This is a genomic window from Pseudomonas profundi (assembly GCF_008638305.1).
GTDB lineage: Bacteria > Pseudomonadota > Gammaproteobacteria > Pseudomonadales > Pseudomonadaceae > Halopseudomonas > Halopseudomonas profundi.
The window spans coordinates 284,457-398,986 of sequence record NZ_VTPZ01000002.1; the positions used below are offsets into that span (position 1 = coordinate 284,457).

Genomic DNA, 114,530 nt, shown 5'->3' on the forward strand with positions numbered 1-114,530 from the left:
AGCAGCCGCTCTTTGGATGGGACAGAGATTTGGCTGTGGCTGAAAAGCCTTCTTCCCGTCGCTTCGGTACCGCCATGCTGGTGCTGGCCTGGATTGCCGGTTTAGCCTTGGCGGCCAACTGGTTCGCCGGTATCGAAGAGCGTCAACGCAACCCCAACCAGCAGCCGGAGTCGCTTCATACGGAATCCGTGGTTGAGGTGCGCCTGGATAGCAACCGGCAAGGTCACTATCTGGTTGGCGGGCAGATAAATGGGGTGGACGTTACCTTCCTGCTCGATACTGGCGCGACCTTTGTTGCCATACCAGCGCAGGTGGCTGACGAGCTTGGCCTGGCGCGTGGCCGACCGGTCATGGTCAATACCGCGAACGGTTTGGCTGAGAGTTACAGCACAAATATTGAAAGCCTTGCGCTGGGCGATATCCGCCTGCGGGATGTCGCCGCCGGCATCGTTCCCGGCATGTCGGGTGACGAGATTCTACTGGGTATGAGCGCTCTGCGGCAGCTGGATTTCAGCCAGCAGGGCGGACAACTGATTTTGCGGCAGAACCGCTAATAGAGGGTGAGTATGAGTGACAGCCTGGATCTGAGCATGGAAGGCGTGGAACGCCGTGCACTGTCGTCGTTTACCGAGGAGGCGTACCTCAATTACTCGATGTACGTGATCATGGACCGGGCCCTGCCGAACATTGGTGACGGCCTGAAGCCGGTACAGCGCCGCATCGTTTATGCAATGAGCGAGCTGGGACTCTCTGCCACGTCCAAGCACAAGAAATCGGCAAGGACGGTCGGTGATGTGCTGGGTAAGTATCATCCCCACGGTGATTCCGCGTGCTACGAGGCGATGGTTCTGATGGCCCAGCCGTTTTCCTATCGCTACCCTTTAGTGGATGGGCAGGGCAACTGGGGCGCGCCGGACGACCCCAAGTCCTTTGCGGCGATGCGTTACACCGAAGCACGCCTGGCTCGCTACAGCGAAGTGCTGCTGACTGAGCTGGGGCAGGGCACGGTAGACTGGCAACCCAATTTCGACGGCACCATGGAAGAACCCATGGTCCTGCCTGCGCGCTTGCCCAACCTGTTATTGAACGGCACGACAGGCATCGCCGTGGGTATGGCGACGGATATTCCGCCGCACAACTTGCGCGAAGTGGCCGCTGCCTGCGTACGTTTGTTGGATGAACCGGGCGCTGGCGTCGATGAGCTGATGGAACATGTCCAGGGGCCTGACTACCCGACCGAGGCGGAAATCATCACGCCGCGTAGCGAGCTGGCCAAACTCTACTCCACCGGCCGCGGCTCCGTACGTGCCCGCGCGGTCTGGGAGCGTGAAGATACCGACATAGTCGTCACTTCGCTGCCGCACCAGGTGTCAGGTTCGCGAATTCTTGAGCAGATCGCCGCGCAAATGCAGGCGAAAAAACTGCCAATGGTCGCGGACCTGCGCGATGAATCTGATCACGAGAATCCGACCCGTATCGTCATTGTGCCGCGTTCCAATCGCGTGGATGCCGAAGAGCTGATGCAACACCTGTTCGCCACTACTGACCTGGAGCACAGCTATCGGGTCAACATGAATGTGATCGGGACCGATGGCCGACCCGCTGTCAAAGACCTGCGCAGCATGATCAGCGAATGGTTGGGTTTCCGGATCACTACGGTGCGTCGTCGTCTGCAGTACCGCCTGGACAAGGTTCTCAATCGACTGCATTTGTTGGACGGCTTGCTGGTTGCGTTTCTCAACCTGGACGAAGTCATTCACATCATTCGCACCGAAGATCAGCCACGCGCCGAATTAATGGCCCGCTTTGGCCTCAGCGAGCTCCAGGCTGACTATATTCTGGATACCCGGTTGCGCCAGTTGGCGCGCCTCGAGGAGATGAAGATCCGCGGCGAACAGGATGCGTTGGCTGCTGAACGTGACCAGCTACAGAAGCTGCTGGGTAGCGAGAAGCGCCTGCGCAACAAAGTCCGCGATGAATTGATTGCCGATGCCGAGACCTATGGGGATGACCGTCGTTCGCCGCTGATCGAGCGCCGCGAAGCCCGCGCGCTATCCGAAACCGAACTGGTGCCCGCCGAACCTGTAACAGTGGTGCTGTCCGAAAAAGGCTGGGTGCGCTGCGCCAAGGGCCACGAAGTAGACGGCCCGGCGCTGTCCTATCGTTCGGGTGACAACTTCCTCGCCCAGGCAGCAGGCAGGTCTAATCAGCCTGCAGTGTTTATCGATTCCACCGGGCGAAGTTACTCGGTGGCAGCGCATACCTTGCCGTCGGCACGGGGGCAGGGCGAGCCCCTGACTGGACGCCTCAGTCCGCCGCCAGGCGCAGCATTTGAAGCGGTACTGATGCCTGATGACCAGGCGCTATATCTTGTTGCGTCGGATGCTGGTTATGGCTTCGTGGCACAGGGCTCAGATCTCCACGCCAAGAACAAGAACGGCAAGGCGCTGCTCAGCGTACCGGCCGGAGGAAAGGTGATTGCTCCGGTGCTCGTCTCTGATCAGGCAAGCGATTCGGTGGTAGCTGTCTCCAATGAAGGGCGCTTGTTGGTGTTCCCGGTTGCGGAGCTGCCTCAGCTGGCGAAGGGAAAAGGTAACCGGATCCTGTCCATTCCCTCGGCACGCGTTAAGTCGCGGGATGAATTTCTTGCCGGGTTAACGGTGTTGTCCGCCAATGCCAATCTGGTGCTGGTCGCGGGCAAGCGGACGCTGACGCTTAAACCTGCAGATCTGGAACATTATCGCGGTGAACGCGGACGGCGTGGTAACAAGTTGCCGCGCGGGTTCCAGAAGATCGATTCTATTGCCGTAGGCTAAACCTGTCGCCGTCTCGTTGGGCAAGCAACGGGGCGGCGAGCGCCGGCTTGCTGATCAGTTGCGCCGTTGGGTGTACAAGGCGTTCAGCTGCCGCTCCAGCAAGGTTTGGTGCGGTTCTTTGAGTCGTTCAACGCAATACACGCCGGACTGGCTTGCCAGGCGTCTTACCACCGCACGCTGGCCGAGAATCCCGGTGGTAGCAAGCGACGCATCCAATAGCACCAGATTGCGGCTGAACTGCAGCCGCTCCAGCATCTGCTTGCAGTCGGGTTGCTCTGTATACGCGTCGTCCTCCAGCTCATCAATATTCTCGGTACGGCAGGCAGCCAACTGCAGGTGCAAGGCAATACCCGTGTCAGCAATCTCGATCTGCAGGTCATGCCCTAGAACCCTCAGCAATTCGCCGCAGCTGAGGACCCTGGTGAGTTCTTCAGCATCATCCTTGCCCGCGTCGTCAGCGAAGGAGATCACGCTGGTGCCATCGTGCAGCGTTTGCAATTTTCCCTGGTAAATCTCAGCCGCCTGGCTTACATGTTCCCGATAGCGTTCCAGCAGCGATAGCAAGCGCGGGCGGGCGAGGCGACGTAGCGCCTCCTGATTACCGAGCCGAACTGCCAGGACAGCGCCTGGTATTGCCGGGGCAGGAGGAGGGGCTACAGGTTCCGTAACGGCTTCGGTCTCGTTCGACGACACATCCCGGGATGATCCTGCTATATCGGGTCGGAGAGCCTGGTCACGCGATTCTTCCTCAAAGGTTTCGTCATCACCATCGGAAATCTCTGCTTCGCTCCGGACGGTGAAGGCGTCGGCGTCAGCATTTTCATCGACCGGCTCCTGTTCTACCGGGCCGAACACGGTATCCGGGTCCGGAACGGAGTCGAGCGAAGCAGGCGCTTGTGCGGTGTTGGGCTGGTTTGCTAACTCCATGGTTGCTGGTTCCAGCGAATCTGAACCGAACGCGTCTTCCGGCTCGTCCAGCTCTTCCGGCTCGGCAGGAGCCGGCATGTCGACAATACGCCGCTCGGTTAACCGTCGGGCAAGGTCGCCCAGTTCATCGGCGCGATCCAGACCCGCCGGTGGCGAATCGGTATCGCCATGCCAGTCAGCGAGCTCATTCAGCACCTTGCGCATTCCGGCAGCCATGCGCCAGGCCAGCAGCGCGCCCAGGAGAGTGAGCCCAAGCAGGCTCCATAGCAGATGGCGGACCAGGGCTTGCCCTGGCGCGCTGAACGGCTCAGCTGCCAGGCTCAACCGCAACTGGCCGGCCAGTACGTCCTGAACATGTACAGCCGTGACGAAGCGGCCCTGTCCAGGTGCCAACTGTGCGGCTGAAACCTTGCCTCCTGCCTCGGCCACGATGCGGTTATCAGGGGTGGTCAGGCTGGTGTGTGCAATCAGCGGGTTCTGATTCCATTGCGCAAGCAGAATGTTCAGGCTCAAATGGTCATCCGCGGCCAGAGGGTCCGCGACGGAGGCGGCAACCTGGCGCGCGAGCTCGGCGCCGACCGCGTCAGCCTGAGCCGCCGTGTCGCGCTGGAGCTGATACTGGCCAAACCAGATGAGTAACAGGAGAGCCCCGAACAAGGGCGTCAGGACGAGCAGCATCAAACTGCCCCGCAACTTGATGCTCTGGTCGCGCCAGGCGGCATAGCAGCGGAGGAAAACATTGTCGGAGTGCGATGAGCGATTCAAGATAAAACTCGATATGGCAGGTGAAAGATCCGGCGAGCGAAGGGGCAGTCCGGTGTGATTGAACTTCGCGCCCTTCGGAAGCGATTGAGTATAGCCATTCCGCCATGGGGTAAAAAGCGGCCATCCAATAAGTCGTCGCCTAGGGCCTGTTGCCGTATCATCGCGGCCGCGATGATACGGCAACAGGCCCTGATTACGGTTAGAATGGCGGCCCAGTCTTTTCAGCGGAGCGGCTACCTTGAACGAAATCGTCCTGATCAATATTACCGGGCCTGATCGGCCGGGTCTGACCGCTGCGATAACCGGCATTCTGGCGCGGCAGAACGTTCGGATTCTGGATATCGGTCAAGCAGTGATCCACGATACGTTGTCATTTGGCATTCTGGTCGAGATGGCGGGCGATACCGGAATGTCTGATGTATTAAAGGACGTTTTGTTCCGCGGTTACGAGCTTGATCAGCAGGTCCGTTTCACGCCGGTCAGCGCTGAAGAATATAGCCGCTGGGTCACTGGCCAGGGCAAGCCCCGGCACATCGTAACCTTGCTGGCGCGGCGCATTACTGCCGAGCACATCGCCCGGGTCAGCGAGATCACCGCACGTTTCAATTTGAACATAGACCATATCGACAGACTGTCCGGCCGTATCCCTGAGGGCCTGCCGGCCGATCAGGGCAAGGGCTGTATAGAATTTTCTGTGCGCGGTGAGCCCGACGATCCCGCCGCTCTGCGTAGTGAGTTCCTGGCCATCGCCCAGGAGCTGAATGTCGACATCGCCTTTCAGCAGGACAGCATCTTTCGCAGGAACCGTCGGCTGGTCGTCTTCGACATGGATTCCACCTTGATCGATGCTGAAGTAATTGATGAGCTGGCCAAGGCAGCAGGCGTCGGCGATCTGGTAGCAGAAATCACCGAACGGGCAATGCGTGGCGAACTGGATTTCAAGGCCAGCTTTCGGGAGCGTATGGCGCTGCTCAAAGGGCTGCCTGTGTCAGTGCTGGAAGAGATCGGCGCTGGCCTGCGGCTGACCGAGGGCGCGGAAACGCTGATAGCCCAACTGCGGCGTCTGGGCTACAAAACCGCAATACTCTCGGGCGGCTTCAGCTATTTTGCAGAACAATTGCAGCAGCGCCTTGGCATCGATTATGTCTATGCCAACGCCTTGCCAGTCGAGAGCGGCCTGGTTACAGGCGAGGTGCAGGAGCCGATCGTCGATGGACAACGTAAGGCGGATCTTCTTCGCGAACTGACTGAGCGCGAGGGGATAAGCCTTGAACAGACCATCGCGGTGGGCGATGGAGCCAATGATCTGCCGATGCTCGCGATTGCCGGTCTGGGCGTGGCATTCCGTGCCAAGCCGCTGGTCAAGCAGTCAGCCAAACAGGCCATTTCTACCCTTGGGCTGGACGGCATTCTGTATCTGCTGGGCTTTAGAGACAGGGACGGGTACTAATCAATAGTGTGACGGAGGCGGCGCTACACCTCTCGCAGCATAACTCGCGAATCGGCGCCGTTTCGGCGCCGTCCATCACTCTGCAGAGAAATCGTAGTTCATCGTCTCGCTGGGTGCCTGGAGATAGAACCCCTGAATGTAATTGACCCCGGCCTGCCACAAGGTCGGCATCATGGTCGCGCTATCGACGAAGGAAACGATGGTCAGCTTACCCTTGCTGTGCAAGGTGGTGACGATTTCCTTGAGCGCTTCCACTGATTCAGGCGTGGAAAGATCCCGGCTGAACGAGCCATCCAGCTTTACGTAATCAACATGGACATGTTTCAACGCTGCATAGGGGTTCAAGGCGCAGCCGAAGTGGCTCAGCGAAACCTTGCAATGGATTCCACGTAGCGCCTCGGTGAATGCCCGGGCCTGCTTCAGATAGGTATTGACGTCCGCATCGTTGAACTGGAACACCAGCGCATCCATGGGCAAGCGTGATTCCTTGAGCAGCTGCGAAATCCACGGCACCAGATCCAGGTCCTGCAGGCTGGCGCTGTTCAGGTTAAGGATCAACCGCGTATCGGTGCCCTTGCTACGCTGTGCCACAAGCATTCGGACTGCCTTGCCGATCATCCAGCGGTCGAGTTCGCCGGCTAACCCCGAATCGATCGCCGCCTCGAGATACTCGCCAGCAGGCACTTCCTCACCCTGGCTATTGAGCAAGCGAAGGTAGGTTTCATACAGCTCGGAGCTGTCTCCGCGCAGGCTGATCACCGGCTGGAACTCTAGTTTGACCGCATCGGTTTCGATGCTATGGCGAATCAGTGCGATAAGATTTCCACGATTGGCCTGATGCGCCAGTTCGTCCAGCGGATTGAATACCTTCACCGCGTTACCGCCGTCCTGGCTGATCTGGTCGCACAGGCGATGGGCGCGATCCACGGCCTGGACCGGGTCTGGACTGGTCTCGCTGATGGTAGAGACGCCCATGCTTGCCGTGATCTGTACGGTGCGTCCGTTGGCTTCGAACAGGTTGCCTTCGATTTGCCGGCGAAGCGAGTCGAGCGAGTCGAGAACGCTTTCAGGCTCCTGCGCATCCAGCACGACGCTACAGGCATCATCGCTGAATCGCGCCATCAGCGTCTCGTCCGGAAAAAACTGCCGGAGAATCTGTGCAATATCGGTCAGTACCAGATCTGCACCGCCGATGCCGACATCGGCCTGGAGCGCATGGAAATTGTCGATACCGAGATAGACCAGCGTGCTTGGTTTGCCCTGACGAACAGCCTGCTCACTGATACTTTCAAGCTGTTCCTGGAAGTAGGCACGGTTGAACAGACCGGTCACCAGATCCTGGCGGGCCATGCTCTTGAGTTTTTCCTCGAACTCTGCGCTCGCGGTTTCGGCGCGGATGACGACCTGAGTGCAGGGTTCGTTGTCATAGCTGGCTGGGGAAAAAGTCAGCATGACGGGGAATTCCTTGCCGTCAACGTCCACACCGCTGCAGCGCATTTCGTTCTGGTCACCGCGGTCAATGTAGTGCCGCAGGAAATCCTTGAACACCGCCTGGTCCTTCGCCGCGATCAGGCCGACCATCGGTTCGGCAGCAAGATCATCGACATCGTCATAACCGAACAACCGGGCGTAGGAGCGGTTGGCATAGATATGCATACCGTCGTGCACGTAGGCGATAGCGTCAACAGAGCTGTCGAGCAGCAGCTGGCAACGCTTCTCGGCTTCGCGCAGCGATTGCTCAGCGATACGCTGGTGCCTTCGCGCCGCCAGGCTGGCCAATTCGCGTTGTGCCACCAGCGTCAGCAGTGCATCGGAGTCGACGGAAATGGCGTCCTTCATGCCGCTGCGAAGGGCTTCCACCAGGGATTCGGTGTCTGGCTCAGCCAGGCGGAGAATGAACGGGACATCACGGTCCGAGCCGATCAGGCTGAACGCTTGCCGAGCGGACATGAAGCTCGTTTCCGGGGCCGCAATACACAGGTCCCAGGTCTGTTGAAGGCATTCGTGCAGGTCTTCTGCCGAGGTAATGCGATGAGCGCGGGTGGCGTGACCGGCGTTGCGTAAAACGCTGACGATGCGCTCGGCATTGTTCTGCGAATCATCAAGTATTAACAGCCGTATAGCCTGCGTTTCGGTGCCCATAGTCTTCCATGTGTACGGGCCGGAGAAAGGCAGCCCTGACGTCACTGGAATCTACAACGTCTTCCACAGAGAGTCAAAATCATCCTCGCCGCCACCTGGCGTGCCTGGGCGCCCTCCAGCGCGACGGTCAGTGCCTGCCATCGGGTCGAGGAACCGGTGTTCGAACTGACTGAAGCTGCCGGTAGCGGTAATGCGATCGACCAGTTGTGCCCGCGCTTCCTTGTGGCCTTGATGTATCAATACCTTGCTGCCGACCTGAAAAGGCAGGCGTGGGGTAATGATGGTGGGTGGGCGATCGATCGCTGCTACCGCTGGAACCGTCAGCGCACGCAGGTATTGGCTGGGTTGCTCGGATTTGCGGATCAGCTTGATAGCGCACGGCGTACAGTGCGGAGCGACCAGTTCGATACCCATTTGCGTGCCGCCACCGCGCACTTGTCGGATCCAGCGAACCACAGCGAGACTCCAGTCCTGACCATTGACCTCCTGCACGCCGAGCAGCTCGCCTGCCTGAAGTTGTTTCGGAACCTCCCTTGGCCAGGTGAGGCAAAATCCGCCTGGGCTGTGATTGACGATATTCAGGGTATGGACCGGATACTGGTCGTCTTCGCTTTGCCGGTTGGCTGGCGTATCGGGCGCAGTGGCCGTCGTGTAATCGATCATCTCCATGTTCGACGGTGCCCAGTCGATACTCTTGTCCGTGTCGAAAGCGCTGTCCCAACCTTCCTTTCGGGCCCGCCTGGCCGCGTCGGAGAAGGGATTGAGTTCGGCTTCGTCAGTGGCGACAAATTTCGAGAAACTCATGCCGGAAATCCGGTAATGGGTGGCGCTCATACCGATGCTCAACCGCATCGCGCCGTTACCCGGAACGCGGTTGAAGGTGCGTTCTGCCAGGTCGCCCCAGGACTGACTGACATGCTGCAACAGCTCTACGCCGAAGTCGTCAGGGATCTTCAGTGAGCTGCCGGCCTCGGCTCCATTGAGCATGAAATCCTTGATCTCTTCGACCAGCCCCCGGGTCGCCAGTCCAACGCTTGCGCTGATATCTTCGTCACGAATCAGCGATCGGTATCGCGGTGCGCAGTCCATGTCGGGATTGATGATGAATAGCGCGTCCGGATCGCCTGGGTCTACCAGGTGGACCCGCCTGCTCCAGTCCTCCAGCGTAGCGAACAGCTTACTCATGGCGCTCTGGCGCATCTGATTGGGACGGGCCGCGCCCATCAGCAGCGCCATGGTATAGCAGTGTCTGATACTCAAGGCATGCCCGGCCGAGTTCTCGGCATCAGGGATAGGTTGCTTGTGCAGGCGTCGCCTGCGTGCAAGCTGATAGAGCTGATGCATCTCGAGCCAGACACCGTCGGCAACCGGGCAGTAGAGCTGGTATGCACGTAGCAGGGGGCCGCAAAGGCCGCGGATGGCGCGCTCAAGCGCTAGCGCCATGACGGTAGCATGCTCCTTGGGGCGGATGCTTTGCTCCTGCGCGACGATGATCTTGTAGCCGTTGGCCAGGTGATTCTGCAGGGACTGCGACAGATTGGCGACTTTGCGCGGTTTGTCTTCAAGGACGATGGACTGGCCCAGGTAGTATTTCGATAGCGCAACGCAGACGTAGCGTACTTCAGGACGGATGAGCTCGAGCAACGCCAGACGCTTCTCGGGCGCGATGATCAGCTGATTCAGCTCGATCAATCCTTTGTAAAGCTGACGGGCGGTTTCTCCAATATTGGCTTTAGGCAAATTTCCCAGCCACCGGGAGATTCCTTTCTCCGTCGCTTCAGCGAAGCTGAGTGTTTCCAGCGTCTGCAGCGGTACTCGCAAATTGAGCTTATGCGTTGTGCTATTCATGTAGTTCCCAGTATCGAGGTCCCGCTGTCGCCTCGTCAAAATGACCGAACGTCAACAGCACTGCACGGTTCAGGCCATCCTCGACAATAACCGGTACCAAGGCGATCAGCTGGACCCTATTCAGAACCTGTGCCCTCACTCTAGCAGCTTATGTTCGTGCAGCTTATACCGGCGGCCATGAGTCCGATGAGACCTCAAGACAACCGTCATTCAACAGGCTGCACAACCAGCGGCACCTTGCTGCGTTCGCCCGCGATTTCACGAACCAGGCGCGGAACAAGAAAGCCCGGCAAGCGCGTCAGCATCTGTCCAACCAGTCGGATTGCCTCGTCATCTCCGACAAGAAAATGACGTGCACCTTTTACATGGTCAAGAATATGGAGATAGTAGGGCATTATGCCACTATCGGCTAGCCTTTCACTCAAGGCGATCTGATCTTCGAGTTGGTCATTCACTCCGCGCAGCAGAACCGCCTGGTTGAGCATCATGATTCCGGCGCTGCGTAGGGTGTGTACTGCTTGCTCCAGGCTAGGGTCCAGTTCGTTGGCATGATTGCAATGGAGCACCATGGTGACGGGCAGGCGGGTACCGCATAACGCGTCAATCAGGCCGGCCGTTACCCGTTGAGGAATAACCACCGGTAGACGAGTGTGAACCCGCAGACGCATCACATGCGGAATGTTCGCGATTTCCCGGGTCAACCAGGCCAGGCGCTTGTCATTGGCTGCTAGTGGATCGCCTCCGCTGTATATTACTTCGCGGATGCTGGCATCGGCACGGATGTAATCCAGCGCCTCCTGCCATTCAGCGGTGCTCAGGTTGTTGTCGTCGTAGGGGAAATGGCGCCGGAAACAGTAGCGACAATTCACTGCGCATCCTGCGCTGACAACGAGCAAAAGCCGGCCGTGGTACTTGTGAATGATGCCTGGCCGGGCGTTGGCGTGTTGTTCGCCCAGGGGGTCAGTCACGTAACCGGGCTGATCCAGGAGCTCTTCTCCGATGGGCAATACCTGTCTGAGGAGGGGATCGTCCGGATCGCCGCGGCGCATTCTGGCTATGTAGGGTTCGGGCACACGCAACGGGAAATCCTGTGCGGCACCCCTCGCCGGATCAAGCAAAGAGTCGTGCAATTGGAGCCGGTCGAGAAGCGCTGCGGGGTCGGTAACACTGCGCGCCAGTAGAGTTTGCCAAGTGTCAGACTCAACAGGCGCTGAAGATCCATGTATCATTGCGTTTTTCCGCGCATGGGTGGCAGGGCATCCGTCGGGCGTTGCTGACAACGCCGGGCTGAAACCATCGGTCAGCGCGCTCTCGGATGATTCCGTTCAAACTGTAAGTGGGAAATGTATGGCCAATTATTCTACCAATGAATTCAAGCCGGGTCTTAAGGTGATGCTGGACGGCGATCCCTGCGCGATCCTGGAAAATGAATACGTCAAACCAGGCAAGGGACAGGCGTTCAACCGGGTCAAGGTGCGCAACCTGAAAAACGGCCGGGTTAACGAAAGGACGTTCAAATCGGGCGATAGCCTTGAAGGCGCTGACGTCATGGACCGTGAAATGGAATACCTGTACGCCGATGGTGAATTCTGGCATTTCATGGCCACCGATGGTTCTTTTGAGCAGGTTGGTGCTGATGAAAAGGCTGTCGCTGACACCAAGAACTGGCTCAAGGAGCAGGTGATCTATCAGGTCACCTTGTACAATGGCGCGCCGATTGCCGTGACGCCTCCGAACTTCGTTGAGCTGGAAGTCGTCGAAACTGATCCCGGCGTGCGTGGCGACACCTCCGGCGGCGGCACCAAGCCGGCCAAGTTGGTAACTGGCGCAGTGGTCAAGGTTCCTTTGTTTATCAACGTTGGGGACACCCTCAAGGTTGACACCCGTACCAACGATTACGTCGGCCGCGCGTAAATCCTGTTTCGGCAGAAACCGGGGCCCTGGTCCCGGTTTTTTGTGTCTGTAAGTTGGCGTCGCTGCATGCTTGGTAGGTCAGATTCGCCAATTAACCTTTGAGTAGCCATTGAATGCACGATTGGCAACCCACCGCTTCAATCGACAATCTTCGACGCCGTGCCGGCATAATTAACCAGATCCGGCGCTTCTTTGCCGAACGCGATGTGCTGGAGGTCGAAACGCCCGCATTATCTGGCGCTGCAGTGAGCGACCCGCACCTGTTTCCCTTCATAACCGATCTCGTACCGGAAGGCGGCGGCCCCACGCGCGTCCTTTATCTGCATACGTCTCCGGAATATCCGATGAAGCGCCTGCTGGCGGCGGGCAGCGGCTCGATCTGGCAGCAGTGCAAGGTCTACCGTAACGGTGAAAGCGGATCGCGGCATAACCCCGAGTTCACCATGCTCGAATGGTACCGGGTAGGGTTTGATCATCATCAGCTGATGGAGGAAGTCGATCAGCTGGTGCGTTCTGTGCTCGGCTGCACCCCTGCACGCCGAGTCACCTACGCTGATCTCTTCAGGGATCTGCTGGTAACGGATATTCATGGTTGCGATACGTCGGAGCTGGCGCGGCTGGGGCGGGAGCGCTGCGGTTTTACCGGCGAGCTGGATCGCGACGGCTGGCTCAACCTGTTGTTTTCCCATCTCATCGAACCTCAGTTGATCGAGCCCACGATGGTCTACGCCTTTCCTGCGTCCCAGGCTGCTCTGGCAAGGATTGTAGGCTCTGACGACAGGGTGCCAAGCGCGGCGCGTTTTGAGTTGTTCATCAACGGCATGGAATTGGCTAACGGTTACTTCGAGCTGACCGATGCTATGGAGCAAGCTCGACGCTTCGAGACTGATCAGCAATTGCGCGCGGCATTGAACCGTCCTGTGCTCCCTGTGGATGAGCATCTGGTGCACGCACTGCATAGTGGTTTACCCGAGTGTGCAGGCGTGGCGTTAGGAGTGGATCGTCTCGTTATGCTGGCGATGGGGGCGCGCAGTATTGATGAGGTTATAGCCTTTCCCATTACTCGCGCTTGATAGCTCCCCGATCCGGCAGTATTGGTGGGCTGTAATTCGGGGCCAGCTGTCGCGAGGCGACAGGGCTGCGCCGACACGCTGCAAGTACGTCCCTGTAAGCTCGTCGATGACATCCTTGTCATCGCACGGTCGGCTCAACCCTGTCGCCTCGCTTCGCATACACATTGGAGCGGCCTGATAGGAAAATCTGAAAAACGGTTTTAATCTCTGCCTCACGCCGATGCGCGACCAAGCCCGCCGGCTGTCAGGGTGGAGCAAGTGTTGAAAACAGGGATGTTTCCATCAAGCCCCCACGGACGGGTTCACGGCGTCTTGCGCAGTCCTGACGGCTGGTCGGCGACCGGCTCAGTTTTCCATTCCTCTAGCGTTGCTTGCCGAGCTTCTGACCCATTTGCACAAAATCTCCAGCGCCCAGGCCCTTGTCCCAGTCAGCCTTGTCCGGGCCGAAGAGTACGATCACAGTGGAGCCAAGTTTGAATCGACCCATCTCTGCACCGCGATCCAGTGACGGAGCCGCTTCGTTGTAATCGCGCGCGTGAAGCTGGCGTCGGTGGGGGGCAACCAGGCCGGCCCAGACGGTTTCCACTGAGGCAACGATCATCGCGCCTACCAGCACCAGGCCCATCGGGCCGGCTGGCGTGTCAAAGATACAGACCACACGCTCATTGCGGGAGAAAAGCCTCGGCACGTTCTCCGCCGTGACGCGGTTAACCGAGAACAAGTCGCCGGGGACGTAGATCATCTCGCGCAGAGTGCCGCCCAATGGCATGTGGACCCGGTGATAGTCGCGCGGCGACAGGTAGACGGTGGCGAACTGCCCGCCCTGGAACAACTTGGCGTGCTCGGTATTTCCGCCGACCAACTCCTGCACGCTATAGCTTTGACCTTTTGCCTGGAATATCCGGCCGTGCTCTATTGCTCCGAGTTGACTGATCACGCCATCGGCGGGACTCAGAACCGAGTCGGATGCAGGGTCGAGTGGACGGGCATCGGGCGTGAGTGCGCGTGTGAAAAAATCATTGAAGCAGGCGTAAGCAGTGGGTTCGGGTTCTACGGCCTGGCGCATATCTACCTGATACCGCTTGACGAACCAGGTGATAAACGGATTTTTGACCCACGGCCAGGTGCAATTGGCCAGGCCGCCGGCAGCGCGTGATAGCAAGTGCTGAGGCAGCAGGTATTGCAGAATGATGAAAAGACGATCTTGCATTGATAAGTCCTTAGCTTTCGATAGGGGCATTGGGATGATTGCCCCATTCCGACCACGAACCTGCGTAGGCTTTGACTCGCGGATAACCGAGAATCTTGGCCGCCAGGTAAGTGAATCCGGAGCGGTGATGGGTTTGGCAGTGAGTGACAATCTCCTTGTCGGGGGTAATACCCAGCTCGGCGAGTTTGTCCGCGAGATCGGTGCGTAGCCGCAGTCCGCGCTGCGGATCCATCCCCGCAGTCCATTCAAAATTGATCGCGCCAGGGATATGTCCGCCGCGGGCGGCAAGTACTTTCTGGCCTCGGTGTTCTTCAGGCGAACGCGCGTCCCAGATTATCCGGTCAGAGCCTTCCTGCTCCCGGACGAGTGTTGCCAGATCGATAGTGTGATCGTGGTTGAGCCTGATCCGTGGCTGGGTGGGCTCGGGGGCTTCCGAGGTGCTAACCAGTGGTCTGTCTTCTGCGGTCCAGGCCTTCAGGCCACCGTTGAGGTAGGAATAATGCTTATGACCGATCGAATCGAGCAACCAGATGAAGCGGCCAGCCCAGCCGCCGCCTTCATCGTCATAGACGATATAGTGCAGATCCGGATGGTGGCCTAGCCGGCCGAACAATTGTTCCAATCGCTTCTGAGCAGGTAGTAAGCCGGGTATCGGCGGCGGAGCGGTTATTTCTGACGGCACCACCGGGACTGCTCCAGCTATATGGCCGGCCTGGTACTCCTCTAGCTTACGTAGGTCGACGAGGCGGTACGCCGCCGGATTCAGTTGTGCCGGGAGCTGATCCGGTTCGATCAGCAAGGGTAAACAGGGGTGCGACATGTATGATTCCTGATCGATATTCATCCAGGGTGTCTATTGTGCCGGTTCGCGGGCACTGTTCAATCGAAGCGGACCGAGGGGCGTTACAAAATTCGAGCATCATTGTACTCAGGGTTTGAGCCGCGTTGCCGATAAAGTCTTCGTGGCAACCAGCGCTTCGTTTGCACTTGCTCATCGTAACCTGAAGGTCCGAATGGTCGTCACTATAACCTGATCACTAGAGTAGTGCCGCCCAAAGGCGGCTGCCAAGCACGTCCATTTTCTTGTCCGGGTCTCACGCGTTTATGTTGAAAATTGCAGGGTTTCTTGTCGTTATCGTCAGTGTCTTGGGCGGGTTCGTGTTGTCCGACGGGCAGGTAGCGGCGCTGTGGCATCCGTTTGAAATCCTGATTATTGGCGGGGCGGCGCTGGGCGCTTTCCTCGTTGCCAACAGTATGGCGACGGTCCGCAATACCTTCGCCAAGGTGCCGCAGATTCTGTTTGGGCACCGCTTCGGCAAACCTTACTTTCTTGATGTACTCGGGTTGCTGTATGAAATTCTCAACAAGTCCCGTCGGGAGGGGATGATGGCCATAGAGGCGGATATTGAGGAGCCGCACGAGAGTCCGATATTCACCAAATATCCGGCAATCCTCAAGGATGACCGCATGATTGCTTTCATCTGTGACTATTTACGCATCATGTCCACCGGCAATATGGCTCCGCATGAGCTTGAAGCCCTGTTCGACGTCGAGATTTCCAGCCTCACCGAAGAGCTGCAGACGCCATCCCATGCAGTGACTCGCGTGGCGGACGCCTTGCCGGGTTTCGGTATCGTGGCTGCAGTGTTGGGCATCGTGGTCACCATGGGCATTCTTGGAGATGCGGACAATGCGCAGATCGGAGAAAAGGTAGCCACGGCACTGGTCGGCACCTTCCTCGGGATCCTGGCCGCCTATGGCTTCGTTGGCCCTTTCGCTGCGGCAATGGAACACGACGCCACCGAAGAGGCTAACACCTACGAGGCGGTGAAAATGTGCCTGGTCGCCAGTGCCCAGGGCCTGCCGCCGGCGTTGGCGGTGGAATTTGGCCGCAAGTCCTTGCTGTCCGAGCATCGGCCGAGTTTCCTTGAGCTGGAAGAGTCGGTGAAGGGCCGCTGAGATGGCTAACGATCAACCGATTATTGTCAAACGTATCAGCCGCAAGGCAGCAGCTCATCATGGCGGATCCTGGAAAATAGCTTTCGCCGATTTTGCGGTAGCGATGATGGCGTTCTTTCTGGTTATGTGGCTGGTCACGGCGGCGACGCCGGGCCAATTGGCGATGGTGTCAGGTTACTTCAACGATCCGATCGGTTTCTCGGAGGGCGGCAGTCCGTACGCGATTGATCTGGGCGGGTCGCCGACTGTGGCCCCGCAGAAGACCTTGAATGATTTGCCTGAGCAGGTTGAAGCGCCCCTGCAACTGGATAACGAAACCATCGCTGACCTGGCCGAGATGGCTGAACAGCAAGAGCTGGATCTTCTGCTGCAGGAGCTGCAAAACAAGATCGATGCTGAGCCGGTGCTTCAGCGCTTCAAGGATCAGATCTTGCTGGAGATCACTCAGGATGGATTACGCATCCAGATTGTCGATGCGGAGAATCGACCCATGTTTGCCAGCGGCAGCCCGCAGTTACAGTCCTATTTTGAAGACATTCTGCTGGCGCTGGCTGACACCATTTCCAGCGTGCCGAAGAAAATCAGTATCGGCGGGCATACCGACGCCAAACCTTTCAGCGGTCGCCTGAGCTACGGCAACTGGGAGCTGTCCGCCGAGCGGGCCAACGCAGCGCGTCGCACGCTGGTCGTGGCAGGGTATCCTGAAAGTCAGGTCGCGCGCGTAGTGGGTTACGCTGACTCGGCACTGTTCGATCGGAACGATCCAACCAATCCGATCAATCGCAGAATCGATATCGTGGTGCTCAATAAGCGGGCTGAAGCGCAGCTGCTCGAAGGCACAGCCGATCAGGCTGAGCCTGACGCTGAGCCGAACGATGCGCCCCTGATCAACGCTGTGCCAAGCGTGCCAGGGCGGTTCGAGGATGTTAGCGAGGGGCAGGGAACCGTCGCGCCGGCGCCCGCCCAGCCGGAATCAGCGCCGCAGACGCGACCTGCCAATTTATTCGACGATCCCGGTTCGCTCAGAAGACTGGGTGAGCCCTAGAAACTGCAGGCGTTTCCCGAAGGAAGCGCCAGCGGTGCTCACGGATTGGTGATGCCCGAAAGGATGTAGCGGTAACTGCGCATGCGTGTTGATGAAATCTCCCCGCGCTCGACCGCGGCAAGCAAGGCGCAGCCGGGCTCGTGCAGATGCTGACAATCGCGGAATTTGCAATGGCCGAGAAACGGTCGGAATTCGATAAAGCCTTCCAGTAGCTCGTCGTGGGAAATATGCGTAAGGCCGAATTCGCGGATGCCGGGGGAATCCACCAGATCGCCGCCCTCGGGGAAGTGGAAGAGCTTGGCGGTGGTCGTGGTGTGCATACCCTTGTTTGTTGCGTCCGAGAGGGCGCCTACGCGCAGGTCTTCGCCGGGCAGCAATACGTTGATCAATGAGGATTTGCCGACCCCGGACTGACCAACAAATACGTTGATGCGCCCCTTCAGTTCACCCCGCAGTTCATCCAGGCCATCACCGGAATCTGCGGACAGGCAGAGCGTGCGATATCCCAGCCGGGCGTACTCGTCGAGCCAGCCGCGTAGATAGGCAAATTCCGCCTGATTCAGCAGGTCCGCCTTGTTGAGAACCAGCAATGGCTCGAGCCCTGCCTGTTCAGCAGCCACCAGATAGCGATCGATGAGATTGCTGTGAGGTGTAGGCAGCGGGGCAAATACGATGATCAGGCGGTCGATATTCGCCGCTACCGGCTTCAGCTGGCCGCGGTGATCGGGGCGAAACAGCTCGGTGCGGCGCGGCAGTTGGGCAACGATCACGCCGCCGTTCTGGTTGTCAGCGCGCCACACCACCTTGTCGCCGGTAACCAGCGCTGGCAGGTTGGCGCGCATGTGGCAGCGTCTGACAAGCCCCGCCTGCTCGCCGCTGGTGGCCTCGACATCGACCTGAACGCCAAAATGCGCAATAACCAGACCTACCTGCTCCGGGCCTAGATCGCCCCCGAGCAAGCTCTCTTCGGCGAGGTCGGCACGTTTGCCGGCGCGCACGCTGCGCTCGTCCTGAATTTTCTGAATGCGCCAGTTCTGACGTCGAGTAAGGTGTCGCTTGGCCATGGATTACACATCTTGGGAACCAGCCGCAGTGTAGCATGCAGGCGTATACTCTATTCATCCACTTACTCAGACACAGGACCTTGCATGCAGAACCCCGATAACCTGATCTGGATCGATCTGGAAATGACCGGTCTCGATTCCGATAACGACGTCATTATCGAAATCGCCACAGTGGTAACCGATGCCCAGCTGAATGCGTTGGCAGAAGGACCGGTACTGGCGATCAAGCAGCCGGACGCCTTGTTAGACGGGATGGACGAATGGAATACCCGTCAACACGGGCAGTCCGGGCTGACGCAGCGTGTGAAAGACAGTGCGATCGATCTGGCTGAAGCCGAGCGTCAGACACTGGCTTTTCTGCGTGAGTGGGTGCCGGAAGGACGATCACCCATGTGTGGCAACAGCATCTGCCAGGACCGGCGTTTCCTCTATCGCGGAATGCCCGAGCTTGAGCGTTACTTTCACTATCGAAATCTGGACGTATCGACGTTAAAAGAGCTGGCCGCGCGCTGGGCGCCGGAGGTAAAGAACAGCTTCAAGAAGCAGAGCAGTCACCTGGCCTTGGACGATGTGTACGACTCGATTGCGGAACTCAAGCACTACCGCGAACACTTCATCAAGTATTGATCGAGTGCCGCGAGAGGGCCCAGCGGACATGTTCGCTGACCAATTCAGACGGGTGCTGCGCACGCGCCTGCAGGGCCTGGATCACCGGCAAGCTCGAGGTGGCGTTACCCAGACCTATCGCCAGGTTGCGAAGCCAGCGTTCGTAACCTATCCGGCGAATGGGTGACCCCTCGGTATTTTTCAGGAAGGTTTGCTCATCCCAGCGGAACAGGTCGATCAGATCGGCCTGGTCGAGACTGTGTCGTGGCGTGAAATCCGCCTCGGAGGTGTCCTTGGCGAAGCGGTTCCAGGGGCATACCAGCTGGCAATCATCGCAGCCGAACACGCGGTTGCCCATCAAGGGTCGCAGCTCCTCCGGAATCGCTCCCTTCAGTTCGATGGTCAGATACGAGATGCAGCGGCGTGCGTCCAGCACGTGCTCTCCGACGAAGGCACCGGTCGGGCATTTGTCCAGGCAGGCGCTGCAGCGGCCACAATGATCTTCAGTATATGGCTGGTCGACGGGTAGAGGCAGATCGGTATACAGCTCGCCTAGAAAGAAGAAGCTGCCCGCCTTGCGGTTCAGCAGCATGGTGTTCTTGCCGATCCAGCCGAGACCTGAGCGACTGGCCAGCGCACGCTCCATTACCGGGGCGCTGTCGACGAAGGCGCGGTAGCTAAAGGGGCCGGCCAGTTCCTGTACCCGATCGGCCAGCTGTTGCAGTCGGCGCCGGATCAACTTGTGGTAATCCCGGCCGAGTGCATAGCGCGAGATATAGGCAGCGTCAGGATTCGCCAATCGTTTGGCCATGCTGGTATCAGTCGGCAGATAATCCATGCGCACCGAAATGACCCGACGGGTTCCTGGAACCAGTTCAGCCGGCTGGGTTCGCTTGCTACCGTGACTGGCCATCCATTCCATTTCCCCGTGATAACCCGCGCGCAGCCAGCTATCCAGCCAGGCTTCGTGCTGACCTATATCCGGCTCGCTGATACCGGTTTGCTGAAAGCCCAGTTCGCTGGCGATCAGGCGAATGTTGTCCGCCAGCTCGGCGTAATCGATAGTGGAATCAGGCATGAATAAAAGGAGGGTCTAGGGAGTGAGACAGCCAGGACGTATAATTCTGCCAGACATTCACGCCGGTAGCATGTCATGACGTCAGAAATGCCATTCGGGATATGTACAGCAGCCCAGACCCGCGAACTTGATGCGCGCATTATCGCGGCGGGAACACCTGGGCTTGAGCTCATGCACCGAGCAGCGGAGGCCGTCTGGCGGGCGTTGAGTGCACGGTGGGCTGGCGCTGGTCAGCTCAGCGTGCTGACCGGCAGCGGCAACAACGCGGGCGATGGTTATCTCGTTGCCCGGTTAGCGCACATTGCTGGGTGGGAGGTCCAAGTGTATGCGGTGAAGCCGCCGGAACGCTTACAGGATGATGCCGCTCGGGCCTGGCAGATTGCGCTTGAGGCCGGCGTTGAAGTGACTGCCTGGCATCCTCAGGCTCGCCTGGAAGGCGTGATTGTCGACGCCATGCTAGGCACCGGCTTGAATGGTGAAGTGAGCGAGCCGTACTCAAGTGCCATCGACGCGGTCAACGCGCTCAGATCACCCGTAGTCGCGGTGGATGTGCCGAGCGGTCTGGATCCTGATCGGGGGGCTGTGCTCGGCCACGCCGTCCGGGCGGATCTGACGGTGACCTTCAGTGCTCCCAAGCTAGGCCTGTTCACCGCCCAGGGGCCAGATCAGGCCGGCGACCTCGAGTTCGCCCAGCTTGAAAGGATTCCGGGCAAGCCGGTACAGCCCGTTGCAGAACGGCTTGTTCCGGAGCGACTTGCCTGCAAGCTCCCGCGGCGGGCAAGAGCTGCCCACAAAGGCATGTTCGGCCATGTACTGGTCATCGGCGGCGACCTGGGTATGGGTGGCGCGGTCATGCTGACGGCTGAGACTGCGCTACGTAGCGGCGCCGGGCGCGTCAGTGTCGCCACACGCTCAGCGCATGTTGCGCCGTTGCTTGCGCGGTGTCCCGAGGTGATGGTGCATGCTGTCGACAACCCCGAAGCGCTTTCCCTGTTGTTGAAACAGGCTACAACGCTGGTTATTGGGCCAGGTCTCGGACGCGCTGAATGGGGCCGACGGATGCTTGAACAGGCGCTGGCGAGCGACCTGCCCAAAGTGCTGGACGCTGATGCGCTGAATGAAATCGCCGTGCAGCACCCTGATGGACTGATAATAGGGGAGCAATCGGTGATTACTCCGCATCCCGCAGAAGCCGGACGACTGCTTGGCTGTTCGACGGCCGCCGTGCAGGCAGACCGTCTGCTGGCAGTCACAACCCTGGCGGATCGGTTTGGTTGCGCCGCAATACTCAAAGGGGTTGGTAGTCTGGTTGCCGGTCCGGCATGCTTCCCGGCCCCGGTGGGTCTGTGTACCGATGGCAACCCGGGGATGGGCGTGGCGGGAATGGGCGATGTGCTTTCGGGGCTGGTCGGCGCGCTGTTGGCACAGCACGTCGAGGCTGGCGCCGCGGCGCGTTACGCCACGCTGGTACATGCGCGAGCGGGTGATTGTGCTGCAGTTTCTGGTGAATACGGTATTCTGGCGTCTGATTTGATAATGCCTATCCGAACCATCCTCAATACTAGGGGCTCCCATGAGTGACAGTTTGTTTGCGGCAGACGAGCAGGCAATGGAGTCGCTCGGTGCAGCTATCGGTCAGGCCATGGGGTTTCGTGGCGTGATCTACCTGGACGGTGATCTGGGTGCAGGCAAGACGACGCTTAGCAGGGGATTGATACGTGCGTTGGGCCATCGCGGGGCGGTAAAAAGCCCGACGTTTACGCTGGTTGAGCCTTACGAACTGGAGGCCGGTACGATCTATCATTTTGATCTGTACCGCTTGCTGGATCCCGAAGAGCTTGAGTTTCTCGGCATTCGTGACTACTTCGCCCCGGAGAGTCTCTGCTTGATCGAATGGCCGGAAAAAGGCGCCGGTATTTTGCCAAGTTCGGACCTGACGATTACCATTGCCGCAGAAGGCGAGGGGCGCCGGCTGCATCTGGCTGGTCATAGTGCGCAAGGCCAGGCTGCATGCCGGCAACTGCGCGACAAACAGGAGTAACGCAATACCGTGATCGGAACCACACTAGGACAAGGCAAGGCACTGGCCGTCTGGGCACTGGTAACCTTGTGTGCGCTGGTCGCAGGTACGGTGAGCGCAGCGGAGATCGAGAACGTGCGGGTCTGGCGTGCGCCGGACAATACCCGCGTGGTATTCGACCTGAGCGGTCCGGCTGACCACAAACTGTTTACCCTGAGCAGCCCGGAACGCATTGTCGTTGACCTTTCCAATGCCAATTTCAGCGCCGCGACGGATGCGCTCCCGCTTGCGGATACCCCGCTCAGCGGCTTGCGGTCAGCTCAGCGTAACGGCAGCGATCTGCGAGTCGTTATTGATCTGAAACAAAGGGTTACCGCGAAAAGTTTCGCATTGCCGCCCAATCAGCAGTACGGACATCGACTGGTGCTGGATCTCTTTGATGATGGTCAGCCGCCAAACCCGCTGCAGTCGCAAACGTCACCCGAGCCCTCGGCGTCACCCTTACCGCAAAAGCCGACCCGGTCCGCCAGTGTTATCGGTAACCGTGACATTATCGTCGCGGTAGACGCCGGTCACGGAGGGGAAGACCCGGGGGCCGTGGGTCATAAAGGCGCCCGGGAGAAAGATGTGGTGCTGGCTATCGCGAGTGATTTGAAAGCGCTGATCGATGCCGAACCCGGCTTCCGGGCCGAGCTGGTGCGTACCGGTGATTATTTTATTCCCTTGCGCAAGCGCACCGAAATTGCGCGTAAGCACAATGCCGACCTGTTCGTATCGATTCACGCTGATGCGTTCACCCGCACCAGCGCATTCGGCGCCTCGGTATTCGCCCTGTCGGACAATGGCGCGACATCTGAAACGGCGAGGTTGCTGGCCGACAAGGAAAACCGTTCCGACCTGATTGGCGGGGTAGGGGGCGTCAGTCTGGGCAACAAGGATCAGGTGCTGGCCAGTGTGCTGCTCGACCTGTCGATGACGGCGTCCCTGTCGGCCAGTCTTGATGTCGGCAATCAGGTTCTGGGCTCTATCGGCAAGATCACACCGCTGCACAAGCGTCGCGTCGAACAGGCGGGCTTCATGGTGCTCAAGTCACCGGATATCCCGTCCATCCTGATCGAAACCGGCTTTATCTCCAACCCGGGCGAAGCGCAAAAGCTGGTTACCCGCAAACATCAGCGATCACTGGCGCGTGCCATTCAGGGCGGTATTCATGACTATTTTCTGCGTAACCCGCCACCGGGGACCCGCGTCGCTTCGCTCAAGGCGAATGGCAAGATCGCCCAGGGTCCGCGGGAACATACCGTTACCCGTGGCGATACCCTGACGATGATCGCTGCGCGCTACAACATCAGCCTGGCGAGCCTGAAACAGGCGAACCGCCTGGGTGGCAGCGACGAAATCCGGGTTGGTCAGGTACTCAAGGTCCCTGCTGGTAGCGTGCTGGTCAAGAATGAGTCCTGAGATGTCCCGCATAGAGTTGCTGAGCCCTCGGTTGGCCAACCAGATTGCCGCAGGCGAGGTCGTTGAGCGTCCCGCTTCGGTCATCAAGGAACTGCTCGAGAATAGTCTTGATGCCGGGGCGTTGCGCATCGACATCGATGTCGAGCAAGGCGGTGTCAAGCTGCTGCGCGTGCGTGACGATGGGGTTGGGATCGTTGAGAATGATCTTCCACTGGCGTTATCACGACACGCGACCAGCAAAATCCGCGATCTGGATGATCTCGAGCGGGTCGCCACGCTAGGGTTCCGCGGCGAAGCGCTGGCGTCGGTCAGTTCGGTATCGCGCCTGAGTCTGACTTCCTGCGCGGAAGGGGCTGATCAGGCCTGGCAGGTCGAGACTGAAGGGCGGGATATGGCGCCGCGTCTGCAGCCTGCAGCGCACCCGCGAGGCACCACAGTTGAAGTGCGCGATCTGTTCTTCAACACGCCGGCCCGAAGAAAATTTTTGCGTACCGAGAAGACCGAATTCTCCCATCTTGAGGAAGTCGTCAAGCGGCTGGCGCTGTCGCGTTTTGATGTGGCTTTCAATCTGCGGCACAACGGACGTAGCGTGCTTGGGCTGCGACCGGCGCGCACCGAGCAGGAAGCCCGGCGGCGCGTTGCCAGCGTATGCGGTCCTGCGTTTGTCGAGCAATCGCTGAATATCGATAGTGAGCGCGACGGGCTGCGTTTGTGGGGCTGGGTCGGCATGCCAACCTTCTCGCGCAGTCAGGCTGATTTGCAGTACTTTTTTGTGAACGGTCGGATGATCAAGGACAGGCTGGTCGCCCACGCGGTTCGCCAGGCGTACCGTGATGTGCTGTTCAATGGTCGTCATCCGACCTTCGTATTGTTCCTGGAGGTCGATCCGGCCGTGGTCGATGTCAATGTACATCCGACCAAGCATGAGGTGCGCTTCCGCGACGGTCGCATGGTGCATGATTTTCTGTTCAGCACGTTATATCGGGCGCTGGCAGACCAGCGTCCCGGCGAACAGGCCCAAGGATTACCGGATCAAACGACGGAAGCCATGCCCGTTGCCTCTGGGCTATCTGCTGGCGTGTTCTCCGGGCAGACGCATATGCCGTTGGCCGAGCCCGCTGCTGCCTGGACGGCCGGCCCCGCCCAGCCGTTTTCCGAACGCCCGGCGGTAACGGCATTGGCTGGCGCGACCGAAGCGTACGGCAGTCTGTACGGCGCTGCGCCCGAGTCTCCAAGGCCAGCGATGCCTGATGGTCAGGATATCCCGCCGCTGGGCTACGCCGTTGCGCAGCTGCATGGCGTCTACATTCTTGCAGAAAATGCCCAGGGGCTCGTCGTGGTCGATATGCATGCAGCTCATGAACGCATCACCTATGAACGGCTCAAGCTGGCCATGGACCAGGAGGGATTGCGCAGTCAGCCGCTGCTGGTCCCTGAGTCGATCGCGGTCAGTCAGCGTGAAGCGGACTGTGCCGAAGAACATGCTGCCTGGTTTAACCGGCTCGGATTTTCGTTACAGCGCATGGGGCCGGAAAGCCTGGCGATCCGTGAGATCCCCTCGCTGCTGCGACAGGCGGATGCGCCTCAGCTGGTTCGGGATGTGTTGGCTGATCTGATGGAATACGGCACCAGCGATCGCGTTCAAGCGCACCTGAATGAACTGCTCGGGACGATGGCCTGTCACGGAGCCATTCGCGCCAACCGACGCCTGACCCTGACCGAGATGAACGGCTTGCTGCGCGATATGGAGCAGACTGAGCGAAGTGGCCAGTGCAATCACGGCCGTCCTACCTGGACGCAGATGAGTATGCCGGAGCTGGACAAGCTGTTCCTGCGTGGCCGCTGATGGATAGTCTCGACGGGGCACCTGACGCGGCGTTGCCGCCGGTGATCTGTCTGATGGGCCCCACTGCCTCAGGCAAGACCGAGCTCGCTTTACATCTGGCGGATCACTTGCCGTGCGAACTGATCAGTGTCGATTCTGCGCTGGTGTATCGCGGCATGGATATTGGCACGGCCAAGCCGGACGCCGCGACCCTGGCGGCGTATCCGCATCACCTGGTGGATATTCTGGATCCGGCTGAAGCCTATTCGGCGGCAAGGTTTCGTGATGATGCAATCGAGTTGCTGGCTGCGATCACGAGGCGTGGCCGCATTCCGTTGCTGGTGGGCGGCACCATGCTGTATTTCAAAGCCCTGTCTGGCGGGCTGGCCCAGATGCCATCTGCTGATCCGATTGTTCGGCAACGTATCACCAGTCTGGCTCTACAGCAGGGGTGGCCAGCGGTGCATGCCGAGCTGGCCAAGGTCGATCCAGCAGTCGCTGCACGAATCCATCCGAACGATCCCCAGCGCATCCAGCGCGCGTATGAGGTGTATCTGATCTCGGGGGTGCCGCTTAGCACCTGGCACGCCCGCCAGGCGCAAGAAAAAGCCGAAGCGGGCGCGCCCGCGGGGCAGAAATTACCCTATACTATGCACCACATGGCGATCGCACCCGCAGAACGTCATGTTGTCCATGATCGTATTGCACGGCGTTTTGCTCTGATGCTTGAGCAGGGTTTCGTACAGGAAGTCGAAACACTTTACGCGAGGGGAGATCTTGATACGACGATGCCGTCCGTGCGAGCCGTAGGTTACCGGCAAGTCTGGGACTTTCTGGAAGGCAAACTGTCCTATCAGGAAATGGTCGAACGTGGGGTTATTGCTACGCGTCAGTTGGCCAAGCGTCAGTTCACCTGGTTGCGCGGATGGGAGGCCGAAATCGAGTGGCTCGACAGTCTGGATCCAAAAAGATTCGGGATGGCCTTGAAACGTCTGGAGCGGATCACAATATAGTTCACAGATGTTCTGCTAACCTTGTTTTGCAGTCATAGGAGCCTCTGGAAACGTAGCGAGCGAAGGTCAGGCAAGACGAAATTCGACGAAAACGCGCAGTTTACGCAGTGTAAATGAGCATTTTGAGGAAGATTTCCACGCAGCTTGGCCGAGCGCAGCAGTTATTCAGAAGTTCCGTAAGGATACTGCCTGCTCGTCTTAGGGATAATGGACAGGCCGGCAAAAAACGCATTTAAATGCTTAAGAAACCTCTGAAACAGATTATCCAGAGGCTTCATAAAAAAACGGTTCCCATTAAGGAGTGAGGCAATGTCAAAAGGGCATTCACTACAAGACCCTTACCTGAACGTTCTGCGCAAGGAACGTGTTCCGGTATCAATTTATCTTGTAAACGGCATCAAGCTGCAGGGACAGATCGAGTCTTTCGATCAGTTCGTTATTCTCTTGAAAAACACTGTCAGCCAGATGGTCTACAAGCATGCGATTTCGACCGTGGTGCCGGGACGGCCGGTGCGGCTCCCGGTCCAGGCTACAGGCGATGAGGCTGAAGCTGGCAATCCTTGATAATCGCGGAGGCCTGATTGTTTTTTGAACGCCATGAAGGGGGTGAGCGAGCTGTGCTCGTTCATCTCGAAGGCATGGATGAGTCCAGCCGGGAAGATCCGCAGGAATTTCTTGAGCTGGTCGCGTCTGCTGGAGCGGATATTGTCGCTTTCCTCACGGTAAACCGGTTTCAGCCGAGCCCAAGATTTCTGGTTGGCGCCGGCAAGGTAGATGAGCTGCGCGAGCTGGTCGCCAGCCATGAAGGCGACCTGGTCATCTTCAATCACACACTTTCCCCCAGTCAGGAACGTAACCTTGAGGGCGAGCTGAAGTGTCGCGTGATCGATCGTACGGGGCTGATTCTGGATATCTTTGCTCAGCGCGCGCGGACCCATGAAGGCAAGTTGCAGGTAGAGCTGGCTCAGCTTGATCACCTGAGCACGCGCCTGGTGCGGGGCTGGACTCACCTTGAGCGCCAGAAGGGCGGTATCGGTCTGCGTGGTCCGGGTGAAACGCAGCTTGAAACCGACAGACGCTTGTTGCGTGTACGCATCAAGCAGATATCCCAGCGCCTTGAAAAGGTTCGCAGCCAGCGAGAGCAGGCGCGCCGTTCCCGTCAGCGTGCGGAAATTCCGGTTGTGTCGCTGGTCGGTTATACCAATGCCGGTAAATCTACCCTGTTCAATGTTCTCACCGAATCCAGTGTTTTCGCTGCAAACCAGCTGTTTGCGACGCTTGATCCGACTTTGCGCCGAATCGAGCTTGCCGAGATTGGTCCGGCGATTCTGGCTGACACGGTGGGATTCATCAGGCACTTGCCGCATAAGCTGGTAGAGGCCTTCCGCGCCACGTTGGAGGAGTCCAGCCAGGCCGACCTGTTGCTGCACGTGATCGATGCGGCTGACGATGAGCGCACCTCACACATTGAACAGGTCCACCTGGTTCTGAACGAAATTGGCGCGCTGGAGCTCCCGATTCTGGAGATCTACAACAAGATCGACCTGTTGGACGGTTTTGAGCCGCAGATTCAGCGCGACGAGCAGGGCAAACCGGTGCGCGTCTGGATTTCCGCCCAAAGCGGACAGGGTCTTGAGCTGGTCGCTCAGGCGATTGCCGAGCGACTGGGTGAAGACATGATGCAGGAGTGGTTGCTGCTCGAGCATGCGGAAGCCCGGTTACGCGCGCAATTTTACGATGCAGGGGCAGTCCTCGGCGAGCGTGTCGCCGAGGACGGACGTCAGCAGCTCGAAGTACGGCTTCCGCGTAGCGATTTCAATCGGTTGCTCAAGCGCGAGGGGTGGCAGATGGACGACTTTCTCAAACAACACACTCTGCAATAATGCTTCTGGCAGCGGTTCGCGCTGCCATCGGCTTTTGCGGTAAGATTGCCCGGATCCGCGTCGGGCGTGCATGACTTCGCGACGTAACGTTTCAAACAACGGAGAACGCTATGGCCTGGAATGAGCCTGGTGGTGGTAACAATTCGAATAACCAGGATCCCTGGGGAAGTGGCGGAAACCGGGGCGGTAATCGCGGCGGCAAGCAAGGTCCGCCGGATCTGGACGAAGCATTGAAGAAGCTTCAGGATAGCCTCAACAAGATGTTCGGTGGCAAAAAGGGCGGTGGTGATCGAGGCAAAGGAACTGGCAGCGGTGGTGCCGGTATCCCGAAGGGCATGTGGATTGTCGCTGGCCTGATCATTCTCGCTGTCTGGTTGTTCAATGCTGTGTATATGGTTGACGAGCAGGAACAGGCCATCGTTCTGCGTTTCGGTGATTATCACCGTACTGTTGAGTCGGGCCTGCATTTATATTTCCCTCCCTTTGAACGCAAATTCCAGCGCAACGTGACTCAGGTTCGCTCGTATCGCCAGCAAGGGCAGATGTTGACCGAAGATGAAAACATCGTGGAAGTGCCGCTGGCGGTGCAGTACCGTATCTCCAATCTGGAAAACTTCGTGTTGATGAACGAGGATCCGGAAACCAGTCTGCGTCACGCCACCGAGAGTGCGTTGCGTCACGTGGTGGGCTCCACGTCGATGCACCAGGTGCTCACCGAAGGACGTGAGCAGATGGCGGTGGAAACTGCAGAGCGGCTTCAGCGCTATCTCGATTTGTACAATACCGGTATCACGGTCGTGCAGGTGAATATCGAAAGCGCTCAGGCTCCAGATGAAGTGCAGGACGCTTTCGACGATGTCATCCGGGCGCGTGAAGACGAAGTCCGCGAGCGTAACCAGGCTGAATCCTATGCCAACGGCGTCATTCCCGAAGCGCGCGGTCAGGCTCAGCGGCTGTTGGAAGAAGCCAGCGGTTATCGTGACGAAGTAGTAGCCCGCGCGATGGGTGAGGCTGAACGCTTCAACCTGTTGGTTGGACAGTATCAGCAATCGCCGGAGGTCATGCGTGAGCGTCTGTATCTGGACACCATGCAGGACGTCCTGAGTAATACCAGCAAGGTTCTGGTATCTGGTGGCGAAGGCAGCAACAATCTGTTGTACCTGCCGTTGGACAAATTGATGCAGCAGGGTGGGTCCGGGTCTGGCGGATCGTCGTCGGGTTCGACCAGTTATTCATCTGGGGCTGATGCTTCCACGCGGACGCCAGTGCAGTTGCCGCCACGCGATCCGCGCGCTAGGGAGACTCGTTAATGACTAACAAGTCGATGTTTGGCCTGATTACCGCACTTGTAGTGTTGGTGGTTGCCTGGAACAGTTTTTTTGTAGTCAGTCAGATTGAAAGGGGTCTGGTGCTGCAGTTCGGTAAGGTGGTCAAGGCTGACCTCGAGCCGGGGCTGCACTTCAAGTTGCCGTTCGTGCAGGATGTGAAAAAATTCGATGCGCGCTTGCTGACGCTTGATACGGCCACCCAGCGCTTTTTGACCCTGGAAAAGAAAGCCCTGATGGTGGATTCGTACGCCAAATGGCGGGTTGCGGATGTGCAGCGTTACTATACGTCCACGTCCGGGCTGCGGACCTTGGCTGAGGAGCGTCTGTCTCGTCAGCTCGAATCAGGGCTCCGTAACGAAGTCGCCCGTCGTACTCTGCATGAAGTAGTCTCCGGCGAACGCGATCAGCTGATGGCGGATATTACCGAGTCGCTGAATAGCAGCGCGCAGCGTGAACTCGGTATTGAGGTGTTGGACGTTCGGGTTAAAGCCATGGATCTGCCGCGCGAGGTAAACCGCAGTGTGTTCGAGCGGATGAGTAGCGAGCGTGAACGGGAAGCCCGTGAGCACCGCGCCAAGGGTCGCGAGCTGGCTGAAGGGATTCGTGCAGATGCTGATCGTCAGCAGCGGGTCATTCTTGCCGAGGCCTTCCGTGAGGCTGAAGAAATTCGCGGTGATGGTGATGCACAGGCTGCTTCGATCTATGCCGACGCCTACAACAAGGATCAGGAGTTCTATTCTTTCTATCGTAGTTTGCAGGCTTATCGCCAGAGCTTTTCGGATAAGTCGGACATACTCGTCCTCGATCCTGAAAGCGAGTTCTTCCAGTACTTGCAGCGGGGCCAGGGCCGCTGATACAGCCTCAGCCACACTCGCCATGTTGCGAGTGTGGCTGGCTGAAAACATGCTACAATCGCGCAGCCGGGCCAGCCCGGCTTTTTTGTGACCAGCGCTCTGCTGGTTGTGGCCTGAAAAGGCCTGCCATCAAGGATGCAGGGTGTGTTGTCAGGCTTTGCGACAGCAGTGTGTCTGATGCTGATTGTTGAAGGCATGATGCCCTTTCTGGCGCCGGTGCGCTGGGAGCAGCTGCTGGTCAGTCTTGCCCAGCTTACTGATCGCCAGGTCAGGCTTGCAGGTCTGGCGAGCATGTTGATCGGAACCGCATGTCTGTACCTGCTTCGCTAGCACGTACCGGCGTCCACTGCGAAAGTAATAAGGTTGTGAAAATGCCTACTGTTGATCGTTGGCTGTTGCCCGACGGGATAGAAGAAGTGCTGCCTGAAGAGGCCGCACGCATCGAGACCGCCCGCCGCCAATTGCTGGATCTGTTTGCCAGCTGGGGTTATGACCTGGTCATTACCCCTCATATCGAATACCTCGAATCCCTGCTTACCGGCGCCGGGCATGATCTGGATCTGCAAACCTTCAAAATGACCGATCAGCTGTCTGGGCGCATGCTCGGGCTCCGTGCTGATATCACGCCGCAGGTCGCCCGTATCGATGCCCACACGCTGGGTGCTGACGGTGTCAGCCGCCTGTGTTATTGCGGCAGCGTATTGCATACGCGTCCACGTGCTCTGTCGACTTCCCGTAGCCTGATCCAGCTCGGCGCGGAGCTGTATGGCAATGCGTCCTGCGCAAGCGACATAGAAGTTATCTCCTTGATGCTTGAAACGCTGGCTGCCTGTCAGGTCGAGGGTGTCCATCTCGATATTGGTCATGTCGGTATCTATCGCGGGCTGGTGCAAGCCGCCGGACTCGATACGACCGTAGAGAGCGCACTGTTCAATGCCTTGCAGCGCAAGGCGGTGGACGAGGTCAGGGAGATAACAGCGGGGCTGGAGCAGTCATCCATCGCCGCGATGCTGTCCAGCCTGGTCGAGTTGTCGGGCGGAATGGAAGTTCTTGAACGTGCCCATGTGCTGCTGGACGGGGCTCCCGAATCGGTCATGGCCGCACTGGATGACCTCGCTGAGCTGGCCCAAACGCTGAAGCAGCGATATCCGGCGATCCCCTTGTATTTCGATCTGGGCGAGTTGCGTGGTTATCACTATCACACAGGCGTTGCTTTCGCTGCATTCCTGCCCGGTGTTGGCCAGAGCATCGCGCAGGGCGGTCGGTATGACGATATCGGCAAGGATTTCGGTAGAGCCAGACCGGCTACCGGCTTTTCCACGGATCTCAAGTTTCTTGTTGAGCGCGGCACGATTATCAGTCGCCGCAGCGCCGGGGTCTGGGCACCTTTCAGTGACAAGGCCGGTCTCCAGGCTGAAGTTGTTGCGCTTCGCCGCCAGGGTGAGCGCGTAATAGTCGCGTTGCCGGGACAGCTGGAAGGTGATGCTGCTGAATACGGCTGTGACCGGATTCTGCGTTATGCGGAAGGCGGTTGGCAGGTCAGCGAACTTTAATTCGATCTACGGCCTGCCGGGCCGCCACTTACAAACGAGGCTAGAGCTGAACATGGGTAAGAATGTTGTCATCCTGGGCACCCAATGGGGTGATGAGGGTAAAGGCAAGATAGTGGATCTGCTGACGGACCAGGTAGCGGCCGTAGTGCGCTATCAGGGCGGGCACAACGCAGGTCACACCCTGGTCATCGATGGCGAGAAAACCGTACTGCACCTGATCCCGTCAGGCATCCTGCGGGAAAACGTCACCTGTTTCATCGGCAACGGCGTCGTGCTGTCCCCCGAGGCGCTACTGAAGGAGCTGGGCGAGCTGGAGGCAAAAGGTGTTCCGGTGCGAGATCGCCTGCGCATCAGCCCGGCCTGTCCGCTGATCCTTCCCTATCACGTGGCGCTGGATCAGGCCCGTGAAAAGGCGCGTGGCGAGGCCAAGATCGGCACGACCGGTCGCGGCATCGGTCCGGCCTATGAAGACAAGGTTTCGCGTCGTGGGCTGCGCGTAGCGGATCTGTTCAACCGCGAACGCTTTGCCGCCAAGCTGGGTGAAGTGCTCGAGTATCACAACTTTGCGCTGCAACATTATTACAAGGTCGAGCCGGTTGATTTCCAGAAAACCCTGGACGAAGCCATGGGTTATGCCGAGTGGCTCCAGCCGCTGATGACCGACGTTACCGCGCGTCTGCATGAGTTGCGTCGGGAAGGTGCAAACATCATGTTCGAAGGCGCCCAGGGCTCGCTGCTGGATATCGACCACGGTACCTATCCCTATGTCACCAGCTCCAATACGACGGCGGGCGGCACCGCCACCGGCTCGGGATTTGGTCCTCTATATCTGGACTACGTACTGGGTATTACCAAGGCCTATACCACTCGGGTCGGCTCGGGTCCGTTTCCGACCGAGCTGTTTGATGCAACCGGTGCGCGTCTGGCTGAGCGTGGCCATGAATTCGGTTCTACAACCGGACGCGCCCGCCGTTGTGGTTGGTTCGACGCGGTCATTTTGCGTCGCGCCATCGAGATCAACAGTATCAGCGGGCTGTGCCTGACCAAGCTTGATGTGCTCGATGGGCTTGAAACCATCCGCATCTGCGTGGGCTATCGCAATGCTGACGGAGCGGTGATCGAGGCGCCGACGGATGCTGACAGCTATCTCGGCCTGGAGCCGGTGTACGAAGATGTGCCTGGTTGGAGCGAGTCGACCCTCGGCATCAAGTCCCTGGACGATCTGCCAGCCAATGCACGCGCCTACATTGCCCGGATCGAAGAGTTGGTCGGTGCGCCGATTGATCTGGTCTCGACCGGCCCGGATCGCCATGAAACCATCATTCAGCGACAGATTTTCTGAGTTGATGGTCTGAGCAGGATCCTGTTCAGACTGCACGTCTGGTCAGGTTGCAAAGAACCCGCAGAGATGCGGGTTTTTTGGTTCTGGCGGCGCGATCTTATAGTGCAGAGAGTGGTGTTTGAATCGGACGGATGACGTTTCGGCCCGGATCTGGCACGTATTTGGGTAGGCTGAAGCAGCAGGCTGTGAAAAGCGGGCACAAAAAAACCGGACATTGTCCGGTTTTTTAAATTGGTGCCCAGGAGAAGACTCGAACTTCCACGGCCTTGCGGCCACTAGCACCTGAAGCTAGCGTGTCTACCAATTTCACCACCTGGGCGCATCATCAACAACGAGTGCTAAGATGAACGCTGGGTTCGTTCTTGCCAACCGTTGTCGTGTTGACGGCGCGAATAATACGAAGCCTGTAATGGTCTGTAAACCCCTGTTTGCAAAAATAATTGTATATCGACGGAAACAGGTGCATGTGAAGCGGATTCGCGGTTCAATAGGTGCCTATGACTAAAAAGACCAAACCCCAAGACCCGACTTCCTTGTCGGGCAATGCTTCACGTTCGGGCTCCGGACCCACCGATTGGATCAATCAGGATCCCGCAGCACAGCGCGAAGCAGAGAAATATGACAATCCGATACCGAGCCGCGAACTGATTCTTCAGTTGCTGGAAGAGCGTGGAGCGCCTGCGACCCGCGCGCAGTTACAGCAGGAATTTGGACTGGACGATGAAGATGCCATTGAGGCGCTTCGCCGCCGCCTCCGGGCCATGGAGCGCGATGGCCAGCTGATCTACACCCGCCGTGGTGCTTATGCGCCGGTCGACAAGCTGGATCTGATCCGTGGTCGGGTGCAGGGTCATCGCGACGGCTTCGGTTTCCTGGTGCCGGAGGACGGTGGTGATGACATGTTCCTCGGGCCAGCACAGATGCGGCTGGTGTTCGATGGTGACAGAGCGCTAGCGCGGATTACCGGCGTTGATCGACGTGGTCGCAGTGAAGGTGCGATCGTGGAAGTCATCGAACGCGCCCATGAAGTTCTGGTAGGCCGTTATTACGTCGAGAACGGCATCGGCTATGTGGTGGCTGATAATGCCAAGATCAATCAGGAAGTGCTGATCCCGCCGGGCCTGGATGGCGGCGCGGAGCATGGTCAGTACGCCGAGGTGCGCATCACTCAGTGGCCGGCGATCCACCGTCAGGCGCAGGGCGAAATCATTGAGGTCGTAGGCGACTACATGGCGCCGGGCGTAGAGGTTGAAGTGGCGCTGCGTAGCTATGACATCCCGAGCGTGTGGCCGCAGTCTGTATTGGATGAAGCTGATCGGCTCAGTGATAGCGTCGAAGAAAAAGATAAACAGAAACGCGTCGACCTCAGGCATCTGCCGCTGGTCACTATCGACGGCGAAGATGCCCGTGACTTCGATGACGCTATCTACGCTGAACCGCACAAGGCAAGTGGTTGGAGATTATTCTCCGGCGGCTGGAAACTTTACGTGGCGATCGCTGACGTGTCTCACTACGTTCCGCTCGGGTCGGCCCTGGATCAGGAGGCAGAGCTACGTGGCACTTCGGTGTATTTCCCAAGCGAAGTGATTCCCATGTTGCCAGAGGCCATCTCCAATGGTCTCTGTTCACTGATGCCGAATGTGGACCGTCTCGCCATGGTGTGCGAGATGACCGTATCGAAGAGTGGCGAGCTGACTGACTTTCAGTTCTATGAAGCGGTTATCCACTCCCATGCCCGACTGACCTACAACAAGGTCTCGTCGATGCTGGAGCATCCGCGGAGCAAGGAGGGCAGGGCGCTCAGCGAGGAATACGCCGAGGTACTGCCGCATCTGAAAAACCTGTATGACCTGTACAAGGCATTGGCCAAGGCGAGACAGGGGCGTGGGGCAATCGATTTCGAAACAACCGAAACGCGAATCATCTTTGGCGAGAATCGCAAGATTGCAGAGATTCGGCCGACTACCCGCAACGATGCGCACAAGATAGTGGAAGAGAGCATGCTGTGCGCCAACGTTGCCACAGCGCGCTTCATGCAGGAGTTGGAAGTGCCGTCGTTGTACCGGGTTCACGATTCGCCGAAACCTGAAAAGATCGAGCGGCTGCGCCAGTTTCTGGCATCCATGGGCATTACCTTGAGCCGAAAGAATGCTGACCCGACGCCGGAGGATTACAGCGCTGTGTTGCAGAAGGTGCAGGGGCGCCCGGACGCACAGCTGATCCAGACTGTGATGCTGCGCTCGCTCAGCCAGGCTGTGTACAGCCCGAACAATGCCGGGCATTTCGGCTTGAACTACGAGGCCTATACGCACTTCACTTCGCCGATTCGCCGCTATCCCGATCTATTGGTCCATCGCGCCATTCGTAGTGTTATTCGTTCACGCAAAAAAACTGACCGGGTCAAGCGAAGTGGTGCGCCGGCCATGGCCAAGGCGGCTATCTATCCCTACGACCACCAGGCGTTGGAGCAACTTGGCGAGCAGTGCTCTCAGAATGAGCGGCGCGCTGATGAGGCGACCCGCGATGTGGTCAGCTGGCTCAAATGCGAGTTCATGCAGGACCGTGTGGGAGACAACTTCGACGGTCTGGTCACCGCGGTCACCGGCTTCGGCTTGTTCGTGGAGTTGACCGATTTCTACGTCGAGGGTCTGGTGCATATCACCGCTTTGCCCGCGGATTACTACAATTTTGACGCTGTGCATCATCGTCTTACCGGTGAGCGCTCGGGTAGAACCTTCCGTCTCGGAGATTCGGTTCGCGTGCAGGTTGCCCGGGTAGACCTGGATGACCGCAAGATCGACTTCGAAATGGCCAAGGATCAACCGGCCACGGTGGGTGGCGCTGATGTTGAAGCGAGCCGGGCAGCGCGCAGCAAGCTGATGAAGGAGGCAAAGGGCGCTGCTGCGGGGGACGGCAAGGGACGCGGAAAGGGCGGCAAGGCGAAGGCGCCGCGCGCGCCGGAGAAGCGCGCTGCCCGTGCGGCTGAGCGCAAGTCCAGTCGCAGCAAGGACGAGAGCAAGGCTGCGCCTGCTCCGCAGAACGTTCGCCCTCCACGCAAACGCAAGGCTCGGCCCGAGAAAGGTTAGATCAATCGAATGAGTGACAAGGAATACGTATACGGGCTGCATGCCGTACAAGCGATGCTGCAGCACGCGCCGAAACGCGTAAAGCAACTACAGCTGGTGCGGGGGCGCATTGACTCCAGGATGCAGGGGGTGGTGGATCTTGCGCAGCAGCACAAGGTTGCTGTCCAGCATGTCTCGACAGAGGATCTCGACAAGCTGGCTGACGGTGGTGTTCATCAGGGTGTGATCGCTGTGGTAACGCCCAGTCAGCTGTGGTCTGAAGACATGCTTGGGCATATGCTCGATGACCTCGACAGTGTGCCGCTACTGCTGGTTCTCGACGGCGTCACCGATCCGCATAATCTCGGTGCGTGCCTGCGTAGCGCCGATGCAGCTGGCGCGCATGCCGTGATTATTCCGCGTGATCGTTCAGCTAGTCTGTCTCCGACCGTGCGCAAGGTTGCCTGTGGGGCCGCTGAAACGGTTCCGCTGGTGGCAGTGACGAATCTGGCGCGCACCTTGAAGCAGTTGCAGCAGCGTGGGTTGTGGGTGGTGGGCGCCGCCGGCGAGGCCGAGCAGCTGTTGTATGAGGTCGATTTCAAGGTGCCCAGCGTTATTGTCATGGGCGCGGAGGGCAGCGGTATGCGCCGTTTGACCCGTGAAAATTGCGATTACCTGGCCAAGCTCCCGATGGGCGGGGCAGTGAGCAGCCTGAACGTCTCGGTAGCTGCCGGAGTCTGCTTGTTCGAGGCCGTACGGCAAAGAACCCAAACGAGCTAGATGTTCAATCGAACACCCGACCGGACTCCCTGGGTTTCGTCGGGTTTCGAGGCTGCTTGATCAATACCACTTGACGTGCTGCCGGCAATGTCTTTTCCTTCCAGCTTCCAGCTTCCAGCTTCCAGCTTCCAGCTTCCAGCTTCCAGCTTCCAGCTTCCAGCTTCCAGCTTCCAGCTTCCAGCTTCCAGCTTCCAGCTTCCAGCTTCCAGCTTCCAGCTTCCAGCTTCCAGCTTCCAGCTTCCAGCTTCCAGCTTCCAGCTTCCAGCTTCCAGCTTCCAGCTTCCAGCTTCCAGCTTCCAGCTTCCAGCTTCCAGCTTCCAGCTTCCAGCTTCCAGCTTCCAGCTTCCAGCTTCCAGCTTCCAGCTTCCAGCTTCCAGCTTCCAGCTTCCAGCTTCCAGCTTCCAGCTTCCAGCTTCCAGCTTCCAGCTTCCAGCTTCCAGCTTCCAGCTTCCAGCTTCCAGCTTCCAGCTTCCAGCTTCCAGCTTCCAGCTTCCAGCTTCCAGCTTCCAGCTTCCAGCTTCCAGCTTCCAGCTTCCAGCTTCCAGCTTCCAGCTTCCAGCTTCCAGCTTCCAGCTTCCAGCTTCCAGCTTCCAGCTTCCAGCTTCCAGCTTCCAGCTTCCAGCTTCCAGCTTCCAGCTTCCAGCTTCCAGCTTCCAGCTTCCAGCTTCCAGCTTCCAGCTTCCAGCTTCCAGCTTCCAGCTTCCAGCTTCCAGCTTCCAGCTTCCAGCTTCCAGCTTCCAGCTTCCAGCTTCCAGCTTCCAGCCGTACGTTGCGCACCGCGTTCCCCTTGCTACTTCCCTTCGCCTTCCCTAGAATAGCCGCCCCAAACTAGAGTTCTACTCCTTGCCAGACCATTTGGGTGGCTGGCTACAACCCGTAAGGAGCACCAATGCGTCATTACGAAATCGTATTTCTGGTTCATCCGGATCAGAGCGAGCAGGTTAACGCGATGGTCGAGCGTTACACCAAGCTGATTGAAGAAGACGGTGGCAAGATTCACCGCCTTGAAGACTGGGGCCGCCGTCAGTTGGCTTACCCAATCGACAAGATCCACAAAGCTCACTACATCCTGATGAACGTTGAGTGCAGCGCCAAGGCTCTGGATGAGCTGACCGAGAACTTCCGTTACAACGATGCCGTGATTCGTAACATGGTTATCCGTCGTGACGAAGCCGTTACCGAACAGTCCGACATGATGAAGCCCGAAGATACTCGAGGCGGTGATCGTGGTGAGCGCAGTGATCGTGGCGATCGCGGCGAGCGCCGTGAACGTCGTGACGACAACGAGTCGGACGATCGTAACGCTGACAATGAAAGCCGCGACACCGATGACGGTGACGACGAGTAATTTCTTTTCGGTCCCAATTTCAGATTCCAAGGAGACGCTGCCATGGCACGTTTTTTCCGTCGTAGAAAGTTCTGCCGTTTCACTGCAGAAAATGTAAAAGAGATCGATTACAAAGATCTCAACACACTGAAGGCCTATGTCACTGAAACCGGCAAGATCGTACCTAGCCGCATAACCGGTACCAAGGCCAGATACCAGCGTCAGTTGGCTGTAGCCATCAAACGCGCCCGTTATCTCGCCCTGCTGCCGTTTACCGACAGTCACGGTCGTTGATCAGAGCTGAAAACGTGTAATCAGGGGTACTGAATCAGCATGCGCGGTCTGGCTGAATACATCATGCGTGGTAGCAAGCAGGCCACTTTGGTGGTGGCTGTTACCGCTGCGATACCGCTGCTGTTCTGGTTCAGTGCCGCAGCCTTGGCGCTGGTTATTCTGCGCCGCGGCCTGAACGACGCACTGTCGGTTGTGATATGGGGCATCCTGCCTGCCCTGGCATGGGCAGCAATGGGCGATTTAACGCCGTTGCTGGTGATACTAGGGAGTGCAGCACTCGCCGTATTGCTGCGTCAGCGTAGCGACTGGGCGGTGGTGGTACTCGCGGCGGTCCCTTTGGGGGTGCTCTTTGCGGTAGTGCTGCAGACGGTACTCAATGAGCCCTTGGTGGCGCTGGCCGCGCAGATCCGGGAGATGTTGCCCGAGATGTTGGCGGGAATGAACGGATCGCTGGATGAGGCCGGGATGGCTCATCTCGAGGCGCTTCTGGTTCCGGTACTGGCAGGGTTGATGGGTGCGGTTCATACAGTCATGGCATTGGTCAGTCTGATGATTGGCAGATCCTGGCAGGCCCGGTTGTACAATCCGGGTGGATTTCGCGAGGAGTTCCACACGCTGCGGTTGTCGCCCTGGGTTGCCATCGCGCTACTGGTGCTGACTGTTCTCGGGCCGCAGTGGCCTGCATTGGCCATCGTGGCACCAGTAGCCAGTATTCCCTTGCTGCTGGCCGGGCTGGCGCTCATGCACGGTGTGGTCGGGATCAAGAGGCTGGGTACTGTCTGGCTGGTGGCGCTGTACGCGATGTTTGTTTTCGTCGCCCAGTTCGTCTACCCCCTGATTATGTTTTTAGCGTTTGTTGATAGCTTGTTCGATTTTCGTTCCCGCCTGCGGTCGCCTGACGGTCCGGCAGGGAGCTGATTCGAACAGCCAAGGTTGAATTTCAAGAGGTCATCGTTATGGAAGTTATCCTGCTCGAAAAGATCGCGAATCTGGGTAATCTGGGCGACAAAGTCGCTGTAAAAGCAGGTTACGCTCGCAATTTCCTGTTGCCGTTTGGTAAGGCAACTCCGGCTAATGCCGCCAACATCGAAGCCTTTGAAGCGCGCCGCGCCGAATTGGAAAAGATCGCTGCCGAGCGTAAAGCTGAAGCCGAAGCGCGTGCCGAGAAGCTGGCAGAACTGACCGTGACCATCACGGCCAATGCTGGTGAAGAAGGCAAGCTGTTCGGTTCTATCGGTACCCGCGACATCGCTGATGCCGTGACTGCCGCTGGCGTCGAAATCGAGAAAAGCGAAGTTCGCCTGCCGGAAGGTCCGTTGCGTAACGTTGGCACCTTCGACATCGCAGTACACCTGCACACTGATGTCGAAACAACGGTCAAGCTGGAAGTCGTTGCCGGCTAACGGGAGTTTCCCGGACTGTCGAGCAGCTTTGCATCATCGTGGTACGGCTGATTGAGTCGCTGATGATCTGACGCAGCTTTGCAGTTAGACTTACCAACACGGCGCATGTCACTGGCATGCGCCGTGTTGTCTTTTCTGTCTTCGCCGTTTCGAGCCCTTGCCCATGAATGATTCCGTCTATAGCGATACCGCTGAACTTGACCTGCAAACCACTGCGTTGAAGATCCCACCTCATTCGATCGAGGCGGAACAGGCGGTGCTGGGCGGCGTAATGCTGGAGAACACCGCATGGGAGCGGATCTCGGAACTGGTCAGCGAGACTGATTTTTATCGCCACGATCATCGTCTTATTTTCCGGGCCATGGTGCGGTTGGCTGCCCGTAATCAGCCATTCGACGTTGTGACCCTGGCTGAGGACCTCGACCGCGAAGGCCTTGCGGATCAGGTCGGCGGCCTGGCTTATCTGGGGCAGCTAGCGAAAAACACACCCTCGGCTGCCAATATCAGTGCCTACGCACAGATCATCCGTGAGCGTGCGACGCTGCGGCAGTTGATCAGCATCAGTTCGGAAATCGCCGATACGGCGTTCAACCCGAAGGGCATGCAAGCCGCTGAAGTGCTTGATGATGCCGAGCGCAAGATTTTCGCCATCGCCGAGAGTCGACCCAAGACCGGCGGGCCGGAGTCGGTGAATACGTTGCTGACAAAAGCGATCGACCGTATCGATACGCTATTCAACAGTGACGGTGCAATCACCGGTCTGTCGACCGGCTTTACGGATCTGGACGAAATGACCTCCGGTTTACAGCCGTCTGACCTGATCATTGTCGCCGGGCGTCCTTCGATGGGTAAAACCACCTTCGCCATGAACCTGGTCGAGAATGCAGTGCTGCGGAGCGAAAAGGCGGTTCTGGTATTTTCATTGGAGATGCCGGGCGATTCGTTGATCATGCGTATGCTTTCATCGCTGGGCCGGATTGATCAGACCAAGGTACGTTCCGGTCGGCTGGAGGACGAAGACTGGCCGCGGCTGACGTCGGCGGTGAATCTGCTGAATGACCGCAAGCTGTTCATCGACGATACCGCTGGCCTGTCGCCTACCGAGATGCGTGCACGGGCACGGCGTGTGGTGCGTGAACACGGTGATCTGGCGTTGATCATGATCGACTATCTGCAGTTGATGAGGGTAGGCGGCACTGGCTCGGAAAACCGTACCAACGAGATTTCCGAAATCTCCCGCTCGTTGAAGGCGTTGGCCAAGGAGTTCAATGCGCCGGTCGTGGCGTTATCCCAGCTCAACCGTTCGCTTGAACAGCGTCCAAACAAGCGTCCCATCAACTCGGATCTGCGTGAGTCCGGCGCGATCGAGCAGGATGCCGACGTCATCATGTTTGTCTACCGCGACGAGGTGTATCACCAGGATTCGCAGGACAAGGGCATAGCCGAAATCATCATCGGCAAGCAACGTAACGGTCCTATTGGTACCTCACGCCTGGCGTTTTTAGGCAAGTTCACCCGTTTTGAAAACCTGGCGCCGGGCTCCTATTCCGGCTACGGGGATATGGAGTAGATATGGCTCTCAGCATGCCGGCTGCCAAGCCGCTTTTTGATTATCCCAAGTACTGGGCCGAGTGTTTCGGCCCGGCGCCCTTTCTGCCAATGAGCCGCGAGGAGATGGACCTGCTTGGCTGGGATAGCTGTGATGTCATTATCGTCACCGGCGACGCCTATGTTGATCACCCTTCGTTCGGTATGGCCATCATCGGCCGTCTGTTGGAAGCGCAGGGCTTTCGCGTTGGCATCATCAGCCAGCCCGACTGGCACAGCAAGAATGATTTCATGAAGCTGGGCAAGCCGAATCTGTTTTTCGGTGTGGCCGCGGGCAACATGGATTCGATGATCAACCGTTATACGGCAGACCGCAAAATCCGCTCCGATGACGCCTATACAGCTGGTGGCAAGGCAGGCAGCCGGCCTGATCGCGCCAGCGCAGTGTACAGCCAGCGGTGCCGGGAAGCGTTCAAGGACGTTCCGATCGTGCTTGGCGGTATCGAGGCTTCGTTACGGCGAATAGCCCACTACGATTACTGGCAAGACAAGGTCCGTCACTCCCTGTTGCTTGATTCCAAGGCTGACATTCTGTTGTACGGCAACGCAGAGCGCGCGATTGTCGAGGTGGCGCAGCGCATTAGCCGCGGGGAGACCGTTCAGTCCATCACCGACATCCGCGGCACCGCATTTGTGCGCAAGGATACGCCTGCAGGCTGGTTTGAACTTGACTCCACTCGCGTCGACCGCCCGGGCAAGGTGGACAAGATCATCAATCCCTACGTCAATACCCAGGACACCAGCGCCTGTGCGGTGGAGCAGTCCAAGGGATCTGGCGACGATGCCGGCGACGCCCAGGTTGTACAGTTGCTGCCAAACCCCCGCATCGAACGTGATCGGACCGTGATCCGCCTGCCTTCCTACGAGAAGGTCAAGAGCGATGCGGTGTTGTACGCCCACGCCAACCGGGTGTTGCACCTGGAAACCAACCCGGGTAACGCTCGCGCCCTCGTTCAGCGAGACGGTGAGAAGGACGTGTGGTTCAACCCGCCGCCGATCCCGCTGGATACCGAGGAGATGGACTACGTCTTCGGCCTGCCGTACGCCCGTGTGCCTCACCCGGCCTACGGCGATGCGAAAATCCCTGCGTATGACATGATCCGGTTCTCGGTGAACATCATGCGAGGCTGCTTCGGTGGCTGCACGTTCTGCTCTATCACCGAGCATGAAGGGCGGATCATTCAGAACCGTTCGCACGACTCCATCATTCGTGAGATTGAGGAGATCCGGGACAAGGTGCCAGGTTTTACCGGCGTTATCTCTGATCTGGGCGGGCCCACCGCCAACATGTACCGGCTCGCCTGTAAAACGCCTGAGATCGAGGCGTCGTGTCGTAAACCGTCTTGTGTGTTCCCGGGCGTGTGCAGCAATTTGCAGACAGACCATTCGTCACTGATCGGTCTCTATCGCAAGGCCCGCGAACTGCCCGGTGTCAAGAAAGTCCTGATAGCCTCCGGTCTGAGATACGACCTGGCTGTCCTGTCTCCCGAGTATGTGAAGGAACTGGTTACTCATCACGTAGGCGGCTATCTGAAAATCGCGCCCGAGCATACCGAGGCTGGCCCGCTGAATCAGATGATGAAACCGGGTATTGGCTCCTATGACCGCTTCAAACAGATGTTCGAGAAGTACACCAGGGAAGCGGGCAAGGAACAGTATCTGATTCCATATTTCATCGCGGCCCACCCCGGTACAACCGATGAAGACATGATGAATCTGGCGCTGTGGCTCAAGCGCAACGGCTTCCGTGCCGACCAGGTGCAGGCGTTCTACCCGTCGCCGATGGCGACCGCGACGGCCATGTATCATTCGGGCAAGAATCCGCTGCGCAAGATCAGTTACAAGAGTGAAGCGGTCACCATCGTCAAGGGTGAGCGGCAGCGCCGGTTGCACAAGGCGTTTCTGCGTTATCACGACCCGAAAAACTGGCCCTTGCTACGCGACACGCTTACCGAAATGGGCCGTACTGATCTGATCGGTAACAGCAAGCAGCATCTGATTCCGACCTATCAGCCCGCGCTGGAAGGCTATCAGAGTGCACGCCGCAAGAACTCGACGCCTGCAGGGAGCAAAAAGGTCGGTCGCATCCTCACGCAACACACTGGTTTGCCGCCACGCGACAGCGGAGGCGGGCGCAGGAGTGGCGGCGGCAAAGGCAAAGCCAAGGGAGCCGGCCGGCCGGCTGGCTGATAACTATGATGGCAATCGCAACTGCCTATTAGCGCAGGCTGTCAGCCCCGTTTAATCTATCCATGTTCTGGTCAAACGGGGGAGAGGTCCATGCCAGCATTGCACGTATTACACAGTTTCCTTGCTTCCTATGCTGCGGCGTCGTCCGGCGTCGCTGACGAAGTCTGATCAGCCGTTTTAGCGCATGTGTCGGGCCGACCTCAGGGTCTGGTGGCGGTGTCGGTTTCGGACGGGCGCTGGGACCAGAGGTCCAGTTGTTCTTTGAGCTCCGCCAGGTTCACGGGTTTGGCCATATGGCCACTCATTCCAACGCGCCTCGCCTTGTCCTGATGTTCCGGCAGGATATGTGCGGTCAGCGCGATGATGGGGACGCCGACGCGATTATTTGTCCGTTCCCACTCCCGAATTTGGCGAGTGGCGGCGTACCCGTCCAGCTCCGGCATTTCGCAGTCCATCAACACCAGATCGTAGTCGCCGGTTCTGATCGCAGCCACGGCGTCGCGGCCATTCGGGACGGTATCGACTGTGACCTTGAGTTTACTGAGCATGCCACGGATGACTTTTGTGGAGACCAGGTTGTCTTCCGCCACGAGTACTCTGATCTGGCTTTTCTGCTGTAACGGGCTGGTTGTCTCTATGGGGTCAGCGTCAGTGTGGCGTGCTCGTAGCCACTCGTCTATCAGGGTGGCCTTGAGCGTATAGCCGGCGACCGGTTTGCTCAGCGTACGGCGAATGCCAGCGTTGCGGGCAGCGATACGGCTAGGCGTCTGGTTGACGCCGGTTAGCATGATCACTATGAGATCGGTGTTCGCGGTTGACTCGTCGTAAACCCGATGAGCCAGCTCCAGCCCGGTCATGCCTGGCATCGAGTGATCGACGAGCATGAAATCGAACGGCATGCCCAGGTTTTCCTGCGTTCGCAGCATAGCGAGCGCTTCCTTCCCGTTGGCGGCAGTCTGGGCCTGCATGCCCCAGGCAGCCGTTTGCTGCTGGATGACCTTACGGCAGGTTGCATTGTCATCAACGATCAGTACCGAGCGGTCTGCCAGACAAAGACCCTCCGGATCCAGTTCATTGGCGTGGGGTATGACCTCGGCGGGAAAGCTAAGCCAGACGGTTGTACCTTGTGCGGTGGAATGGTGAACGCCGAGACGACCTTTCATCATGGTGACCAGTTGCCGGGTGACCGCCAGGCCCAGATAGCTGTTGTCAGTCTGTTCCAGCAACCGGCTAGTGCTGATGTCGTTATCCAGCAGGCTGTCGAGAGCTTGTTGTGGCATGCCGTTACCGGTATCAAGCACGGCAACTCTCAGCACGTTCTGTTCGTGTTCGTCCGGCTCGCGACCAACCACCAGCAGAATCTCTCCATGCGTGGTGTGCCGTAGCGAATTAGCTAACAGGCTCATGATTATCTGGCGAAGGCGAGTCGGGTCACCCTCCATGGTCCGCGGTACGTCCGGGTGCACAAAGCTGACCAGCTCGATACCCTGACTCTCGGCACGGCTGCGCAGGATATCCAGGCAGTCATTGATCAATGCATGCAGGTCGAACTGCACTTTATCAAGCGTCAGCTGCCCGGATTCAAGTCGTGAGATATCCAGGATTTCGTTGATGAGATTGAGCAGGTCGGTGCCCGAGCCGTGAATGGTCTGAGCATAGTCGCGCTGCTTGGCGGAAAGCGCGGTATCCATCAGCAGTTCGGTCATGCCCAGCACCCCGTTCATGGGGGTGCGAATTTCGTGACTGATGCGCGCCAGCAGTTCTGCCTTGGTTCGACGCTCGGCCTGTTCCGTGGCATCGATACTGCGTCGGTTGAGGCGCACGGCGACGACTTTCTGATAGCGCAGGTGCAAGCCCCACGCATAGCACACCAAGCTTGACCATATCAGCAGGTCTGGAAGACTTTCGCTGAACACGTGCCAGGGGGTGAGCGAAGCGACCAGCCAACCAGCCAATAGCAATAAATGCCCCGCCAGCATCGGGCGGCTGATCCTCAAGCCGGAATAACGCAGATAGATGCTGATGCCAAGGGCGCCTATTGGCACACCAGCCTGGATCAGCCCGCTGAGCAATCCAAACCTTACAGGGTGGAACATGGCGGCAAGCACTGCCAGGCCAAAGCCAGCCAGCAATAGCCAGAATAACGGCCGGTAACGTATCCGTGTGATCTTGAACAGCATCATTGCAATCGCTGGATAGGCTGCCAGCGCAAGCAGGTCGCCGGCTCGTTCATGCATGGCCGGCAGACGGCTGATCAGCCAACTGATATTGGTCAGACAACTTAAACCGAGCATGAGGCTGGCCAGCGCCAGCCAGCGGTGAGGGCGGTCACGTCCGAACCAGCCCTGCAAGAAACCGTGTAATACCATGGCCAGAAAAAGGCCCGCAAGTAAGCCCTGGAACGCCTGATGGTGGCCGTGGCCGAGTACCGCGCTACGTGGCGCTGAAAGCTTGAGATCGGTCTTGAGCGAATGTTGATGCTGTAGCCGGGCGTACAACACAGGCTCGGCAATGCCTGCGGTGGGTAATGGCAGGACGAAGCCGGGGTAGGGCATTGGCGCCAAGGTTGTCGATGAGGGAGGGCCAGCCGGATAGCTGAGTTTGACCGATTCGCCGTCCAGAACGAAAATCTGCAATTGGTTGATCGCCGGATTGTCCAGCTCAAGAAACAGCAGGGTATCGCCTGGGATGGGTATCTGCACCCACAGCGCTGCCTGGTCGCCAGGCAGGGTCAGCGAGCCCTCATAACCTGGTACGAAGCGGTTGGCGTATCGGTTGGAAAGTATATCCTCAAGCGCCAGGCGCCCGCTGGTATCGACGAACATTCGATACTGGGCATCTGGCACTTCTCCGACTGCAGCGGGGGATAGTACCAACAAAAGGCTTAATAGACTGCCAAACAGAAGCCAGCTGACTTGCTTCACAACGTTCGTCCTATCCATGACATAACAAGCGGTAGATCGCGGTCGGTCAGTATAGCCCAGCGTAGAGCAGGCTCTCGCAGTTCAGCTGTGCCTTCCGACCAGCTACCGTGGATCCTTCGTAACCGGCCGTGTCGCTATTTTACCGGTCAGCTTCCCGTGCGATGGCCCGATAACCGATGTCCTTGCGGTAAAAGCAGCCATCCCAGTCGACCTGCTTTGCCAGCTCGTAAGCCTTGCGTTGGGCCGCGGCAATATCGTCGCCTAGAGCGGTTGCGCAGAGTACACGTCCACCCTGGGTAACGACTTGATCACCGTTCAGCGCCGTTCCGGCGTGGAAGATCTTCCCCTCGCTGTCTACAGCTGCCGGCAGCCCGCCGATTACCGAACCCTTGGCGTAAGCTCCCGGGTAACCGCCGGCGGCTAATACTACGCCGAGGCTAGGCCGCGGATCCCATTGCGCTTCGATCTGATCCAGCTCGCCGCAGAGCGCGGCTTCGGTCAACCCTACCAGGCTCGATTGCAGGCGCAGCATGATGGGTTGGGTCTCCGGGTCGCCAAAACGGCAGTTGAACTCGATGACCTTGGGATTGCCTGCCTGGTCGATCATCAGGCCGGCGTACAGGAAGCCGGTATAGGTGTTGCCTTCGGCGGCCATGCCCTTGACGGTCGGCCAGATCACTTCATCCATCACGCGCTGATGAATCGTCTGGGTGACGACGGGCGCAGGAGAATAAGCGCCCATGCCTCCCGTATTTGGACCGGTATCGCCATCGCCGACGCGCTTGTGGTCCTGGCTGGTTGCCATGGCCAATACATGTTCACCGTCGACCATGACGATAAAGCTGGCTTCCTCACCGTCGAGAAATTCCTCGATGACGACGCGCGAGCCTGCCTCGCCGAAGGCGTTGCCTGCCAGCATGTCGCGCACGGCCGCTTCGGCCTCTTCGAGCGTCATCGCAACAATCACGCCCTTTCCCGCAGCCAGGCCGTCAGCCTTGATAACAATGGGTGCACCTCGCTGGCGCAGATAGGTCAGTGCCGGCTCGACTTCAGTGAAGTTCTGATAAGCCGCAGTCGGAATCCTGTGCCGTGCCAGAAAATCCTTGGTAAACGCTTTGGAGCCTTCGAGCTGGGCTGCACCAGCGGTAGGCCCAAAACACTTCAGGCCCCGTTCGCGGAACAGATCAACCACCCCGGCAACCAGTGGCGCTTCCGGACCCACAATGGTCAGCGCAACATTCGCCGCCGCAAAGTCGGCCAGGCGATCGAGCTCCAGTACATCGATCGCGACGTTTTCGCATTTTTCCTCGGTGGCAGTCCCGGCGTTACCGGGTGCGACAAAAACCTTTTCAACCCGCTCATCCTGGGCCGCTTTCCACGCCAGCGCGTGCTCACGTCCGCCGCTGCCGATGATCAAAATGTTCATTCTTTATCCCTCAAAACTTGCATTGGGGTTTCTGCCGACCGCGCGGCCGTTATTCATTTTCAATGTCTGAAGTGGCGCATACCGGTAAATACCATGGCGATATCGGCCTCATCCGCCGCGGCAATAACTTCGGCGTCACGCATAGAGCCGCCCGGCTGAATCACGGCGCGGATACCCGCCTTGGCCGCATTGTCGATGCCATCCCGGAACGGGAAGAACGCGTCCGAGGCCATTACCGCGCCTGCAACCTGCAGTCCGGCGTGTTCCGCCTTGATGGCTGCGATGCGGGCGGAGTTGACGCGGCTCATCTGGCCTGCACCGACACCGATGGTCTGACGTTTGCTTGCGTAGACGATAGCGTTGGATTTAACGAACTTGGCGACCTTCCAGGCGAAGACCAGGTCGTGGACCTCCTGCTCGGTCGGGGCGCGCCTGGTGACGACCTTTAGATCTGCTTCGGTAATCATGCCGGTGTCGCGGCTCTGTACCAGGAGCCCGCCATTGACCCGTTTGTAGTCCCAGCCGGCCTGACGCTCGGTAGTCCATTCGCCGCACTCGAGCAGGCGTACGTTGGCCTTGGCGCTGACCGCTTCACGGGCGGCGGCGCTGATACGCGGTGCGATGATCACCTCGACAAACTGGCGGTAGACGATGGCTTTGGCCGTTTCCCCGTCAAGTTCGCGGTTGAAGGCGATGATACCGCCGAAAGCAGACTCGCTATCGGTGGCGTAGGCCAGTTCATAGGCCTGACGGATGCCGCCTTCGTTGTCCGGCACCACAGCGACGCCGCAGGGGTTGGCGTGCTTGACGATAACGCAGGCCGGTTTGGTAAAGCTCTTCACACATTCAAGCGCGGCATCGGTGTCAGCAACGTTGTTGTAGGACAGTTCTTTGCCCTGCAGCTGCACTGCCGTGGCAATGCTGGCATCGGCCGGTTGCGCTTCACGATAGAAGGCGGCTGACTGGTGCGGGTTTTCGCCGTAGCGCATGTCCTGTACCTTCAGGAACTGGCTGTTGAAGGTGCGCGGAAACGCGCTGCGCTCTTCGGTGCTCAACGTCTCACGGGTCTTGTCGATGGTCCCCAGGTAGTTGGCGATCATTCCGTCATAGGCGGCGGTATGCTCGAAGGCCTTGAGCGCCAGGTCGAAGCGCTGGGCGTAGCTCAAGCCGCCGGACTTCAGCGACTCGATGATGTCAGCGTAATCGCTGGCATTCACCACAATGGTTACGTCCTTGTGGTTCTTGGCCGCGGAACGGACCATGGTGGGGCCGCCGATGTCGATGTTCTCGATGGCGTCCGGCAGGCTGCACCCGGGCCTGGCCACTGTGGCGGCGAAGGGATACAGGTTGACTGCCACCAGATCGATGGGCTGGATGCCATGCTGTTGCATGACCTCGCCATCCATATCACGTCGACCCAGGATGCCGCCGTGAATCTTTGGGTGGAGGGTCTTTACACGACCATCCATCATCTCCGGAAAGCCTGTGTAATCAGCGACTTCCACAGCCTCGATACCTTGCTCACGCAACAGCTTGAAGGTCCCGCCGGTGGACAGGATCTCTACATTGAGGGCGCTGAGTTCGCGGGCAAATTCTACGATTCCGGTTTTGTCCGACACGCTGATGAGCGCGCGACGTACCGGTAGGCGGGTAGTTTGGTGGGTCATCTTGGATCCAGAGTCAATGGGTTGGTCATGTTAGGTGTCGGGGTTATAAAGGCTATAAGCTGGAAGCTGGAAGCTGGAAGATCAAGCATTGTGTCGGTTGCTGGACTCTGAGATTTCACTGAAATCAATCTTACTTCCCAGCCTCTAGCTTCTAGCTTCTTTTTTACAACAGCCCGTACTGTTTGAGCTTCTTGCGCAGGGTGCCGCGGTTCAGGCCAAGCACTTCAGAGGCGCGGGTCTGGTTACCTTTCACGTATTCCATCACGCTTTCCAACAAGGGTGCTTCGATTTCGGCGAGCACCATGTTGTAGACGTTTGTCACGTCCTGGCCGTCCAGATGCTTGAAATAGTTCTGCAGAGCTTGCTCGACACTGTCACGCAGGGTCTTGTCTCGCTGCATTGCGTCTTCCGAGACATAATCCATGGAGGGGTCGGTGGTCTCGTTCACTGGAAGGGTTCCGTCGATCGGGGATGTGTTGATCAGGCTCATGCCGCCAGGTCTCCTTCCTGCAAGCGGTTGAAAAACGTTTGTATGCCCCGCCGTTGTTGAACGGCGCAATCAATCCGGTTGAATGTGCGACGGAAATCTTCCGCGCCTGGCATGGTCTGCAAATACCAGCCCACATGTTTGCGGGCAATACGCACCCCGTGCTCGCTGCCGTAAAAGGCGTGCAAGCCGTCGAGGTGTTCCAGCATGATGTCTCGCTGCCAGCTCAGCTCCGGGGTCGGGAGACAAGCGCCATGGCGCAGATAATAGTCAATCTCGCGGAAAATCCAAGGCCGGCCCTGTGCCGCTCGGCCGATCATTACCGCGTCGGCGCCAGTATAGTCCAGAACCTGGCGTGCCTTGGCGGGGGAATCGATATCGCCATTGGCGAACACCGGGATGGATATAGCCTGCTTGATTGCGGCGATGGTGTCGTACTCCGCATCGCCTCGATACAGATCGGAGCGGGTACGGCCATGAACCGCCAGCGCACGGATGCCGCTCTGTTCGGCGATACGTGCTATTTCCACGCCGTTGCGGTGATCGGGATGCCAGCCAGTACGAATCTTCAGGGTAACCGGAATGCTGACGGCACTGACAACCGCTTCAAGGATGTCGGCTACCAGCCGTTCGTCGCGTAGCAACGCCGAGCCGGCCGCCTTGTTACATACCTTCTTGGCCGGACAGCCCATGTTTATATCGATAATCTGGGCGCCCATCTGTTCATTCTGACGCGCGGCATCGGCCATCATCTCCGGGTCGCCCCCGGCGATCTGAACCGAGCGGGGCTCGGCTTCACCTGTGTGATCCAGACGTTGACGGGACTTGCGGCTGTTCCACAGGCGGGTATCGCTGGTTACCATTTCCGAGACCACCAGGCCCGCGCCCAGCCGCCGGCAGAGCTGGCGAAACGGGCGATCGGTGACACCTGCCATGGGAGCAAGGATGACGCGATTGGCTAGTTGGTAAGGTCCGATACTGATCACTGCTCATCCATCCCTGTTTTGTCCAGTGGTTCGAGGCACGCCCTGAAGTCGCCGCTACGTCTCAGGACCGCCGGGCAGGGTTAGAAGCATGAAAGGGCGCTAATCATACCCGCTCTGGATGACCTTATAAAGACTGCGCTGGTTGATATTCGAACAGCTTCCTCTGAGCGCACCGGGCGCGGGTGCGCTACGAGTTATCGATCAAGGGGTTACGAAGCCAAGCGTGTAGCTGACCGCCTGTTCGCCCGGATCAAGCATGTTGAGCGCAACGTGGATAGGCGTCTGGGGCGGCATCAGCCGGGCGCCAGCCAGTTCGCCGGAGAGGTATTCCTCCGGGCGGAAGCGGCGCACGGCCACTTCATGACCGTGCGTGTCGGTGAAGTTCATTCGTAGCACCGGGAAGGGCTGCGCGAAATCCGCCCGGTTGTAGAGAATGACATCGATAGTCAGCGCGTTAGGGAATTCGGGATGCGGACGTACCATCAGATTGCTGCTGCGCAACATGCTCACATCCACCCGTGCCGGCAGTTCACAACCGGCCAGCAGGCATACCGTTTCCATCATGGGGCGAGTGCGTTCGTTGTGGGCGAGTTCATCAAGGTTGTAGAAAATGAACTGACCAATCAGAGCTATCAGCGCCAGTCCGCTGAGGGTTGTCCAGAGTGCGGTGTTCTTGCGCCGACGTGCTGGTCGAGGCCGCTCGGCCAACAGGATGGGCTCGTCATGAATATCAGGAATGTCGAGTTCGCCCAGCTCCGGCTCGGGCTCAGCGGCTGCGGCTTTTCGGTCAATCGGTTCGAGCCGGGCCGGGGGCACCTCGATCGGGGGATCCTCGGGTTCGTCGTCGAGCTCATGCCATGCGAGCTTGGGTGTGATGTATTCGGGGCGATCGCGCATGAAGATGCTGGGCTCATCCTCTTCGTCCGCTATCGGGCGCAGCGGGGCGTCCTGTCTGGTATTTTCCAATGAGGATGCGACCCACTCATCGAGATCATCGTGCTCGGTCTCCGGCGGCGCTGCAGGGTCCTGGGGCGGGCCGTCGACGATGTCATCATGCAACTCAAAATACGGATCGGCTGAAAGCGATTCGCCGTCTTCATCTGCCCCTGGCTCCTGTTTCAGGACTGGCTCATCCCGGAGGCGGCCAAAGCCAAACTCGTCGTCTTCCTCGTCCTGTGACCCCTGAGAGCGGGAAGATTGCTGGCGGGATTCGTTGCCGGTCACCACTGAAACGGGCACGACTTCTTCAAGGGGGATGTCAACGATATGGGGAGGATTGACCTCATCGACCAGGGACTCATCCAGCCCCAGCGCCTCGAGATCCAATTCATCAAGATCCAGGTCATCATGGATGAGAAAGTCATCCGGATTGTTTCGCGGAGGTGTCGGGTCGGCCGGCGCTTCAGTCGGGGCGTCACGCTCCCCCTCGGCTGCTTGCTGCCGCTGCTGTTCAGCAGCCACCGCTAGTGCGTTATACACCTTCAGGCATGCACCACAGCGGACATTCCCTGCCGCCGCGCTCAGCTGTTCTTCAGACAGACGGAAGCGGGTCTGACAATTAGGACATTGTGTGACCAGCGTTGCGCTCATGTATCTGTAATCCTTAGAGTCTGTTGCCGTTTCATCGCGAGCCGCGTTGCTGTGTCAAATGGCGCCAGGCCGGGCGGCGATCCGCAAGGCAGCGCCCGCTCCCGGCGGGCTTGCTGCATTCACCGCATCCATTTGGATCGCGCGGGACGCAGGTAATGGTTGTTCCCTTGCCAAGTCCTGCAACGCCGCATGGCGTCATTTGACGCGCAACCTAGGCGGCCCCACCCGAAGGGACGGGGCCCGTTTGCCGCAGCACTGCGTTACTCGTCGCTCATTTGGAGCAACCACAAAAACGCCTGGAGCGTTTTTGCGCGTAAGCCCCGAAGGGGTGAAACACATGGATGTGTTGAACAAACTTCACTCCTCGCGCCTTGTTCTGCACCAAACGGGGCCTCCGTCGCGGCCGCGATGAAACGGCAACAGACCCTAACTCAGCCGCTTGACGTTCTTCTGCCGGCTGTGAGCTGGCAGACAACAACAGGCCTATTGTGCCTCTATGCTGTCGACGCTGTCACGACCGGCGCATGCCACTCACCCGGATCCATCCGTCACGCTCGGCAACAGGGGCAAGTACAAAAGTGTCCCGATAGGCGGTAATTATATCGTCGGCTTGCTCGGCAAGGATGCCGGACAGTGCGATCAGACCGCCCGGCTTGACCAGGCTGGAAAGTTGCGGAGCCAGGCTGACCAGCGGGCCAGCAAGTATGTTTGCTACGACAATGTCAGCAGGCTCCGTCGGAAGATTTTCCGGCAGATACAGGTCCAGGGACTGGTCCGGCAGGCCGTTACGTTGAGCATTGTCGCGCGATGCTTCCAGTGCCTGGGTATCGATATCCGTGCCGACGGTATGTTCAGCGCCGAGCAGCAGGGCGGCAATGGCCAGGATGCCCGACCCGCAACCGAAGTCGATGACTCGCTTGCCTTTTACCGCAGTGCTATCTAGCCACTCAAGGCATAGCGCAGTGGTCGGGTGTGTACCGGTGCCAAACGCCAGGCCAGGATCAAGCAGCAGATTGACCGCGTCGGGTTCGGGTGCATCGTGCCAGCTGGGTACGATCCATAACCGCTTGCCGAAACGCATAGGCTGAAAATTGTCCATCCAGCTACGTTCCCAGTCCTGATCGGCGATATTCTCGAATTCGTATGCGGGCAAAGGCTGTTGCCAATGCGCCTGCAACGTCTCGATCAGCGTCTGCGGATCGGTTCCCGCTTCGAATAATGCCAGAAGATGCGTGTTTGACCAGAGCGGCGTCGTGCCCAGGTCAGGCTCGAAAATGGGTTGGTCTTCTGCGTCCATGAAGGTGACCGAAACGGCGTCCAGACCAAGCAGGGCGTCTTCCAGTGGTTCAGCCTGTTCAGGTTTGATGGCGAGACGCAGTTGTAACCAGGGCATAGCAGAATCCTTCATAAAAGTGAGGCTGAATGAAAAAACCGGGATGCGGCGCTCCGCATCCCGGCTCAGTCGATAGGCCTATTCTAACGTCTGGCTTATCCGATCAGCTGATACCCAGTTTATGCTCGAGGTAGTGAATGTTCACGCCCCCCTTGCAGAACTCGGAATCGCGCACCAGCTCGCGATGTAGCGGGGTGTTGGTCTTGATGCCATCAACCACCAGCTCATCGAGTGCATTACGCATACGGGCCAGGGCTTCATCCCGGGTCGCACCGTGGGTAATCAGCTTACCGACCAGCGAGTCGTAGTTCGGCGGAACCTTGTAACCGCTGTACAGGTGCGAATCGACCCGCACACCGTTACCACCCGGTGCGTGGAAGAACGTCACCGTGCCCGGGGACGGCATGAAGGTCTTCGGGTCCTCGGCATTGATCCGGCATTCGATCGAGTGGCCCCGGATCACTACGTCGTCCTGGGTGATGCTCAAAGGGTTGCCCGCGGCGACCAGGATCTGTTCCTTGACGATGTCGATCCCGGTAACCATTTCGGAGATGGGATGTTCGACCTGAATCCGGGTGTTCATCTCGATAAAGAAAAACTCGCCATCCTCGTAGAGAAACTCGAATGTGCCGGCGCCGCGATAGCCCAGATCGATACAGGCCTGTACGCAGCGAGCCTGCACTTCAGCGCGGGCCTTTTCATCGATGCCCGGTGCTGGGGCTTCTTCGATGATCTTCTGGTGCCGGCGCTGCAGCGAGCAATCCCTGTCGCCCAGGTGCACCGCGTGGCCCTGGCCGTCGGAAAGTACCTGAACCTCAACGTGGCGCGGGTTGGTCAGAAACTTTTCCATGTAGACCATGGGGTTGCCGAACGCTGCTCCGGCTTCGCTGCGGGTCATGCTGATCGATTTGATCAACTCGGATTCTTCATGCACGACGCGCATGCCGCGTCCGCCGCCGCCGCCGGCGGCCTTGATGATCACCGGATACCCGACCCGACGTCCGGTCGCCAGGCATTCTTCCTCGTCATCCGACAGCGGGCCATCCGAGCCCGGTACAGTGGGCACGCCGGTCTTCTTCATCGCGGCGATCGCCGAGACCTTGTCGCCCATCAGGCGAATCACCTCGGCGCTTGGGCCGATGAAGGTGAAGCCGGAACGCTCGACCTGTTCAGCAAAATCAGCGTTCTCGGCAAGAAAACCGTAGCCCGGGTGAATACCGTCGGCTCCAGTGACTTCTGCGGCGCTGATGATGGCCGGAATACTCAGATATGAGTCGGTGGCGACGGCTGGCCCGATACATACGGACTCGTCAGCCAGCGCCAGATGCATGAGTTCACGGTCAGCCGTGGAGTGCACGGCTACGGTCTTCAACCCCAGTTCCTTGCAGGCGCGGATAACGCGCAATGCAATTTCACCACGGTTGGCTATCAGTACTTTTTGCATCGCAGCCTCCGGGCCGGGCTCAGGCGATGCTGAACAGGGGTTGGTCGAATTCCACCGGCTGGCCGTTGTCCGCCAGGATGGCCTGAATCACGCCGCTCTTGTCGGCCTCGATGTGGTTCATCATCTTCATGGCTTCAACGATACAGAGTACATCGCCGGCCTTGACCGACTGGCCGACTTCGGCAAATGACGGGGAACTCGGGTCCGGAGAGCGATAAAAGGTGCCGACCATGGGTGAGCGTACCAGGTGACCGGCGGGCTCGGCGGGCGTAATGTCAGGCGTCGCAACAGGCGCGGCGGGCGCAGCTGCGGGAGCGGCAGGAGCCGCTGCAGGCGGGGCGGAAAAATAATGCTGCGGGCCAGCCGGCTGCTTGCTGTGACGGCTGATGCGGACGGATTCTTCGCCCTCATGAATTTCCAGCTCGTCGATGCCGGACTCTTCAAGGAGTTCGATGAGTTTTTTTACTTTGCGTATATCCATTGATACGTGCGCTCCAGAGCAGATTAGTCGCGTTCAGATTGTTCGATTCGGTGTACAGCCGCTTGTAATGCCAGTTCGTAGCCTTTGGCACCCAGCCCGCAGATGACGCCTTCGGCAATATCAGACAGGTAGGAATGGCGGCGAAAAGGTTCGCGTTTGTACACATTGGATAAGTGGACTTCGATGAATGGGATGCTCACTGCCAGCAACGCGTCACGTATTGCAACGCTGGTGTGAGTAAAAGCTGCGGGATTGATCAATATGAAGTCAATCGCTTCATCGCGTGCAGCATGGATTCGTTCGATCAGCTCATGCTCTGCGTTGCTTTGCAGGCTCAGCAGATGATGTCCCGCGGCGGTGGCTTGCTCACGAAGGCGCTGATTGATCTGTTCCAGCGTGGTGGCCCCGTAAACGCCCGGTTCACGGGTGCCAAGAAGATTCAGGTTGGGTCCATGCAGAACCAGGATGCTGGCCATGTCGTTTCCACAGTAGCTTTATTGTTTGGCCGGACGATCAAGCTGACCGGACAGTCAGTTGCAGACCGGAATTTTGCAGCAATGCCATCGTGCTGTCCAGAATCCGAAGGTTAACATCAGATGCCCGCATGATGTCAGCGTTAACGGCGAAAATTACCGGGAGGCGGTGCTGACGCGCTCCAGAAACTCTTCCTGGGTCACTTCGCCCTGTATTCGAGCGGCCGGAACCTGCTGCCCCTGGGCATCGAGGAAGACAAACGCGGGAGGCCCGAACAGTGATTGAGCTGAAAGCCAGGCACGCTGATCCGCGGTGTTATCGGTCAGGTCGAATTTTACCCGAGCGAAGCCGTCCAGGGCGCTGCGAACCTGAGGGTCACTGAGAACCTCGCGTTCAAACACTTTGCAACTGATACACCAGTCGGCATAGACCTCGACCACCGCTGGCTGGCCGTTACTGCGCGCGTTGTCGAGCTGGCGTTGCAGAGCGGCCTGGTCAGTCACCCACGTAAAATATTCGCCTGACTCAGGCAGAGCTGTCTGTGAGACAGCAGTGAATGGCTGCAGCGGACGCAGCGGGTCAGAACCTCCGGCCAGCGCGCCAACCAGAGCGGCGCCTGAATAGAGCGCGGCGAGCAGCGCGAGCGTCTGGCCTGTACGACCGATGCCGTTGCGCGGCGTGCGGTCGAACAAGCCAAGTTGAACCGCAATACCAGCCGCCAGGGCGGCCCATAGCGCCAGGCTGACCGAACCCGGAAGGATGCGCTCCAATAGCCACACGGACACGCCGAGCAAGCCAAAGCCGAAGAGCTGCTTGACGTTATTGAGCCATTCGCCAGAACGGGGTAGCAGGGCGCTGCCAAACAGGGCAACGAGCAACAAAGGCAATCCCATGCCGAGCGCGAGTGCGAACAGGCTCGCAGCCCCGCCCAACGCATCCCCTGTCGCGCTGATATAAACCAGCGCGCCAGCCAGCGGCGCAGAAATGCAGGGGGACACCACCAGTGTGGACAGCACGCCCATCACCGCCGCCCCGGGTACTGAGCCGCCCCGTGTGCGGCTACCCAGGCGTTCCAGTGGCTCACGAATGCGTGCCGGAAGACGCAGTTCAAAAAGCCCGAACATGGCCAGGGCGAAGATGACAAAAAATGTTGCAAATATGCCTAGTACCCAGGGCGACTGGAGTCGCGCCTGGATATTCAGTGCCGCGCCAAACACACCAATCAGCGCGCCAACCAGGGCGAAGCTGATCGCCATGCCAAGCACATAACTCAGCGCGAGAACGAAGGCGCGGGTGCGATCCATGTCCTTGCGTCCCAATACCAGGCTGGACAGGATCGGCAGCATGGGCAGCACGCAGGGAGTGAATGTCAGGCCCAGGCCGGCAATGAAGAACAGCAACAAGGCCAGCTCGAAGCTGTCTCCGGTCAGCAGATCCTGCATGCCGCTTGATGCGCTGACAGTGCCGTTGCTTGCGGAGGTAGCGCTGGTGCCGGCGCGGAGCTCATTGGGAAGCTCCAGCAGTACAGTCTCTGGCGGATAACACAGGCCGGCGTCTGCGCAGCCCTGGAAGCCGACCTTCAGCTGACGACCCGCTTCACTCCCGGGGTCCAGCTCAAGCAGCACTTCCAGTCTGTCGTAATACACCTCGACGTCGCCGAAATACTCGTCCGTCTTGTGTTCACCGTCCGGCAGTATCACCTCGACAATACTGCCGTTACCGCCTTGCAGTGCGAACTCCAGGCGGTGACGGTACAGATAATATTCAGGGGCGATATCAAACTGCACCCGCACCTGTGTCTCTGTGGTTTCGATTACGCCTGGGCGAAAGGCTTCGTGCACCGGCAGAAAATCCGCCTGTCCGCCGCTGCCATCCAGCAGCCCGCCGGACCCCTGGTTGGACGGGGAGGCAAACTGGCCCTGCGCGGTGGTAGCGACTAACAGGCATAGCAAAAACAACAGGCGACGCAACAACATGAGAAATCCGGAGTGGAGAGCGAGCCGACATCATAATCCCTGGGGGGCTACTTGCCGAGTGACAATAGGCCTCATGGAGCAGCAGCCCGCACCTTGAGATATTGACCGCTGTTTGAACTACAGGGCGGCCAGCGTTCAAAGCTGGATCCAGATACTGGGTGCCATGTGTAATGGCATGACCGATGATATGCTGAAGGCAATTCACAGACAGGAGCAGGAAATGAAATTCGGGAACAGGGCATCCGGCTATTCGGACGGCGGTTACAGGTCAAAATTCGGAACCGCGCTCGCTTATGGCCGGGGCACGCTTGGCAAGTTGATTGTCGGGCTGCTGGCCGCGCTGTTACTGATTCTGCTGATTGTCGGCTGGTACTGGAGCCGGGAACCTGGGCTGGAGCCCCTGGTGCCACCGCCATCGGCGGAAACCCCGCAGGTCATTGGCAGCACCACCGCGCGCACTGTGAACGGCTTGATGTACACCCTGCTCAACAAGCCTGGGGGCTTTTTGAATAACGACATCATGCCGCCTGGGGTATGGCTGGATAACATGCCGAGCTGGGAGTTCGGGGTGCTGGTTCAGGTACGTGACATGACACGCGCGTTGCGCCGCGATATGGCGCGCTCACAGTCGCAGTCAGCGGAAGATCCGAGCCTGGCGCTCGCCGAGCCGCGCTTCAACTTTGACAACAACAGCTGGGCCCTGCCGGCGAGTGAAAACGAATACCAGCGCGGGATGGACGCCCTGTCTGATTACATTGTCCGGCTTGAACGCGGTGACGCCGAATTTTATGCCCGCGCTGACAGTCTCGCCAGTTGGGTGGGCGACGTCAGCACGCGGCTCGGTTCCTTGTCCCAGCGGTTATCCGCCAGCGTTGGGCGTGCCGAGGTGACTGATGAGGGACGCACCTACAAGCGCACGCGCTGGCTCAGGATCGATAACGTGTTTTACGAAGCGCGCGGCTCGGCCTGGGCGCTGGTGCATTTGCTACAAGCCGTCGAGCGGGATTACGCCGAGGTACTGGCGCGCAAGAACGCGCTGGTCAGCCTGAGACAGATCATCCGTGAACTGGAGGCTGCACAGCGCCCCATGCGCAGCCCGATGGTACTGAATGGCAGTGGCTTCGGCATGACAGCGAACCATTCCCTGGTTATGGCTAACTATCTGTCCCGGGCCAACGCGGCGATGATTGACCTGCGCCGTCTGCTTGAACAGGGGTAAAAGTGGATCGACAAGCGATAAAGGCGTATCTGGCCGCCTCCGAAGCTGAACAGGTTTACAGCGTAGATAGCGATGACCGTCTGCTCGGAGTGGTTCCACGGCACCAGGTGCAACGCGAACGGCTGATTACCCGCTGCACCTATGTTTTTGTGTTCAATACCCGCGGTGAGCTGTGCATGCATCGCCGGACCCTGCACAAACGTCTCTATCCGGGGTATTGGGATGTGGCGGCAGGCGGCGTGGTCGGCGCCGGCGAAAGCTATAGGGATGGCGCGGTTCGGGAACTGGAAGAGGAGCTGGGCGTATCCGGCATTCCGTTGCGCGAGCATTTTCGTTTTCATTACAACGCGCGTGAAAGCCGACTCTGGGGCGGTGTGTTCAGTTGTATGTGGGACGGGCCGGTACATATGCAGCCGGAGGAGGTCATGGCGTTTCGCTGGGTAGATCCGCGTACACCCTGGCGACAACCCGCCGAGTGGTACTCCCCCGATTCGTTGCTGGCGCTGGAACTGTTGTTATCGAGATATATCCGGAACAATCTGCATGAGCAATAAACAGAAAGGACTCCAGGCCCTGAGCGGCCTGGTGTATTCAACAGAAGCCGGGCGCATGTGCCCGGATTGCCGGCAACCCCGAGACGCCTGCGTATGTGGCGCACCCGCCGTGCCAGAGGGCGATGGTGTTGCCCGGGTACGTCGGGAAACCAAGGGCCGCGGCGGCAAAACGGTCACTACCATCAGCGGTCTGCCGCTGCTTCCCGATGACCTCAAGGCACTGGCCAAGCGCATGAAAACCCGCTGCGGTTGCGGTGGCGGCATCAAGGACGGCGTCATCGAGATTCAGGGCGATCAGGCTGAGCTACTTTGCCGGTGGTTGATCGAGCAGGGTTTCAAGGCCAAGCGCGCGGGTGGATAGGCGCTGTTGACCTTTCTCCACGGCCGCGATGGAACCGGTCACCTTGAATAAAGCGGAGCTGCTTGCCTGCTGGCGGCATCAACCTACGCAGCGCAAAGTCTGGGCGCTGGCTGCGCCGATGATCCTGTCCAATATCAGCGTCCCGCTGGTCGGTCTGGTTGATACCGCTGTCATCGGCCGGATGGACGCCGCCTATCACCTGGGCGGTGCCGCCGTCGGCGCTACGCTGATCACCTTCATCCTCTGGGGTGCCGGTTTCCTGCGCATGGGTACTACCGGTTTCGCTGCCCAGGCCTATGGCCGGAGCGATGGCGATGCGCTGCGCCTGGTGCTGCTGCAATCGCTGTGGATGGCCTGCCTGATCGCGCTGGGGGTATGGCTGCTGCAGGACGTACTTTTTTCCGCGGGTGTCTATTTCCTCGATAGCAGTCCGCAGTTACTGGAGCAGGCGCGGCTGTATGTAGGGATCCGGCTCGTGAGTCTTCCCGCCGCTTTGGCCAACTTCGTATTGGTCGGCTGGTTTATCGGTGCGGGCAAAGGCCGCGCGCCGCTACTTCTGCTCCTCACCGTTAATATTACCAACGTGGTCCTGGATATCTGTCTGGTGGTGGGGCTCGAGTGGGGCGTTGCCGGCGCCGCCTGGGCCACCGTCATAGGCGACTATTGTGGGTTGTTGCTCGGGCTGGTATTGCTCACTCCGGTGTTTGACGAACTCCCTGGCCGCATGCGCTGGCGCGCTGCCATGCAGCTGCGAGGCGCCGCGCCGATGCTGCGAACCAGTCGCGACATTCTCATCCGCACTCTGGCTCTGCAGGCAGTGTTCTATCTTCTGATGCTGCAAGGCGCACGGCTGGGGGATGAAGTCGTTGCCGCCAATGCGGTGTTACTGAATTTTCTGTTATTGACGTCACATGGACTCGATGGCCTGGCGCATGCGGTCGAGGCGTTGGGCGGGCAGGCGCTCGGCAAGCGCGACCGTCCTGCGCTGAAGCGCGTGCTCGTGGTGAGTCTCGGCTGGTCACTGCTGGTAGGGTTTGGCTTTGTGCTGGCGTTCAGCCTGTTCGGTGATCTGATCATCGCGATGCTGACGACGATTGACTCAGTACGCGACACCGCCAGCGCCTACTTGCCCTGGATGGCATGGATGCCACTGGTAGCCGTCTGGAGCTATGTGCTGGATGGATTGTTTATCGGTGCCACCCGTGCGAAGGCGATGCGCAATGCCATGCTCATGGCAACAGTATTGATCTATTTGCCAGCCGCCTGGCTGCTGCGGGACGCGGGTAACCATGGTATCTGGCTGGGCTTTCACCTGTTCATGTTTGCGCGCGGCGTGATTCTCGGGCTCTGGTTCTGGCATCTGTGGCGGCAGGGGCGCTGGATGCCGCGCCCCGTCTCCGGATGATGCCGTAGTGCTCACGATATCGCTGGGCGCAGCCACCAGTGCAGATAACGGCCGAGATGACGGTACGCGGGGTGTCGGCTGTAGAGAAGCTCCTGCTCGATGATATCCTGTTCCTGGCTCTGCGACTTGAAAGGCTCGTGCATGTAATCATGGAACACGCGAATGCCGGTCTGGTGGATGCGCTGCAGTCCAGCCATGGCTGCCCAGTCCAGCGCTTCGCGGGGATCGAGCGGCTGTTGTGGCGTCAGGCTGCGTCCGCCTTCTCCGGCCAGCTGGTTGCGCTTGAGTTTGCGAAACTGGCCCTTGATCAGATTCTTGTAGATAAGCGCGTCGCGGTTGTACAGCGCGAGGGAGACAGCTCCTTGCGGGCTCACCAGTTGCCGCAGATAGCCCATCGCCGCAGCCGGGTCTGCCAGCCATTCGAGTACTGCATGGCATATCACCAGATCATAGGTTCGCCCTTGTTGCGGCAAATCCTGCAAAGTGGCCTGCAGATATTCGATCGGGTAGGCGGACGGCATCGCGTCCAGTCGCTCGCGAGCGCCTTCAAGCATTTCTGTTGAGGGTTCGCAGAGTGTCACGCGATGCCCGCGAGCTGCCAGCCATTCGCTGATGTGCCCCAGCCCGGCACCCACGTCCAGAACTCGCAACGACTGATCCGCCTCGCCCAGCTCGCCCGTCCATTCTTCCAGATCGCGGGTCAGCACGGCCAGGCGGATAGCACCCTTGGGGCCGGCGTAAATCTTGCGCGCAAAATGCGCACCCAACTGGTCGAAGTAGCGGTCGGTCATCCTTTAAACCTGTGCGGAGAAGGGGAGTCAGCAGAGCCTAACCTAGCATTTTAATGAGGGCCGCGGAGGGCCTTCAGCGGTAAGGACATTTTTTCGCCGTTTGAAGGGAACTTTTTTTAGGGTGTATGTCATATAGCCATCAGAATCGGGTCCGCGCACTGCTGTGATGGCGCAATGATTCTGTTACCCTATTGTTACCTGGAAGGAACGACTGATGAAAGCGGGAATTGTCAAGAAAATTTCGATCCGAGCAATGAACCGTCTGGAGTGTAGAGGTTTCGCGCCTCGCCGACAGCAGAAGGGCGCTGCAGCACTTGAATACCTCGTGCTGGCTGCCGCCCTCGTGCTGGTGCTGGGTGGCGCGTTCAATACCGGTCTCGAAACGACTATCACTGAGGCCTTCAACAATATTTTCGAGAGTGCCGCCAGTGGCGGAGTCGAGGGTGGATAAGTACGCCCGCCCGCGCTGGTCTTTCGGATGAAGCGACAAAATCAAGAAGGGGTGGTAGCGCTGGAGTTTCTCTTCGTCTTTCCGCTGGTGCTCGCCATGCTCTACGCGGCAGCCGCTTATGGGGTGCTGTTTTTCAGTAAATATGAAATGCAGTCCATCGTGGACAGGGCGGCTGCCACAGCGTTGAGAATCGATCGAAACCGGTACTCCGAATCGAGCCTGGGAGAAAAGCTGGTCGCCACGGCTTCTGCCGTGATGACGAAAGGACGAACAACGCTTTCTGCGCGACTGCAAGAGGGCATCAAGGATGACGGGTCAGGCTGTGCGATTTCCCCTGTCGGTGAACTCCAGCTGATGCGTTGTTCCATGACGCTCAATAATCGAGAGCCGCCTATAGTCCCTCAGCTTGGCTTCGGGTTATTGGGGCAATTTCCGCCGATGCCGGTCAGCCTGACGGTTGAGGCATCAATCGCTTTCTGACCGGGTCGCGAAACTGCTCGGTCGATTGCTCCTGGGTTTGCCTGTGAAGCGCACAATATGAATTCGAGATTAGTCTACGCGGCGCCCGCTACCCTGCTGGCGCTCGTTGCATTGGGATTGGCAATCGCTGGTTTCCTGTCGACCAAGAAAAACCTGGCTGTCGCACCCGACACGCAGGAACGGGTGGAGACCACGGTCGCTTCAGCGCCAGCGTATCGATATCTGCTGGCTACCCGGGGAGTCTTGCAGGGGCAGGCCCTGTCAGCCGATGCCTTTGTCACAGTGCTATCCGATAATCCTTTGCCCGAGGCGATTGGTGCGGAAGAAGCCCCGTTTGGCGCAGCCGTGAAGACGGCCATAATGCCCGGTGAATTGCTGACCGCGTCGAAGCTGGAGCCGAACAGTCTGTTGCAGCGCCTGGTTGCGCCGGGTTATCAGGCTTTGGCTATCCCGCTTGACGACGTCGCAGGTGTCGGTGGCCTGCTGCGCCCCGGTGATCGAGTGGATGTGAATGCATCCTTCCGTCGCTCGGATAAGGCCAACCCGGCGGCGGTGCGGCTGCTGCGTAATGTCATGGTGATTGCCGTCAAGGGCGTAACGCAGGACGGAAGCAGCGCTGGCGACGACGCTCACCAGCGCAACAACACCGTCGTGCTTGAAGTACCCGAAGGCAAGGTTCCCGACGTTTTGCTGGCCTCCGCCGAGGGCCAGCTTAGGCTGGCGGCAATCGCGGCGCCCGAGGGAAAACTGGCTGGGCGTGAAGCCAGTACTCTCGATAAGCCGGGTAGCGCCTTGGCCGAGGCAGTGTATTTCGAGGAGCTGTTTCCTCCGCAGCCCAAAGCGGCACCCGGTCATACCGCGCAGCCATCGGCACCGCAGGTGCGGGTCTTTGAAGGCGCCGCATCGAGCTTAGTTCATGTGCGCTAATCGATTCAGCCTGCGAATGGTTTCCGTGCTACTGGGCCTCCTGGCTCTTCCGTTCCCGCTTTTCGCCTTCACGGGTGACATCGCCGAAGGCGCGCCCATCAGAATGGGCAACGGCGAGCAACAGGTGCTGAGCTTTCCCGAGCGCTTGACCAAGGTAGCTATTTCGGATCCAGACGTGGCGGGCGTTACCGTCTCGGATGACCGGGAAATATTGCTTACAGCCAATGCCGAGGGCAGCGCGGAGCTATCGGTGTGGCTGCAGGGCCGCGCGGATCCTTTGCGGGCATTGGTCGTTGTGGCGGCGACCTTGGGCCAGACTATGCCCTTTGGCATGCAGATACAGACCGATATCCGTATCGTCGAAGTCAATCGGAGTGAACTCAATTCCCTGGGCGTGTACTACGCCAAACTGTTCAACGGCGGTGCGTCCGCCGTCGGGGTCGCGCCCCCGGGCAGCAGCTTTCGTGGTTTCCCCGGGCCGGAAGCAGCCTCGGCTGTCATCAGCGCCGAAGGCTTCAATCTGTTTGGTTTTGGTTCGAACTCGTTGACCATCATCAATGCGCTGGAGTCCGGCGGGTTTGCTCACACCCTGGCTGAGCCCTCGCTGGTGAGTCTCAGCGGTCAGAATGCAACCTTTCTTTCGGGCGGCGAATTCCCCATTCCGGTCAGTAATGACGAGAACGGGGTGCGGGTGGAATACAAGCAGTTTGGCATCAGCCTCAGTCTGACGCCGACGGTGGTTGCCGAGAACCGAATCATCCTCAAAGTAGCGCCTGAAGTAAGCGAGCTGGATTTTTCCTCCGGCGTGGCCTCGGCGGGTGTTGCCGTGCCCGGCCTGCGGGTTCGTCGTACCGAGACCACCGTGGCAATGGGCTCCGGTGAGACCTTCATCATCAGCGGACTCGTCAGTCGCAACACGTTCAACAGTAGCGACCGAATCCCGGGGCTCGGCAGCCTCCCGTTGCTGGGTGCTTTCTTTCGATCGGACCGGGTATCCCGCGAGGACCGCGAGCTGATCATGGTGGTTACGCCTCGCCTGGTAAGTCCGGGCCGGCAAGACAGTGCGGATATGACGATCGGAGAGGAATACCAGCACAGCAGCGTCCGCTGGCTGGACATGGCAGCCGGCTCGGAGCCAGGTTCGCGCCCGATAAAACATGGATTGAGCTGGTGACATGATGGAACGGGAAGATGTTCTGATTTGCATAACCGATGATATCGGCATTCGTGTCTGGTTGGAGCGCACCCTCGATGGAGCCTGGCCGGTAGAGTTTGTCGCGGCCTGGGATCTGTCGCGGGCCAGTCGCCTGGTTGAGGCGACCCGCAGTCGTTTTGTGATGGTGGCGGTAGACGAAAACGAGCCGGAAAAGGCGCTGCGGATCATTTCCGCCCTGAGTGCGTCCGGCGATGGCCTGTCCGTGGTTTCGCTCGCGCGCCGTCTGAATCAGGGTCACCTCTTGCAAAGCATGCGCGCGGGCGCCCGTGACTGCTTCATTGCCAGCAGCGACGGTGAAGAGATTCGCGGACGAATCAGGCAGCTCTTGCATAGCGGTCCAGGCAGCTCGTCAACGAACGCCCCGTCGGCCATGCGCCGTAAAATGACGCTGGTTACCAGCGCCAGTCCGGTGGTCGACGCCCGGTTGTTTGCCCAGAGCCTGGCGTTTGCCTTGAACCAGCGTAATCCGAAGGCGCGGATACTGGCGCTGGATACCGCTGCCACGGCGCGCTCTGTGTTCTATCTCGACAGCCATAACCGGCTGACCCTTGAGCATCTGCTACGCAGCCCCGAAGCATTCGACGAAAGCCTGATCGAGACGGCACTCGAAGAATACGCACCAAACTTGCGTCTGCTGGCCGCTTGTCTGTCCGCTGAAAGCGCGGTAAACGATCGCAACGCAGATCTGCTCATCGCAGTAAACCAGCTGGCGGGTATGTTTGATCACGTCATCATCAATGTCGATCCAGCGATGGCAGATTTCTGGATCGCTGCGGTCGGGCTGTATGCCAGGGATCTGATGATGTTGATTCACCCTATCGTAGAGCAGGCCCACGCCGCTCGAGAACGCCTGGACTCCTGGCGGGAGCGTCTGCCGAAAGAGTGCCGGCAATCCTTTTTGCTGGATTGTCACGAACCCAAAGGCAGCCCGAGCCTGAGCGCACTGCAACATGCGGTCGGCATCGAGTACCTGGGCGCGCTGCCACTGGATTGGCCAAGCCGGCTAATGGCGATCAACGCTGGCCTTCCGATACACGAGTTGCCGGGTAAAGCCACCTATCTGCGGCGCTTGGAGGAGATCCTGAAACGCTACGAGGCTGCTCCGTCAAAAAGCAGGCTGACCGCTCTTCGCGGTCTCGTCCGGACGGCGTGAGGAGTCTGTAAATGGCTACTAGATTGGACTCGGAATACCAGGATCTGAAAAGGCGCGTGCATCAGTTTCTGGTCGAGCGACTGGACGAAGAGGGGATTGACGTGGGGAGGGCTGCCCGGGCTTCCCTCCAGGCCTTCGTTCAAACCAACATTAGCGCTTTTATCTCCCAGAACCGTGTACCGCTTTCCGCCCAGGACATGATTCTCTTGACTAGGGAAAGTTTCGACGAGGTGGTTGGTTTTGGTCCGCTGGAACCCCTGCTTGCTGACGACAGCGTCAACGACATTCTAGTCAATGGCCCCGAAAGCGTTTTTATCGAAGTAGCCGGCGTCCTGCAGAAAGCGCACACGCGTTTCATCGATGACGATCACGTCGTGAGGGTGATCCGGCGGATTCTCGCGCCGCTCGGTCGCCGGTTGGATGAGTCCAGTCCCATGGTCGATGCCCGCTTGCCGGACGGTTCTAGGGTGAACGCGGTGATTCCGCCGGTTGCCCTGGATGGCCCTTCTCTCAGTATCCGCAAATTCGCCCGAAAGCATCTGGGGGCTCAGGATCTCGTCAATAGCGGCTCGATCTCTGCCAGTTGCCTGCAGATATTGACCTCGCTGGTCACAACACGGCGCAACATTCTGGTCAGCGGAGGCACCGGGACCGGTAAGACCACCATCCTCAATATGCTCAGCCAGTTCATTCCCGCTGATGAGCGTGTCGTGACCATTGAGGATGCCGCCGAACTGCAACTGAATCACCCGCATATCGTACGGTTGGAAACCCGACCGGCGAATCTCGAGGGAACAGGGCAGGTGACCGCGCGAGACCTGGTCATCAATACCCTGCGCATGCGCCCGGACCGAATCATCCTGGGTGAGGTGCGCTCCGGTGAAATCCTCGAGTTGTTGCAAGCGATGAATACCGGCCACGAAGGATCGATGAGCACCATCCATTCCAATAGCGCCCGCGATGCTCTGGTGAGGATCGAAACGCTGCTTGCGGTAAACGGTTATGACGCAGGTGAGCGGGCAATTGCACGGCTCATCGGCTCGTCACTGGATGTGATCGTTCAGCTAGTCAGGTTGCCGGGCGGCCGTCGCCTGGTAAGTGAAGTGGTGGCATTGAAAGCAACGGCGGACGATCCGTACCGCATGGAATATTTGTACCAGGTGCACCGTTAGGTGGTCGGCACCACTAGGGTCTGTTGCCGTTTTATCGCGTCCGCGGCGGTGCCCCCTTTGGTGCAGAACAAGGCGCGAGGAGAGCAGTTTGGTCATTCCAGATAAACGACGGGCAACGCAGTGCTGCGCCAAACAGGCCCCGCCCCTTCGGGTCGTGCCTCAGATGTCGACGTTCGGCGTTGCGGGACCTGGCAAGGGAACAACCATTAGCTGCGCCGCGCGCCTTGCGGATTGCCGCGCGGTCTGGCGTCATTTGACGCAACAATGCGGCTCGCGGCGAAACGGCAACACACCCTAAGGAGCGGTCCGTGCAACAAGAGATTCTATTTGCTGGCGCTTTTATCTGTGCATTGGGTGCCGGTTTGCTTATTGCCGTCCAGAGCTGGTGGAGCCATCGTAGCACCCAGCGCCGGCTGTTCAGGCGCATGACCGAAAGATTGAGCGAGCCAAGCGAGTCGGGCACTGTTGGCGAGACCGGCCTCGACCTGGGCGTGCTGAATACCTTCCTGCAGCGTGCCGACATTTCCTTATCGAAGCGCAGACTTGTTATGTTGACGGTTGCTTTGCTGGCGGCACTGACGGTTGTCACCGCCTATCGTGGCGTGGCGGTTCTGATGGTGGTGGCGTTTCTTCTGATCACGGCAGGCGCCTTGTGGTGGCGGACACGGTTCCAGAAGCGGCGGCAGCTGATTCTGGCGGAGCTACCTGGAATCATCGATACAGTACAGCGCAATATCGAGGCGGGAAGGTCGCTGGATCGTGCTTTGGTGATCGCCTTTGAAGACGCGTCGCCGGTTTTCCGTCCGCTGGTCTTTCGCCTGCGCAGCACCGTGGAATCGGGCCGGGAATACACCGGCCTGTTCGAGGAATTCGCAGCGCTGTACAAGGTGCCCTCGCTGATACTCGTCGCCATTGCACTGCGTACCTCAAGCCGATTCGGCTCCTCGATTCGGCCGGTACTGCAGCAGGTGGCCAATTCCCTTCGCTCGCAGCAGGAGTTGCGCCGGGAGTTTCTGGCAACTACCTCCGAAACACGGTTCACTGCCGTAATCTTTGCGCTGCTGCCGCCGGCACTTGCCGGCTATATGGTACTGATGAACAGCGAGTACGCGGATGTGTTGCTCCATACCCAGACCGGCCACCAACTGCTGATCACCGCTGGGGTTTTGCAGACGCTCGGTATGCTGATGATGTGGAGGATGATTCAGGGGGTGGGCCATGGCTGACGTGTATCTCTGCGCTGCCGTGGCGGCCTCTCTGGCTGCTCTCTGGATTGCCATAGCGCTCGCGCCGAAATGGTCGCTCAGGGCGGATATCGACGCACGCCTGCGTAATCGTTCGGCGAAAAATGGAAAGCCTGCCGCGTCCTGGCTGGGGCGCTTCGCTCAATGGTTTACCACTCGCGCTGCCATCCGGAGCGATTTTCGCGAGCTGGAATCAGCTTTGGATATTACCGGACGCAACGAACAGCAGATCCATACGCTCTACCTGACCCTGTGTTGGCTGATGCCAGCGTTGGCTTTTGTGCTTGGGTTCGTGTTCTGGGGAGTGACAGGCGGTGCCGTTCTGGCCATGGCCGGTTTTTTACTGCCCCGGCGGGTTGTCCGGGCCATGGGGGGCCGCGCCGAAATGCAGCAAAACCTGGAATCCATCGAGTTATGTCACATGACACGAATGTTGATGGAAGCCGGGCTATCCATCGAGCGCGCCGTGCGCCTGGCGGCCCTACAGGGTCGTCAGGTTATGCCCCATCTGGCGACCAGGCTTGACCGCTTCAACCGCGTGATAGCGAGTGGCGCCGATCGAACGGCAGCCCTGGATGAACTCGGGCGCAACCGGCGCATTCCGGTGTTGCGTCAGTACGCGAGCCTGATGAAACAAAGCGGAACCCTCGGCGCTGGTGTTTCGCTTAGCCTCGATCAGATCATTAACGAAGCCCTGCATGCTGAACGCAGCCGGCTGAAGGAAGCCACAGGCCGGACCGGCGCCAAAATGACGGTAATCATGATGGCGTTCATGTTGCCGGCGTTGTTCATTTTAATCGGTGGGCCCGCTGTGATATCCGTCGCAGCCAGCCTCGGCCGTTGAAGCAACGAGAGAGGCCATGATCAGAAAGCAATTTCCCAAGGGCCAGCCTGCCGTTTGGGTTTTGGCGCTGGCAGCGGTTACCACTGGCTGCGCGACGACGGCAACGGTCGCCAGGAACCCGATGGAAACCGTTAGCTGTTCGCAAGAGGTTCAGCCGGAGCATCAGATGCAACTGGATCTGGTGGACTCGCTGACGGGCCGATCCCAACCGTATGCGGCAATGGCACGGCTTGAGAGCGAGGGTCTGCATACCGAGCAGCACTGGCTGCGGTACGCTCGACTGCTTGCGGCGACAGATCAGCTGGTTCGTGCCGAAGAGGTGTTCCGCTCGCTTGTGGTCGCCTGTGCTTCGGCCGATGCATATCACGGTCTGGGACGCGTATATATCCAGCGGAGCTGGCTCGAACAGGGCCTGGAACAGCTGGCCGAAGCGCGAAGGCGGGAACCTTCATCCGGCAATATCCGCAATGATTTCGGCTATGCATTGTTACTCGCTGGCCGTGGTGAGGACGCCGTGTTCGAGTTGCGCACCGCCTTCGAGTTGGTCAATGGCGAAGGGGCCGTTCGCCAGAACCTGGCGGCTGCTTATCTGTTGACTGGCAACAAGGCGGGGCTTTCATGGCTCAAAGAAAACTACGACTTTGGCCTGGAAGAGTATGCCTACGCCGAACAACACGCCAAAGGAATCGGGGGGCAGCCATGAAGCACGCCGCCATCTTTCTGTGCGCCCTGTTACCCGTAGCGGCGCTGGCGCAGGAGCGCCCAGCATTCGGCCTCTCGGGATCGTCTGTGCAGACAGGGTCGTTACCGGAGGCGCGGCGCATGCTTGAGGAGCAGGGCCGTTCTGGCGGGGCAGGGCAGAGCGAGTTGTCGGTTCAGCTCTACATAGACACCCAGCAACGTATCGCAGAAACCTTTCGCAGACCCGTGCCAGATGATCTGACCGAGCGAACGCATGGTGAGGACTAGGGCCAGGTCTGGCCATCGCCAGCGGGGTGCGCTGATATTCATCACGCCGCTATTACTGACTGCAATAGCGCTGATGTCCGCGTTGATCATTGACGCAGCCCGGCTGTATGCCCTGAAGGCGGAAATGCAAAGCCAGGTCAACGCAGCAGCTACTGCTGCGTCCGATGCATCCCAGGCGTGCGGAGGCCCGGGGGTAACGATGCAAGACATGTCCCAGCGAGCCCTTTCCGCCGCCAGGGCGCAGGGATTCGATGGCGACCAGGCTGATCTGAACGTGCAGGCCGGGCTGCTGGACGCATCGCCGGACGAGCCTGACCAGCTAGTATTCCAGCGCGCGTCCAGCTTCGACCAGAGTAACGCGACGCTCGTCTCGTACCGCCGGGATGAGCCACTATCCCAGTTGTTTCCTAAATTGCTGGGCAACGTGATGCTGCAGACCAATGCTGCTGTGCGAAAAGAAATGATCGCGACCCTAAGCGCAAGCGGGTCCGCAGCCGGGGTGGGCGAGGGACTGCTGGGAAGCGTTCTCGGAGCGTTGCTGAACGAGCCGGCATACCGTCTCGATCCGCTCGACATCGACAGCCTCGGTAACACCTTGTTTCGTGTCGGCGACATCCTGGGCGAACTTGGGGTCGACTCCCTGGAGGCGGCGCTACCTCTGGGAGCGGACCAATTGGCGACAGCGCTGCGGAGTATCGCTGGCGCAGCATCACCGGCAGGGGAGCTTGCCGATGATCTTCTTGGAGTTGCGGGCATAGATTCCGTGCTGGTCGGCGACTTGATTCGCACCGTCGAGGGAGCTGAGGCGCCAGATGATGCAACGATCCGCTCGTATGATCTTCTGGTAAACCTGGCTCTAAACATCGCGCGGCAACAGCAATTATCAAGCGGCTCTCCGCTGGAGATACGCGGTCTGGAGACGCTTGGCTTGCCGCTGCTTCCAGCCATTGCTCAGGACAGCCTGGTGCTTCGGTTGTTCGTCAACCGTGCCCCTTCCATCGCCGTTGGGCCAGCCCGCAGGGGAACGGATGGCATGTGGCTGACACGCTTCGATGCGCCGGGCATCAGCCTTGAAGTGGAGGCCAGCCTCGGTTTGCTGTCTTCCGTAGATCTTCTGGGTGTGGTGAAGTTCAGCCTGGCCGACTTGAACATTCCGCTTGCCATCGAGCTGGGCGGAGGGTCTGGGGAGCTGGTCTCCGCGAAGTGCGCCAGGGGAACGCAGAACGAAACCACCCTGGGGGTGCGGGTGGTTACCAAGGGCGTTTCGCTGGGCAGTGGCTCGATTGAACCTGCCACCGGAGAGTTGTTGGCCAGCCCTATTCAGGCCGACATCGGCCGGTTGACCCTGCTGGGCGGGCTCTTCGGAAGCCTGCTGACAATTGACCCGGCGGTAGGGTTGAGTCTCACTATTGATGGCCGATTGAACGGCGTTGAAACAACTATCAACTCTGACCCTTATTCCTTGTTCTGCGAGTCTTCAGGCTGCACCAGGCTTCGTCTGGGTCACGCCGGAGGGATCGGTGGGTTGGACTTGAACGTCTACGACGCCCAGCTCGTCCTGCTTGGCGAAATCACCATTGCAGGCTTGTTGGACGCGCTGCTCTCGCTGGTCCTTAATCTGCTCAATGACGCGATTTCGAGCCTGCTCGAGGCCTTGGTCAGTCCACTGGCCAAAGCCCTGGGGGTTGGTGTTGGCGGCATGCAGGTGAGTATCGAGGCCGCCAAACAGGACAGCAGCCAGCTCATCGAAAACGTGGCTGTGTACAGTAGTGCTCAGTGACCATAAGGAGATGTGACAATGCTTTCAGCCGTCAGCGACGGATGGGCCATGACCAGCGGGTTAATGTCCGCCGCCTGGGTACAGGCAACGGCTGCGTTGCTGATGCTGCTCCTGCTGGTTTCAATGGTCAGGCATGGGCTGCTTCGTAGCAGGGCAAGCACCACTCGATCTGAGAGCGATTCGCCCGAACGCCCGCTTGTCGATAAGGAACAGGATCTGCGGGCTATGTTCGACCAGTCCTGCGCTGCCGTGATGCTGCTCGATCGCGCTTCTCGCGCTCCGATATACGCCAACCAGACGGCGCTTGCCGCATTTGGTGCGCATAGCCCCGAACAGCTTGCCGGGCGGATAATGGGTTGTGCTGATGCCTGGCCGGATGAGCCCTTTAGTCTGTCTGATTTCGAACGGCGTCTCGACCAGGTCCGGGCTTCTGGGAACCAGCCATTCGAGTGGTTGGCATTACCCGCCGGGGGCATTCCCACCTGGCTGGAGGTTTCGCTGTCGCTGGTGCAGTACGGCGGTAAGGCAGCCCTGATGTTTACTGGCCTGAATATTACGCCCCTGAAAAATGCTGAACGAGCGGACCGTCTCCGGCAAAAGGCGATGGCCTCTATGGCCCGTGACAGCGTCCTTAGTGTCACGCTTGACCAGCTCGCGGCGATTGTCGAAATCGCCATCCCCGGGGCGCATTGCGCCATCATGGTGCATGATGACGAAACGGATATGCTCCGATTGGGCGGAGGCAAATCGGTGCCTCCCGAGTTCCGCGAGGGCCTCGGCTTAGTCCCGGTCGAATTTGGGGCGGCTGGCTGCGGCACCGCGGCGTATATCCAGGGGAGCGTGGTCAGCCACGATATCCGTGCTGACCAGCGTTGGGAGCGTTTTCGCCGTTGTGCCGAGCTTGCCGGGTTCCGCGCCTGCTGGTCTGAGCCCATGTTCGGCAGTGGCAACGTTTTGCTGGGCACGTTCGACGTATATCACACGGCACCCTGGACGCCAGGCAACGAGGATATTGACAGACTGACCGGCCCTCTCCATCTTGCCGGCCTCACCATCGAGCGGCATCGGGGTAAGATAGCCTTGGACAATATGGTGATGTCCGAGCAGATGGTCCGGCGCATCAGTACGGACCTGCTCACAGTCGATCCTCACGAAACCGATCAGGCGATCAGCAGGACCTGTTCTGAACTTGGAGAACATTTCCAGGCACAACGCGTTGTGCTATGTCAGCTTGATACTGCAGGTGAAAATCTGCACCTTACTCATGAATGGGCTGACAGTACCGAGCAACTGCTTGCGCAACAGGCTGTCGAGCATTTTCCGCTGAGCGAAACTGCGTTGCAGGCGCTGTTCGGAGATCAAAGCAAGCTTGTCGTTAGCGGGAAAGGTGAACGCCCTTCATCTTCAGATGGCGTCTCCGAGCTGCTTCCCCTCGATGGAAACCAGTCCCTGCTGCTCGCGGCCGTGAGCCGGCAGGGCCGCATTGCCGGGTTCCTCGGCGTCGTGAGAAGCTCGACAACCACGGCGTGGACATCCCGGCGAATCCAGACCGTCGAGCTAATGGCCAGCCTGCTGTCCAGTGCGATTACGCGCAAGGATCTAGTCAACAGCCTGACGTTCCAGGCAGTCCGTGACCAGCTTACCGGCCTTTACAACCGGCATAAACTCGAAGAAATCCTGTCCCAGGAAGTGGCGCGTTGCCTGCGCTACAGCAGCGTTTTCTCTGTGATCATTTTCGATCTGGACCATTTCAAATCCGTCAATGATCGTTTCGGCCATAACGGAGGCGACGCCGTTCTGTCTTCCATTGCTCGCATCGTGGAGGCCAACGTCAGGGAAACTGAAATTGCCGGCCGGTGGGGCGGAGAGGAATTTCTGATGGTCCTGCCAGAGACGACGCTTGACAGCGCTTTGCAGTTGGCCGAGCGACTGCGCAGTAACGTCGAGGCGCACCAGTTCCCCATACCCCAACAGGTCACGGTAAGCATTGGTGTCGCGTCGTTTGCGTCGGGAGATACTCCGAAAAAGATCGTGCAGCGCGCGGATGCGGCGCTGTACGCTGCCAAAGAAGCGGGCCGCAACCGAGTGATGTCGTCGCTTTGAACCGCCTCGTGCCGGCCTGCCATCATGGATTTCTTCAGGCATAAAAAAAGCCAGCTTGTGGCCGGCTTTTCAACTTGGCGAAACGCTTATTTTTGGTAAGCGTCTACTGCCTTAACAATTTCTGCGCGGGCTTCTTCAGCGCCGCCCCAGCGATCGATCTTGACCCATTTGCCTTTCTCGAGATCCTTGTAGTTCTCGAAGAAATGCTGGATCTGCTGGATCAGCAAGTCAGGTAGATCGGTGTATTCCTGGATGTCATGGTACAGCACGCTGAGCTTGTCGTGCGGCACGGCAACCACCTTGGCGTCGCCGCCGCCGTCGTCGGTCATGTGCAGGATGCCAACCGGACGGCTGCGAATCACCGAGCCCGGCGCGACGGGATGCGGGGTAACGACCAGTACGTCCAGCGGGTCGCCGTCATCGGCCAGGGTGTTGGGGATGTAACCATAGTTGGCTGGATAAAACATCGGAGTCGCCATGAAGCGGTCAACGAACAGCACGCTGCTGTCCTTGTCGATCTCGTATTTGATCGGCGCATGGTTGGCCGGAATTTCGATGGCAACGTAGATGTCGTTAGGTATGTCTTTGCCTGCGGGGATCTGGTCGTAGCTCATGTTTTACCTGATTCGGGCATGGGGGAGGGGGTGCTGAACAGCCCTGACTGGACGTCTGGCCAGGCGTTGTTCAGTAGCACCTGCAAAATGTTGGCCGGGATTATAGAGGCATTAGGTCCGCAGACCAAGCGCCAGGCTATAAAACCATGGTCTAACTATTCTTTGGTAGCGGTAGAGACCGTTGTGCACGATGGTGACGGGCTCTACCGTTACTGCCATCTCGATCAGATCGAGAAGGTTTCCAGCTTGCGCTCAACCGGTGCGTTTTTCAGTCGCACGTAGCTGGGCATGCCATTGACGAAGGGCGGGAAGTCCTCACCCTGGATCAGCGGCGACAGATATTCGCGGCAGGCGTCGGTGATGTGGAAGCCATCCTCGGTGATGAAATCGCGGGGCATGAATTTCTCGACGTTCGCCACATCCTTCAACGGCGCCTCGATGATATCCCACTGGTAAGGGGTGTCCTGCAGACGTCGAATCGCCGGCATGATGGCGTTCTTGCCTTCCAGGGCAATGCGTACTGCCGCCTCACCCAGTGCATAGGCCTGTTCCACGTCGACCTTGGAGGCAATGTGTCGAGCCGCGCGCTGTAGATAGTCAGCAACAGCCCAATGGTATTTGTAGCCCAGCTCCTGCTGTACCAGTTTGGCGATAGTAGGTGCCACGCCGCCCAGCTGAGCATGGCCGAAGGCGTCGGTCAGACCGGACTCGGAGAGAAACTTGCCGTCACTGTTCTTGATGCCTTCGGAGACGCCAATAACGCAGTAACCATGTGTTTTGACACATTCGTCAACGCGCGCCAGGAACGCTGCCTGGTCGAATTCGATTTCCGGGAACAACAGAATATGTGGCGCTTCACCCTGGCCTTCGCTGGCCAGGCCGCAAGCAGCGGTAATCCAGCCGGCGTGACGGCCCATCACTTCAAGAATGAAGACCTTGGTCGACGTGGCGGACATTGAGTCGACATCGAAACCGGCTTCCCGGATAGACGTTGCAACGTACTTGGCAACCGAGCCGAAGCCCGGGCAGCAGTCGGTGATCGGCAGATCGTTATCCACGGTCTTTGGGACATGAATAGCCTGAATCGGATAACCCATGGTCTCAGCCAGTTGGGAAATCTTGAGGCACGTGTCGGCAGAATCCCCGCCACCGTTATAAAAGAAGTAACCGATGTCGTGCGCCTTGAATACTTCGATCAGTCGCTCATATTCAGCGCGGTTGGCTTCCACGCTCTTGAGCTTGTAACGGCACGAGCCGAAAGCACCGGAAGGGGTGTGGCGCAGCGCTGCGATGTTTTCTGCCGATTCCTGACTGGTATCGATCAGGTCTTCGGTCAGGGCGCCAATGATGCCGTTGCGGCCGGCGTACACCTTGCCAATCTTGTCCGGATGTTGGCGAGCTGTTTCGATTACCCCCGCTGCCGACGCGTTGATGACGGCGGTAACGCCGCCAGATTGGGCATAAAAGGCATTCTTGACTGTCATGCTGACTCCATGTTTTGAAAGCTGATGGCCTGGTGCTGATAGGCTCTCCCTGCAACGCCCGAAGGGCGCCGCGTTCAGCGGAGGTACGGCCTACGGCAAAATGGCGGCGATAATAGCGCAAAGCCGCACGCTTTGCATGGACCTCCGGCGGGCTGTAAGGTTGCATGGGCGTGCGTGATAGTATTCGCAGTGACGCGATTCAAACTCAAAGCAACCTGATCCTGGATAGACGATGCACCTGCATATTCTTGGTATTTGCGGCACTTTCATGGGGTCGCTGGCCCTGCTTGCGCGGGAACTCGGACATCAGGTGAGCGGCAGCGATGCCAATGTCTATCCGCCGATGAGCACCCAGCTGGAGGCGCAGGGCATCCAGCTCATGGAAGGTTATCTGCCTGAGCACCTGGAGCCTGCGCCTGATCTGGTGATCATCGGCAACGCCTTGTCCCGGGGTAATCCGGCCGTCGAGCATGTGCTGGATAAGGGCCTACCCTATGTTTCCGGCCCGGAATGGCTTGCGCGGCATGTGTTGCAGGACCGTTGGGTACTGGCCGTCGCCGGTACGCATGGCAAGACTACGACCTCCAGCCTGCTGGCCTGGTTATTGGAAGATGCCGGCATGGCGCCGGGCTTTCTTATCGGGGGCGTGCCACAGAATTTTGGCTTGTCGGCTCGCCTGGGTGACACACCCTTCTTCGTCGTTGAGGCAGATGAGTACGACAGCGCCTTCTTCGACAAGCGTTCCAAGTTCGTGCACTACCGGCCCCGCACGGCAATCCTGAATAATCTGGAATTCGATCATGCTGATATTTTTCCGGACCTGGCAGCGATCGAGAGGCAGTTTCATCATCTGGTGCGGACGGTCCCGGCCAGCGGACAGATTATTTATCCGCACGGCGAGCAGGCCCTGCAACGCGTTATTCAGATGGGCTGCTGGACGCCAACGCAAACCACAGGGGAGGGCGGTAACTGGCAAGCCAGGCTGCTGGCCGCCGACGGGTCGCAGTTCGAGGTGCGGCTGGATGGCCAGTTGCAAGGCGTCGCCAACTGGTCACAGACCGGCGATCACAGCGTCGCCAATGCCTTGACGGCGATGGCCGCAGCGCGACACGTCGGGGTCACGCCCCAGCAAGCCATCGCATCCCTTGCAGGATTTCGCAGTGCCAAACGGCGCATGGAAAAACTGATAGAAGTGAATGACATCGTTCTGTACGACGATTTCGCCCATCATCCAACCGCCATCGCTACGACCATTGCCGGCCTGCGCGCACAGATCGGCGATGCTCAACTGATCGCCGTTATTGAGCCGCGCTCCAACACCATGCGGCTCGGCAGTCATATGGCGTCGCTGCCCGCCAGCGTGTCGCAGGCCAGTGAGGTTATCTGGTACCAACCTGAAGGGCTCGACTGGTCCCTCGATTCGGTGGTTCAGCAAAGCCCGGTGCCGGCGCAGGTCGAAACCAGTATCGAGCGCATCATCGACAAGGTCGTTACTGGCGCCAGACCGGGTGCGCGGGTGGTGGTCATGAGCAATGGCGGCTTTGCTGGTATCCATCAGAAACTGGCAGCAGCCCTGGTGGCACGGCATGGCTAATTTGCGCGTTACGCTGGCAGTGACCGGCGCCTCTGGTTCGCAATACGCGCTGCGGTTGCTGGAGTGTCTGGTTCGGGCAGACGTGGACGTATCTTTTTTGATCTCCCAGGCTGCGCAGTTGGTGGTCGCCACCGAAACTGAGCTGCAATTGCCACCCAAACCGCAGGCGCTCGAGGCCTTTCTGACCGAGCGGTATGCTGTGCGGGCGGGGCAGGTCCGCGTCTACGGCAAGCAGGACTGGATGGCTCCGGTTGCCTCAGGCTCTGGGGCGCCGGCCTCGATGGTGGTGTGCCCATGTTCCACCGGCACGCTCTCGGCGATTGCCACGGGAGCCAGCAATAACCTGATAGAACGCGCTGCGGATGTGGCGCTCAAGGAGCGTCGTAAGTTGATTCTGGTGCCTCGTGAGTCGCCTTATTCGACGGTGCATCTGGAGAACATGCTCAAGCTGAGCCAGATGGGCGCCGTGATTTTACCGGCCAGCCCTGGCTTCTATCACAAGCCGCAGTCGGTCAGCGACATGGTGGATTTTGTCGTGGCGCGGATTCTCAACCAGTTGGGTATTGATCAAAATTTGCTGCCCGCCTGGGGCGAATGAGGTGGGCATCGAAAGGGTCGCCGGGCCTGAGGCGACCCGGCGCGCTACTTAGACGAAATACAGGCTCAGGCCCTCGGCAATGAAAGCTGGCTTGTCGACGCCTTCGATTTCCAGTGTCGAGCGGGCTTTTACCAGCCACTGACCGGGCTTCTTCTCGGTTACGTCCAGTACTTCGCTGTGCAGCCGTACCCGCGAGCCGACACGGACTGGCTGAATGAATCGCAGGCTGTCGAGTCCATAGTTGACCGCCATCTTCAACCCTTCAGGCCGCAGAGCGATCTCGGCTGAGAGAACGGGCAGCAATGAAAGCGACAGGAAACCGTGCGCAATGGTCCCGCCGAAGGGGGTCTGTTTGGCTTTTTCCTCGTCGATGTGGATGAACTGATGATCGCCGGTACACTCGGCAAACTGGTTCACGCGGTCCTGATCGATCTGCAACCACTCTGAGTGGCCCAGATCTTTACCAATGTAGGATGTCAACTCGGATACGGGTACGGCGGTCATAGCGTTCTCCATGGCGGCGATTGTTGTGGTCTCCCTGCGGAGTCGTTCTGCATGGTTGCAACAGTCTGTTGCCCGGTCAATCGAGCTATCCGGTATATAGGTTTGCTGAATGACCTGACCGCCGTGCTTCGCTATTCTGACCATCAGTAATGCTCACGCTCAACCGAGAGGCTGGAATGTCAGATCAATTCGCCCTGTTTCCCTTGAAGACGGTGTTGTTGCCATCCTGTGTGATGGATCTGCAAATTTTCGAAGCACGCTATCTGGACATGGTCAGCCGCTGCTTCAAGCAGGATCAGGGCTTCGTCGTGGTCGGCCTGGAGTCTGGACCGGAGACCGGGTCGGGCAATCTCAAATTCAATTCACTGGGCTGCGAGGCGCGCATAATCGACTGGCAACAACAGGATAACGGCCTGTTGGGGATCAGAGTGCAAGGGCATCGACGCGCGCGGATTCTGGACGTTGAGGTCGCCAGCGACGGTCTGGTTGTGGGCGGTGTCGATTGGCTGGAGGAGTCACTGGACATGCCGCCGACGAACGAGCATGCCGACATGCTTGCCCTGCGCGACAGCCTTCTGCAGCACCCGATGGCTGCGGGCCTGGGGCTTTCTCCGGTGGCGCACAGCCAGCAGGCCCTGGCCTATCAGCTGGCCTATCTCTTACCGTTCAGTATTGACCAGAAGGCAGCGCTGTTGGCGATCGACTCGCCTGCTGCGCGCCTGGAGCAGATAATCGATTGGCTGCAGGCTTTGCAATCCTGATCAGTGGCCAGCTGTCGATATCCGCTACCCGTCACGAACCGCCAGCGCAGAGGCTGTCTAAAGCACTTTGTCCCTGAGCGAGGCCTGATATGAAAACCCCAAAGCCTGTTACCGATCGCGCCCCCGAACACGAAGGCAAGTCGGGTGCGTCGTCCGTTGCGCTGATTGCTGCTGCGCTGGGTGCATCGGCCGCGGCTGCGCGGTATCGCACATCACGCGCTGAGAAGGAAAATCCGCCAGCCGGGCAGTTTGTCGAAGTCGATGGCGTGCGGTTGCATTATGTCGAACGCGGCTCGGGTGAGCCCTTGGTATTGCTGCATGGCGCCGCCAGCATGACGGCCGATTTTCTGCTCAGTCCGTTGGTGAAGATGGCCGCCGAGCGGTACCGCGTGATCGTTTTTGATCGCCCCGGTTACGGATACAGCGAGCGGCCACGCTCCACTGTATGGGGTCCCGTCACTCAGGCTGCCCTGTTTGAAGAGGCGTTCCGGAAACTGGATATCGACCAGCCGATCGTACTGGGGCATTCCTGGGGTGCGATGGTTGCGCTTGCCCTGGGCCTGGACTTCCCCCGGTCACTCAAGGGGCTGGTGTTGATGAGCGGCTATTTTTATCCGACACCCAGGCCGGAAGTCGCCCTGACCAAAATCACCGGCGTGCCGCTGCTGGGCGATCTGCTCCGCTATACGCTGTCGCCGTGGCTGGTACGCTCGGTCTGGGGGCTGGGCCTGAAGAACATCTTTGCGCCGGGGGCTGTGCCTGAACACTTCAAACGGTTCCCGGTATGGTTGAGTCTGCGGCCGCTGCCGTTGCGTACCGCGGCGGAGGAGTTTGCGCTGCTCAATCCGGCCAGCGACAGTCTGCATGGTCGCTATTCCGGGCTCGAGCCGCCCTGCGTGATCATCTCAGGCGATGGCGATCGCGTGCTGAGTCCGCAGGACCATTCTGCACGGCTGCATGCCCAGATACGGGGCTCGGACTACTGGGTATTTCCGGGGGTAGGGCATATGCCGCATCACGTTGAGCCGCAGCAGGTGTTGGCTGCGATCAACCTGGCGGCCGAGAAGGCCGCCGACCGTCAGTGAGGCCGGGACGCTAGAGCGGGGTCGCCGTCATCAGCACGACAGCGGCCAGGGGAACGAGGGGTAGCAGGTATTTCAGCGGCAGCCGCGGAGCGCCCATCGTCGCGCCCCGGTCGACCAGCCACAGACTGAAAAGCGTTGCGGCGACCGCCAGTAGCAGTGCACTCAGCGCCACCAGCGGCGGGGTTGCCAGACTGATCAAGGCAGACCCGATCAGCAGCAGGCAGAGTGGTATCAGATATATCATCCAGGCGGTCCGATGCCAGAAACTCTGCTCGCGGTTGCAGATCACGGTTATTACCATGCTCAACGCCAGCGCATTCGACAGGATCATCCCCTCATACGTCAGCCCGGGCAGCCACGCGAAAGTGATGCAGATGACAATACTTAACGAAGAGTAAGCGAGTTGCCGCCACTGGCGTAACAGGAGCATTGATAACACTATCAGGACGGCCAGCAGGGCCGCATACACCGGTGAGATCAGTGTCCCGATAAAGAATGCCAGCGGTTCGGCACTGGCAGCGTAGCCCTCAAGCCAGGTGCTGGCCGTGACTTCGGCGATGCCAAACCAGGGGCGTGTGAAGTACAGCAGCGGTACGCTGAAGAGCGTTAGCGCGCCGGCAGCGAAGGGCGACCAGCGCTCCTGTATGCGCAATAGGGTGAGCAGCACAAGACCCAGTGCCGCAAGGGCGGCGAGCAAGCCCAGTGCCTGGGCCCAGAAATATTCAGGGACCGGCCAACGCAGCGCACGTCCGGCGTAGAAGCCAGGCAATACGTAGGCTGGCGCCCAGGCCAGGGCGGAGACGATGTTGACCAGCACGAACCGCCAGACTGGCATATCGAACATGCCAGCCACCATCGGAATCACCGGACGTATCGGCCCGACAAAACGACCGATCAGAATGCTGAGGACACCGTAGTGGCGAAAAAAACGCTCGCCGCGGTCAATCCACTGTGGATGGCGGCGAAACAGCGACAGTCGACGAATGTCCTGATGAAAGACCCGGCCGAGGGCAAAGCTCAGAAGATCGCCAACCACTGCGCCACTGAATGCCCAGGCAAGGGTGGCCCAGACCCGCAGGTCGCCACCTCCAGCCATTGCAGTCGCGGCAAACATCAACACCACGCCGGGTACCAGCAGGCCCGCGATTGCGAGTGATTCAACCAGCGCAATCAGGAAGATGGCGAAACCCAGCCATTGCGAATGCGTGCTGAGCCAGGCCATCAACGCCTCAATCAAGTTTGCAGGCTCCGGCGCTTCCGATGTAGTGGTAGTGTTCGCCCTCCCGGCGGGTGCGGCCCAGCGGATTACGGGTGCACACGCGGGCGTAGTCGGCGTCGACAAAACGGTACAGCAGGTGCTCGTCACGCCCGGCGGGAATGCCCAGGCGCGTGGTCTGAATTATTTCGCCGGGACGATAGCCGTCATCGTCAAAGAAGAACCGTGACGTGTCGAACTGCTGTGCGGTCCACTCCGGCACCTTCAGCCCCAGCGCCTTGCATAGCAACGTCTGGCCGGCGCAGAGCTTTTCCAGCGGGCGTTGGTCGCCGTTTTGTGCAGGGTTGAGTTGGTGCATCAATGCCAGGCTATCCGGGCCGCTGACATCATCGGTAACCGGGTAGGCGGATTTGATCAGGACGGCATTGCCGGGCCCGGCGGCGCTGATGTTCAGCGAGTCGCCACCCCGTGCGTAGTACATGTAAATGGTGCCGCCATCCATGAACAATGCGCGACGGGTGTGGGTGTAGCCGAGTGAAGCATGGCTGCCCTTGTCTTCGAGTTTGTAGGCTTCGGTCTCGATGATGCGCGCCGAAAGCCACAGCCCGTCGACCTGGTGGCGGATGACTTTGCCCAATAGCTCGACAGCGACCTGTCGCGATTCGCGATGGAAAAAACTGTTCGCGAGAGGGCGCGCAGAGGGCCAGGGAAGATGAGTAACTGACATATCCGAGATCATAGCAGGTTCGCCCTGTCCAGCACCCTGGCGGACCGCTATAATGCGGCTTTTGTTCCGGCAGGCATTTCAGGATGGGCATGAATACAGAGCAGGTAACCGAATACATGGCAGGGCTGGGTCGTCAGGCCCGCCAGGCTTCGCGTGTTATCGCCCGCGCCAGCACGGCTGTCAAGAACCAGGCGTTGCTGGCAACGGCCGATGCGCTCATCGAGGCCAGCGCCGAGCTGATCGAGGCCAACGCGCTCGATCTGCAGGCCGGGCGTGAGAACGGCCTGGACGAGGCGATGCTTGACCGACTGGCGTTGACGCCGGAGCGGCTTGAATCGATGGTCGAAGGCCTGCGCCAGGTGGCCGGATTGCCCGATCTGATTGGTTCAATTCGTGACATGAAGTTTCTGCCCTCGGGCATTCAGGTCGGGCGTATGCGTGTGCCGCTGGGTGTGGTTGGCATCATCTATGAGTCGCGTCCCAATGTGACGGTCGAAGCGGCCAGCCTGTGTCTGAAATCCGGCAACGCGTGCATTCTGCGTGGTGGCTCCGAGTCGATCCACTCCAACCAGGCCATCGCGCGCTGCCTGCGTCGAGGCCTGGACAATGCCGGCCTGCCGCAGGAAGTCGTTCAGGTAGTGGAAACCACTGACCGCGCCGCCGTGGGCGCGTTGATCACCATGCCGGAATTCGTGGACGTTATTGTTCCCCGTGGCGGTAAAGGTCTCATCGAGCGGATCAGCCGCGATGCGCGCGTACCGGTGATCAAGCATCTCGACGGCATCTGCCACGTGTATGTGGATGACAGGGCGGATCTGGACAAGGCAGAGGCGATCGCCCTGAATGCCAAGACTCACCGTTATGGTGTGTGCAATGCGATGGAAACCTTGCTGGTGCACAAGGCTGTTGCTGAGGCATTTCTGCCCCGAATCGCCCAGCGCTATGCCGAGAAGAATGTCGAGCTGCGTGGATGTCCCGCCACCTGTGGGATTGTTGCCGGCGCAGCGCCTGCCAGCGAAGAGGACTGGCACACCGAATATCTTGCGCCCATCCTGTCGATCCGGGTGGTCGAGGATATGGACGCGGCCATCGAGCACATCAATACCTACAGCTCTCAGCACACCGACGCGATGGTCTCGGAGGATTACACCCGGGCTCGGCGCTTCCTGGCTGAAGTGGATTCCAGTTCGGTGATGATCAACGCCTCGACGCGTTTCGCCGACGGATTCGAGTACGGTCTCGGTGCCGAGATCGGCATCTCCACCGACAAGATTCACGCCCGCGGACCGGTGGGCCTGGAAGGGCTGACCAGCGAGAAGTACGTGGTATTCGGCGACGGGCACGTGCGCCAATGATCAGAAAAGATCTCCGTCGCTGTCGCGATGGAACGGCACCAGACCCTATATGACCCGCCGCATTGGCCTGTTCGGAGGTACCTTCGATCCGGTTCATAATGGGCATCTGCGCAGCGCGCTTGAGGTGCACGAGTGGTTGGGGCTGGATGAGCTGAGACTTATCCCCAGCGCCCGCCCGCCGCATCGTGACGTGCCCGGTGCCACCGCTGAACAGCGGCTGGATATGGTGAAGCTGGCGGTCCAGCATGCTGACGGGCTGGTAGTCGATGACCGGGAGCTGCGCCGCGAACGTCCCTCCTATACAGTGGAGACCCTTGAATCGCTTCGGGTTGAACTGGGCAATGACGTAGCCTTGTTCATGGTGGTGGGCTGGGATGCGTTCTGTGGCTTGCCGGGCTGGTATCGCTGGACTGAGCTGCTCGATCTGGCGAGTCTGGTGGTTTTGCAGCGACCCGACTATGATCTCGACGCGCCAGAGGTGCTCAAGGACCTGATGGCCGGACGTAGTGTTAACGATCCCTCCGAGGCTACCGCCTGCCATGGACAGATTGTCGGCCTGACCCAGACCCCCCTGGCGATCTCCGCTTCCCATATTCGCGGCTTGATTGCTGCAAACCGCTCTCCACGCTTCCTGTTACCGGGCTCCGTGCTTGGCTATATTGAAACCAATGGGCTATATCGGCCCACTTAATGAGGATTTACCCCCGCATGCAGATTGATGACCTGGTCCAAGTAGTAGAAAGTGCATTGGATGAGCTCAAGGCCAAGGATGTGGTACGCATCGACGTGCGTGAGCTGACCAGTGTGACAGATTTCATGATCATCGCCAGCGGCACCTCCAACCGGCATGTCAGCTCGCTGAGTGACACTGTCGTTGAGAAGGCGAAGGAAGCCGGCTGTCGTCCGCTGGGCGTCGAAGGCAAGGATTCCGGTGAATGGGTGCTGGTCGACCTCGGTGACGTCGTTGTTCACGTCATGCAGCCGGCGACACGCCAGTTTTATGACCTGGAGCGCCTGTGGCAGAGCGCCGAATCCCGCCGCGAACAGCAACAGTCCGCCTCCGATTCAGAGTAAACCGGGTTGCGTATACGCTTGATCAGCGTGGCGTCACGTATGCCGCGCTGGGTGGTCGAGGGATATCAGGAATACGCCAAGCGCATGCCTGCTGATCTGCCGCTGGATCTGATCGAAATTCCCCTGTCTACCAGGGGAAAGAACGCCGATGTCGCCAGGTTGATGCGCCGTGAGGGCGAGCAGATGCTGGCCGCGACTCAACCAGGTGACCGTATCGTTACGCTTGAGGTGACCGGGAAAAACTGGTCCACCGAACAGCTCGCCGAGCAACTCGAACGCTGGCGCCTTGAAGCACGCAACGTCAACCTTATGGTGGGTGGGCCGGAAGGCCTTGCTGAGGACGTTGCGGCCAGAAGCGATCAACGTTGGTCGCTTTCGGCGCTGACGCTTCCGCATCCACTGGTGCGTATACTGCTGGCCGAACAGATTTACCGCGCCTGGACCGTTCTGAACCGCCACCCTTACCATAAGTGATACATGGCCAAACCGATTCACCTCAAGGACCATAGCAAGGATGCGGGCATCGTCCGGCAGCGGCTGTTACTGGCTGCGGCGGTGGTTGTCCTGCTGTTGCTGGCGCTGGTCGCGCGGATGTATTACCTGCAGGTGATCCAGTTCGAGCATCATTCCACGCTGTCCGAGAACAACCGCGTCCATGTGCAGCCGATCCCGCCCTCTCGAGGCAGGATCTACGACCGCAATGGCGTGGTGTTGGCGGAGAATCGGCCGAGTTTCAGTCTGAATATCACCCGGGAACGTACCCCTGACGTGCCAGCGACCTTTGCGTTGCTGAAGTTGCTGCTGGAGCTTGACGACGAGGAAATCGAGCGTGCGCAACGGCGACTGATGCAATCACGTCGACCCTTCGAGTCGATTCCGGTCATGTTCGGACTCGATGACGAGCAGATCGCGCGCGTCGGCGTCAATCGTTTCCGCTTGCCGGGTGTTGAGGTACAGGCGAGCTTCGTGCGGCATTATCCGCTGGGTGAGCATTTTGCCCATGCGGTGGGCTATGTCGGGCGTATCAACGACAAGGAAATGCAGCGGATCGATCAGGTCGCTTACGCCGGCACCCACTATATTGGCAAGACGGGCATCGAGCATTTCTATGAAGATCTGTTGCACGGGAAGGTCGGTTATGAGGAAGTCGAAACCAACGCACGGGGCCGGGTCCTACGCGTGCTCGACCGTACTGACCCGGTGCCTGGACGGGACCTGACCCTGCACCTGGACAGCCGTCTGCAGGCGGTTGCCGAGCAGGCGCTGGGTAAACGCCGGGGTGCGGTCATTGCCATCGAGCCGGAAACCGGCGGTGTGTTGGCCTATGTCAGCCAGCCGGGGTTTGATCCTAATCTGTTCGTAACCGGCATAAGCTACGCCGATTATGGCGCGCTGCGGGATTCGCTTGATCAGCCGCTGTTCAATCGCGTTCTGCGCGGGCTTTATCCGCCAGGCTCGACCATCAAACAGCTGATTGCCATCGCCGGCCTGGATACCGGCACGGTAGGGCGGAACAACCGGGTGTTTGATCCCGGTTTTTTCCAGCTACCGAACCACAGCCACAAGTATCGCAACTGGAACCGCGGCGGGGATGGTTGGGTGGATATGCGGCGCGCGATCGCGCGCTCCAATGACACCTATTTCTACGATTTGGCGCACAAGCTGGGCATCGACCGTATGCATGAGTACCTGACCCGATTCGGGCTGGGAACTCGTGTTTCACTGGATATGTTTGAAGAGGCTGCAGGGTTGATGCCGTCCCGTGAGTGGAAGCGGGCTGCGCGCCGGCAACCCTGGTATCCGGGCGAGACGGTAATAACCGGGATCGGGCAGGGATATATGCTTGCCACCCCCTTGCAACTGGCGCAGTCCACTGCTCTGATTGCAAACAGGGGAGTGTGGCGTAGACCGCGGTTGATGATGCATGCCGAAGGGGTGCTGCCGGATGAGTCCGATACCCCGGACAACATCGAATTGAAGAATCCGGACGACTGGAATTTCATTACCGAAGCACTGGAAGATGTCATGCATGCTCCCCACGGCACGTCGCGTGCGGCCGCTCTCGGTGCGCCTTACCGTATCGCCGGAAAAACCGGCACGGCGCAGGTAGTCGCCATCGCTCAGGGGGAGCGCTACGATTCTGCCAGCCTGGCTGAGCGTCATCGAGACCACGCTCTGTATGTCGGTTTCGCACCGGCCGATGCACCACGCGTTGCCGTGGCGGTCATGGTTGAGAACGGTGAGTCGGGCGGTCGCGTCGCAGCGCCAGTGGCCCGTCAGTTATTCGATGCCTGGTTGTTGCCCGAGGAAGAACAGATTGATGAAGAGGAAGCCGACGAAGTGACCGCCGAGGTGCAACCATGAAATCCTGGGCGAGCACCCGAGCAATCACCGGCGGAGAGAAGGGGCTGCAGCGTCGCGAGCCGCTATGGCAACGGCTGCACATTGATCCCTGGCTCTTGCTGCTGGTGTTGACCCTTGCCGGAGTGGCCAGTTTTGTACTGTATTCCGCTAGTAGCATGAATATGGCCATGCTTTATCGGCAGGGTGCGGCTTACGCGGTAGGCATAGCGGTCATGATAGTCATCGCCCAGTTTCAACCGCGCTTCATGCAGCGTTGGGTTCCTTTCGCCTATGTCGGCGCGGTTCTATTGCTGGTCGCTGTGCTGTTGATCGGCGTGCAGGCAAAGGGTGCCCAGCGTTGGCTGAGTATTCCCGGGTTGATGCGTTTTCAGCCCTCGGAAATCATGAAGCTGATCATGCCAATGAGCGTGGCCTGGTATCTTGCCCGTCGCGAATTGCCACCCAACTTCAAATATGTCTGCTTCAGTCTGCTGATTATCGGGCTGCCTGTATTGTTGATTCTCAAGCAGCCGGATCTTGGAACCTCACTGTTGATTGCCAGCTCCGGCATCTTTGCGATACTGCTTGCGGGGTTGCGCTGGCGCTATATTCTTGGCGCTGCGGTGTTGCTGGTGCCGGCGGCGGTCGGCATGTGGTTTTTTGGCATGCATGAGTATCAGAAACGACGCGTACTGACCTTCCTCAATCCGGAGAGTGATCCGCTCGGTGCCGGCTGGAACATTATTCAGTCGAAGGCCGCGATAGGTTCGGGAGGCGTGCTCGGCAAGGGCTGGCTGCAGGGGACTCAGTCACACCTGGATTTTCTGCCCGAAGGCCATACCGACTTCATCATCGCCGCGCTGGCCGAAGAGTTCGGCATGGTCGGTGTGTGTCTGCTGCTGGTAGTGTATTTGCTGATCGTGTTGCGTGGTCTGTATATCGCACAGCATGCCCATGACAATTTTTCCAAGCTGCTCGCAGGTAGTGTCACGCTGACATTTTTTGTATATGTTTTCGTCAATATCGGGATGGTGAGTGGCCTGTTGCCGGTGGTCGGCGTACCCTTGCCGCTGATAAGTTACGGCGGCACCTCGCTGGTAACACTGTTGGCAGGTTTTGGCATCCTGATGTCGATCCATACGCACCACAAGTGGATGGCACAGGGAAGATGATCAAGCTGTTCCGGGAATCAGGATTCTGCATGTTAAATACTGTGAGCGGATGGTTGCGGCATAAAACTGCAGCCGTCGTGTTGGCCGGGTTCAGCCCATTGTTGCTGGCTGCCGATTATGGCGAAGAGCATCCGGCGGTTGCGCCCTTCGTTGCGGAGATGCAGGCGGAGCATGGCTTTCCTCCGAAATATATCGGAAGTCTGCTGGCCCAGGCGGAACGTAAGCAAAGCATCATTGATGCTATTTCGCGTCCGGCTGAGCGGGTCCGGCCCTGGCACGAGTACCGGAAGATATTCATCACCGACAAGCGGATCGCTGGCGGCGTCGAGTTCTGGGAGCGCAACGCCGAGGCGCTGGCCCGTGCCGAGCAGGAATACGGCGTGGAGCCGGAGGTGATTGTTGCCATTATCGGAGTGGAAACCTTCTACGGCGGCAACAAGGGCAGCCACCGGGTTATCGATGCGTTGACCACGCTGGGCTTCGACTATCCGCCGCGGGCGGACTTCTTTCGCCGCCAGTTGAAATCCTACCTGGTGTTGGCGCGTGAACAGCAAGTCGACCCGCTCAGTCTCACCGGATCCTATGCCGGAGCGATGGGTTTCCCGCAATTCATCCCCAGCAGTTATCAGGCCTTTGCAGTTGATTTCAATGATGATGGCCAGGTTGATATCTGGAACAATCAGGTCGACGCCATTGGCAGCGTCGCGAACTACTTTGCTGAGCACAAGTGGAAGCATGGCGAGACCGTCGCTGTTCCGGCTACGGTGTCAGGTGAGCAGTTTGACAAAGGCCTGACTATTGCGGAAGGGCTTGAGGCGCGGCGCAGCGTGGCTGCGTTGAAGGAACTCGGTTGGGACATCCAGCACGCGCTGGCAGACGAGGCCGAAGTCATGGCTTTTGAGTTCGACGCAGGCGAGTCGATGCAATACTGGATCGGGCTACATAATCTGCACGTCATCACCCGCTACAACCGGAGTGTGATGTATGCCATGGTAGTTCATCAACTAGCTGACCTGATACGCGAGGCCAGAGATCTATGACAACGCCAACCCTGAGCCGCCTTAAGATTGGTGCGGCGTCGCTGCTGCTCGGAGTGCTTGCCGGCTGCTCTTCTGCGCCGCCTACCGGTAGCGGATCGGGTGCGGTAAGCAAGCCGCTGTTGCGACCCCTTCATGATGGTGCGCCGACCCACATCGTTGATGTGTCGACCATTCCCGACGCAGTACCGGTGCCGCATACAGGCCGCTACAAGGCAGCGCCTTATCGGGTTCTGGGGAAAGATTACACCCCGATGCAGGACGGGCGGAGCTACCGCGAAACGGGCCCGGCTTCATGGTATGGAACCAAGTTTCATGGTCAGCACACCGCCAACGGCGAAGATTATGACCTGTATGGAATGACCGCCGCGCACAAGACGTTGCCGCTGCCGACCTATGTCAGGGTCACCAACCTCGAGAACAAGCGTACGGTTATCGTCCGCGTGAATGACCGTGGCCCGTTTTATTCAGACCGTATCATTGATCTGTCCTACGCTGCGGCCAAAAAGCTGGGTTTTGCCGACAAGGGCACCGCGCAGGTGCTGGTCGAAGGGATTGATCCGGTGGCCTGGCAGCAGCAGAACAACCCGGGATACCTGGTCAAGAAAGCCCCGCCGGTGGAGACGCTAGCGTCCCAGCCAGGCGAACAGATGTTTTTGCAGGTCGGCGCTTTCTCGTCGAGTCAGGCGGCAGAACAGCTGCGCACGCGCTTACAGAGTACCGTCAATGCGACCGTGTTCGTGACGCCGGTTCAACAGCCAACCGGAACATTCCATCGGGTCCGTCTTGGTCCGGTAGCCAATCATGACGAGGCGCAGAAGTTGATCGAAGCGCTTCGCCTGGCGGACCTGGGCCAGGCCACCCTGGTTACATCCAACTGATCATTTAGCCCAGTACCTTTACCTACGTGAGTATCATGCTTAAAAAATTCATCCAGACCGTGCTGATTACCGGCACTGCGCTTGCTTCCTGTGTAGTCATGGCGCAAACCCCGACACCCACCCCCGTGCCGGGGCCGGCTGCTGCCTCGATGCCCATCGTGCCGACGGCGCCAACGCTGGCCGCAAGTAGCTACTTGCTGGTAGATGCCGCCAGCGGGGAGGTGCTGATCGAGCACAACGCGGATGAGGCGCTACCTCCGGCCAGCCTGACCAAGATGATGACCAGCTACATCGCCAGCCTTGAGATCCTACGCGGTCAGATCAAGGAGGAGGATATGGTGCTGGTCAGCGAAAAGGCCTGGCGCAAGGGCGGTTCCAAGATGTTCATCGAAGTGGGTGCCCAGGTTCGGGTGATCGATCTGCTGCGCGGCATCATCATCCAGTCCGGTAACGATGCGAGCATTGCCCTGGCTGAGCATATCGCCGGTAGCGAGGAAGCCTTTGCAGACCTGATGAACGCCCATGCCCAGCGCCTCGGCATGACCAATACGCATTTCAAGAACTCCACCGGCTGGCCAGCTGAGGGGCATGTTTCCAGTGCTCGCGACCTGGCTATCCTGGCCAAGGCGATTATTCGCGACGACCCGAAGCACTACAGCATCTACAAGGAAAAGGAGTTCCTGTGGCAGGGCATCAAACAGCCCAATCGTAACCTGATGCTCTGGCGCGACAGTACTGTAGATGGCCTAAAAACCGGGCACACCGAGGAGGCCGGCTATTGTCTGGTGGCTTCGGCCAAGCGTGATGATATGCGTCTGATTTCGGTGGTAATGGGTACGAGCAGCGAAGCAGCGCGCGCGGCCGAAACCCAGAAGCTACTGACCTGGGGCTTCCGTTTCTTCGAGACCCGGACGTTCTACGAAGCCGGCGAGGTACTGTCCCAGGCACGCGTCTGGGCTGGGCAGCAGGATGCTGTTGATGTGGGTCTCAGCGAAGGTCTGGTTCTGACTCTGCCGAAGGGGCAGCTCGAAAAACTTGAAGCCAGTATCGCCATGAACAGCCGCATCAAGGCGCCCATCGCCGCCGGCGACGTACTCGGACAGGTAGAAGTGCGTGATGGTGAAGAAGTGGTGCATGCCGCCCCGCTGGTCGCGCTTACCGACGTCGAGGAGGCCGGAATCTTTGGTCGTCTGTGGGACAGCATTCGCTTGTTCTTTTACGGGCTGTTTGACTGAACCGGAGGAATCCTATGAGTGATCCGACTACCGATGCGCCACGTATCGAGTTCCCGTGTCAGTACCCGATCAAAGTGATCGGTGCTGCCGGGGATGGCTTCGTCGAGCTGGTCAGCGAGATCGTCGAGCGCCACGCGCCTGGTCTCGACCGCAACGCGATTGATGTGCGTGACAGCAAGAACGGTCGCTTTGTATCAATCCGAATGGTCATTACTGCGACTGGGCCGGATCAGCTTGAGGCTCTGAATGCTGAGCTGAAAGCCTCTGGCCGGGTGCAAATGGTTCTCTGATGACGCAGCTGATAATCCGTGAACTGGGGTTGGTGGACTATCAGCCAACCCTGGAGGCGATGCGCGCTTTCACTGCCGAGCGCGATAGCGACACGCCGGACGAGATCTGGCTGTTGCAGCACCCTTCGGTGTTTACCCAGGGCCAGGCCGGCAAGGCCGAGCATGTGCTGGCGGCGGGGAACATTCCTGTGGTCAGCGTCGAGCGTGGCGGGCAGGTCACCTATCACGGACCTGGTCAACTGGTCGCTTACCTGCTGATTGATATCCGGCGACTCGGGATCGGCGTCCGGGAGCTGGTCACCGCTATGGAGCAGGGTCTGGTGGATATGCTGGCCGACTATGCCATTGCTGCTGCGCCGCGTGCTGACGCTCCGGGAGTATACGTAGATGCAGCCAAGATCGCCTCGCTGGGCCTGCGCATCCGTCGTGGTTGCTCCTTTCACGGCCTGGCGCTGAACGTGGATATGGATCTGGAACCCTTTAGCCGCATCAATCCCTGTGGTTATGCGGGGCTGGCCATTACGCAGATGCGTGAGCTTGTTGGTCGTTCGCCCGATATCGCTGAAGTCGGCGCGCGACTCACGGGCCATCTCAAGAGGCAGCTTGGCTACGTCTGAGCGCTGGTTCTGATGGCGGGCGGAATCGGCCTGTGGTTGGCGGCGCAAATCCGCCAACCACAGCGGATGCTCAGCTGAGCGAGCGGATGGGAATCAGGTCTGACTGCGGTGTCTGGCCTGGAACCGAAGCAGGTTCGGCGAGACCCAGGTTATTCTTTTCGAACACCCGGTCGGCGCGATAGCTCGAGCGCACCAGCGGCCCGGAAGGGACCTCCATGAAACCCTTGGCAAGACCGATTTCCCGATAACGGTTGAATTCCTCAGGAGTAACCCAGCGCTTGACCGACAGGTGGTTTTTGGTCGGGCGCAGATACTGCCCCAGAGTGACGATATCCACTCCTATGGCACGCAAATCATCAAAGGTGGCGAGGATTTCCTCATCGGTTTCGCCCAGCCCCAGCATCAGGCTGGTCTTGGTGATCACATCCGGGCGGTGCTGCTTGGCATGTGCCAATACATCAAGCGTCTTGCGATAACCGGCGCGGGGGTCGCGCACTTCATGGGTCAGGCGCTCGACTGTTTCGACATTCTGCGCAAACACTTCAAGGCCTGAATCAACCACCGCTTCGATAGCGCTGTGCACGCCATTGAAATCCGGCGTGAGGGCTTCAACCACCACCTGCGGCGTGCGCAGCTTGATGGCGCGCACGGCAGCGGCGTAGTGGTTGGCTCCGCCGTCGGGCAAATCGTCACGGTCGACCGATGTCAGCACGATGTAGCGCAGGCCCATGAGCTCAACAGACTTGGCGGTATTTTCCGGCTCGTCCTGGTCCAGCCAGCCGTTTGGGTTGCCGGTATCGACGGCGCAAAAGCGGCATGCCCGGGTGCATACGGAGCCCATCAGCATGATGGTGGCGGTGCCATTGGTCCAGCATTCGCCCATGTTGGGGCAATGCGATTCCTGGCAGACCGTGCTTAGCTTGTGAGAGGTGACGTTGGCCTTTACGGCCTCGAACCGATCGCCTGCCGGGATTCGTGCGCGCAGCCATTTGGGCTTCGGCTCGAAAATAACCGGTTCGGCTTCTCCGGCACGTCGCTTCTGACCATCCTTGATGGCGCGTATGCCTTGCGAATTGCGAAACTTCTCGCCACTGGCGACATGCTTGGAGACTTCGTCACTCATGGATGGCCTTCGCTCCTGTTGAATGAAGCCGATTCAATGATTATCGGTGACCGGTCAGGTCCTTGTATTTCGGCCGAGTTTAACACAGGCCTTTGCCGAGCGGGCTGGATCGGCGCAATGCCGGCTGCGTCCGGTCCAGCCGTATCCGGTGCTCAACGTTCCCGTAGACGCTCCAGCAGGGCATATGTGGGATAGCCGTCAGCGGGCACTCCCAGGCTGTTCTGAAAACGGCGAATTGCCTTGCGGGTATTGGCGCCAATAATCCCATCAGCGTCGCCCGGATCGAAACCGACTGCATCCAGGCGCTCCTGAAGTTCGATACGTTCGGTGCGCGAGAGTGGACGGTCGTCCCGCGGCCAACTGGCCTGGATATCGTCTCTGTCCTGCAACCGATCAGACATCAGGCCAATCGCCAGTGCGTAACTGGTCGAATTGTTGTAGCGCAGAATGCTGCGGAAATTGCCGGTGACAAGGAAGGCCGGGCCGCGATAGCCTGCAGGCAACAGCAAGGACGCCTCCTTGTCGCCCAGGCGGGACGGTACGGCCGATTCTGAGCTCGCGCTTACACCGAGCGACACCCACTCGGATACCGGCTTGCGAATGGCCATATCGGCCAGCGCGAAATCGAAATCCCTGGGCAGCTTCACCTCGGTTCCCCAGGGCGTTCCGCGTTGCCAGTTCGAGTTGGACAGATAGTTGGCAGCCGATCCTAATGCATCGGCCGGCGATTGCCAGATATCGCGACGGCCGTCACTGTCAAAGTCCACGGCATAGCTGTTGAAGGTGCTGGGAATGAACTGTGTCTGGCCCATTGCGCCGGCCCATGATCCGAGCAGCTGCGACGGTGGAACGTCCCCCTGTTGCAGGATTCTGAGCGCTTCAATGAGCTGGGTATGTGCAAATGTCGGACGGCGGCCCTCGTGCGCCAGGGTGGCCAGCGAGCGGATCACTGACTTGTCACCGATGTTGTTACCGAAGTTGCTTTCCAGGCCCCAGATGGCCACCAGAACATGACGGCTGACGCCGTAACGCTGCTCGATGGCATCCAGTGTGTCTGCGTACTGCGATAGCGCCCGGCGACCCTGCGCCAGCCGCTGTGGCGACACAGCTCCGTCCAGATACTGCCAGACCGGGCGAGTGAACTCCGGCTGGCTCTGGTCGGCCCGGATGATTGATGGATCCGGCTCGATGCCCTTGAACGCGTTGTCGAATACCGCGGGGCGAATGCCGGCGGCGAGTGCTTCTTCGCGGAATTGCGCGCGCCATTCGGCAAAACTGGGCTGCTGCTGCTCCTGCTGGGCAGCAACTTCAGTGGATGAAGCCGGTGTACTCGAAGCTTCGATCGATGAATTCGCGCAGGCGGCCAGCAATACGAGACTGGCGCCAGCGACGGTCAGTCGGCGCCCGCTGGCGCGGTAGCGCATTAGCTTGTTGAGCATTGATGATTCCGATGTTGGTATTTTCGGGAACTGTAGCATGGCATCCATGGGGCAGGGCAGTGCGCCGATGGTCTCGATGGTGCAGTAAAGATGCGCCCCGGCGCCTGACGAACGGCCGATTGTTGGGCGCAAAAACCGGTCCGCTGGTGCTGTCGCCGTTGCGTTCTCCTGCTATAGTGCTGCGATCCGCTGCCCACTGTCGGCGAACACGTTCGCTTTATTCTCACCTCGAAAAATAAGATAAAGGAAGCAATGGCGTCTTCTAAGGAATCTCGAAGTTGGCAGCTCTGGGCCTTTGCCCTGATAGTGCCGGTCTTCACCGCGGGCTGGCTGAATCACCCGCCGTACGCAATGGCCGATTTTGCGACCTATGAATTTTCGGCTAGCGATGAAAGCCGGCAGTTGGACGACGTCCCCCTGTTCGAGCAGCAATTCGCTTCATCTGATCTGGACGAGTTTGTGCACTCGCCGTCCGTCACCGCGCTGCCGGATGGCGACCTGCTTACCGTCTGGTTTGCCGGTTCGCGCGAAGGCGCAGCAGATGTTGATATCCGTGCGGCCCGATACGACGCCTTGAGCGGTCAATGGGGTGCCGAGACGGCATTGGTCGATCGTGAGACCACCCGCCGCAGTGTAGGCAAGCCTATCCGCAAACTGGGCAATCCTGTCATAGCCTTGGCTCCGGACGAGCGCCTCTGGTTGTTCTATGTGTCTGTCTCGGTCGGTGGCTGGGCGGGTAGCGCAATCAATGTGATGGTTTCCGAGGACCTCGGTGAAAGCTGGTCCAAACCCCGGCAGCTGGTGACGTCGCCCTTCGTCAATATCAGTACGCTGGTGCGTACCTCACCGGTGTTCCATGCCGACGGCTCTATCGGTTTGCCGGTATATCACGAGTTTCTCGGCAAGTTTCCGGAATATCTCTACCTGGATGCGCAAGGGCGAATCAAGGACAAGTTCCGAATTGCCGATGGCGACAACTCCCTACAGCCCACCATAGTGCCGATTGACGGCAAGCGGGCGGTGGCATTGCTGCGTCAGGCTGGCGAGAACCCCCACGTGCTTGCGACCATTACCGAAGATGCCGGGAAAACCTGGCTACCTGAATGGCCGGTTACGCCGTGGAACCCCAACGCGTCGCTGGCGGCGGTGAAATCGCACAGGGGTAGTCTGCTGGTTGCACAAAACAACCTTGTGGATGGCCGGTTCCGACTGACACTGGACGAGGCAGATGTGGACCTGGTGGCCTGGTCGATGGTTGCCGAGGTCGACGCTTCGCCGGATCCAGAGGGGGATGCTATACCCCGCCACCTCTACGAGCCGATGCTGGAGACGAATTTCCTCAGCTCCAGCGGGAGCGCCCGCAGGAAGCTGGTCGATGAATACCTGAAGAAGCTCGATCGCCGGATGTGCAAAAACAACCTGTGTGATTTCCAGTATGAGTATCCCTCCCTGATTCGAGCCGGCGACGGCCGGTATCACCTGGTTTACGTCTGGAACAACAGCTTCATCAAGCATGTTGCCTTCAACTCTGCGTGGGTGGAGGCGCAACTATGATTTTCCTGAGTCTGCAAGCGTACCTCACCTTCTCCCTTACCCTATTTCTGTTATTGCCCCTTGGCGCGCTCAGTCGGAACCGACGCCTTGGTGTGCTTGCCGGTTTGACCGTTCTGGGCATGCTGCCGCTTATACAAGGCATGTCCCTGGCCGGATATTTGCGCGGCGTCACAGATGATCTGGCATGCACCAGCATGGTCTGGCTGATCGCCGGTGCGCTGATGAGACTGGGTTTCATCTCCGCGTGGTCACGTCCCAGACTCATGCAGCTATGGATATGTTTCGCCATTGCCGGGGCATTGCTGTTTCCGGCTGCGATGGGAGTGGGCATGATCGATACCTACGGCTGGGGCTTTACTCCGCGGCCCATGCTTGTTGGCGTCGCGGCAGTGACGCTCTTGATGGTGTTCATCCGCAATGCACCTGGCGCGTTACTGCTGCTCGCTGCGTCCGGTGCCTTCGTACTTGACGTGAAGCCGTCGGATAACTACTGGGACTACCTGCTTGATCCGTTCATCTTCTTGTATTCCGTTGGCGCTCTGGCCTTTACCGGCGTCTCCTGGATAGCGTCGCGCAAAGTCCGTATCGCCAGACCGATAAGCGCAATGGACGGAAGCCTGGGCAAAACGGACCCGGCGGGGCGTAGCAACGCATAGCCTGATCCAGGCTGATGTGATAGGGTGCGCACCAATTATTTGTCGGATGTTGCTGTAGCTGGCGGGTTCTGCCCGCCTGACGAACCTCCACTAATTTCTCGCACAGGCCATTGCAATGCGCTGCTTTCCCGGCGTTACGCCACCATAGTATTCCCCTCCGGCTCGAGGCGACCTCATCGCCTGGCTCTGCCTGTACGTCATTACCCGGCGTAGGGACAGCAGTAGCCGCTTGAAACAGTAGGTCTTATTCGACCTACCGTTCTCCACATCTGTTGTTTTTTGTTCATCGTAGCGGGCTGAAAGCAATGCTCGCTCTGGATGGGATCACCATGTCTCAATCGATGTCTCTGGCTTTTCGTAATAATTTCATGGGCCAGGCTCCCGCCTGGTACAAGCGAACTATCGTCGCCTTTCTGGTACTGAATCCGCTGGTATGGTGGGTCGCCGGACCTTATATAACCGGTTGGCTATTGGTCGTTGAGTTCATTTTTACGCTGGCGATGGCGTTGAAATGCTATCCGCTGCTGCCGGGCGGGCTGCTTGCTCTGGAAGCGCTGGTTATAGGGATGACCACACCGGACGCTCTGTACGCCGAGATGCAGGCGAACTTTCCGGTCATCCTGCTGCTGATGTTCATGGTGGCGGGCATTTATTTCATGAAGGATTTGTTGCTCCTGGTGTTTACCCGGATTCTGTTGGGGGTCCGCTCGAAATCCAGTCTGGCGTTGGTCTTCTCACTGACCGCAGCGGTTATGTCGGCATTTCTGGACGCGTTGACGGTTACCGCGGTGGTGATCAGCGTCGCGGTAGGTTTCTACTCGGTCTATCACCGCGTCGCGTCCGCGCCAGAGAAGGCCCGGGCCGACAACCTCGAGGTTCAGGTGGAGGATGAGCCCCTTGAGCTGCACCGCAATGATCTGGAAACCTTCCGCGCCTTTCTCCGCAGTCTGCTCATGCACGGTGCCATCGGTACGGCACTGGGCGGCGTCTGCACCCTGGTTGGCGAGCCGCAGAATCTGTTGATAGCTGGCGTGGTGGGATGGGATTTCATCGAATTCTTTCTGCGTATGGCGCCAGTCAGCATGCCGGTGCTGGCGGCAGGGTTGTTGACCTGTCTGTTGTTGGAGAAGACCGGCTGGTTCGGCTACGGCGCCAAATTGCCACGTAACGTACGGCGCGTGCTGGAAGAGTTCGCCGCCAGTGAGCGGCTGAAACGCACAAGTGCGCAAAAGGCGCAATTGATCGTCCAGGCAGTCGCGGCAGTGCTGCTGGTGATAGGTCTGGCGTTTCACCTGGCAGAGGTCGGGCTGATTGGTCTGATGGCCATTATCCTGATGGCTACGTTCAACGGGGTCACCGACGAGCACCAGATCGGCAAGGCATTTCAGGAAGCGTTGCCCTTTACCTCCTTGCTCGTGGTGTTTTTTGCCATTGTGGCTGTTATCCATCAGCAGCATCTGTTCAGCCCGATTATTACAGCGGTGCTGGCGATGCCGGCATCGGACCAGCCGGGCATGTTCTTTCTGGCCAACGGTGTGCTGTCGATGATCAGCGATAACGTTTTCGTCGCTACCGTGTATATCAGCGAGATCAAGCAGGCTCTGGACGCAGGCTCGATCAGCCGCGAGCATTTCGAGTTGCTGGCGATCGCCATCAATACCGGAACCAACTTGCCGAGCGTCGCGACGTCGAATGGTCAGGCTGCATTCTTGTTCCTGTTGACCTCCGCGATTGCGCCGTTGGTGCGGCTCTCCTATGGCCGCATGGTCGTAATGGCCTTTCCTTATACGCTGATGCTGGGGGGCATCGGGTATTTTGCGGTGGTGAACTGGCTTTGACGTGCGCAGTGTTACAAAAACGGGACAGTGATTGAGAATGAATATGATCGAAAGGGTGCAACAGGAGTGGTTTTCCAACATTCGCGGCGACCTGCTTAGCGGTCTGGTCGTGGCGCTGGCACTGATTCCCGAGGCCATCGCATTCTCGATCATCGCCGGCGTGGACCCCCGCGTTGGCCTTTACGCATCGTTCTGTATTGCGGTGGTGATAGCCTTTACCGGCGGCCGGCCAGGCATGATTTCCGCGGCTACGGGTGCGATGGCGCTGCTGATGGTGACGTTGGTCAGGGATCATGGGCTGGAGTACTTGCTTGCCGCGACGATGCTCTGTGGTGTGCTGCAGATCGCCGCAGGCTTTCTCAAGCTTGGCTCGCTGATGCGCTTCGTGTCACGTTCGGTGGTCACCGGTTTCGTCAATGCGTTGGCGATCCTGATCTTCATGGCCCAGTTGCCGGAGCTGACCAATGTCACCTGGCATGTGTATGCGATGACGGCGGGCGGCCTGGCGATCATCTATCTGTTTCCCTATGTACCGGCAATCGGCCGGGTCATCCCGTCGCCGTTGGTATGCATCCTGGTTCTCACCGCATTGGCCATGGTTGTGGGTCTGGATATTCGCACGGTGAGCGATATGGGAGAGCTGCCCGATACGTTGCCTGTTTTCCTTTGGCCGGAGGTGCCGCTCACCCTCGAAACCCTGATGATCATCTTCCCGTATTCGGCAGGTCTCGCCGTGGTTGGTTTGCTCGAATCCATGATGACGGCGACTATCGTGGATGATCTGACCGATACGTCCAGTGACAAGAACCGTGAATGCAAGGGGCAGGGCATTGCGAATATCGGTTCTGGGCTACTGGGCGGCATGGCCGGTTGCGCGATGATTGGTCAGTCGGTGATCAACGTTAAATCCGGGGGGCGCACCCGGCTGTCCTGTCTGATCGCGGGCGTGGCATTGCTGCTGCTCGTGGTGTTCCTGAGCGACTGGGTCGGACAGATTCCCATGGCGGCGCTGGTTGCGGTGATGGTCATGGTCTCCATCGGTACCTTCAGCTGGGATTCGATACGCAACCTGAAGAAGCATCCGCTATCAACCAATATCGTCATGGTCTCGACGGTAGCGGTGGTGGTTGCCACGCACAACCTGGCCTATGGCGTACTGGTGGGGGTGCTGCTGGCGGCGCTGTTCTTCGCTAACAAGATTGGCCATTTCCTCTATGTGAGCAGTGAACAGGAGGCCAGTGGTCGCGAACGCACCTACAAGGTTGTTGGCCAGGTGTTCTTCAGTTCGAGCGACAAGTTCGTTGGCTCGTTTGATTTCAAGGAAGCCGTTGATAAGGTGGTCATTGATCTTGCCCGGGCGCATTTCTGGGATATCACGGCTGTTGCGGCACTGGACAAGGTAGTGATCAAGCTGCGCCGGGAAGGCGCCGAGGTGGAAGTGCGTGGGCTCAACGAGGCCAGCGCAACCATCGTTGACCGTTTTGGTGTTCACGACAAGCCGGAAGCTGTAGACCAGCTGATGGATCATTAAGCTGCAGGAGACAAGGCAATGACTAATCTCAATGTGCTCGCCTGTATTGACGGCTCCCGCTCAGCCGGCGCGGTCTGTGACTACGCGGCCTGGGCCAGCCTGCAACTGGCAGCACCGCTGACTCTGATGCATGTGCTGGACCATACCCATGCGCCCCAGGTGACGGATCTGTCGGGTAATATTGGATTGGGCAGCCGCGAACACCTGTTGAATGAGCTTGCAGAACTCGATGCCCGGCGCGGAAAGCTGATGCGTGAGCAGGGCCAGTTTTTACTCGAGGCGGCCGCTGAGCGAGCCCGCGCTGCCGGCGTCGTCGAGCCACAGAGCCGTCAGCGGCACGGCAGCCTTACCGACACACTGCTTGAGCTGGAAGCGGAAATCCGCTTGCTGGTCATCGGTCGGCAGGGCGAAGCGGGCGACTCGCTGGGCAGCCACGTGGGCAGTCATCTTGAGAGTGTTGTCCGCACCATGCACCGGCCTATCCTGGTCACGTCCGGCGACTTTCATCGGCCAACGAGCGTCATGTTGGCTTTCGATAACAGTGCGACGACCCGCAAGGGCGTAGACATGCTGGCCGAAAGCCCGTTGTTCAAGGGAATGCCTATCCATCTGGTGATGGTTGGTCCTGACACCAGAGATCATCAGGAACCGATGAACGCTGCCAGGCAACGCCTTGAGCGCGCGGGTTTTGAAGTGCATAGCGTTATCCGTGCGGGAGACGTCGATCAGGTTCTGCTGGACTATCAGGCGCAGCATGGCATCGACATGCTGGTGATGGGCGCTTATGGGCATTCCCGGATCCGTCAGTTTTTTGTAGGCAGTACCACCACACACCTTCTGCGCAAGGCCACTGGTCCGGTGTTATTGCTGCGCTAGGATAGGCGGCAGTGCGGGCGAGCCTGTCATAGTTTCAATCGCGACCCGGAGACCTCAACGGCGATGCGCGCAAGGCTATCCCATGCCGAGCCAGCGTGTTGCCCCTTGATCTGCTCATCGGCTTGCTGGGCAATGCTGAGCCAGCTTTCCCAAGCGGGGGCAGGGTGCCGCTGTAAGGCGCGGCTTAACAGGGGTTTGCGCTTGTCCCAGACGGGCGGGCGCTGGCTGGCAAAGATCCTTTCCATGGGCAGCCCGCGGGCAAGATCCTGCGCCATGTTGGCCAGGCTACGCAGTTCCCGCGCAATCGCCCACAACACAACAGGGGCTTCAACACCTTCCCCGCGTAGGCCGTGCAACACGCGCAACGCCTGTTGCGGCTCGCCCTTGAGCATTGCATCCGCCAGATTGAATACATCGAAACGGGCGCTGTCAGCTACCGCTTCCTGTACGGTCTGCACATCCAGCACGCCGCCATTACAGAACAGTTTGAGCTTCTCTATTTCCTGGGAGGCCGCCAGCAGGTTGCCTTCGACCCGGGCGGACAACAGGTCCAGGGCCTCTGGACTGGCCTGAATGCCGGCGCTGGCAAGACGGTCGCGCATCCAGCTCGGCAGCTGCTGCGCCTCGATCGGCCAGACCTGCACAAAACGGGAGGCTGGATGTTCAGTAAGTGTTTTGGCCCACTTGCTGCGCTGGGTGCTGCCGTCGAGTTTCGGCAAGCTGACCAGCAGCGTGGTATCCGGGGGAGGGGAGTCCAGCCAGGCGATTAGCGCTTTACCGCCTTCGTCCCCGGGTTTGCCGCCGGGAATGCGTAGCTCGATCAACCGCTGTTGCGCGAACAGCGACATGCTGTGACTGGCGTCATGCAGCTGACCCCAATCGAAGCTGCGGTCGACGTGAAATACCAGCCGCTCCTCTGAACCGGCCTGGCGGCAAGCATGGCGAATCTGATCAGCGGCTTCGCCAGTGAGCAGCGGATCATCGCCGCTCACTACGAAGACCGGTGCCAACTCGTCCTTGAGTTGCCTGCCCAGCTGAGTCGCGTTGAGTTTCATCGACCGCTCAAGGAGTCAGCTGATCCAGCGCCCGCTCACGCGCAGCCAGATCGCGTTCGGTCAGGCTGGATAGCCTGAACAGCACCTGACGTGTCATGTCGCGGCGCATTTCCTCGCGCAGCAGGTCTTCTTCCTCCGAGGTGCCGACGATGTTGTCACGGTCATTCACGTAGACGCGGCGCGCGGTCAGGGTCTCGGGGCCAATCAGCGGGCGACCTTCCGAGTCATTGATCTGGAACGTCAGGTGCTGGCGGATCTCGTATTCAGCGGCGGATATCCGGCTGGTGTAGCTGAGCGCGACGCGTTCATGACGATCACTGATCAGCTGCAGGTGGTAGTCCGCCGCATCGGTAATGCGCACGCCATCGGACTGCAGCGCAGCGAGCAGCTGACGATAGGTCGGGCTGTGTTCATCGGGAGCGCTGAACTGGAGTTCCTCCAGCGTGACGCTATCGACGTCGGTGCCGCGCAAGTGAAAGCCACAGCCGCTAAGCAGCACGCCGGCCGCCAGCATGGCGCAACTCAGCAGGTGACGGGGACGTTTCAGCAGCATGTTGGCTCTCCGTTGCATCTCAATTGGCGACGATATTGACGAGTTTACCCGGCACCACAATTACCTTGCGAATACTCAACCCCTCGGTGAAGCGCAGCACGTTTTCATTCAGGCGCGCGGCTGCTTCGACGGTTTCGCGGCTGGCGTGGGCAGCCACTTCCAGGTGCCCGCGCAGTTTACCGTTAACCTGAATGACCAGCTGCAGGGTGTCCTGAACCAGAGCCGATTCGTCGAGCTTCGGCCAGGGCGCATTGATGACCGGATCACTATGACCCAATGCTTGCCAAAGTCCATGGCTGATGTGCGGAGTGATCGGGGCCAGCAGCAGGGCGACGGTTTCCAGTCCTTCCTGTAGCAGGGCCCGGTCCTGACCGGACGCCTGTGGTGCTTTTTCCAACACGTTCATCAGCGTCATCACCGCAGCGATAGCCGTGTTGAATTTGTGATTCTGCCCGATATCCTGGCTCGCCTGCTTGATGGCGAGGTGAATGGCGCGGCGTACGGCTTTCTGATCGTCGCTGAGGCTGGCGGCGTCCAGCGCTGCTGGACGCTCGCCCTGGGCATGCTGGCTGGCCAGGCGCCAGACGCGGCGTAGAAAGCGATGTGCCCCTTCGACGCCGGTATCGGACCATTCCAGACTCATATCCGGCGGAGATGCAAACATCATGAACAGGCGGCACGTGTCGGCGCCATACTGCTCGATCATCGACTGTGGATCGACCCCGTTGTTCTTCGACTTCGACATCTTCTCGACGCCGCCGATTTCCACTGTCTGGCCATCGCTGGTCAGGCGTGCGGCGATTATCTTGCCCTTGGCGTCGCGCTCAACGGTCACGTCCGCCGGGTTGAACCAGGTTTTGCCGCCGTTCTCTTCCAGACGGTAATAGGTTTCGGCAATGACCATGCCTTGTGTGAGCAGATTCTTGAACGGTTCATCCGAGTCAAGCAGGCCTTCATCACGCATCAACTTGTGGAAGAATCGCGCATACAGAAGATGCAGGATGGCATGCTCGATGCCGCCGATATACTGGTCAACAGGCAACCAGTGGTTCGCTGCCTTGGGATCGACCAGGCCCTCCTGATAGTGCGGCGATGCGTAGCGCGCAAAGTACCAGGAGCTCTCGACGAAGGTATCCATGGTGTCGGTTTCACGACGGGCCTTGTTACCGCAGGTCGGGCATTCGCATTCGTAGAATTCCGCCATGCGCGCCAGCGGCGACCCTGCGCCATCGGGCACGACGTCTTCGGGCAATACGACAGGGAGCTGATCTTCGGGTACCGGAACGTCACCACAGGTATCGCAATGGATGATCGGGATCGGACAACCCCAGTAGCGTTGCCGGCTGATGCCCCAGTCACGCAGGCGGAACTGGGTGCGCGGCGCGCCCAGTTGTTTCTGTTCCAGCACGTCGCCGATAGCGGTCAGCGCGCTATCGAAGTCCATGTCATTGAATTCGTCCGAGTTGATCAGCGTACCTTTTTCGGCATACGCATCCTGCCAGGGCGCAGGCGTTTCATTTCCAGCGGAAGTGCGCACAACGGGCTTGATTGGCAGGCCGTATTCCAGAGCAAAGGCGAAATCACGCTCATCGTGGGCGGGAACGGCCATCACCGCACCTTCGCCGTAGGTCATCAGAACGTAGTTGGCGACCCACACCGGGAGCTTTTCATCGGTCAGCGGATGACGGACGAACAGCCCGGTGGGCAGGCCTTTCTTTTCCTGCGTGGCGATATCGGCTTCGGCGACGCCGCCCCGTTTGCACTCATCGATGAACGCCTGCAGCTTGGGGTTGGTAACGCCCGCCTGGGTGGCGAGTGGATGCTCTGCCGCCACCGCAACATAGGTTGCGCCCATCAATGTGTCGGGACGGGTGGTGAAGACCTTCAGCCGGCCCTCTCCACCGATGCTGTCAACGTCGTAGGGAAACTGCACTTCCATGCCGACAGACTTGCCGATCCAGTTGCGCTGCATGGTCTTGACCTGTTCAGGCCAGCCTGGCAGATCGTCCAGTGAAGTAAGCAGCTCTTCTGCATAATCGGTGATGCGGAAGTAGTACATCGGGATCTCGCGCTTTTCGATCACCGCGCCACTGCGCCAGCCCTTGCCGTCAATCACCTGCTCATTGGCCAGGACAGTCTGGTCAACCGGATCCCAGTTCACTATGCCGTTCTTGCGATAGATCACGCCCCGTTTGAACAAGCGCGTGAACAGCCATTGCTCCCAGCGGTAATACTCCGGTGTGCAGGTGGCGAATTCCCGCGACCAGTCCACCGCCAGCCCGAGACTCTGCAACTGGGTCCGCATGTAATCGATGTTGGAATAGGTCCAGCTCGCCGGGGCCACTTTGTTGTTCATGGCGGCGTTTTCGGCGGGCATGCCGAAGGCATCCCAGCCCATCGGCTGCAGCACGTTCTTGCCCTGCATGCGCTGATAGCGTGCGATCACATCACCGATGGTGTAGTTGCGTACGTGTCCCATGTGCAGCTTGCCGCTGGGGTAGGGAAACATGGACAGACAATAGAATGTCTCCTGGCCGGGCGTTTCGCTGACCTGGAACGCATTGGTCTGATTCCAGTCGGCCTGGGCGGCTGCTTCGATATCGCGGGGAGAATACTGTTCTTGCATGGTGTGGGCTGATCGACTCGTCAATGTCACAAAAAGTAATGGGGCAGGATACACCACCGGCCTGGTCACAGGTAGTCATTGCCATTCGTCGCCGCGTCTATTACCTGCTCCTGCTGCGTCTATGCTCTGTTAGAGGGCGCACATCGCTACCCGTACAGGAAATCAGTCAACAGTTGAGGAGGTATTTGATGAAGACACCGGAACCGGAGCCGCTCTCTTGCTGGAACCGGGATTCCTCCTACGGACGTCTATTGAGAAGGCTGGATCAGGCAATGGATATGGCACGGACCCGGCAATGGCTGGATGGTCAGCCGCCCGGTCTCACCGAACTGGAACTCAGTGGTTTAAGCAAGGAAGACGTAAGGCTGCTTTGGCGGATCCTCGATACGCTCGAAACCGGCCAGCAGCCATTACCCAACTATCACACCCTAGACCGCTCGACGTCTGAGCAGGCACAGCAGCAAACCACCCACCATTAATACTCCCAGGGGCCAGCTCTTCCAGCGCAAGAAGGGAGTCTGCCCCTCCCTGGGTTGGACCTCACCCTTCAACGCGAGCGCAGCGAACTGCGGAATCTGCTCGCGCAACTTACCCTGGTGATCAATCAGTGCCGTGACGCCGTTGTTGGTGCCGCGAATCATCCAGCGACCGCTTTCGATCGAGCGCATGCGCGCCATCTGCAAGTGTTGCAGCGGCCCGATTGACCTGCCAAACCAGCTGTCATTACTGATCGAGATCAGCAACTGGCTTTGTGCGGCAAGGCGAGCGGAAAAATCCGGATACACTGCTTCGTAGCAGATAAAAGGTGCCAGCTCATAGCCCATGGCGCTTAAGGGTGCCTGCTTGGCCGGACCACGGGAAAAGCTCGACATGGGCAGGTCGAAGAAAGCGATCACGCCGCGCAGCCATTGCTCCAGCGGCACGTATTCACCGAAAGGCACCAGTTTGTGCTTGAGATATTGATTGCCCTCGTCGCCAGCAATGCTGATGCCGTTATAGATGCGCATTTCGTCACCCTGACCCTGGTCGACCGGGATGCCGGTGATCAGCGTTGTGCCGCGTTCGGCCAGATTGCGCGCCATGCCCTGTACGAATGGCAGCGCCTGGCTTTGCAGCACGGGAACCGCAGTCTCTGGCCAGACGATCAGATCCACCGGACCCTGCGCATAGCTCATGTCGCGATAGGTGGCGAGGGTATGATCGATGTGTGCAGGATCCCATTTACGCGATTGGGCGATGTCCGCCTGGATCAGCGCAACGGATAACGGTTTACCCGCCGGCGAGGTCCACTCCACCGCATTCAGCAGCCAGCCACCGAGCCATATCGCCAGCAGACTGATGCCACCCAGCATAGCCTGGCGCGGCTTGGTCCAGAGCCTGGTTTCACTGAGCAGGCAGGCGCTCAGTACGCTCAGCAAGCCGACCAGCCATACCCCGCCGACTGGCGCCCAGCCTGCCAGCCATGTGTCGGTATGCGCGTACCCGTGATACAGCCAGGGAAAGCCGGTGAGGAACCAGCCGCGGAACATTTCGGTGGCGATCCATAGCAACGAAAAGCCGAAGCACGCCAGCCATATTCCGGAAGCCGGCCGCAGCCAGCGTGACCAGACCCAGGCCATGAGTGCCGGAATCAATGCCAGCCCGCAGACGAACAGGGCGGTGAGCAGGCCAGCCAACGCTGGCGGTGCGTAGCCATGCACGTGAATGCTGACGTAGACCCAGGAAACCCCGGTGGCGAACAGCCCTACACCCCAGGCCCAGCCCCGCAGCACCGCCTGACCGCCGCTGACCTGCTTCAGTCCCTGATAGAGAAGGGCTACCGAAACAAGGCCCAGCGGCCACAGGTTGAAGGGGTTGAGCGACAGCGTGCTCAGCGCGCCGGCAAGCAGCGCAACTACATGTCCAGGCCAGCCGGGGTTACGTAGCCAGTCGATGCATCGGGAAATCACTTGATCAGATGCCTCAGGCAGGGACGACGGTTACCCGTAGCAGATGGACGCGGCGGCTATCGGCATTCAGCACTCGCACACGGAAGCCGTCCAGTTCGACCACTTCGTTGCGCTTGGGTAAATGACCGAAAGCATTCATGACCAAACCGCCTACGGTGTCGAACTCTTCATCAGGGAATTCCGTCTCGAAGTGTTCATTGAACTCGTCGATCGGCGTCAGCCCCTTGATCAGGAAGTCTCCGCTGGGCAGCGGTTTGATGAAGCTGTCATCGTCAACGTCGTGCTCGTCCTCGATGTCGCCGACAATCTGTTCGAGTACGTCCTCGATTGTCACCAATCCGGAAACGCCGCCGTATTCATCGATCACGATCGCCATGTGGTTGCGGTTGGAGCGGAATTCCTTGAGCAGTACGTTGAGTCGCTTGGATTCCGGCACACAGGTGGCGGGACGCAGGATGTCCTTGATGTTGTAGCGGTCGACGTCGCCTTCCAGCAGTAGGGGCAGCAGGTCCTTGGCGAGCAGGATACCCAGCACATCGTCAATGCTTTCACCGATGACCGGATAACGGGAGTGTGCTGCTTCGATCACCGCAGGCAGAAATTCCCGCGGATTCTGGGTGGCTTTGATGGTGGTCATTTGCGAGCGAGGGATCATGATGTCCCGCACCTGCATATCTGACACCTGCAGAGCGCCTTCAATAATCGACAGGGCCTCAATGTCCAGGACTTCGTTGGTATGTGCTGCGCGCAGTAATTCCAGCAGTTCCTGGCGATTCTGGGGTTCATGGACAAAAGCCTGGGCTATCTTATCCAGCCAGGTCTTGTGTCCGTTGGTCGATCGGTCTTCGCTCATGGGTCCTTACTCGTCGATGGAAAGATAGGGGTCGGAAATGCCCAGTTCGCCCAGTAACTGGCGTTCCAGTGTCTCCATTTCCTCTGCTTCGGTGTCTTCAATATGATCGTAGCCGAGCAGGTGCAGGCAGCCATGGATAACCATGTGCGCCCAATGGGCCTCGGCGGTCTTGCCCTGTTCCGCCGCTTCTTGCAGCACAACGGGGACGCAGATCACCAGATCACCCAGCAGGGGAATGTTCAATTCGGGGGGCAGGTCGGACGGAAAGGACAATACGTTGGTAGCGTAGTCCTTTCCGCGGTACTCGTGATTCAGTTCACGGCTCTCGTCGGCATCAACCAGACGGATAGTGAGTTCATGGCCGGGTTTGCCTCGCAGGGCTAGCCCGGCCCAGCGTCTGAGGCTTTCGTCGTCAGGTTGACCACTGGCCTCGGTTGCGCGCTGGATGTCGACTTCAATCGCGTCACTGTTCATGACTGCGGTCCTTGCGCTCCTGCTTCAACTTCTCCCGCAGTGTCTCCTGCTCGCTGTCGAAGCGGTCATAGGCCTCGACAATGCGTTGCACCAGCGGGTGACGCACTACATCCTTGGATTTGAAATGGGTGAAACCGATACCCTTGACGCCTTTGAGGACCTCAGCCACATGAGACAGGCCGGACTTTGTGCCGCGTGGCAGGTCAACCTGGGTGACGTCGCCGGTAATGACTGCGGTTGAGCCGAATCCGATACGGGTCAGGAACATCTTCATCTGTTCAAGCGTGGTGTTCTGGCTTTCATCCAGAATAATGAAGCTGTTGTTCAGCGTACGACCACGCATGTAGGCCAGTGGCGCGACTTCGATCACCTGACGCTCAATCAGCTTGGCGACCTGCTCGAAACCGAGCATTTCGTAGAGCGCGTCGTAAAGCGGCCGCAAGTAGGGATCGATCTTCTGCGACAGGTCGCCGGGCAGAAAGCCGAGTTTTTCGCCGGCTTCGACGGCTGGACGAACCAGCAGGATGCGGCCGATCTGTTCGCGTTCCAGCGCATCAACCGCGCAGGCGACTGCCAGGTAGGTCTTGCCCGTCCCGGCCGGCCCGATCCCGAAGTTGATATCGTGTTCCTGAATCGAGCGCACATAGCTCTGCTGATTCGGACCACGTGGCTGGATGGTCATGCGTTTGGTACGCAGCACCACAGGCTTGTGCGAATCGGTATGCAGGGCTTCACTGAGATTTTCGAGGCCGGATTCCTGGAGGAACAGATGAACGGTATCGGGCGTCAGCTCTGCGTCCCGCGTTTCACGGTAGAGCTGGCGCAGCACGGCTTCGGCGGAGCGGGTGATTTCCGGATCGCCAATCAGTTCAAACTGGCTGCCCCGGTTGCGCACTTCGATGCCCAATCGTTGTTCGATCAGGCGGAGATGTTCGTCAAACTGGCCGCAAAGACTGGCAAAACGGCGAGAATCAACGGGTTCGATAGCGAAACGATGGATCTCGGAGGAAACGTTCAAGTTGGTCTGTTGTACCCCTTGGATTCAGGAAAACACAGCATAGCGCGCAATGCGGGCACTGCAAAGATCGGTGCCCTGGCAAATGTTTTGCGCGCTTTTACTGAAGAGTTACACGGTCGGTGAGAGTTCCGCGCAGCGAATGGGGAAGTGCTTCGTCAATCAGTACATCAACGAACTGCCCGATCAGCTGCGGATTGTCACTGCGGAAGTTGACGATCCGGTTATGTTCGGTGCGGCCCTGCAGCATCCCCGGATCCTTTTTGGAGTAGTCGGTGACCAGAATACGCTGGGTAGTCCCAGCCATGCGGCGGCTATTTTCGAAGCCCTGCTGGTTGATGCGATCCTGCAGCACTTTCAGACGCTGTTTTTTCACTTCCACAGGGGTGTCGTCGAGCAGATCGGCGGCGGGGGTGCCGGGCCGGGAACTGTAGATAAAGGAGTAGGAGAAATCGAATCCTACCTCCTCGATCAGCTTCATGGTCTGCGCGAAATCCTTTTCCGTTTCACCGGGGAAGCCCACGATAAAGTCGGAGCTGAGCAAGATGTCCGGCACCGCCGCTTTGAGCTTGCGGATCCGCGATTTGTATTCCAGCGCAGTGTGGTTGCGCTTCATTCCGGCCAGCACCCGGTCCGAGCCCGACTGCACAGGCAAATGCAGGTATTTCACCAGCTCAGGGACTTCCGCGTGGGCCTGGATCAGGCTGTCGGAGAATTCCAGCGGGTGCGAGGTCGTATAGCGGATGCGGTCGATCCCGTCGATGGCGGCGATAACGCGGATCAGCTCGGCGAGGTCGGCAACGCGCCCGTCGTGGGTCGCGCCACGATAGCCATTGACGTTCTGCCCGAGCAGGGTGATTTCACGCACGCCGTTCTCGGCGAGGTGTATCGCTTCGGCCAGCACATCATCGAAGGGGCGGCTGACTTCCTCGCCACGGGTATAAGGCACAACGCAGAAGCTGCAGTACTTGCTACACCCTTCCATGACCGAGACAAACGCGGTCGGTCCGTCCACCTGCGGCTCAGGCAAGCGATCAAACTTTTCAATCTCGGGAAAGGACACATCGACCTGCGGCTTGCGCGTGGTCCGTGCGGCGTCGATCATTTCCGGCAGGCGATGCAGCGTCTGCGGGCCGAAAACCACATCGACATAGGGCGCGCGGTCGCGTATCGCCGCGCCTTCCTGGCTGGCAACGCAACCGCCAACACCAATTATCAATCCGGGATTCTTGTCCTTCAGCGGACGCCAGCGGCCGAGTTCGGAAAACACCTTCTCCTGCGCTTTCTCGCGAATAGAGCAGGTGTTGAGCAAAATGACATCGGCGTTGTCCGGACGGTCGGTCAGTTCCATTGCCTGACCATCGCCGAGCAGGTCAACCATTCGCGAGCTGTCATACTCGTTCATCTGGCAACCGTGGGTCTGGATATAGAGTTTCTTGGCCATGGGAGATCTGCTGAGGGTATCGTGGGAAAGGCGCGATTATACACAGATGACCGGGCCTTTGTTACGCCCTGCGCTGTGGTATGATCCGCGCCCTGTTACAAGGTCTGTCGGCACTTTGATGGGCGCGGCATGCCAGATTCACCTTCCTGTTTTCCGGTTATACACCGCATTCACAAGAGCAATCCTGAATCACTCCATGAGCAAAGATAAAGAACCTATTTTTCGTGTGATCTTTCACAATCAGGGGCAGGTGTACGAGCTTTATGCCCGGCATATCTTCCAGAGCGAGCTGTGGGGCTTCCTGGAAATCGAGGAGCTGGTGTTCGGCGAGCGTTCCCAGGTGCTCGTCGACCCGGGTGAAGAGAAACTCAAGAATCAGTTCGATGGTGTCAATCGCAGCTTCATCCCCGCGCACGCGATCGTGCGCATCGATGAGGTCGAAAGCGTCGGTCAGGCAAAGATCAGTGAAGCCAAGGGCCACGTTGGCAACGTGATGAATTTTCCGTCGCCGCCGGGCTCGGGGCAGTAGAACCGGGGTCGGTCAGCCCTTGGGCGGAGCTGACCGGCCTGGGTCATTCCTGCGGCATCACCGGTACGCCGGGTTGCGCTGAATCGTTGCCATTAAAGAAACGGTCATACTCTTCCTTGCGTAGCTGGTTCAGGTAGTTGCGAAACAGGGTGCCGAGGACCTGCGTCGCCATCTCGATTTCTTCCCGGTTCATCTCCGTGGCAATCTTGTCGCTGGCATCCATCGCTTCATCCTGGCCATTGATCGCTGCCATCTTGAGGATGATGTAAGCCTGCGGCAGGTTCCGCTCGACGCCTTCTCCCTGGTAGTGCATCAAACCCAGCCGATACTGGGCAGCAGGGTGGCCCTGTACGGACGCTTCTTCGAACCACTCGAGTGCGGTGTCCAGATCCCGTTCGATCCGCTCGCCCTGATAGTACAGGTCGCCCATCTCGAATTGCGCCTGCATGTCGCCTTCGTCGGCAGCGGCCCGGCAGTTATCCAGTGCCAGCTCCAGGCTTTCATCGTCCACCCGGTTCAGCGCGCAGCGATCCTCGGCGCTTATCAGCAACGGGTTCCCGCTTTGCGCATTGACGAGCAGGGGGCTGAAAGCAAGGCTAAGCACCAAGGCCCGCATTGACGTCATCACTGGGTATTTCATCAATCGCTCGTCATCTGAATGTTCAGGCTCTGTGATTGGGTGCTGAGCAGGCCCAGCGCCAGACCCAGGGCGACAAATCCGGGAATCAGCCAGCTGGCTTGCTGGCTCGTTCTGAATAGCGCTTCCAGAGGCATTTCATAGTCCAGCAATCCCGGCGCCAGTAAAAAGCCGGCAGCGATTACGCCGAGCGCTGCAGCCAGCCGATGGCGACGAACATTCAATAGCGCAGCAAACAACAGGGCAGCCACGCCGACCAGATTAACCAGCCAGTGGTACTGCTGCTCCAGCTGCATGCGCCTGGCCAGTTCAAAAAAAGCCATCAGACCGAGGATGATCTGGGCCCAGGTCATCGGCTTCCAGTGTAGCCCCAACGCCAGGAACAGGCAGGCCATCCCCAAGAGCGGCAGCGACAGATGCTGAGCGGCGAG

103 protein-coding genes, 1 tRNA gene and 1 pseudogene (1 of these 105 only partly in view) are annotated in these 114,530 nt (G+C 59.1%); 66 read left to right on the top strand and 39 right to left on the bottom strand.

Features of this window, described 5'->3' with window-relative positions; all coding sequences use genetic code 11:
- Positions 1 to 35 precede the first annotated feature (35 nt).
- Entirely contained in the window at positions 36 to 554 is a 519-nt protein-coding gene (locus tag FZE95_RS04305; RefSeq protein ID WP_371923492.1) for a retropepsin-like aspartic protease family protein, read from the top strand.
- Positions 555 to 566: 12 nt separating this feature from the next.
- On the top strand, positions 567 to 2,816 hold the full coding sequence (gene parC / locus FZE95_RS04310) for a DNA topoisomerase IV subunit A (RefSeq protein WP_150299595.1): 2,250 nt from the start codon (positions 567 to 569) through the stop codon (positions 2,814 to 2,816).
- Positions 2,817 to 2,870: 54 nt separating this feature from the next.
- Here parC and FZE95_RS04315 read toward each other — a convergent pair whose 3' ends face one another.
- A complete protein-coding gene (locus FZE95_RS04315) occupies positions 2,871 to 4,421 on the bottom strand; it encodes a hypothetical protein (protein ID WP_150299596.1) in 1,551 nt (516 codons plus the stop codon).
- Positions 4,422 to 4,746: 325 nt separating this feature from the next.
- On the opposite strand from FZE95_RS04315, the gene serB reads away from it, so the two are divergent.
- Positions 4,747 to 5,958: a phosphoserine phosphatase SerB gene (serB, locus tag FZE95_RS04320; protein ID WP_150299597.1), complete on the top strand. Its 1,212-nt coding sequence runs from the start codon at positions 4,747 to 4,749 to the stop codon at positions 5,956 to 5,958.
- A 75-nt stretch (positions 5,959 to 6,033) separates the two neighbouring features.
- Here the strand turns inward: serB and FZE95_RS04325 are convergent, their stop codons facing one another.
- From FZE95_RS04325 to epmB, 3 genes are all read right to left on the bottom strand, one after another.
- Entirely contained in the window at positions 6,034 to 8,100 is a 2,067-nt protein-coding gene (locus FZE95_RS04325; protein WP_150299599.1) for an EAL domain-containing response regulator, read from the bottom strand.
- Positions 8,101 to 8,151: 51 nt separating this feature from the next.
- The gene (locus FZE95_RS04330; RefSeq protein WP_150299601.1) at positions 8,152 to 9,948 is read right to left on the bottom strand and encodes a molecular chaperone; all 1,797 of its coding nucleotides are present in this window, start codon (positions 9,946 to 9,948) and stop codon (positions 8,152 to 8,154) included.
- A 206-nt stretch (positions 9,949 to 10,154) separates the two neighbouring features.
- Positions 10,155 to 11,177, bottom strand: a complete 1,023-nt coding sequence (epmB, locus tag FZE95_RS04335) for an EF-P beta-lysylation protein EpmB (protein ID WP_150299602.1) — start codon at positions 11,175 to 11,177, stop codon at positions 10,155 to 10,157.
- A 118-nt stretch (positions 11,178 to 11,295) separates the two neighbouring features.
- On the opposite strand from epmB, the gene efp reads away from it, so the two are divergent.
- Both efp and epmA read left to right on the top strand, forming a co-directional pair.
- Positions 11,296 to 11,862, top strand: coding sequence for an elongation factor P (gene efp / locus FZE95_RS04340; RefSeq protein WP_150299603.1), 567 nt, complete (start codon positions 11,296 to 11,298; stop codon positions 11,860 to 11,862).
- A gap of 113 nt (positions 11,863 to 11,975) precedes the next feature.
- Entirely contained in the window at positions 11,976 to 12,935 is a 960-nt protein-coding gene (epmA, locus tag FZE95_RS04345; protein ID WP_150299604.1) for an EF-P lysine aminoacylase EpmA, read from the top strand.
- Positions 12,936 to 13,296: 361 nt separating this feature from the next.
- On the opposite strand, the gene asd is transcribed toward epmA, so the two are convergent.
- Positions 13,297 to 14,145, bottom strand: a complete 849-nt coding sequence (gene asd / locus FZE95_RS04350; RefSeq protein ID WP_150299605.1) for an archaetidylserine decarboxylase — start codon at positions 14,143 to 14,145, stop codon at positions 13,297 to 13,299.
- 10 nt (positions 14,146 to 14,155) lie between these two features.
- Positions 14,156 to 14,965 (bottom strand): rhodanese-like domain-containing protein, encoded by an 810-nt coding sequence (locus FZE95_RS04355; protein ID WP_150299606.1) that lies wholly within the window; start codon positions 14,963 to 14,965, stop codon positions 14,156 to 14,158.
- Between the two features lie 284 nt (positions 14,966 to 15,249).
- Between FZE95_RS04355 and motA the strand changes: the two genes are divergently transcribed.
- Entirely contained in the window at positions 15,250 to 16,104 is an 855-nt protein-coding gene (motA, locus tag FZE95_RS04360) for a flagellar motor stator protein MotA (protein ID WP_150299607.1), read from the top strand.
- A 1-nt stretch (position 16,105) separates the two neighbouring features.
- Positions 16,106 to 17,149, top strand: coding sequence for a flagellar motor protein MotB (gene motB, locus FZE95_RS04365; RefSeq protein ID WP_150299608.1), 1,044 nt, complete (start codon positions 16,106 to 16,108; stop codon positions 17,147 to 17,149).
- 38 nt (positions 17,150 to 17,187) lie between these two features.
- On the opposite strand, the gene rsgA is transcribed toward motB, so the two are convergent.
- Positions 17,188 to 18,213, bottom strand: coding sequence for a small ribosomal subunit biogenesis GTPase RsgA (rsgA, locus tag FZE95_RS04370; protein ID WP_150299609.1), 1,026 nt, complete (start codon positions 18,211 to 18,213; stop codon positions 17,188 to 17,190).
- An 84-nt stretch (positions 18,214 to 18,297) separates the two neighbouring features.
- Between rsgA and orn the strand changes: the two genes are divergently transcribed.
- Positions 18,298 to 18,840, top strand: a complete 543-nt coding sequence (gene orn, locus FZE95_RS04375; RefSeq protein WP_150299610.1) for an oligoribonuclease — start codon at positions 18,298 to 18,300, stop codon at positions 18,838 to 18,840.
- Here the strand turns inward: orn and queG are convergent.
- Positions 18,830 to 19,897, bottom strand: a complete 1,068-nt coding sequence (queG, locus tag FZE95_RS04380) for a tRNA epoxyqueuosine(34) reductase QueG (protein ID WP_150299611.1) — start codon at positions 19,895 to 19,897, stop codon at positions 18,830 to 18,832. The genes orn and queG overlap by 11 nt on opposite strands.
- A 75-nt stretch (positions 19,898 to 19,972) precedes the next feature.
- Here queG and FZE95_RS04385 point away from each other — a divergent pair, with 75 nt between their 5' ends.
- From FZE95_RS04385 to FZE95_RS04440, 12 genes are all read left to right on the top strand, one after another.
- Entirely contained in the window at positions 19,973 to 21,478 is a 1,506-nt protein-coding gene (locus FZE95_RS04385; RefSeq protein ID WP_150299612.1) for an NAD(P)H-hydrate dehydratase, read from the top strand.
- A complete protein-coding gene (gene tsaE, locus FZE95_RS04390) occupies positions 21,471 to 21,938 on the top strand; it encodes a tRNA (adenosine(37)-N6)-threonylcarbamoyltransferase complex ATPase subunit type 1 TsaE (protein ID WP_150299613.1) in 468 nt (155 codons plus the stop codon). Before FZE95_RS04385 ends, tsaE begins: the two co-directional genes overlap by 8 nt.
- A gap of 42 nt (positions 21,939 to 21,980) precedes the next feature.
- Complete coding sequence (locus FZE95_RS04395) at positions 21,981 to 23,378, top strand: N-acetylmuramoyl-L-alanine amidase (RefSeq protein WP_223824972.1); 1,398 nt, start codon at positions 21,981 to 21,983, stop codon at positions 23,376 to 23,378.
- A 1-nt stretch (position 23,379) separates the two neighbouring features.
- On the top strand, positions 23,380 to 25,224 hold the full coding sequence (gene mutL, locus FZE95_RS04400; protein ID WP_263398679.1) for a DNA mismatch repair endonuclease MutL: 1,845 nt from the start codon (positions 23,380 to 23,382) through the stop codon (positions 25,222 to 25,224).
- Entirely contained in the window at positions 25,224 to 26,216 is a 993-nt protein-coding gene (gene miaA, locus FZE95_RS04405) for a tRNA (adenosine(37)-N6)-dimethylallyltransferase MiaA (RefSeq protein ID WP_150299615.1), read from the top strand. The genes mutL and miaA overlap by 1 nt, the downstream gene beginning before the upstream one ends.
- A 309-nt stretch (positions 26,217 to 26,525) precedes the next feature.
- Positions 26,526 to 26,780, top strand: coding sequence for an RNA chaperone Hfq (gene hfq, locus FZE95_RS04410; RefSeq protein WP_150299616.1), 255 nt, complete (start codon positions 26,526 to 26,528; stop codon positions 26,778 to 26,780).
- A gap of 17 nt (positions 26,781 to 26,797) precedes the next feature.
- Complete coding sequence (hflX, locus tag FZE95_RS04415) at positions 26,798 to 28,099, top strand: ribosome rescue GTPase HflX (protein ID WP_150299617.1); 1,302 nt, start codon at positions 26,798 to 26,800, stop codon at positions 28,097 to 28,099.
- 110 nt (positions 28,100 to 28,209) lie between these two features.
- Positions 28,210 to 29,409 (top strand): FtsH protease activity modulator HflK, encoded by a 1,200-nt coding sequence (hflK, locus tag FZE95_RS04420; protein ID WP_150299618.1) that lies wholly within the window; start codon positions 28,210 to 28,212, stop codon positions 29,407 to 29,409.
- Entirely contained in the window at positions 29,409 to 30,281 is an 873-nt protein-coding gene (gene hflC / locus FZE95_RS04425; protein WP_150299619.1) for a protease modulator HflC, read from the top strand. Before hflK ends, hflC begins: the two co-directional genes overlap by 1 nt.
- A 135-nt stretch (positions 30,282 to 30,416) precedes the next feature.
- A complete protein-coding gene (locus tag FZE95_RS04430; protein ID WP_150299620.1) occupies positions 30,417 to 30,611 on the top strand; it encodes a DUF2065 domain-containing protein in 195 nt (64 codons plus the stop codon).
- A 41-nt stretch (positions 30,612 to 30,652) separates the two neighbouring features.
- Positions 30,653 to 31,834 (top strand): ATP phosphoribosyltransferase regulatory subunit, encoded by a 1,182-nt coding sequence (locus FZE95_RS04435; RefSeq protein WP_150299621.1) that lies wholly within the window; start codon positions 30,653 to 30,655, stop codon positions 31,832 to 31,834.
- A 52-nt stretch (positions 31,835 to 31,886) separates the two neighbouring features.
- Positions 31,887 to 33,176 (top strand): adenylosuccinate synthase, encoded by a 1,290-nt coding sequence (locus FZE95_RS04440; RefSeq protein ID WP_150299622.1) that lies wholly within the window; start codon positions 31,887 to 31,889, stop codon positions 33,174 to 33,176.
- A gap of 232 nt (positions 33,177 to 33,408) precedes the next feature.
- Here FZE95_RS04440 and FZE95_RS04445 read toward each other — a convergent pair.
- Positions 33,409 to 33,495, bottom strand: a tRNA-Leu gene (locus FZE95_RS04445).
- Positions 33,496 to 33,673: 178 nt separating this feature from the next.
- On the opposite strand from FZE95_RS04445, the gene rnr reads away from it, so the two are divergent.
- Both rnr and rlmB read left to right on the top strand, forming a co-directional pair.
- Positions 33,674 to 36,262, top strand: a complete 2,589-nt coding sequence (gene rnr / locus FZE95_RS04450; RefSeq protein ID WP_150299623.1) for a ribonuclease R — start codon at positions 33,674 to 33,676, stop codon at positions 36,260 to 36,262.
- A gap of 9 nt (positions 36,263 to 36,271) precedes the next feature.
- Positions 36,272 to 37,021: a 23S rRNA (guanosine(2251)-2'-O)-methyltransferase RlmB gene (gene rlmB / locus FZE95_RS04455; RefSeq protein WP_150299624.1), complete on the top strand. Its 750-nt coding sequence runs from the start codon at positions 36,272 to 36,274 to the stop codon at positions 37,019 to 37,021.
- 60 nt (positions 37,022 to 37,081) lie between these two features.
- Here rlmB and FZE95_RS19580 read toward each other — a convergent pair whose 3' ends face one another.
- On the bottom strand, positions 37,082 to 37,798 hold the full coding sequence (locus tag FZE95_RS19580; RefSeq protein ID WP_190324493.1) for a hypothetical protein: 717 nt from the start codon (positions 37,796 to 37,798) through the stop codon (positions 37,082 to 37,084).
- A 112-nt stretch (positions 37,799 to 37,910) separates the two neighbouring features.
- Here FZE95_RS19580 and rpsF point away from each other — a divergent pair, with 112 nt between their 5' ends.
- The 6 genes from rpsF to FZE95_RS04495 all read left to right on the top strand — a co-directional run bounded on the left by rpsF (position 37,911) and on the right by FZE95_RS04495 (position 43,843).
- On the top strand, positions 37,911 to 38,369 hold the full coding sequence (rpsF, locus tag FZE95_RS04470; RefSeq protein WP_150299625.1) for a 30S ribosomal protein S6: 459 nt from the start codon (positions 37,911 to 37,913) through the stop codon (positions 38,367 to 38,369).
- 42 nt (positions 38,370 to 38,411) lie between these two features.
- Positions 38,412 to 38,642, top strand: a complete 231-nt coding sequence (gene rpsR / locus FZE95_RS04475) for a 30S ribosomal protein S18 (protein ID WP_150299626.1) — start codon at positions 38,412 to 38,414, stop codon at positions 38,640 to 38,642.
- A gap of 39 nt (positions 38,643 to 38,681) precedes the next feature.
- Positions 38,682 to 39,560 carry a YybS family protein gene (locus FZE95_RS04480; RefSeq protein ID WP_150299627.1) on the top strand — a complete coding sequence of 293 codons (879 nt, stop codon included), beginning with the start codon at positions 38,682 to 38,684 and terminating at the stop codon, positions 39,558 to 39,560.
- Positions 39,561 to 39,598: 38 nt separating this feature from the next.
- The gene (gene rplI / locus FZE95_RS04485) at positions 39,599 to 40,045 is read left to right on the top strand and encodes a 50S ribosomal protein L9 (RefSeq protein WP_150299628.1); all 447 of its coding nucleotides are present in this window, start codon (positions 39,599 to 39,601) and stop codon (positions 40,043 to 40,045) included.
- Positions 40,046 to 40,208: 163 nt separating this feature from the next.
- On the top strand, positions 40,209 to 41,615 hold the full coding sequence (gene dnaB / locus FZE95_RS04490) for a replicative DNA helicase (RefSeq protein ID WP_150299629.1): 1,407 nt from the start codon (positions 40,209 to 40,211) through the stop codon (positions 41,613 to 41,615).
- A 14-nt stretch (positions 41,616 to 41,629) separates the two neighbouring features.
- Positions 41,630 to 43,843: a YgiQ family radical SAM protein gene (locus FZE95_RS04495; RefSeq protein WP_150299754.1), complete on the top strand. Its 2,214-nt coding sequence runs from the start codon at positions 41,630 to 41,632 to the stop codon at positions 43,841 to 43,843.
- Between the two features lie 200 nt (positions 43,844 to 44,043).
- Here the strand turns inward: FZE95_RS04495 and FZE95_RS04500 are convergent, their stop codons facing one another.
- The 11 genes from FZE95_RS04500 to dsbD form a co-directional block, all read right to left on the bottom strand.
- Positions 44,044 to 46,767 carry a response regulator gene (locus FZE95_RS04500; protein WP_190324494.1) on the bottom strand — a complete coding sequence of 908 codons (2,724 nt, stop codon included), beginning with the start codon at positions 46,765 to 46,767 and terminating at the stop codon, positions 44,044 to 44,046.
- A 139-nt stretch (positions 46,768 to 46,906) separates the two neighbouring features.
- On the bottom strand, positions 46,907 to 48,193 hold the full coding sequence (purD, locus tag FZE95_RS04505; protein ID WP_150299631.1) for a phosphoribosylamine--glycine ligase: 1,287 nt from the start codon (positions 48,191 to 48,193) through the stop codon (positions 46,907 to 46,909).
- 59 nt (positions 48,194 to 48,252) lie between these two features.
- Positions 48,253 to 49,860, bottom strand: coding sequence for a bifunctional phosphoribosylaminoimidazolecarboxamide formyltransferase/IMP cyclohydrolase (gene purH / locus FZE95_RS04510; RefSeq protein WP_150299632.1), 1,608 nt, complete (start codon positions 49,858 to 49,860; stop codon positions 48,253 to 48,255).
- A gap of 163 nt (positions 49,861 to 50,023) precedes the next feature.
- The gene (fis, locus tag FZE95_RS04515; RefSeq protein WP_150299755.1) at positions 50,024 to 50,284 is read right to left on the bottom strand and encodes a DNA-binding transcriptional regulator Fis; all 261 of its coding nucleotides are present in this window, start codon (positions 50,282 to 50,284) and stop codon (positions 50,024 to 50,026) included.
- A 62-nt stretch (positions 50,285 to 50,346) separates the two neighbouring features.
- Positions 50,347 to 51,333: a tRNA dihydrouridine synthase DusB gene (gene dusB / locus FZE95_RS04520; RefSeq protein WP_223824959.1), complete on the bottom strand. Its 987-nt coding sequence runs from the start codon at positions 51,331 to 51,333 to the stop codon at positions 50,347 to 50,349.
- A gap of 201 nt (positions 51,334 to 51,534) precedes the next feature.
- Positions 51,535 to 52,923 carry a DUF3426 domain-containing protein gene (locus FZE95_RS04525; protein WP_150299633.1) on the bottom strand — a complete coding sequence of 463 codons (1,389 nt, stop codon included), beginning with the start codon at positions 52,921 to 52,923 and terminating at the stop codon, positions 51,535 to 51,537.
- A gap of 511 nt (positions 52,924 to 53,434) precedes the next feature.
- Positions 53,435 to 54,316: a 50S ribosomal protein L11 methyltransferase gene (prmA, locus tag FZE95_RS04530; protein ID WP_150299634.1), complete on the bottom strand. Its 882-nt coding sequence runs from the start codon at positions 54,314 to 54,316 to the stop codon at positions 53,435 to 53,437.
- A 103-nt stretch (positions 54,317 to 54,419) separates the two neighbouring features.
- Positions 54,420 to 55,760, bottom strand: a complete 1,341-nt coding sequence (accC, locus tag FZE95_RS04535; RefSeq protein WP_150299635.1) for an acetyl-CoA carboxylase biotin carboxylase subunit — start codon at positions 55,758 to 55,760, stop codon at positions 54,420 to 54,422.
- A gap of 19 nt (positions 55,761 to 55,779) precedes the next feature.
- Positions 55,780 to 56,241 carry an acetyl-CoA carboxylase biotin carboxyl carrier protein gene (accB, locus tag FZE95_RS04540; protein ID WP_150299636.1) on the bottom strand — a complete coding sequence of 154 codons (462 nt, stop codon included), beginning with the start codon at positions 56,239 to 56,241 and terminating at the stop codon, positions 55,780 to 55,782.
- 23 nt (positions 56,242 to 56,264) lie between these two features.
- Positions 56,265 to 56,717, bottom strand: a complete 453-nt coding sequence (gene aroQ, locus FZE95_RS04545) for a type II 3-dehydroquinate dehydratase (RefSeq protein WP_150299637.1) — start codon at positions 56,715 to 56,717, stop codon at positions 56,265 to 56,267.
- Positions 56,718 to 56,870: 153 nt separating this feature from the next.
- A complete protein-coding gene (dsbD, locus tag FZE95_RS04550) occupies positions 56,871 to 58,691 on the bottom strand; it encodes a protein-disulfide reductase DsbD (protein WP_223824960.1) in 1,821 nt (606 codons plus the stop codon).
- Positions 58,692 to 58,911: 220 nt separating this feature from the next.
- On the opposite strand from dsbD, the gene FZE95_RS04555 reads away from it, so the two are divergent.
- Genes FZE95_RS04555 through FZE95_RS04570 form a run of 4 tightly spaced genes read left to right on the top strand, consistent with a single transcriptional unit; the run spans position 58,912 to position 62,230 of the window.
- Positions 58,912 to 59,910 (top strand): DUF2333 family protein, encoded by a 999-nt coding sequence (locus tag FZE95_RS04555; protein WP_150299638.1) that lies wholly within the window; start codon positions 58,912 to 58,914, stop codon positions 59,908 to 59,910.
- A 2-nt stretch (positions 59,911 to 59,912) separates the two neighbouring features.
- Positions 59,913 to 60,464, top strand: coding sequence for an NUDIX domain-containing protein (locus tag FZE95_RS04560; protein ID WP_150299639.1), 552 nt, complete (start codon positions 59,913 to 59,915; stop codon positions 60,462 to 60,464).
- Entirely contained in the window at positions 60,454 to 60,825 is a 372-nt protein-coding gene (locus FZE95_RS04565) for a translation initiation factor Sui1 (RefSeq protein WP_150299640.1), read from the top strand. The genes FZE95_RS04560 and FZE95_RS04565 overlap by 11 nt, the downstream gene beginning before the upstream one ends.
- A gap of 43 nt (positions 60,826 to 60,868) precedes the next feature.
- A complete protein-coding gene (locus tag FZE95_RS04570; RefSeq protein WP_223824961.1) occupies positions 60,869 to 62,230 on the top strand; it encodes an MATE family efflux transporter in 1,362 nt (453 codons plus the stop codon).
- 11 nt (positions 62,231 to 62,241) lie between these two features.
- Here FZE95_RS04570 and FZE95_RS04575 read toward each other — a convergent pair whose 3' ends face one another.
- Positions 62,242 to 63,021 (bottom strand): methyltransferase domain-containing protein, encoded by a 780-nt coding sequence (locus FZE95_RS04575; protein ID WP_150299642.1) that lies wholly within the window; start codon positions 63,019 to 63,021, stop codon positions 62,242 to 62,244.
- A gap of 214 nt (positions 63,022 to 63,235) precedes the next feature.
- Between FZE95_RS04575 and FZE95_RS04580 the strand changes: the two genes are divergently transcribed.
- From FZE95_RS04580 to FZE95_RS04635, 12 genes are all read left to right on the top strand, one after another.
- Positions 63,236 to 63,472: a hypothetical protein gene (locus FZE95_RS04580; RefSeq protein ID WP_150299643.1), complete on the top strand. Its 237-nt coding sequence runs from the start codon at positions 63,236 to 63,238 to the stop codon at positions 63,470 to 63,472.
- A 27-nt stretch (positions 63,473 to 63,499) separates the two neighbouring features.
- A complete protein-coding gene (locus FZE95_RS04585; protein WP_150299644.1) occupies positions 63,500 to 63,952 on the top strand; it encodes a TadE/TadG family type IV pilus assembly protein in 453 nt (150 codons plus the stop codon).
- A gap of 57 nt (positions 63,953 to 64,009) precedes the next feature.
- Positions 64,010 to 64,879 carry a Flp pilus assembly protein CpaB gene (gene cpaB / locus FZE95_RS04590; RefSeq protein ID WP_150299645.1) on the top strand — a complete coding sequence of 290 codons (870 nt, stop codon included), beginning with the start codon at positions 64,010 to 64,012 and terminating at the stop codon, positions 64,877 to 64,879.
- Positions 64,869 to 66,053 (top strand): type II and III secretion system protein family protein, encoded by a 1,185-nt coding sequence (locus tag FZE95_RS04595; RefSeq protein WP_223824962.1) that lies wholly within the window; start codon positions 64,869 to 64,871, stop codon positions 66,051 to 66,053. Before cpaB ends, FZE95_RS04595 begins: the two co-directional genes overlap by 11 nt.
- 1 nt (position 66,054) lies before the next feature.
- Complete coding sequence (locus FZE95_RS04600) at positions 66,055 to 67,248, top strand: AAA family ATPase (protein ID WP_150299646.1); 1,194 nt, start codon at positions 66,055 to 66,057, stop codon at positions 67,246 to 67,248.
- A gap of 11 nt (positions 67,249 to 67,259) precedes the next feature.
- Positions 67,260 to 68,420 carry a CpaF family protein gene (locus FZE95_RS04605; RefSeq protein WP_150299647.1) on the top strand — a complete coding sequence of 387 codons (1,161 nt, stop codon included), beginning with the start codon at positions 67,260 to 67,262 and terminating at the stop codon, positions 68,418 to 68,420.
- A gap of 308 nt (positions 68,421 to 68,728) precedes the next feature.
- Positions 68,729 to 69,646, top strand: coding sequence for a type II secretion system F family protein (locus FZE95_RS04610; RefSeq protein ID WP_150299648.1), 918 nt, complete (start codon positions 68,729 to 68,731; stop codon positions 69,644 to 69,646).
- Positions 69,639 to 70,508 carry a type II secretion system F family protein gene (locus FZE95_RS04615; RefSeq protein ID WP_150299649.1) on the top strand — a complete coding sequence of 290 codons (870 nt, stop codon included), beginning with the start codon at positions 69,639 to 69,641 and terminating at the stop codon, positions 70,506 to 70,508. Before FZE95_RS04610 ends, FZE95_RS04615 begins: the two co-directional genes overlap by 8 nt.
- A 16-nt stretch (positions 70,509 to 70,524) precedes the next feature.
- Complete coding sequence (locus tag FZE95_RS04620; RefSeq protein WP_150299650.1) at positions 70,525 to 71,211, top strand: tetratricopeptide repeat protein; 687 nt, start codon at positions 70,525 to 70,527, stop codon at positions 71,209 to 71,211.
- Positions 71,208 to 71,477 carry a hypothetical protein gene (locus FZE95_RS04625; RefSeq protein WP_150299651.1) on the top strand — a complete coding sequence of 90 codons (270 nt, stop codon included), beginning with the start codon at positions 71,208 to 71,210 and terminating at the stop codon, positions 71,475 to 71,477. The genes FZE95_RS04620 and FZE95_RS04625 overlap by 4 nt, the downstream gene beginning before the upstream one ends.
- Entirely contained in the window at positions 71,464 to 73,257 is a 1,794-nt protein-coding gene (locus FZE95_RS04630; protein ID WP_150299652.1) for a hypothetical protein, read from the top strand. Before FZE95_RS04625 ends, FZE95_RS04630 begins: the two co-directional genes overlap by 14 nt.
- Positions 73,258 to 73,275: 18 nt before the next feature.
- Entirely contained in the window at positions 73,276 to 75,360 is a 2,085-nt protein-coding gene (locus FZE95_RS04635; protein ID WP_150299653.1) for a sensor domain-containing diguanylate cyclase, read from the top strand.
- 86 nt (positions 75,361 to 75,446) lie between these two features.
- On the opposite strand, the gene ppa is transcribed toward FZE95_RS04635, so the two are convergent.
- Together ppa and FZE95_RS04645 are read right to left on the bottom strand one after the other, a co-directional pair.
- Positions 75,447 to 75,974, bottom strand: coding sequence for an inorganic diphosphatase (ppa, locus tag FZE95_RS04640; protein WP_150299654.1), 528 nt, complete (start codon positions 75,972 to 75,974; stop codon positions 75,447 to 75,449).
- Between the two features lie 224 nt (positions 75,975 to 76,198).
- The gene (locus FZE95_RS04645; protein ID WP_150299655.1) at positions 76,199 to 77,458 is read right to left on the bottom strand and encodes a 6-phosphofructokinase; all 1,260 of its coding nucleotides are present in this window, start codon (positions 77,456 to 77,458) and stop codon (positions 76,199 to 76,201) included.
- 232 nt (positions 77,459 to 77,690) lie between these two features.
- Here FZE95_RS04645 and mpl point away from each other — a divergent pair, with 232 nt between their 5' ends.
- Complete coding sequence (gene mpl, locus FZE95_RS04650; protein ID WP_150299656.1) at positions 77,691 to 79,052, top strand: UDP-N-acetylmuramate:L-alanyl-gamma-D-glutamyl-meso-diaminopimelate ligase; 1,362 nt, start codon at positions 77,691 to 77,693, stop codon at positions 79,050 to 79,052.
- Positions 79,045 to 79,650, top strand: a complete 606-nt coding sequence (locus tag FZE95_RS04655; protein ID WP_150299657.1) for a flavin prenyltransferase UbiX — start codon at positions 79,045 to 79,047, stop codon at positions 79,648 to 79,650. The genes mpl and FZE95_RS04655 overlap by 8 nt, the downstream gene beginning before the upstream one ends.
- A 48-nt stretch (positions 79,651 to 79,698) precedes the next feature.
- Here FZE95_RS04655 and FZE95_RS04660 read toward each other — a convergent pair whose 3' ends face one another.
- The gene (locus tag FZE95_RS04660; RefSeq protein ID WP_150299658.1) at positions 79,699 to 80,154 is read right to left on the bottom strand and encodes a MaoC family dehydratase; all 456 of its coding nucleotides are present in this window, start codon (positions 80,152 to 80,154) and stop codon (positions 79,699 to 79,701) included.
- A gap of 176 nt (positions 80,155 to 80,330) precedes the next feature.
- Between FZE95_RS04660 and FZE95_RS04665 the strand changes: the two genes are divergently transcribed.
- Entirely contained in the window at positions 80,331 to 80,915 is a 585-nt protein-coding gene (locus FZE95_RS04665) for an LON peptidase substrate-binding domain-containing protein (RefSeq protein WP_150299659.1), read from the top strand.
- An 89-nt stretch (positions 80,916 to 81,004) separates the two neighbouring features.
- The gene (locus FZE95_RS04670) at positions 81,005 to 82,000 is read left to right on the top strand and encodes an alpha/beta fold hydrolase (protein WP_150299660.1); all 996 of its coding nucleotides are present in this window, start codon (positions 81,005 to 81,007) and stop codon (positions 81,998 to 82,000) included.
- 10 nt (positions 82,001 to 82,010) lie between these two features.
- Here FZE95_RS04670 and FZE95_RS04675 read toward each other — a convergent pair whose 3' ends face one another.
- Together FZE95_RS04675 and FZE95_RS04680 are read right to left on the bottom strand one after the other, a co-directional pair.
- Complete coding sequence (locus tag FZE95_RS04675) at positions 82,011 to 83,222, bottom strand: DedA family protein (protein ID WP_150299661.1); 1,212 nt, start codon at positions 83,220 to 83,222, stop codon at positions 82,011 to 82,013.
- A gap of 7 nt (positions 83,223 to 83,229) precedes the next feature.
- The gene (locus tag FZE95_RS04680; RefSeq protein WP_371923596.1) at positions 83,230 to 83,952 is read right to left on the bottom strand and encodes a DNA-3-methyladenine glycosylase; all 723 of its coding nucleotides are present in this window, start codon (positions 83,950 to 83,952) and stop codon (positions 83,230 to 83,232) included.
- A gap of 80 nt (positions 83,953 to 84,032) precedes the next feature.
- On the opposite strand from FZE95_RS04680, the gene FZE95_RS04685 reads away from it, so the two are divergent.
- From FZE95_RS04685 to lipB, 11 genes and pseudogenes are all read left to right on the top strand, one after another.
- Positions 84,033 to 85,298 (top strand): glutamate-5-semialdehyde dehydrogenase, encoded by a 1,266-nt coding sequence (locus tag FZE95_RS04685; RefSeq protein WP_223824963.1) that lies wholly within the window; start codon positions 84,033 to 84,035, stop codon positions 85,296 to 85,298.
- Between the two features lie 49 nt (positions 85,299 to 85,347).
- Positions 85,348 to 85,989, top strand: a complete 642-nt coding sequence (gene nadD, locus FZE95_RS04690) for a nicotinate-nucleotide adenylyltransferase (protein WP_150299663.1) — start codon at positions 85,348 to 85,350, stop codon at positions 85,987 to 85,989.
- A gap of 17 nt (positions 85,990 to 86,006) precedes the next feature.
- Positions 86,007 to 86,372 carry a ribosome silencing factor gene (gene rsfS, locus FZE95_RS04695; RefSeq protein WP_150299664.1) on the top strand — a complete coding sequence of 122 codons (366 nt, stop codon included), beginning with the start codon at positions 86,007 to 86,009 and terminating at the stop codon, positions 86,370 to 86,372.
- A 6-nt stretch (positions 86,373 to 86,378) separates the two neighbouring features.
- Entirely contained in the window at positions 86,379 to 86,846 is a 468-nt protein-coding gene (rlmH, locus tag FZE95_RS04700; protein WP_150299665.1) for a 23S rRNA (pseudouridine(1915)-N(3))-methyltransferase RlmH, read from the top strand.
- 3 nt (positions 86,847 to 86,849) lie between these two features.
- Positions 86,850 to 88,736 carry a penicillin-binding protein 2 gene (gene mrdA, locus FZE95_RS04705; RefSeq protein ID WP_150299666.1) on the top strand — a complete coding sequence of 629 codons (1,887 nt, stop codon included), beginning with the start codon at positions 86,850 to 86,852 and terminating at the stop codon, positions 88,734 to 88,736.
- Positions 88,733 to 89,887, top strand: coding sequence for a rod shape-determining protein RodA (gene rodA / locus FZE95_RS04710; RefSeq protein ID WP_150299667.1), 1,155 nt, complete (start codon positions 88,733 to 88,735; stop codon positions 89,885 to 89,887). Before mrdA ends, rodA begins: the two co-directional genes overlap by 4 nt.
- Before the next feature lie 29 nt (positions 89,888 to 89,916).
- Positions 89,917 to 90,927 (top strand): lytic murein transglycosylase B, encoded by a 1,011-nt coding sequence (mltB, locus tag FZE95_RS04715; protein ID WP_150299668.1) that lies wholly within the window; start codon positions 89,917 to 89,919, stop codon positions 90,925 to 90,927.
- A complete protein-coding gene (locus tag FZE95_RS04720) occupies positions 90,924 to 91,805 on the top strand; it encodes a septal ring lytic transglycosylase RlpA family protein (protein ID WP_150299669.1) in 882 nt (293 codons plus the stop codon). Before mltB ends, FZE95_RS04720 begins: the two co-directional genes overlap by 4 nt.
- Positions 91,806 to 91,972: 167 nt before the next feature.
- Positions 91,973 to 93,040, top strand: a pseudogene (locus tag FZE95_RS04725) (D-alanyl-D-alanine carboxypeptidase family protein); the annotation flags it as partial.
- 14 nt (positions 93,041 to 93,054) lie between these two features.
- Positions 93,055 to 93,330: an HP0495 family protein gene (locus FZE95_RS04730; protein ID WP_150299670.1), complete on the top strand. Its 276-nt coding sequence runs from the start codon at positions 93,055 to 93,057 to the stop codon at positions 93,328 to 93,330.
- Complete coding sequence (gene lipB / locus FZE95_RS04735; RefSeq protein ID WP_150299671.1) at positions 93,330 to 93,947, top strand: lipoyl(octanoyl) transferase LipB; 618 nt, start codon at positions 93,330 to 93,332, stop codon at positions 93,945 to 93,947. The genes FZE95_RS04730 and lipB overlap by 1 nt, the downstream gene beginning before the upstream one ends.
- 70 nt (positions 93,948 to 94,017) lie before the next feature.
- Here the strand turns inward: lipB and lipA are convergent, their stop codons facing one another.
- Together lipA and FZE95_RS04745 are read right to left on the bottom strand one after the other, a co-directional pair.
- Positions 94,018 to 95,070, bottom strand: a complete 1,053-nt coding sequence (gene lipA, locus FZE95_RS04740) for a lipoyl synthase (protein ID WP_150299672.1) — start codon at positions 95,068 to 95,070, stop codon at positions 94,018 to 94,020.
- 152 nt (positions 95,071 to 95,222) lie between these two features.
- A complete protein-coding gene (locus tag FZE95_RS04745) occupies positions 95,223 to 96,509 on the bottom strand; it encodes a lytic murein transglycosylase (RefSeq protein WP_150299673.1) in 1,287 nt (428 codons plus the stop codon).
- A gap of 252 nt (positions 96,510 to 96,761) precedes the next feature.
- Here FZE95_RS04745 and FZE95_RS04750 point away from each other — a divergent pair, with 252 nt between their 5' ends.
- The 5 genes from FZE95_RS04750 (at position 96,762) to FZE95_RS04770 (ending at position 102,964) form a co-directional block, all read left to right on the top strand.
- The gene (locus FZE95_RS04750) at positions 96,762 to 98,063 is read left to right on the top strand and encodes a sialidase family protein (protein ID WP_150299674.1); all 1,302 of its coding nucleotides are present in this window, start codon (positions 96,762 to 96,764) and stop codon (positions 98,061 to 98,063) included.
- Positions 98,060 to 98,719: a hypothetical protein gene (locus FZE95_RS04755; RefSeq protein WP_150299675.1), complete on the top strand. Its 660-nt coding sequence runs from the start codon at positions 98,060 to 98,062 to the stop codon at positions 98,717 to 98,719. Before FZE95_RS04750 ends, FZE95_RS04755 begins: the two co-directional genes overlap by 4 nt.
- A gap of 329 nt (positions 98,720 to 99,048) precedes the next feature.
- On the top strand, positions 99,049 to 100,557 hold the full coding sequence (nhaB, locus tag FZE95_RS04760) for a sodium/proton antiporter NhaB (RefSeq protein WP_150299676.1): 1,509 nt from the start codon (positions 99,049 to 99,051) through the stop codon (positions 100,555 to 100,557).
- Between the two features lie 43 nt (positions 100,558 to 100,600).
- Positions 100,601 to 102,088, top strand: coding sequence for a SulP family inorganic anion transporter (locus FZE95_RS04765; protein ID WP_150299761.1), 1,488 nt, complete (start codon positions 100,601 to 100,603; stop codon positions 102,086 to 102,088).
- Between the two features lie 18 nt (positions 102,089 to 102,106).
- Entirely contained in the window at positions 102,107 to 102,964 is an 858-nt protein-coding gene (locus FZE95_RS04770; protein WP_150299677.1) for a universal stress protein, read from the top strand.
- 26 nt (positions 102,965 to 102,990) lie between these two features.
- On the opposite strand, the gene holA is transcribed toward FZE95_RS04770, so the two are convergent.
- The 3 genes from holA to leuS are packed head-to-tail and all read right to left on the bottom strand — an operon-like array spanning position 102,991 to position 107,198.
- Positions 102,991 to 104,019 (bottom strand): DNA polymerase III subunit delta, encoded by a 1,029-nt coding sequence (holA, locus tag FZE95_RS04775; protein WP_150299678.1) that lies wholly within the window; start codon positions 104,017 to 104,019, stop codon positions 102,991 to 102,993.
- Between the two features lie 7 nt (positions 104,020 to 104,026).
- Positions 104,027 to 104,572: an LPS-assembly lipoprotein LptE gene (locus FZE95_RS04780; RefSeq protein WP_163984073.1), complete on the bottom strand. Its 546-nt coding sequence runs from the start codon at positions 104,570 to 104,572 to the stop codon at positions 104,027 to 104,029.
- A 19-nt stretch (positions 104,573 to 104,591) separates the two neighbouring features.
- A complete protein-coding gene (gene leuS / locus FZE95_RS04785; RefSeq protein WP_150299680.1) occupies positions 104,592 to 107,198 on the bottom strand; it encodes a leucine--tRNA ligase in 2,607 nt (868 codons plus the stop codon).
- Between the two features lie 188 nt (positions 107,199 to 107,386).
- Between leuS and FZE95_RS04790 the strand changes: the two genes are divergently transcribed.
- Positions 107,387 to 107,677 (top strand): hypothetical protein, encoded by a 291-nt coding sequence (locus FZE95_RS04790; RefSeq protein WP_150299681.1) that lies wholly within the window; start codon positions 107,387 to 107,389, stop codon positions 107,675 to 107,677.
- On the opposite strand, the gene lnt is transcribed toward FZE95_RS04790, so the two are convergent.
- From lnt to miaB, 5 genes are all read right to left on the bottom strand, one after another.
- Positions 107,627 to 109,132, bottom strand: coding sequence for an apolipoprotein N-acyltransferase (gene lnt / locus FZE95_RS04795; RefSeq protein WP_150299762.1), 1,506 nt, complete (start codon positions 109,130 to 109,132; stop codon positions 107,627 to 107,629). The two genes, FZE95_RS04790 and lnt, sit on opposite strands and share 51 nt — an antisense overlap.
- Positions 109,133 to 109,160: 28 nt before the next feature.
- Positions 109,161 to 110,000, bottom strand: a complete 840-nt coding sequence (locus FZE95_RS04800; RefSeq protein ID WP_150299682.1) for an HlyC/CorC family transporter — start codon at positions 109,998 to 110,000, stop codon at positions 109,161 to 109,163.
- A 6-nt stretch (positions 110,001 to 110,006) separates the two neighbouring features.
- Positions 110,007 to 110,474 (bottom strand): rRNA maturation RNase YbeY, encoded by a 468-nt coding sequence (gene ybeY, locus FZE95_RS04805; RefSeq protein ID WP_150299683.1) that lies wholly within the window; start codon positions 110,472 to 110,474, stop codon positions 110,007 to 110,009.
- The gene (locus FZE95_RS04810; protein WP_150299684.1) at positions 110,464 to 111,492 is read right to left on the bottom strand and encodes a PhoH family protein; all 1,029 of its coding nucleotides are present in this window, start codon (positions 111,490 to 111,492) and stop codon (positions 110,464 to 110,466) included. The genes ybeY and FZE95_RS04810 overlap by 11 nt, the downstream gene beginning before the upstream one ends.
- A 97-nt stretch (positions 111,493 to 111,589) precedes the next feature.
- Positions 111,590 to 112,933, bottom strand: a complete 1,344-nt coding sequence (gene miaB / locus FZE95_RS04815) for a tRNA (N6-isopentenyl adenosine(37)-C2)-methylthiotransferase MiaB (protein WP_150299685.1) — start codon at positions 112,931 to 112,933, stop codon at positions 111,590 to 111,592.
- Between the two features lie 196 nt (positions 112,934 to 113,129).
- On the opposite strand from miaB, the gene FZE95_RS04820 reads away from it, so the two are divergent.
- Positions 113,130 to 113,462: a DUF1820 family protein gene (locus FZE95_RS04820; RefSeq protein WP_150299686.1), complete on the top strand. Its 333-nt coding sequence runs from the start codon at positions 113,130 to 113,132 to the stop codon at positions 113,460 to 113,462.
- 43 nt (positions 113,463 to 113,505) lie between these two features.
- On the opposite strand, the gene FZE95_RS04825 is transcribed toward FZE95_RS04820, so the two are convergent.
- Together FZE95_RS04825 and FZE95_RS04830 are read right to left on the bottom strand one after the other, a co-directional pair.
- Complete coding sequence (locus FZE95_RS04825; protein WP_223824964.1) at positions 113,506 to 114,102, bottom strand: tetratricopeptide repeat protein; 597 nt, start codon at positions 114,100 to 114,102, stop codon at positions 113,506 to 113,508.
- A protein-coding gene (locus FZE95_RS04830) for a hypothetical protein (protein WP_150299687.1) crosses the window boundary here: on the bottom strand, positions 114,102 to 114,530 show its 3' portion. Its footprint extends 216 nt past the window's final position; only the last 429 of its 645 coding nucleotides appear in the window; its start codon lies beyond the right edge, outside the window; it ends in the stop codon at positions 114,102 to 114,104. Before FZE95_RS04830 ends, FZE95_RS04825 begins: the two co-directional genes overlap by 1 nt.

Bases quoted from the DNA above. Each gene is read 5' to 3' on its own strand.
- rnr (WP_150299623.1), top strand. From the start codon at position 33,674: ATGACTAAAAAGACCAAACCCCAAGACCCGACTTCCTTGTCGGGCAAT.
- FZE95_RS04790 (WP_150299681.1), top strand. From the start codon at position 107,387: ATGAAGACACCGGAACCGGAGCCGCTCTCTTGCTGGAACCGGGATTCC.
- rlmB (WP_150299624.1), top strand. From the start codon at position 36,272: ATGAGTGACAAGGAATACGTATACGGGCTGCATGCCGTACAAGCGATG.
- FZE95_RS04660 (WP_150299658.1), bottom strand. From the start codon at position 80,154: ATGACCGCCGTACCCGTATCCGAGTTGACATCCTACATTGGTAAAGAT.
- purD (WP_150299631.1), bottom strand. From the start codon at position 48,193: ATGAACATTTTGATCATCGGCAGCGGCGGACGTGAGCACGCGCTGGCG.
- FZE95_RS04495 (WP_150299754.1), top strand. From the start codon at position 41,630: ATGCCGGCTGCCAAGCCGCTTTTTGATTATCCCAAGTACTGGGCCGAG.
- FZE95_RS04755 (WP_150299675.1), top strand. From the start codon at position 98,060: ATGATTTTCCTGAGTCTGCAAGCGTACCTCACCTTCTCCCTTACCCTA.
- FZE95_RS04580 (WP_150299643.1), top strand. From the start codon at position 63,236: ATGAAAGCGGGAATTGTCAAGAAAATTTCGATCCGAGCAATGAACCGT.
- fis (WP_150299755.1), bottom strand. From the start codon at position 50,284: ATGGATTATGTCTCGGAAGACGCAATGCAGCGAGACAAGACCCTGCGT.
- FZE95_RS04480 (WP_150299627.1), top strand. From the start codon at position 38,682: ATGCGCGGTCTGGCTGAATACATCATGCGTGGTAGCAAGCAGGCCACT.
- purH (WP_150299632.1), bottom strand. From the start codon at position 49,860: ATGACCCACCAAACTACCCGCCTACCGGTACGTCGCGCGCTCATCAGC.
- FZE95_RS04435 (WP_150299621.1), top strand. From the start codon at position 30,653: ATGCCTACTGTTGATCGTTGGCTGTTGCCCGACGGGATAGAAGAAGTG.
- epmB (WP_150299602.1), bottom strand. From the start codon at position 11,177: ATGATACATGGATCTTCAGCGCCTGTTGAGTCTGACACTTGGCAAACT.
- mrdA (WP_150299666.1), top strand. From the start codon at position 86,850: ATGGCCAAACCGATTCACCTCAAGGACCATAGCAAGGATGCGGGCATC.
- prmA (WP_150299634.1), bottom strand. From the start codon at position 54,316: ATGCCCTGGTTACAACTGCGTCTCGCCATCAAACCTGAACAGGCTGAA.
- mutL (WP_263398679.1), top strand. From the start codon at position 23,380: ATGTCCCGCATAGAGTTGCTGAGCCCTCGGTTGGCCAACCAGATTGCC.
- FZE95_RS04385 (WP_150299612.1), top strand. From the start codon at position 19,973: ATGACGTCAGAAATGCCATTCGGGATATGTACAGCAGCCCAGACCCGC.
- FZE95_RS04750 (WP_150299674.1), top strand. From the start codon at position 96,762: ATGGCGTCTTCTAAGGAATCTCGAAGTTGGCAGCTCTGGGCCTTTGCC.
- lipB (WP_150299671.1), top strand. From the start codon at position 93,330: ATGACGCAGCTGATAATCCGTGAACTGGGGTTGGTGGACTATCAGCCA.
- FZE95_RS04325 (WP_150299599.1), bottom strand. From the start codon at position 8,100: ATGGGCACCGAAACGCAGGCTATACGGCTGTTAATACTTGATGATTCG.
- rpsF (WP_150299625.1), top strand. From the start codon at position 37,911: ATGCGTCATTACGAAATCGTATTTCTGGTTCATCCGGATCAGAGCGAG.
- FZE95_RS04430 (WP_150299620.1), top strand. From the start codon at position 30,417: ATGCAGGGTGTGTTGTCAGGCTTTGCGACAGCAGTGTGTCTGATGCTG.
- miaA (WP_150299615.1), top strand. From the start codon at position 25,224: ATGGATAGTCTCGACGGGGCACCTGACGCGGCGTTGCCGCCGGTGATC.
- FZE95_RS04770 (WP_150299677.1), top strand. From the start codon at position 102,107: ATGACTAATCTCAATGTGCTCGCCTGTATTGACGGCTCCCGCTCAGCC.
- FZE95_RS04575 (WP_150299642.1), bottom strand. From the start codon at position 63,021: ATGACCGACCGCTACTTCGACCAGTTGGGTGCGCATTTTGCGCGCAAG.
- dsbD (WP_223824960.1), bottom strand. From the start codon at position 58,691: ATGTTGTTGCGTCGCCTGTTGTTTTTGCTATGCCTGTTAGTCGCTACC.
- FZE95_RS04665 (WP_150299659.1), top strand. From the start codon at position 80,331: ATGTCAGATCAATTCGCCCTGTTTCCCTTGAAGACGGTGTTGTTGCCA.
- FZE95_RS04780 (WP_163984073.1), bottom strand. From the start codon at position 104,572: ATGCTGCTGAAACGTCCCCGTCACCTGCTGAGTTGCGCCATGCTGGCG.
- aroQ (WP_150299637.1), bottom strand. From the start codon at position 56,717: ATGGCCAGCATCCTGGTTCTGCATGGACCCAACCTGAATCTTCTTGGC.
- rpsR (WP_150299626.1), top strand. From the start codon at position 38,412: ATGGCACGTTTTTTCCGTCGTAGAAAGTTCTGCCGTTTCACTGCAGAA.
- mltB (WP_150299668.1), top strand. From the start codon at position 89,917: ATGTTAAATACTGTGAGCGGATGGTTGCGGCATAAAACTGCAGCCGTC.
- FZE95_RS04720 (WP_150299669.1), top strand. From the start codon at position 90,924: ATGACAACGCCAACCCTGAGCCGCCTTAAGATTGGTGCGGCGTCGCTG.
- orn (WP_150299610.1), top strand. From the start codon at position 18,298: ATGCAGAACCCCGATAACCTGATCTGGATCGATCTGGAAATGACCGGT.
- dnaB (WP_150299629.1), top strand. From the start codon at position 40,209: ATGAATGATTCCGTCTATAGCGATACCGCTGAACTTGACCTGCAAACC.
- hflC (WP_150299619.1), top strand. From the start codon at position 29,409: ATGACTAACAAGTCGATGTTTGGCCTGATTACCGCACTTGTAGTGTTG.
- FZE95_RS04635 (WP_150299653.1), top strand. From the start codon at position 73,276: ATGCTTTCAGCCGTCAGCGACGGATGGGCCATGACCAGCGGGTTAATG.
- rodA (WP_150299667.1), top strand. From the start codon at position 88,733: ATGAAATCCTGGGCGAGCACCCGAGCAATCACCGGCGGAGAGAAGGGG.
- FZE95_RS04620 (WP_150299650.1), top strand. From the start codon at position 70,525: ATGATCAGAAAGCAATTTCCCAAGGGCCAGCCTGCCGTTTGGGTTTTG.
- FZE95_RS04615 (WP_150299649.1), top strand. From the start codon at position 69,639: ATGGCTGACGTGTATCTCTGCGCTGCCGTGGCGGCCTCTCTGGCTGCT.
- nadD (WP_150299663.1), top strand. From the start codon at position 85,348: ATGACCCGCCGCATTGGCCTGTTCGGAGGTACCTTCGATCCGGTTCAT.
- nhaB (WP_150299676.1), top strand. From the start codon at position 99,049: ATGTCTCAATCGATGTCTCTGGCTTTTCGTAATAATTTCATGGGCCAG.
- FZE95_RS04630 (WP_150299652.1), top strand. From the start codon at position 71,464: ATGGTGAGGACTAGGGCCAGGTCTGGCCATCGCCAGCGGGGTGCGCTG.
- FZE95_RS04670 (WP_150299660.1), top strand. From the start codon at position 81,005: ATGAAAACCCCAAAGCCTGTTACCGATCGCGCCCCCGAACACGAAGGC.
- cpaB (WP_150299645.1), top strand. From the start codon at position 64,010: ATGAATTCGAGATTAGTCTACGCGGCGCCCGCTACCCTGCTGGCGCTC.
- FZE95_RS04585 (WP_150299644.1), top strand. From the start codon at position 63,500: ATGAAGCGACAAAATCAAGAAGGGGTGGTAGCGCTGGAGTTTCTCTTC.
- FZE95_RS04820 (WP_150299686.1), top strand. From the start codon at position 113,130: ATGAGCAAAGATAAAGAACCTATTTTTCGTGTGATCTTTCACAATCAG.
- tsaE (WP_150299613.1), top strand. From the start codon at position 21,471: ATGAGTGACAGTTTGTTTGCGGCAGACGAGCAGGCAATGGAGTCGCTC.
- FZE95_RS04655 (WP_150299657.1), top strand. From the start codon at position 79,045: ATGGCTAATTTGCGCGTTACGCTGGCAGTGACCGGCGCCTCTGGTTCG.
- FZE95_RS04440 (WP_150299622.1), top strand. From the start codon at position 31,887: ATGGGTAAGAATGTTGTCATCCTGGGCACCCAATGGGGTGATGAGGGT.
- FZE95_RS04595 (WP_223824962.1), top strand. From the start codon at position 64,869: ATGTGCGCTAATCGATTCAGCCTGCGAATGGTTTCCGTGCTACTGGGC.
- FZE95_RS04765 (WP_150299761.1), top strand. From the start codon at position 100,601: ATGATCGAAAGGGTGCAACAGGAGTGGTTTTCCAACATTCGCGGCGAC.
- FZE95_RS04685 (WP_223824963.1), top strand. From the start codon at position 84,033: ATGAATACAGAGCAGGTAACCGAATACATGGCAGGGCTGGGTCGTCAG.
- lipA (WP_150299672.1), bottom strand. From the start codon at position 95,070: ATGAGTGACGAAGTCTCCAAGCATGTCGCCAGTGGCGAGAAGTTTCGC.
- FZE95_RS04525 (WP_150299633.1), bottom strand. From the start codon at position 52,923: ATGAGCGCAACGCTGGTCACACAATGTCCTAATTGTCAGACCCGCTTC.
- accC (WP_150299635.1), bottom strand. From the start codon at position 55,760: ATGCAAAAAGTACTGATAGCCAACCGTGGTGAAATTGCATTGCGCGTT.
- queG (WP_150299611.1), bottom strand. From the start codon at position 19,897: ATGCCTGATTCCACTATCGATTACGCCGAGCTGGCGGACAACATTCGC.
- hfq (WP_150299616.1), top strand. From the start codon at position 26,526: ATGTCAAAAGGGCATTCACTACAAGACCCTTACCTGAACGTTCTGCGC.
- asd (WP_150299605.1), bottom strand. From the start codon at position 14,145: ATGCAAGATCGTCTTTTCATCATTCTGCAATACCTGCTGCCTCAGCAC.
- ybeY (WP_150299683.1), bottom strand. From the start codon at position 110,474: ATGAACAGTGACGCGATTGAAGTCGACATCCAGCGCGCAACCGAGGCC.
- rsgA (WP_150299609.1), bottom strand. From the start codon at position 18,213: ATGGCCAAGCGACACCTTACTCGACGTCAGAACTGGCGCATTCAGAAA.
- FZE95_RS04800 (WP_150299682.1), bottom strand. From the start codon at position 110,000: ATGAGCGAAGACCGATCGACCAACGGACACAAGACCTGGCTGGATAAG.
- epmA (WP_150299604.1), top strand. From the start codon at position 11,976: ATGCACGATTGGCAACCCACCGCTTCAATCGACAATCTTCGACGCCGT.
- FZE95_RS04730 (WP_150299670.1), top strand. From the start codon at position 93,055: ATGAGTGATCCGACTACCGATGCGCCACGTATCGAGTTCCCGTGTCAG.
- mpl (WP_150299656.1), top strand. From the start codon at position 77,691: ATGCACCTGCATATTCTTGGTATTTGCGGCACTTTCATGGGGTCGCTG.
- accB (WP_150299636.1), bottom strand. From the start codon at position 56,241: ATGGATATACGCAAAGTAAAAAAACTCATCGAACTCCTTGAAGAGTCC.
- FZE95_RS04745 (WP_150299673.1), bottom strand. From the start codon at position 96,509: ATGCTCAACAAGCTAATGCGCTACCGCGCCAGCGGGCGCCGACTGACC.
- FZE95_RS04555 (WP_150299638.1), top strand. From the start codon at position 58,912: ATGAAATTCGGGAACAGGGCATCCGGCTATTCGGACGGCGGTTACAGG.
- FZE95_RS04645 (WP_150299655.1), bottom strand. From the start codon at position 77,458: ATGACAGTCAAGAATGCCTTTTATGCCCAATCTGGCGGCGTTACCGCC.
- efp (WP_150299603.1), top strand. From the start codon at position 11,296: ATGGCCAATTATTCTACCAATGAATTCAAGCCGGGTCTTAAGGTGATG.
- FZE95_RS04330 (WP_150299601.1), bottom strand. From the start codon at position 9,948: ATGAATAGCACAACGCATAAGCTCAATTTGCGAGTACCGCTGCAGACG.
- parC (WP_150299595.1), top strand. From the start codon at position 567: ATGAGTGACAGCCTGGATCTGAGCATGGAAGGCGTGGAACGCCGTGCA.
- hflK (WP_150299618.1), top strand. From the start codon at position 28,210: ATGGCCTGGAATGAGCCTGGTGGTGGTAACAATTCGAATAACCAGGAT.
- FZE95_RS04565 (WP_150299640.1), top strand. From the start codon at position 60,454: ATGAGCAATAAACAGAAAGGACTCCAGGCCCTGAGCGGCCTGGTGTAT.
- FZE95_RS04315 (WP_150299596.1), bottom strand. From the start codon at position 4,421: ATGCTGCTCGTCCTGACGCCCTTGTTCGGGGCTCTCCTGTTACTCATC.
- ppa (WP_150299654.1), bottom strand. From the start codon at position 75,974: ATGAGCTACGACCAGATCCCCGCAGGCAAAGACATACCTAACGACATC.
- FZE95_RS04355 (WP_150299606.1), bottom strand. From the start codon at position 14,965: ATGTCGCACCCCTGTTTACCCTTGCTGATCGAACCGGATCAGCTCCCG.
- rsfS (WP_150299664.1), top strand. From the start codon at position 86,007: ATGCAGATTGATGACCTGGTCCAAGTAGTAGAAAGTGCATTGGATGAG.
- motB (WP_150299608.1), top strand. From the start codon at position 16,106: ATGGCTAACGATCAACCGATTATTGTCAAACGTATCAGCCGCAAGGCA.
- motA (WP_150299607.1), top strand. From the start codon at position 15,250: ATGTTGAAAATTGCAGGGTTTCTTGTCGTTATCGTCAGTGTCTTGGGC.
- miaB (WP_150299685.1), bottom strand. From the start codon at position 112,933: ATGGCCAAGAAACTCTATATCCAGACCCACGGTTGCCAGATGAACGAG.
- rplI (WP_150299628.1), top strand. From the start codon at position 39,599: ATGGAAGTTATCCTGCTCGAAAAGATCGCGAATCTGGGTAATCTGGGC.
- leuS (WP_150299680.1), bottom strand. From the start codon at position 107,198: ATGCAAGAACAGTATTCTCCCCGCGATATCGAAGCAGCCGCCCAGGCC.
- FZE95_RS04600 (WP_150299646.1), top strand. From the start codon at position 66,055: ATGATGGAACGGGAAGATGTTCTGATTTGCATAACCGATGATATCGGC.
- FZE95_RS04625 (WP_150299651.1), top strand. From the start codon at position 71,208: ATGAAGCACGCCGCCATCTTTCTGTGCGCCCTGTTACCCGTAGCGGCG.
- FZE95_RS04825 (WP_223824964.1), bottom strand. From the start codon at position 114,102: ATGAAATACCCAGTGATGACGTCAATGCGGGCCTTGGTGCTTAGCCTT.
- FZE95_RS04675 (WP_150299661.1), bottom strand. From the start codon at position 83,222: ATGGCCTGGCTCAGCACGCATTCGCAATGGCTGGGTTTCGCCATCTTC.
- holA (WP_150299678.1), bottom strand. From the start codon at position 104,019: ATGAAACTCAACGCGACTCAGCTGGGCAGGCAACTCAAGGACGAGTTG.
- FZE95_RS04605 (WP_150299647.1), top strand. From the start codon at position 67,260: ATGGCTACTAGATTGGACTCGGAATACCAGGATCTGAAAAGGCGCGTG.